General features: G+C 35.1%; 94 protein-coding genes, 2 tRNA genes and 4 pseudogenes (1 of these 100 cut by a window edge). 67 read left to right on the forward strand and 33 right to left on the reverse strand.

The window, feature by feature from the left end; translation table 11 throughout:
- Window positions 1-517 precede the first annotated feature (517 nt).
- A complete protein-coding gene (locus BN1066_RS20285; RefSeq protein ID WP_179104390.1) occupies window positions 518-670 on the reverse strand; it encodes a hypothetical protein in 153 nt (50 codons plus the stop codon).
- Window positions 671-1,076: 406 nt separating this feature from the next.
- Between BN1066_RS20285 and BN1066_RS12955 the strand changes: the two genes are divergently transcribed.
- From BN1066_RS12955 to BN1066_RS12980, 6 genes are all read left to right on the forward strand, one after another.
- Complete coding sequence (locus tag BN1066_RS12955; protein WP_077319897.1) at window positions 1,077-1,283, forward strand: thiazolylpeptide-type bacteriocin; 207 nt, start codon at window positions 1,077-1,079, stop codon at window positions 1,281-1,283.
- Window positions 1,284-1,352: 69 nt separating this feature from the next.
- The gene (locus BN1066_RS12960; RefSeq protein WP_077321475.1) at window positions 1,353-1,553 is read left to right on the forward strand and encodes a thiazolylpeptide-type bacteriocin; all 201 of its coding nucleotides are present in this window, start codon (window positions 1,353-1,355) and stop codon (window positions 1,551-1,553) included.
- Between the two features lie 271 nt (window positions 1,554-1,824).
- The gene (locus BN1066_RS12965) at window positions 1,825-4,329 is read left to right on the forward strand and encodes a lantibiotic dehydratase (RefSeq protein WP_077319898.1); all 2,505 of its coding nucleotides are present in this window, start codon (window positions 1,825-1,827) and stop codon (window positions 4,327-4,329) included.
- Complete coding sequence (locus BN1066_RS12970) at window positions 4,326-5,261, forward strand: hypothetical protein (protein WP_077319899.1); 936 nt, start codon at window positions 4,326-4,328, stop codon at window positions 5,259-5,261. The genes BN1066_RS12965 and BN1066_RS12970 overlap by 4 nt, the downstream gene beginning before the upstream one ends.
- A complete protein-coding gene (locus BN1066_RS12975) occupies window positions 5,258-6,001 on the forward strand; it encodes an ABC transporter ATP-binding protein (protein WP_077319900.1) in 744 nt (247 codons plus the stop codon). Before BN1066_RS12970 ends, BN1066_RS12975 begins: the two co-directional genes overlap by 4 nt.
- Window positions 5,982-6,716 (forward strand): ABC transporter permease, encoded by a 735-nt coding sequence (locus tag BN1066_RS12980; protein WP_077319901.1) that lies wholly within the window; start codon window positions 5,982-5,984, stop codon window positions 6,714-6,716. Before BN1066_RS12975 ends, BN1066_RS12980 begins: the two co-directional genes overlap by 20 nt.
- 386 nt (window positions 6,717-7,102) lie before the next feature.
- Here the strand turns inward: BN1066_RS12980 and BN1066_RS12985 are convergent, their stop codons facing one another.
- From BN1066_RS12985 to BN1066_RS13000, 4 genes are all read right to left on the reverse strand, one after another.
- Window positions 7,103-8,560, reverse strand: a complete 1,458-nt coding sequence (locus BN1066_RS12985; RefSeq protein ID WP_077319902.1) for a carbon starvation CstA family protein — start codon at window positions 8,558-8,560, stop codon at window positions 7,103-7,105.
- A gap of 928 nt (window positions 8,561-9,488) precedes the next feature.
- Window positions 9,489-10,217, reverse strand: coding sequence for a LytR/AlgR family response regulator transcription factor (locus BN1066_RS12990; protein WP_077319903.1), 729 nt, complete (start codon window positions 10,215-10,217; stop codon window positions 9,489-9,491).
- Window positions 10,217-11,965 carry a sensor histidine kinase gene (locus BN1066_RS12995; protein WP_077319904.1) on the reverse strand — a complete coding sequence of 583 codons (1,749 nt, stop codon included), beginning with the start codon at window positions 11,963-11,965 and terminating at the stop codon, window positions 10,217-10,219. The genes BN1066_RS12990 and BN1066_RS12995 overlap by 1 nt, the downstream gene beginning before the upstream one ends.
- A 162-nt stretch (window positions 11,966-12,127) precedes the next feature.
- Window positions 12,128-12,577: an Lrp/AsnC family transcriptional regulator gene (locus BN1066_RS13000; protein WP_077319905.1), complete on the reverse strand. Its 450-nt coding sequence runs from the start codon at window positions 12,575-12,577 to the stop codon at window positions 12,128-12,130.
- 1,144 nt (window positions 12,578-13,721) lie between these two features.
- On the opposite strand from BN1066_RS13000, the gene BN1066_RS13005 reads away from it, so the two are divergent.
- Genes BN1066_RS13005 through BN1066_RS13015 form a run of 3 tightly spaced genes read left to right on the forward strand, consistent with a single transcriptional unit; the run spans window position 13,722 to window position 16,468 of the window.
- Window positions 13,722-15,335, forward strand: a complete 1,614-nt coding sequence (locus BN1066_RS13005; protein ID WP_077319906.1) for a gamma-glutamyltransferase family protein — start codon at window positions 13,722-13,724, stop codon at window positions 15,333-15,335.
- A gap of 30 nt (window positions 15,336-15,365) precedes the next feature.
- On the forward strand, window positions 15,366-15,944 hold the full coding sequence (locus BN1066_RS13010; protein ID WP_077319907.1) for a chromate transporter: 579 nt from the start codon (window positions 15,366-15,368) through the stop codon (window positions 15,942-15,944).
- Complete coding sequence (locus tag BN1066_RS13015) at window positions 15,941-16,468, forward strand: chromate transporter (protein ID WP_077319908.1); 528 nt, start codon at window positions 15,941-15,943, stop codon at window positions 16,466-16,468. Before BN1066_RS13010 ends, BN1066_RS13015 begins: the two co-directional genes overlap by 4 nt.
- A 93-nt stretch (window positions 16,469-16,561) precedes the next feature.
- On the opposite strand, the gene BN1066_RS13020 is transcribed toward BN1066_RS13015, so the two are convergent.
- Window positions 16,562-17,350: an HAD family hydrolase gene (locus tag BN1066_RS13020; RefSeq protein WP_077319909.1), complete on the reverse strand. Its 789-nt coding sequence runs from the start codon at window positions 17,348-17,350 to the stop codon at window positions 16,562-16,564.
- Window positions 17,351-17,681: 331 nt separating this feature from the next.
- Window positions 17,682-19,376 carry a M3 family oligoendopeptidase gene (locus tag BN1066_RS13025; RefSeq protein WP_245799786.1) on the reverse strand — a complete coding sequence of 565 codons (1,695 nt, stop codon included), beginning with the start codon at window positions 19,374-19,376 and terminating at the stop codon, window positions 17,682-17,684.
- Window positions 19,377-20,005: 629 nt separating this feature from the next.
- Here BN1066_RS13025 and BN1066_RS13030 point away from each other — a divergent pair.
- Window positions 20,006-20,290, forward strand: coding sequence for a hypothetical protein (locus BN1066_RS13030; protein WP_077319911.1), 285 nt, complete (start codon window positions 20,006-20,008; stop codon window positions 20,288-20,290).
- 93 nt (window positions 20,291-20,383) lie between these two features.
- Here the strand turns inward: BN1066_RS13030 and BN1066_RS13035 are convergent, their stop codons facing one another.
- Window positions 20,384-21,238 carry a CvfB family protein gene (locus BN1066_RS13035; protein WP_077319912.1) on the reverse strand — a complete coding sequence of 285 codons (855 nt, stop codon included), beginning with the start codon at window positions 21,236-21,238 and terminating at the stop codon, window positions 20,384-20,386.
- Between the two features lie 990 nt (window positions 21,239-22,228).
- On the opposite strand from BN1066_RS13035, the gene BN1066_RS13040 reads away from it, so the two are divergent.
- Window positions 22,229-23,020, forward strand: a complete 792-nt coding sequence (locus tag BN1066_RS13040) for an SDR family oxidoreductase (protein WP_077319913.1) — start codon at window positions 22,229-22,231, stop codon at window positions 23,018-23,020.
- A gap of 209 nt (window positions 23,021-23,229) precedes the next feature.
- On the opposite strand, the gene ytaF is transcribed toward BN1066_RS13040, so the two are convergent.
- The gene (gene ytaF, locus BN1066_RS13045; protein WP_077319914.1) at window positions 23,230-23,847 is read right to left on the reverse strand and encodes a sporulation membrane protein YtaF; all 618 of its coding nucleotides are present in this window, start codon (window positions 23,845-23,847) and stop codon (window positions 23,230-23,232) included.
- 682 nt (window positions 23,848-24,529) lie between these two features.
- On the opposite strand from ytaF, the gene BN1066_RS13050 reads away from it, so the two are divergent.
- On the forward strand, window positions 24,530-26,701 hold the full coding sequence (locus tag BN1066_RS13050) for a DNA topoisomerase III (RefSeq protein WP_077319915.1): 2,172 nt from the start codon (window positions 24,530-24,532) through the stop codon (window positions 26,699-26,701).
- A 137-nt stretch (window positions 26,702-26,838) separates the two neighbouring features.
- Here the strand turns inward: BN1066_RS13050 and BN1066_RS13055 are convergent, their stop codons facing one another.
- Window positions 26,839-27,036 (reverse strand): DUF2188 domain-containing protein, encoded by a 198-nt coding sequence (locus BN1066_RS13055; protein ID WP_077319916.1) that lies wholly within the window; start codon window positions 27,034-27,036, stop codon window positions 26,839-26,841.
- A gap of 460 nt (window positions 27,037-27,496) precedes the next feature.
- On the opposite strand from BN1066_RS13055, the gene BN1066_RS13060 reads away from it, so the two are divergent.
- Complete coding sequence (locus BN1066_RS13060) at window positions 27,497-27,736, forward strand: ferredoxin family protein (protein ID WP_077301735.1); 240 nt, start codon at window positions 27,497-27,499, stop codon at window positions 27,734-27,736.
- An 80-nt stretch (window positions 27,737-27,816) separates the two neighbouring features.
- Here BN1066_RS13060 and BN1066_RS19680 read toward each other — a convergent pair.
- Window positions 27,817-29,381 (reverse strand): IS3 family transposase gene (locus BN1066_RS19680; protein ID WP_143695710.1). Its coding sequence is split into 2 segments (ribosomal slippage): window positions 27,817-28,742 and window positions 28,742-29,381, totalling 1,566 coding nucleotides; the frame shifts between segments, so codons are not numbered across the junction.
- A gap of 631 nt (window positions 29,382-30,012) precedes the next feature.
- Between BN1066_RS19680 and BN1066_RS13075 the strand changes: the two genes are divergently transcribed.
- Both BN1066_RS13075 and BN1066_RS13080 read left to right on the forward strand, forming a co-directional pair.
- Window positions 30,013-30,792 (forward strand): hypothetical protein, encoded by a 780-nt coding sequence (locus tag BN1066_RS13075; protein ID WP_143695821.1) that lies wholly within the window; start codon window positions 30,013-30,015, stop codon window positions 30,790-30,792.
- Between the two features lie 395 nt (window positions 30,793-31,187).
- On the forward strand, window positions 31,188-31,634 hold the full coding sequence (locus BN1066_RS13080; protein ID WP_077319918.1) for a GNAT family N-acetyltransferase: 447 nt from the start codon (window positions 31,188-31,190) through the stop codon (window positions 31,632-31,634).
- Between the two features lie 82 nt (window positions 31,635-31,716).
- Here BN1066_RS13080 and BN1066_RS13085 read toward each other — a convergent pair whose 3' ends face one another.
- Window positions 31,717-32,346 (reverse strand): class I SAM-dependent methyltransferase, encoded by a 630-nt coding sequence (locus BN1066_RS13085; protein WP_077319919.1) that lies wholly within the window; start codon window positions 32,344-32,346, stop codon window positions 31,717-31,719.
- A gap of 1,095 nt (window positions 32,347-33,441) precedes the next feature.
- Here BN1066_RS13085 and BN1066_RS13090 point away from each other — a divergent pair.
- From BN1066_RS13090 to BN1066_RS13100, 3 genes are all read left to right on the forward strand, one after another.
- Window positions 33,442-33,966: a hypothetical protein gene (locus BN1066_RS13090; protein ID WP_077319920.1), complete on the forward strand. Its 525-nt coding sequence runs from the start codon at window positions 33,442-33,444 to the stop codon at window positions 33,964-33,966.
- A 749-nt stretch (window positions 33,967-34,715) separates the two neighbouring features.
- Window positions 34,716-35,039 (forward strand): MerR family transcriptional regulator, encoded by a 324-nt coding sequence (locus tag BN1066_RS13095; RefSeq protein ID WP_077319921.1) that lies wholly within the window; start codon window positions 34,716-34,718, stop codon window positions 35,037-35,039.
- A gap of 606 nt (window positions 35,040-35,645) precedes the next feature.
- Entirely contained in the window at window positions 35,646-37,304 is a 1,659-nt protein-coding gene (locus BN1066_RS13100; RefSeq protein WP_077319922.1) for an acyl-CoA dehydrogenase family protein, read from the forward strand.
- Between the two features lie 125 nt (window positions 37,305-37,429).
- Here BN1066_RS13100 and BN1066_RS21045 read toward each other — a convergent pair whose 3' ends face one another.
- Window positions 37,430-37,564, reverse strand: a complete 135-nt coding sequence (locus BN1066_RS21045; protein ID WP_281250273.1) for a hypothetical protein — start codon at window positions 37,562-37,564, stop codon at window positions 37,430-37,432.
- A 915-nt stretch (window positions 37,565-38,479) separates the two neighbouring features.
- Window positions 38,480-40,537 carry a thioredoxin domain-containing protein gene (locus BN1066_RS13105; RefSeq protein WP_077319923.1) on the reverse strand — a complete coding sequence of 686 codons (2,058 nt, stop codon included), beginning with the start codon at window positions 40,535-40,537 and terminating at the stop codon, window positions 38,480-38,482.
- Between the two features lie 1,079 nt (window positions 40,538-41,616).
- On the opposite strand from BN1066_RS13105, the gene BN1066_RS13110 reads away from it, so the two are divergent.
- From BN1066_RS13110 to mgtE, 7 genes are all read left to right on the forward strand, one after another.
- A complete protein-coding gene (locus BN1066_RS13110) occupies window positions 41,617-43,149 on the forward strand; it encodes a motility-associated ABC transporter substrate-binding family protein (protein WP_077319924.1) in 1,533 nt (510 codons plus the stop codon).
- Window positions 43,150-43,210: 61 nt separating this feature from the next.
- Window positions 43,211-44,140 (forward strand): phosphate/phosphite/phosphonate ABC transporter substrate-binding protein, encoded by a 930-nt coding sequence (locus BN1066_RS13115; protein ID WP_179104391.1) that lies wholly within the window; start codon window positions 43,211-43,213, stop codon window positions 44,138-44,140.
- 191 nt (window positions 44,141-44,331) lie between these two features.
- A complete protein-coding gene (gene phnC / locus BN1066_RS13120) occupies window positions 44,332-45,102 on the forward strand; it encodes a phosphonate ABC transporter ATP-binding protein (RefSeq protein ID WP_077319926.1) in 771 nt (256 codons plus the stop codon).
- Window positions 45,099-45,899: a phosphonate ABC transporter, permease protein PhnE gene (gene phnE, locus BN1066_RS13125; RefSeq protein WP_077319927.1), complete on the forward strand. Its 801-nt coding sequence runs from the start codon at window positions 45,099-45,101 to the stop codon at window positions 45,897-45,899. Before phnC ends, phnE (BN1066_RS13125) begins: the two co-directional genes overlap by 4 nt.
- Window positions 45,896-46,663 carry a phosphonate ABC transporter, permease protein PhnE gene (phnE, locus tag BN1066_RS13130; protein ID WP_077319928.1) on the forward strand — a complete coding sequence of 256 codons (768 nt, stop codon included), beginning with the start codon at window positions 45,896-45,898 and terminating at the stop codon, window positions 46,661-46,663. The genes phnE (BN1066_RS13125) and phnE (BN1066_RS13130) overlap by 4 nt, the downstream gene beginning before the upstream one ends.
- A 722-nt stretch (window positions 46,664-47,385) precedes the next feature.
- Window positions 47,386-48,096, forward strand: a complete 711-nt coding sequence (locus BN1066_RS13135) for a gamma-glutamyl-gamma-aminobutyrate hydrolase family protein (RefSeq protein WP_077319929.1) — start codon at window positions 47,386-47,388, stop codon at window positions 48,094-48,096.
- Window positions 48,097-49,067: 971 nt separating this feature from the next.
- A complete protein-coding gene (gene mgtE, locus BN1066_RS13140) occupies window positions 49,068-50,426 on the forward strand; it encodes a magnesium transporter (RefSeq protein ID WP_077319930.1) in 1,359 nt (452 codons plus the stop codon).
- 251 nt (window positions 50,427-50,677) lie between these two features.
- On the opposite strand, the gene BN1066_RS13145 is transcribed toward mgtE, so the two are convergent.
- Window positions 50,678-50,767, reverse strand: a tRNA-Ser gene (locus BN1066_RS13145).
- Window positions 50,768-51,109: 342 nt separating this feature from the next.
- On the opposite strand from BN1066_RS13145, the gene purU reads away from it, so the two are divergent.
- Window positions 51,110-52,009: a formyltetrahydrofolate deformylase gene (gene purU / locus BN1066_RS13150; protein WP_077319931.1), complete on the forward strand. Its 900-nt coding sequence runs from the start codon at window positions 51,110-51,112 to the stop codon at window positions 52,007-52,009.
- 100 nt (window positions 52,010-52,109) lie between these two features.
- On the opposite strand, the gene BN1066_RS13155 is transcribed toward purU, so the two are convergent.
- On the reverse strand, window positions 52,110-52,346 hold the full coding sequence (locus BN1066_RS13155; protein ID WP_077319932.1) for a hypothetical protein: 237 nt from the start codon (window positions 52,344-52,346) through the stop codon (window positions 52,110-52,112).
- A 916-nt stretch (window positions 52,347-53,262) separates the two neighbouring features.
- Between BN1066_RS13155 and BN1066_RS13160 the strand changes: the two genes are divergently transcribed.
- Entirely contained in the window at window positions 53,263-53,877 is a 615-nt protein-coding gene (locus BN1066_RS13160) for a PH domain-containing protein (protein WP_077319933.1), read from the forward strand.
- A gap of 1,257 nt (window positions 53,878-55,134) precedes the next feature.
- On the opposite strand, the gene BN1066_RS13165 is transcribed toward BN1066_RS13160, so the two are convergent.
- A complete protein-coding gene (locus BN1066_RS13165) occupies window positions 55,135-55,521 on the reverse strand; it encodes a DUF1259 domain-containing protein (protein ID WP_077319934.1) in 387 nt (128 codons plus the stop codon).
- A 640-nt stretch (window positions 55,522-56,161) separates the two neighbouring features.
- Here BN1066_RS13165 and BN1066_RS13170 point away from each other — a divergent pair.
- From BN1066_RS13170 to BN1066_RS13180, 4 genes are all read left to right on the forward strand, one after another.
- Window positions 56,162-56,671, forward strand: coding sequence for a ClbS/DfsB family four-helix bundle protein (locus BN1066_RS13170; protein ID WP_077319935.1), 510 nt, complete (start codon window positions 56,162-56,164; stop codon window positions 56,669-56,671).
- A 1,157-nt stretch (window positions 56,672-57,828) separates the two neighbouring features.
- The gene (locus BN1066_RS13175) at window positions 57,829-58,017 is read left to right on the forward strand and encodes a phage holin (RefSeq protein WP_342745611.1); all 189 of its coding nucleotides are present in this window, start codon (window positions 57,829-57,831) and stop codon (window positions 58,015-58,017) included.
- Window positions 58,018-58,076: 59 nt separating this feature from the next.
- Entirely contained in the window at window positions 58,077-58,340 is a 264-nt protein-coding gene (locus BN1066_RS19915; RefSeq protein ID WP_143695823.1) for a glycoside hydrolase family 25 domain-containing protein, read from the forward strand.
- Window positions 58,274-58,711 (forward strand): GH25 family lysozyme, encoded by a 438-nt coding sequence (locus tag BN1066_RS13180; protein WP_077319936.1) that lies wholly within the window; start codon window positions 58,274-58,276, stop codon window positions 58,709-58,711. The genes BN1066_RS19915 and BN1066_RS13180 overlap by 67 nt, the downstream gene beginning before the upstream one ends.
- Before the next feature lie 449 nt (window positions 58,712-59,160).
- Here the strand turns inward: BN1066_RS13180 and BN1066_RS21105 are convergent, their stop codons facing one another.
- Genes BN1066_RS21105 through BN1066_RS20845 form a run of 3 tightly spaced genes read right to left on the reverse strand, consistent with a single transcriptional unit; the run spans window position 59,161 to window position 59,776 of the window.
- Window positions 59,161-59,265 carry a hypothetical protein gene (locus tag BN1066_RS21105; RefSeq protein WP_342745626.1) on the reverse strand — a complete coding sequence of 35 codons (105 nt, stop codon included), beginning with the start codon at window positions 59,263-59,265 and terminating at the stop codon, window positions 59,161-59,163.
- Entirely contained in the window at window positions 59,262-59,480 is a 219-nt protein-coding gene (locus BN1066_RS20840) for a hypothetical protein (RefSeq protein WP_077319938.1), read from the reverse strand. Before BN1066_RS20840 ends, BN1066_RS21105 begins: the two co-directional genes overlap by 4 nt.
- On the reverse strand, window positions 59,453-59,776 hold the full coding sequence (locus tag BN1066_RS20845) for an HNH endonuclease signature motif containing protein (RefSeq protein WP_077319939.1): 324 nt from the start codon (window positions 59,774-59,776) through the stop codon (window positions 59,453-59,455). The genes BN1066_RS20840 and BN1066_RS20845 overlap by 28 nt, the downstream gene beginning before the upstream one ends.
- Window positions 59,777-60,134: 358 nt before the next feature.
- Here BN1066_RS20845 and BN1066_RS13205 point away from each other — a divergent pair, with 358 nt between their 5' ends.
- The gene (locus tag BN1066_RS13205) at window positions 60,135-60,698 is read left to right on the forward strand and encodes a hypothetical protein (RefSeq protein ID WP_077319940.1); all 564 of its coding nucleotides are present in this window, start codon (window positions 60,135-60,137) and stop codon (window positions 60,696-60,698) included.
- Between the two features lie 454 nt (window positions 60,699-61,152).
- Here the strand turns inward: BN1066_RS13205 and BN1066_RS20850 are convergent.
- Both BN1066_RS20850 and BN1066_RS21295 read right to left on the reverse strand, forming a co-directional pair.
- Window positions 61,153-61,260 (reverse strand): annotated as a pseudogene (locus BN1066_RS20850) (excalibur calcium-binding domain-containing protein); the annotation flags it as partial.
- Between the two features lie 108 nt (window positions 61,261-61,368).
- Window positions 61,369-61,627 (reverse strand): annotated as a pseudogene (locus BN1066_RS21295) (thermonuclease family protein); the annotation flags it as partial.
- A gap of 441 nt (window positions 61,628-62,068) precedes the next feature.
- Between BN1066_RS21295 and BN1066_RS20855 the strand changes: the two are divergent.
- Together BN1066_RS20855 and BN1066_RS13225 are read left to right on the forward strand one after the other, a co-directional pair.
- Window positions 62,069-62,461 (forward strand): annotated as a pseudogene (locus tag BN1066_RS20855) (hypothetical protein).
- A gap of 320 nt (window positions 62,462-62,781) precedes the next feature.
- Window positions 62,782-63,477: an uberolysin/carnocyclin family circular bacteriocin gene (locus BN1066_RS13225; RefSeq protein WP_077319942.1), complete on the forward strand. Its 696-nt coding sequence runs from the start codon at window positions 62,782-62,784 to the stop codon at window positions 63,475-63,477.
- Between the two features lie 126 nt (window positions 63,478-63,603).
- On the opposite strand, the gene BN1066_RS13230 is transcribed toward BN1066_RS13225, so the two are convergent.
- Together BN1066_RS13230 and BN1066_RS13235 are read right to left on the reverse strand one after the other, a co-directional pair.
- On the reverse strand, window positions 63,604-63,933 hold the full coding sequence (locus tag BN1066_RS13230; RefSeq protein WP_077319943.1) for a hypothetical protein: 330 nt from the start codon (window positions 63,931-63,933) through the stop codon (window positions 63,604-63,606).
- A gap of 236 nt (window positions 63,934-64,169) precedes the next feature.
- Window positions 64,170-64,242: transfer RNA gene (locus BN1066_RS13235), tRNA-Thr, on the reverse strand.
- Window positions 64,243-64,810: 568 nt separating this feature from the next.
- Between BN1066_RS13235 and BN1066_RS13240 the strand changes: the two genes are divergently transcribed.
- Both BN1066_RS13240 and BN1066_RS13245 read left to right on the forward strand, forming a co-directional pair.
- Window positions 64,811-65,194 carry a hypothetical protein gene (locus BN1066_RS13240; protein ID WP_077319944.1) on the forward strand — a complete coding sequence of 128 codons (384 nt, stop codon included), beginning with the start codon at window positions 64,811-64,813 and terminating at the stop codon, window positions 65,192-65,194.
- A gap of 713 nt (window positions 65,195-65,907) precedes the next feature.
- Window positions 65,908-66,096 carry a hypothetical protein gene (locus BN1066_RS13245; RefSeq protein ID WP_077319945.1) on the forward strand — a complete coding sequence of 63 codons (189 nt, stop codon included), beginning with the start codon at window positions 65,908-65,910 and terminating at the stop codon, window positions 66,094-66,096.
- Window positions 66,097-66,424: 328 nt separating this feature from the next.
- Here BN1066_RS13245 and BN1066_RS13250 read toward each other — a convergent pair whose 3' ends face one another.
- From BN1066_RS13250 to BN1066_RS20290, 3 genes are all read right to left on the reverse strand, one after another.
- A complete protein-coding gene (locus BN1066_RS13250) occupies window positions 66,425-68,203 on the reverse strand; it encodes an alpha amylase N-terminal ig-like domain-containing protein (RefSeq protein ID WP_077319946.1) in 1,779 nt (592 codons plus the stop codon).
- Between the two features lie 170 nt (window positions 68,204-68,373).
- Window positions 68,374-70,482, reverse strand: a complete 2,109-nt coding sequence (locus BN1066_RS13255) for an alpha-amylase family glycosyl hydrolase (RefSeq protein WP_077319947.1) — start codon at window positions 70,480-70,482, stop codon at window positions 68,374-68,376.
- A gap of 129 nt (window positions 70,483-70,611) precedes the next feature.
- Entirely contained in the window at window positions 70,612-70,767 is a 156-nt protein-coding gene (locus BN1066_RS20290) for a hypothetical protein (RefSeq protein WP_179104392.1), read from the reverse strand.
- A 230-nt stretch (window positions 70,768-70,997) separates the two neighbouring features.
- Here BN1066_RS20290 and BN1066_RS13260 point away from each other — a divergent pair, with 230 nt between their 5' ends.
- The 5 genes from BN1066_RS13260 (at window position 70,998) to BN1066_RS13280 (ending at window position 77,959) form a co-directional block, all read left to right on the forward strand.
- On the forward strand, window positions 70,998-72,272 hold the full coding sequence (locus BN1066_RS13260; protein ID WP_077319948.1) for a sugar ABC transporter substrate-binding protein: 1,275 nt from the start codon (window positions 70,998-71,000) through the stop codon (window positions 72,270-72,272).
- A 111-nt stretch (window positions 72,273-72,383) separates the two neighbouring features.
- On the forward strand, window positions 72,384-73,679 hold the full coding sequence (locus BN1066_RS13265; RefSeq protein WP_077319949.1) for a carbohydrate ABC transporter permease: 1,296 nt from the start codon (window positions 72,384-72,386) through the stop codon (window positions 73,677-73,679).
- A 5-nt stretch (window positions 73,680-73,684) separates the two neighbouring features.
- Complete coding sequence (locus BN1066_RS13270) at window positions 73,685-74,527, forward strand: sugar ABC transporter permease (protein WP_077321478.1); 843 nt, start codon at window positions 73,685-73,687, stop codon at window positions 74,525-74,527.
- A 36-nt stretch (window positions 74,528-74,563) separates the two neighbouring features.
- A complete protein-coding gene (locus BN1066_RS13275; protein WP_077319950.1) occupies window positions 74,564-76,912 on the forward strand; it encodes a glycoside hydrolase family 31 protein in 2,349 nt (782 codons plus the stop codon).
- A 30-nt stretch (window positions 76,913-76,942) separates the two neighbouring features.
- Window positions 76,943-77,959, forward strand: a complete 1,017-nt coding sequence (locus BN1066_RS13280; protein WP_077319951.1) for a LacI family DNA-binding transcriptional regulator — start codon at window positions 76,943-76,945, stop codon at window positions 77,957-77,959.
- A gap of 409 nt (window positions 77,960-78,368) precedes the next feature.
- Here the strand turns inward: BN1066_RS13280 and BN1066_RS13285 are convergent, their stop codons facing one another.
- Window positions 78,369-79,424: a dipeptidase gene (locus BN1066_RS13285; protein WP_077319952.1), complete on the reverse strand. Its 1,056-nt coding sequence runs from the start codon at window positions 79,422-79,424 to the stop codon at window positions 78,369-78,371.
- 905 nt (window positions 79,425-80,329) lie between these two features.
- Between BN1066_RS13285 and BN1066_RS13290 the strand changes: the two genes are divergently transcribed.
- Entirely contained in the window at window positions 80,330-80,545 is a 216-nt protein-coding gene (locus BN1066_RS13290) for a hypothetical protein (protein ID WP_077319953.1), read from the forward strand.
- Between the two features lie 716 nt (window positions 80,546-81,261).
- Entirely contained in the window at window positions 81,262-81,750 is a 489-nt protein-coding gene (locus BN1066_RS13295) for a hypothetical protein (RefSeq protein ID WP_077319954.1), read from the forward strand.
- Between the two features lie 327 nt (window positions 81,751-82,077).
- On the opposite strand, the gene BN1066_RS13300 is transcribed toward BN1066_RS13295, so the two are convergent.
- A complete protein-coding gene (locus tag BN1066_RS13300; RefSeq protein ID WP_077319955.1) occupies window positions 82,078-83,535 on the reverse strand; it encodes an aldehyde dehydrogenase family protein in 1,458 nt (485 codons plus the stop codon).
- 60 nt (window positions 83,536-83,595) lie between these two features.
- Window positions 83,596-84,462 carry a methyl-accepting chemotaxis protein gene (locus tag BN1066_RS13305; RefSeq protein WP_077319956.1) on the reverse strand — a complete coding sequence of 289 codons (867 nt, stop codon included), beginning with the start codon at window positions 84,460-84,462 and terminating at the stop codon, window positions 83,596-83,598.
- A 659-nt stretch (window positions 84,463-85,121) separates the two neighbouring features.
- Between BN1066_RS13305 and motA the strand changes: the two genes are divergently transcribed.
- From motA to BN1066_RS20295, 9 genes are all read left to right on the forward strand, one after another.
- On the forward strand, window positions 85,122-85,907 hold the full coding sequence (motA, locus tag BN1066_RS13310; protein ID WP_077319957.1) for a flagellar motor stator protein MotA: 786 nt from the start codon (window positions 85,122-85,124) through the stop codon (window positions 85,905-85,907).
- Window positions 85,900-86,655 (forward strand): flagellar motor protein MotB, encoded by a 756-nt coding sequence (gene motB / locus BN1066_RS13315; RefSeq protein ID WP_077319958.1) that lies wholly within the window; start codon window positions 85,900-85,902, stop codon window positions 86,653-86,655. Before motA ends, motB begins: the two co-directional genes overlap by 8 nt.
- 38 nt (window positions 86,656-86,693) lie before the next feature.
- Entirely contained in the window at window positions 86,694-88,388 is a 1,695-nt protein-coding gene (locus BN1066_RS13320) for a methyl-accepting chemotaxis protein (RefSeq protein WP_077319959.1), read from the forward strand.
- A gap of 1,102 nt (window positions 88,389-89,490) precedes the next feature.
- Window positions 89,491-91,452 (forward strand): lipoteichoic acid synthase, encoded by a 1,962-nt coding sequence (ltaS, locus tag BN1066_RS13325; RefSeq protein WP_077319960.1) that lies wholly within the window; start codon window positions 89,491-89,493, stop codon window positions 91,450-91,452.
- 703 nt (window positions 91,453-92,155) lie between these two features.
- Entirely contained in the window at window positions 92,156-92,251 is a 96-nt protein-coding gene (locus BN1066_RS20860) for a putative holin-like toxin (RefSeq protein WP_077319961.1), read from the forward strand.
- Window positions 92,252-93,171: 920 nt separating this feature from the next.
- Entirely contained in the window at window positions 93,172-93,387 is a 216-nt protein-coding gene (locus BN1066_RS13335) for a hypothetical protein (protein ID WP_077319962.1), read from the forward strand.
- A 547-nt stretch (window positions 93,388-93,934) separates the two neighbouring features.
- On the forward strand, window positions 93,935-95,143 hold the full coding sequence (locus BN1066_RS13340) for a CynX/NimT family MFS transporter (protein ID WP_077319963.1): 1,209 nt from the start codon (window positions 93,935-93,937) through the stop codon (window positions 95,141-95,143).
- A complete protein-coding gene (locus BN1066_RS13345) occupies window positions 95,127-96,389 on the forward strand; it encodes an MFS transporter (RefSeq protein WP_425445279.1) in 1,263 nt (420 codons plus the stop codon). The genes BN1066_RS13340 and BN1066_RS13345 overlap by 17 nt, the downstream gene beginning before the upstream one ends.
- A 441-nt stretch (window positions 96,390-96,830) precedes the next feature.
- A complete protein-coding gene (locus BN1066_RS20295; RefSeq protein WP_179104394.1) occupies window positions 96,831-96,995 on the forward strand; it encodes a hypothetical protein in 165 nt (54 codons plus the stop codon).
- A gap of 536 nt (window positions 96,996-97,531) precedes the next feature.
- Here BN1066_RS20295 and BN1066_RS13350 read toward each other — a convergent pair.
- Window positions 97,532-99,181: an SLC13 family permease gene (locus tag BN1066_RS13350; RefSeq protein ID WP_077319964.1), complete on the reverse strand. Its 1,650-nt coding sequence runs from the start codon at window positions 99,179-99,181 to the stop codon at window positions 97,532-97,534.
- Between the two features lie 321 nt (window positions 99,182-99,502).
- On the opposite strand from BN1066_RS13350, the gene pxpB reads away from it, so the two are divergent.
- The 11 genes and pseudogenes from pxpB to BN1066_RS13395 all read left to right on the forward strand — a co-directional run bounded on the left by pxpB (window position 99,503) and on the right by BN1066_RS13395 (window position 108,769).
- A complete protein-coding gene (gene pxpB, locus BN1066_RS13355) occupies window positions 99,503-100,231 on the forward strand; it encodes a 5-oxoprolinase subunit PxpB (RefSeq protein ID WP_077319965.1) in 729 nt (242 codons plus the stop codon).
- Window positions 100,228-100,992: a LamB/YcsF family protein gene (locus BN1066_RS13360; protein ID WP_077319966.1), complete on the forward strand. Its 765-nt coding sequence runs from the start codon at window positions 100,228-100,230 to the stop codon at window positions 100,990-100,992. The genes pxpB and BN1066_RS13360 overlap by 4 nt, the downstream gene beginning before the upstream one ends.
- Window positions 100,993-101,394: 402 nt before the next feature.
- Window positions 101,395-102,339, forward strand: coding sequence for a 5-oxoprolinase subunit C family protein (locus BN1066_RS13365; RefSeq protein WP_077319967.1), 945 nt, complete (start codon window positions 101,395-101,397; stop codon window positions 102,337-102,339).
- 321 nt (window positions 102,340-102,660) lie between these two features.
- Window positions 102,661-102,858 carry a pyroglutamyl-peptidase I family protein gene (locus BN1066_RS21055; RefSeq protein WP_281250274.1) on the forward strand — a complete coding sequence of 66 codons (198 nt, stop codon included), beginning with the start codon at window positions 102,661-102,663 and terminating at the stop codon, window positions 102,856-102,858.
- 31 nt (window positions 102,859-102,889) lie between these two features.
- Window positions 102,890-103,194, forward strand: a pseudogene (locus BN1066_RS21060) (pyroglutamyl-peptidase I family protein).
- A 192-nt stretch (window positions 103,195-103,386) separates the two neighbouring features.
- Entirely contained in the window at window positions 103,387-104,568 is a 1,182-nt protein-coding gene (locus BN1066_RS13375; RefSeq protein ID WP_077319968.1) for an MDR family MFS transporter, read from the forward strand.
- Window positions 104,569-104,582: 14 nt separating this feature from the next.
- On the forward strand, window positions 104,583-105,326 hold the full coding sequence (locus tag BN1066_RS13380; protein ID WP_077319969.1) for a Cof-type HAD-IIB family hydrolase: 744 nt from the start codon (window positions 104,583-104,585) through the stop codon (window positions 105,324-105,326).
- 175 nt (window positions 105,327-105,501) lie between these two features.
- Window positions 105,502-105,630, forward strand: coding sequence for a hypothetical protein (locus BN1066_RS20865; RefSeq protein ID WP_425445280.1), 129 nt, complete (start codon window positions 105,502-105,504; stop codon window positions 105,628-105,630).
- A gap of 675 nt (window positions 105,631-106,305) precedes the next feature.
- Window positions 106,306-106,488, forward strand: coding sequence for a cold-shock protein (locus BN1066_RS13385; protein WP_077319970.1), 183 nt, complete (start codon window positions 106,306-106,308; stop codon window positions 106,486-106,488).
- 372 nt (window positions 106,489-106,860) lie between these two features.
- Window positions 106,861-108,384, forward strand: a complete 1,524-nt coding sequence (adh, locus tag BN1066_RS13390) for an aldehyde dehydrogenase (protein WP_077319971.1) — start codon at window positions 106,861-106,863, stop codon at window positions 108,382-108,384.
- 22 nt (window positions 108,385-108,406) lie between these two features.
- Window positions 108,407-108,769, forward strand: coding sequence for a DUF779 domain-containing protein (locus BN1066_RS13395; RefSeq protein WP_077319972.1), 363 nt, complete (start codon window positions 108,407-108,409; stop codon window positions 108,767-108,769).
- A gap of 480 nt (window positions 108,770-109,249) precedes the next feature.
- On the opposite strand, the gene BN1066_RS13400 is transcribed toward BN1066_RS13395, so the two are convergent.
- Window positions 109,250-111,259 carry a penicillin-binding transpeptidase domain-containing protein gene (locus BN1066_RS13400; RefSeq protein ID WP_077319973.1) on the reverse strand — a complete coding sequence of 670 codons (2,010 nt, stop codon included), beginning with the start codon at window positions 111,257-111,259 and terminating at the stop codon, window positions 109,250-109,252.
- 76 nt (window positions 111,260-111,335) lie between these two features.
- Window positions 111,336-112,271 (reverse strand): LCP family glycopolymer transferase, encoded by a 936-nt coding sequence (locus tag BN1066_RS13405; protein WP_077319974.1) that lies wholly within the window; start codon window positions 112,269-112,271, stop codon window positions 111,336-111,338.
- Between the two features lie 889 nt (window positions 112,272-113,160).
- Between BN1066_RS13405 and BN1066_RS13410 the strand changes: the two genes are divergently transcribed.
- The 4 genes from BN1066_RS13410 to sipW all read left to right on the forward strand — a co-directional run.
- Window positions 113,161-113,736: a TasA family protein gene (locus tag BN1066_RS13410; RefSeq protein ID WP_077319975.1), complete on the forward strand. Its 576-nt coding sequence runs from the start codon at window positions 113,161-113,163 to the stop codon at window positions 113,734-113,736.
- 80 nt (window positions 113,737-113,816) lie between these two features.
- Entirely contained in the window at window positions 113,817-114,389 is a 573-nt protein-coding gene (locus BN1066_RS13415) for a TasA family protein (protein WP_143695827.1), read from the forward strand.
- Window positions 114,390-114,509: 120 nt separating this feature from the next.
- Complete coding sequence (gene tapA, locus BN1066_RS13420) at window positions 114,510-115,268, forward strand: amyloid fiber anchoring/assembly protein TapA (RefSeq protein WP_179104395.1); 759 nt, start codon at window positions 114,510-114,512, stop codon at window positions 115,266-115,268.
- A protein-coding gene (gene sipW, locus BN1066_RS13425) for a signal peptidase I SipW (RefSeq protein WP_077319978.1) crosses the window boundary here: on the forward strand, window positions 115,265-115,343 show its 5' portion. 488 nt of this gene lie beyond the right edge of the window; 79 of the gene's 567 nt are visible here — the first part of the coding sequence; the start codon lies at window positions 115,265-115,267; its stop codon lies beyond the right edge, outside the window. The genes tapA and sipW overlap by 4 nt, the downstream gene beginning before the upstream one ends.

The following is a 115,343-nucleotide window of genomic DNA, read 5'->3' on the forward strand; positions in this document are numbered from 1 at the left end:
AAATAACGCTTCTTAGTATAATTTTCACAGATGTATTGGCTAAGAGTGGCCACCTGTATAGACTGCATTCTATAACTATGAATCCGCTTAGTCGGTTCCTTAAAGCACATTTTTGTTTTTTAACTTCGGTATAAAGTTCGATCAACCATTTATTGTAATCCTTTTCTATATTCCATACGTCTACATGTTTGTCTTTAATCTCTAATAACTCTATGATAAAATGATCTTGCCGCTTTCCTCTCCTTTATCCTTTGCTGAAAACTTAGGGTTAACAAAAGAGAGGGGAAGGCGTGTGTTTTTTTGTTTGCTTATAAACCTTGTCGGGATAAAAGACACCACCACATAAGTGTAGAGCCTAAAAATATATTAACTATTAACAGATATTGTATTTTAATAACTTAAACACCAATCGACGACTGATTATCAACAACTGACTGCTCAAAGCTGTTTTGATCCCGTCGATTCGCAATTTAACCCCGTTTTTATTTGCCGCGATTATTCCAAGAAGTAAATCATTCTAACTTTTCTTCCGGAAAGAAGATGAAAGTGCTGATAAGAGAAAACCTCCACCAAAGCCAATAAACACTCCTGCCGCCGCTTTATCTATGGCTAATCCGATGCCTAAACCAATAAATAATCCAGCTGGAATGAAAAACCTATTCGTATTCACCGTATAAATGTCCCCTTTTTATAGCAATCATTTATTAAATATTACAGTAATATATTTTATTCATATGTTACCATAAACTCATATCATAGAACATCAATGAGTAAAATAATTTTAAAATCTTCAGAACTATTTCAGTTTATTTAATTTGATAAATTTCTCTTATATGAAAAGACTGAACTATTTTAAAAAAAGAAAAAAACTGATAATAGAGGTTGATATCAAATACTTCTAAGTTATAATTGAAATCATAGTTGATGACTTAAACCTCAAAATATAAATAGTGTAAATAGATTGAGATTTCGTTTTATAGATTTAGAGAATCTTTTAATTGTTTAGTTTTAACCGTACTTACATAATAAAATACTATTATAAAAGTTTAAATTCGAAAAAAAAGGGGGGAGAAATTATGGGAAAAGCTCAATTAGCAGTAGATTCAAAGATGGATATTTCTAATTTACTTGAGGAAATTGACTCTATTGATGTAATGGAAGTATCTGAGTCTATGATGCTTTCTGAAACAGGAGCTACGAGTGGATCTAGTTCATCTGGAAGTACATCATGCTGTGGCTCATGTTCATGTGTTAGCTGTGGTGGTTGTACAAGCTGTGGTTAGTTTGTGTATTCATTTTTTAGAACGATTTCTGCACTCATATTATTAAAAGGAAAAGGTAGGGTGGGAACGATGGTAGTTCAAAAAAAAGAAAAAGTTGATTTTTCAACACTCCTAGAGGAAATTGACTCCATTGATGTAATGGAAGTATCTGAGTCTATGATGCTTTCTGAAACAGGAGCTACGAGTGGATCTAGTTCATCTGGAAGTACATCATGCTGTGGCTCATGTTCGTGTGTTAGCTGTGGTGCTTGTGCAAGTTGTGGTGGTTAGTAGGTAATTGGATAGAAGTTAGATGGGGCTGTTTCTAAATAACTTAGTCTACTTATTGACTCTTCAATATATGTTGGAATCTAAAAAAATTTGTCAATAAAAAACACGCAAGCTCCTATTTTGTTACAATTTGCTTAGACCGAACAAAAAGGAGTTGCGTGTAAATCACTTCTAACATACTACTACCAGATTTAATACTCATCCCAACAATTTGACTGAAAACTAACTTTTTAATAGTTAAATACGAACATTAAGGAGAGCAAGATATAAAATGAAGCTTTTCCCGTGGTATATCATGAGAAAGAACCCAATCTCATATAAAGATATGGAGGAATTTTCAAACGAAAAACTTGTTCAGAATATTCGTTATTATTTATCGCAATATCAAACATTTGTGATGAAAAGCAAAGAGATGGTTAAAGAGCTGGAAAATATCTTTGAACGTACGAAAAACAATAGGATTTTAAATTATAAAAGGCGCATTTATAATTTGAAGAACGTACATATAAATCAAGTGCCTGAAGAAATTGCGGAAATAACGACTAAATATAAAAAGATTTTTGATGAATTAATTCTTCAAGAAAAAAATCTAAAAGATACTTTCATAAAAACAGAAAAAGTACATAGAGAGAAATTATGGAATTTATTTAATGAAAATCGGGAAATTACAAACCCGCTCCCACTAGTAAATCATGAAATGTATCATAAACTAGGTAAATATCTAGAAACGCTGCCATGTAATCATAAAGCAAAGCATAGGAAACTAGATAGTACATTACTGCGAATTCTTGCATGCTCAGCATACAAAACAAGTCCATTTAGTTCTTTTACTGGAATTGAATTAAAGAAATTCGGTTCTTCTTTAAACGAAAAAAATGAAGAAAAAGTATACATACTAGAAATTAATTTCTATATACTACAGAAAATCATTCAACTTATTAGCCAAGATGAAGAATTAATTCCTCAGTTGACATATCGTTTTGCAGGAGTATCTTATAATAAGTCAAAGATGGATTTTATAATTCGACATGATATAAATAGAGGAAAAATATTCAACAATATTGAGCAGCATTTTACCTCATCTAATAATCCGATTTTTCAAGCGCTATCAACATATAAGGAGTCCCTAACCTACCAAGAAATCGTTGATGTTTTGTCTCAATTTATAAGTAAAGATAAGGCACATCTCTTATTTAAAGAAGGCTTTTTAAAGAAAGGAATTCTTTATCCAGATTTAGAGTTAGATGAGTACTCAGAGGATATTTTACAAGAGTTTTGGGATACCATATCTCGTCTTGATGTGAAATCAAGTAAACGAACAGTCATCTTAGAATCAATACAAAATATTTCTCAACGATTACATGAATATAAACATGTAACCTTTCAAAAACGTTTTCGAATTTATTCCTCCATTGCCAAAAGCCTTGCTCAAGTGGAACAACTATTTGATCATTCGTTTTCTAAAGAAAATATCTTTTATGAAGATTATCTAATCAGAAACTCACAAGAAACAATAGCGATTGAACCTTCATTATTAAAAGACATTTCTTACATTCAAAAACTAGCTATCTTAACGAGTATCCCTCTTCAATTCAGGTATGAATTTGCACATAAATATTATGACCTATATAAACAAAACTTGACTCCTATTGGAAAGGGAGAAATAAGAAAATTATACTTAGATGAAGTTATGAGGTTTAATAATTGGTCGAATGTTTTAGCCCCAGTAGATGGTTTGAAATCAAGAGGTGCAAAGGTTTTTGAGAAAGTAAAAGAGGAAATAAGAAAACATTTACTTGAACTTAAACAGCATGGAGAAACTGGTGAAATAGATAAAGAGAAAGTGGAACAATGGTTTGCTCATCTTATGCAAACGATGGATTTACGAATAACACCATTATCATCAACTGTCTTGTTTCAAAAAGCAGAGGATGACTATGTTTTAAATAAGTTATATGCAGGGAATCTTAAATTATTTATTCGCTATTTCCATTTCGAACGCGGAATATATCAAGATGAAGATTTTCAGAAGTATATCCAGACCATCTTTCCCAATAACTTATTGGAGATTAGAGAAGGATTTGGATTTAATGCGAATTATCATGAACGGTTTATTCATCATCGATTAATGATTCCATATAGTAAAACGCATACAAGGGATCAATCAGCAAAATCAAGTAAAAATTTATTATATAGATATAACCAACAAACAGAAATGGTAGACATTGTAGAACAATCTAATCCAGATTTCCCTTTAGCTATTGATTATATTGGCAGTTTAGTAGATTATATGTTACCACCGAGTATTCGAATGTTAACAACAGCTATATCTCCACGATTCGATGCTGAATTTTTTAATTTATGGGAAATACCTGAGCAGCTAGAGGGAAGCGTTGTCGATCATATCCCGCGTTTGAAACTTGGTATGTTAACAATTATTAGGGAGAAGTGGCTATTGTCTACGGAAAATATGGTAAAAGAAGAACATTCATCCGACTATGATAACTACGTTGCATTAATTGATATCTTTAAAGAAAATGAGTTGCCTTTGGAGTTTTTTGTAAGTAAATATATTACTAGAGAAACATTTGATTTCGCGAATTCTAATCGATCGGAAATGAAACCGCAGTATATGAATCTGTACTCTCCTTTATTTGTAAAAGAGTTTAAAAAGCTTATTAAAGAGGAGAAGTTTATTGTTTTAAAAGAATTTTACCCTAAACAATCCCACCATACACATAATATGGAGTACCAGATTGAGGTGAATTTAGAATGAAAGGCTTGGAAGATGTACAAGAAGTAAGGGCTTATTTTTTTGGTAATGAAATGCAAAAAAAGCAGGTTTATGAACAATTCGTTATCCCTTATTTTCAGAAAGCAAATATTCCATTCCATGCTGAGAGAGATTGGTATGGTGGGCCTAATTATCGAGTGGTAACAAAGGATAATAATCTTGATATCTCATTATTTAAAAAATCATTTGTAAATTATTGTTATGAACAGTTTGGAGTGTTAAATAAAGCGAAACTACAAGAAAATGTGAAAACATACGTAAAAAACACGGCAACGGTCTCACAAATGGAAAGAAGAGAGAATAAAGCGATATCTATTGAGCACCATTTACAAGTAGAGTACGATCTAATAGATAAAAACTATGTTAAGAAGAGATTTAATTCTTTCCATCACTTTCGCATTCATACGGAATTATTATTTATCATGCAAAAATTTATTAATAACCATATTCACGTCCTTTCATCTCTATCCAAAGAAAAACAGATGGAATATATGACAAGAGCATCTAAACAGACTATTCATATCATAGATAACCGTCTTATTGACTACCATTTAATAGATATATTACATTTCAAAGAAGTAGTTGGAAATGAAATTACTTTGCATTACGGATTTTATGCGAAGAAATTTATCGTCGGACCTTTAATTGTAAATGAAGCAAGCTATGGATATGACTCATTCAAACAAGTATTTCAATCTCCTATTTCCTTACCAGCTGTTCCTCAATCTCTTATTGTAGCAGGTTTGGTTAACCGAACACTCTATTTTATAATGAAAAATACATTAAAGTATTTAGCAGACGATGCCCAGTTACCAATTAATCAAGTGTTTGCTTTTCATAATTATAGCTTTAACTCAGAAGTAATGGATATAGAAGTAGAGTCGGATACAAACAGAAAGGGAGTGTTAAGGTGATATTACAAGTTAAAAATCTTTATAAATCTTATGGAAATAAAAAAGTCCTAAATAACGTCTCCTTTGAAGTAAAAGAGAACCAAATCATTGCAATATTAGGTCCTAATGGCGTAGGTAAAACATCATTATTAGAAATACTAATGACCTTAAAGAATTGGGATTCAGGAGAGGTATCCATTCACGGGTTTGACTTAAAGAAAAAAAACAACTTAGCAAAAATCCGTTCGAATATTGGAGTTGTTTTCCAAGAGGGTGGGATGTATGCGTATTTAAAAATCGCAGAGATTCTCGACTTATTTGCCTCTTTCCATAATATCAGTAAGGAAAGAGTAGAGGAAGTTATAAAAATATTTTCCTTACAATCCCATCTTCACGTAAAATACGAAAAATTATCAGGTGGTTGGAAAAAACGAACATTAATTGCTTGCGCTTTTTTAAATAGGCCGAAAGTTTTATTTCTAGACGAACCTACCACAGGGCTTGATCCAGAAGCAACGAATGATCTATGGAAGACGATTAAAAAAGCTAAAGACCAAGGGGTTACCGTTCTTTTGTCTACCCATTCACTAGAAGAAGTGGATATGTATGCGGACTATGCACTCATATTAAATGATGGGGTCATTGCTGAACAGGGAGACCCAATAGTTTTAAAAAAGAAGTATAATGCCACATATTTTAAAGAAGTGTATTTCAACATAACCAATAAGGAGGACAATACGGATGAACAAGTCACTTGTTAAACTGAGTAAATACGATTTTATCGTTTTCTTTAGAGAACCGTTTTTCGCTCTTCCGATATTAGTGTTACCAGGCATCTTCTTCTTTGTATTTATGAAGATTTTTAGTGTGCAAATTGGTGGCTCAGAAAACTTCGGTCCATATATACCGATATATGCGTTATTGATTTCGTTTTTAGTGTTATTTTTTAATATCGGTTTGCAATATGTTACTGAAAAAGAGAGAGGAATACATAAACGACTTGTTCTTTCGTCCATCAGTATCTATCAAATTATTTTTACCTATGTCATAAGGGGAGTACTCCTATCCCTATTAGGTTTTGCTGAAATTTTAGTAATAGGAATTGCTGTATTTGATACAAAAGTGACGGATCATATGTTTTTGTTTGTTATCACTTTCATGATAATCATTGGTATTACGTTATTATTTAGCTTATCCACACATAATTTATTTAAGAACTCTAGACAGGTGTTACCATATACGATAATCATGTTTCAGTATGTATTATTTGGTTCTGGTTTAATGTTTCCAACGGATGGGATTCCAAGTTATTTTAAATTTTTAGTTGATATAAACCCTTTTTACCACATGAAAGAAGTCCTTTTAAGCGTGTGGAACTGGACTAGTGTAGAACTTGTAAATGTTCTCTATTTAGTATTTATTGTAATCTTATGTTTAGGTCTTATTTTCTTTAAATCGCGTTCATACGAGTATTAAAATGTTCTGGTACAGGAATACCATAACATAGACAACATGCTGAGAATTTATTTCAATCATTTTCCATTAATAGTACCCGTGAATTAGAAACAGGATAAAGTAAAAGTAAGATCGAACAACACCGCAAAGTCGAAAAAGAGCGCTCGAAAGTTGGATCAGTACACTGCGAAGTTGACCCAGAGCGCTCGAAAGTCGAACCGGAACACCGTGAAGTTAAACCACGAACCGGAACACCGTGAAGTTAAACCAGAATGCTTGAAAGTCGAACTAGAACAACGTGAAGTTAAATCAGAACATTTGAAAGTCTACACTTTCGAGTAGTATCTAGCTTCATTGCTCTTTCTGTCTGTCAATGTTAGTGCCTAACAGTTAATTGCTCTTACTCTTTAAGCGGCATCGGCTCCTGGATTGACTGGGATGTTTTCTTCAATTTGCATATTATTTTTCGCATTTTGCTGTGCATATTTATAAAATAATACAATGATTCCTATAGTTATAACAGCACTAAGAATATAGGTTATATTCATCGGTATTCGAAAGCCAATTTCCGCATGAAGGATATATGCTGTCGTTACATAGGTCATAAAAATACCTGGGAGCATGGCGATCCAATAATTCTTTTTAGCAATAAACAGGTACATGGAAGCTACCCATAATGCAATTACTGCTAGGGATTGATTTGCCCAAGAGAAATATCGCCAAAGTAATGTGAAATCCATATTGGTTAAGATAACGGAAATCGTAAATAATGGTAGAGCAATAATTAAGCGCTTAGCTATTTTACTTTGGGACATATTAAAATAATCAGCTATAATCATGCGAGCACTGCGGAATGCTGTATCTCCTGATGAGAGTGGAAGAAAGATAACGGACATAACGAGAACAGTACCTAAGATAGATCCAAGCATCATTGTACCAACTTCGCTTACAATTCCTCCTGTTCCAATCGTTTGAATCAATTCATTTAACGTTACTGTTTCGCCAAATAAACTCATTGCTGCTGCAGCCCAAACCATAGCAATAATTCCCTCTACAATCATCATGCCATAGAAAACGCTTCGTGCTTCTTTTTCATTTTTAGTTGTTCTGGCAATAATCGGTGATTGTGTTGCATGGAAGCCAGATAAAGCACCACAGGAGATAACTAAAAATAATAGTGGAAATACTGGAGTATTCTCTGGATGCATATTTGTTATGGAAATTTCAGGAATAGGAGCTTGATTAATGACAAGACTGATTCCTAATGAAAGTGTACCAACAAGCAAAAAGATACCGAAAATCGGAAAAAGTTTACCAATGATTTTATCTATAGGCAACATCGTTGATAAAATATAATATCCAAAAATGATAATAGTAAGAGTTACTAATGCAATAGAACCGTTAAATAAATCAAAAATTAAACTCGCGGAAGAACTAACAAAAACAGTACCAACTAATAATAATAAGATTACTGAAAACAGATTAACCAAATGCTTCATATATTTTCCTAAAAACTTACCAGCGAGTTGTGGAAGATGTGCTCCTCCATTACGGATAGAAATCATACCGGTCAAGTAATCATGAACGGCTCCTGCAAAAATGCAACCGAGGACAATCCAAAGAAAGGCTACAGGTCCATACAATGCCCCCATTATTGGACCGAATATGGGTCCAACTCCCGCAATACTGATTAATTCAATCATCGCATTTTTCCGTCTAGGCAATGGAAGATAGTCGACGCCATCTTGCTTTGTTATAGCGGGAGTAGGACGATCAGGTTTTACTCCAAAAACTTTTTCAATAAACTTACCATATGTGAAATAACCTACAATTAATAATATAATACCTCCTATAAATGTAAACATATAAACACTCCCCTTCATATGAATTCGTTTACATATTTAATGTAATATGAAGACGCTTTAAAAAGAGAGATTTTAGATAAGATGTCTTTTTTAGGAACTAACATGCAAAAAAGTGAGGATGAAAAGATATCAAATACGGTAGGGAGTTTTTCGAGTTGGTTGAGGAAATTTACAGAATGGCGGAGTTAGCAAAATTAGATAAAACCGAATTATAAACGGATACATTAACTAACTTTGGATCGGAACCCGATAAAGCAAATAATTTTCAAGCTGATGAAGAAAAGGGCAAACTTTGATGGAGGCAAAAATTATAGGATAGGAGTAAAAGTAATAAATTTAATAGTAGTCCTATCTAAAGTGAAGAAGTTTTTAGAAAAATTCCTGAATTCGTGTGAGAGATACGAAGTAAAAGATTAACCTTCTAACTAGCGAAAGTAAGGTAGTGGCTAGAGCACTCAAAACCAAGCAGAAGCCCAAAAACAAGAAACAGGTTGAAGAACAGGGAACGTCATTATAAGAAAAAGTACTAAAATCAACGTTTTACTGTTTGTTCCACTATAGGAAAGTATAAAATTTTAGGGTTTATCCCGCATGTAAGGTGCCATATTTTTCACATTTCAAAGATCTGCTTATCATTTTGCAACTTTATGAGAAAAACGGCACCTAAATGCCCGATTGGTTCAAGGGCCTTTAGGTCATACCCTTGTGGTACTAACATTCCGTGTAGAAAGCATTCCACGGAATGAAGTTTCACTTTATCGTATAAGAAAAACGACAGCTTTCGCTAAGACTTGGCGACAAGCCAAGTTTTTCTAAAATATACCTTTACCATCGGTGCTCTATACATGACTAGAAAGAGTCGTCCAATACATCAATATATGGAACAACTCCTGTAATGATATGACTGTACTTTAGTTTTAGCTAATAATTAAAGTTCCAAGCGTTCGCGTAAACCTTTCACATAATTACGACTAACCGGGAGAAGCTTTTCGCTTCCTTGTATTTTTAAATTATAAGCACCGTTAAACCAAGGTGTTATTTGACTGACATGATTCAAATTAATGAGATAGCTTTTATGAATACGAAAAAAACCAAACGGGATCAATTTCGATTCTAAATCTTTTAATGTTTTTTTAGTAAAAAATGTTTTAGAAGCAGTTATAATTTTTACTTGTTTCTCTTCGCTTTGAATATATAATATATCATTTGGTTCAAGGTATACTACACCATCTTCATTTTCAATACCTAGTTTATTTGCCGTTTCCTGTTCTATTTTCGCTTTACCGAGCACTATTTTTTCAATACGCGTAATTGTCTGAGCAAGTTGATTTTCATCATATGGTTTTAATAAATAATCAACTGCTTCATAGCGAAAAGCTTGTACGGCAAATTGCGGATATGCGGTAGCAAAAACTAATAATGGTGGTTTTTTAAGTTCCATTAAAGATTCAGCCGCTTCCATACCATCCATCCCCGGCATTTCTACATCTAAGAATACAAGGTCAGGCTTTTTTTTCATTGCCTCCATAATACAGGATTCACCTGAGTTTGCTTCCCCGATAACTTGAATAGATGGATAGGACCCTAGTAAATAGATTAGCTCTTCACGGTTTAATTTTTCATCATCAACAACTATCGTACGTATAACCGCTCGCATTATTTTTCCTCCGTTTCACGCTCTTTTGCTGGTATGATAAAACTGACCTCTGTCCCTTCGCCTAAATTACTATGAATTTGCAGCTTTGCTTGTTCGCCAAACTTCATATCCAGTCGACGATTAATATTATATAACGCCATCCCTGTTCCGGACTTTGAATGTATAACATGGTTGCCAATTTGCTTTACATATGCTGGATCCATTCCTTTTCCATTATCTATAACAGAAATATGGATCTGTTTATGTTTCCTTTTCACTTGTATTTCGATATGACAATTCGTTGCTTTATCTCTTAGTCCATGCTTCATAGCATTTTCGACAATTGGCTGTAAAATCAATGGAGGAATGGTTTCTTGTAAACAGCTTTCGTCAATATTGTAATCAACATGAAGGCGATCATAAAATCGTGTTAATTCAATATCTAAATATGCCTGAACATGTTTTAATTCCTGCTCAATCGTAGTTTCTTTATCTGTGGTTACGGTTAAGTTATTTCGCAAAAAATTGGATAACGATACGAGTAATTTGCGTGCTTTCATTGGATCGATTCGAATAAGTGATGTAATCGTATTTAATGTGTTAAATAGAAAATGTGGTCTAATTTGTGCTTGCAATGCATTAATTTCAGATTCTCTTGCTAATTGTAACGCCTGTTCAGCTCGAGCAATTTCAAGTTGATTGCTCAACAGCTTTGCAAGACCTGACATCATTTCCTTAACCACCGTGTTAATCTCATTTTTAGAATGATAATAAAATTTGAGTGTACCGATTGTTTTTTCGCCTTGCTTTAACGGAGCGATAACTACAGCTTTAAGCGGACAATCTTCATGGCTGCAATGGATCTGTTCTGAAGCTGCAACGGTAAGCTCTCCTGATTGAATCGTGTCACGAGTAACTTGGGTTTGGATACTGCTAGCTTGTGTGTGATGGTCATCTCCTAAGCCAACGTGAGCAAGAATTTCTTTATCATCTGTCATCGAAACGGCAATTGCATTCATCTCTCGATATAAAATGTTACAAACAGCTTGAGCTGTATGATAGTCCAACCCCTTTCGCAAATGCGCTAATGTCATATCTGCGATACGTAACGTCAACTGAGCTTGGTGTGCGCTTATTCTATCCTTTTCATTGGCAACCATTTGAATGATCAGTATAAATAAAGCTCCACCAAGTCCGTTTGCAAGCACCATTGGAAGTCCAATTACTTCTACAAGTGGAATGTTTTTTTCAATCGGTCTTGATAATAAAAGAATAAGTAGCATCTGTATAATTTCAGCTGAGGCCGTGATTGTAAATACTTTTGGCAAGGAATTATAGCTTTGTTTTTTATGGAAATAACCTGAAAAAACGCCGGCAATGATCGTTGCAAGTCCACAACTTAATGCGGTATAGCCACCGAGCATAAAACGATGGACGCCTGCAATAACTCCCGCACCGAATCCGATTTTATAACCACCAAGTAGTCCCGCCACTACTACACCAATGACTCTAAAATTAGCAATTGCTTCATCTGGTTCAATTCCTATTCGCCAACGCTCAATATCCGAAGTTGCTGAATTAAAAATAAGTCCAGTATACGTTCCAATAATCCCAAACAAACCAAAGAATAGCATGGCCTTATATTGTTGACTGTGGCTTAATGTACGTGGGGACATCAAATTACGAAAGAACCGAAATCTTGTTAATAAAAAGGCGAGCATAACAATGATACCGAGTCTTTCTAGCATCAAAACCAAAAGATCAAACATAAGTATAACCTCTTTTCCATCCGATTTGCTTGGTAATGTTATTGAATTCACAATTCAGCATAGGAAACTTTACCTGAATATAACATGGTAAACAGGCACTATTCTTGAAGCATAGCACTCCATTAAAAATTTTGATGATCATAACAAAGAGAAGTTGTAAGCTTATAGTTTAAAACTTGTCCGGCTTTTAAAACGTTTTAGAATAATTGAACTTTCTACCCGCGTAATGCCACTAACGGAATATAGTTCTTTATTAATAAAGGCTTCTAATTTTTGAAAGTCTTCTACAAGTACATGCATATGTAATGTACTCGGTCCAGTCATTTGATAAATGCTCGCTACTTGAGGATTATTTGCTAAATTTTGCGCAACTTCTTGAAGCTGCATTGGTTCAACATCTACTTCAAAAAAAGCAGAGACTTGTTTGCCAAATTTTTCAGAGTTAATCACAACGGTAAACTTCTCAATCACGCCTTTATCCTTTAAATTTTGAATTCGATCCTTTACGGCTACTCGAGATAGCCCAACCCTTTCTGCTAGCTCTACATATGATAGTCTCCCATCTTCAGATAATTCTGCTAGTAATTGTTTATCTATATTATCCAATTTCATGTTTTGAGCTCCTTATTGTTTATTATGTATCTAAGGCGGCTGTATAATGCTCACTTCTAGCATAATGGTATAGACCTTCTAAATGGATTCTGATTGGTTGACACGGCATTCTGAGAAGTGAAGAAATAAAATATGACCTTCTCAGCTACGTTTTAGTTTACCAGAATTTATATGTGAAGAAAACATAGTCAGGCTTAACCTTAGTGCACATAAGTCCTAATTGTATTTAAATTTATAGGTAAAAAAATATTCCGGTTTCCTTCGTTTCTGTGCTACATTATTATTCATTTTAAAACGTATAAAGCAACTTGATTAGTGCTCATATACTTAGGTGATTTCATTTTTATCCGTTTCGTAAGACTCTCACTCTTGAGAGACGGAGTCTGAGTGGGAGATAACGGCACCAACATGTCGATTCGTTCAAAGCGCTTTAGGTCATACCTTTGTGATACTAGTATTCAGTACGGGAATGGAGGAAAGCCTAACTAAATGAAGTTTCACTTTCATATTGAATAGTTTTAACTGCTATTTTTTTACTTCCTCATTACGCCTTGAAGAAGTTATTGGTTGGTGAACGGTTTTATTTCAAGTTTTGAGAAACACGAAAGAGAAAGTGTTATCGTTCTATATAAAAGCGGTATTTTAAAATTTTTACATAACAGTTGCCTATATTGAATAAGAAATTACAAAAAGAAGGTGAAACTAATTAAATATTTTATATAAGAAGGTGTTATTTGTTATTTTATTTATTTATGTTTGTGGCGTTATTTACAAATTTAGAGTTGTTTGATAATATACACTATAAGTTGACTGAAAAAAGATATAGTTATGCTTAGTGCACTTATACGTTGACCATGAAAAATTTTGATGCTTTATCTCGAATGTAAGGTGGCCGTAAGACTCCCACTTCAAGAGCTGAGGACGATACAAAAAGTCTAAGTGGCGCCTAAATCCCCGATACAACCGTCAGTCATACCCTTGCGGTACTAACAATCAGTGAGGGATGAAAGGAAACCCCCGATTGACGTTTCACTTTATCTTCATTTTCAGTGTTAAATTTGCCAACGTACGATATGTCATTTTACCGTACTTTTTTACATTCGCTTAAAAAAATTTAACGATGCAAAGGGGGACATTTAGAAACATGCAATTCTTATTTAGTCAAACACAGCCATATACAACAACTCGACAGGTTACTTATGCCAGAAATGGAATGGTGGCAACCTCCCAGCCACTAGCTTCACAAGCGGGATTGGAAATATTAAAAAAGGGAGGAAATGCTATTGATGCAGCTATTGCTACTGCAGCGTGTTTGACAGTCGTAGAACCAACCTCTAACGGTATCGGTGGAGATGCATTTGCATTAGTGTGGACACAAGACAAACTGCATGGATTAAATGCCAGTGGTAAATCTCCAAAGTCGATATCTATTGAGGCAATCAAGGAAGCCGGTTTTGATAAAATTCCAAAACATGGCTGGATTCCAGTAACTGTACCCGGTGCTCCAGGTGCGTGGGCTGAGCTGTCTAAACGTTTTGGTAAATTGCCACTGTCTGTTGTTTTGGAGCCTGCTATTCAGTATGCATGGGAAGGGTATCCAGTTTCACCAATTTTGAGTAGATTTTGGAAAAAAGCGTTTGAAGCATATAAACATGAATTAACAGATGAACTGTTTAACGCATGGTTTACAACGTTTGCTCCTAATAATCGTGCACCGGAACCGGGAGAAATATGGAATTCACCGGATCATGCAAAAACCTTAAAGGAAATTTCCGATACCTATGCAGAATCCTTTTATCGTGGAGAAATAGCTGAACGAATTGCTCAATTTTCTAAAGATAATGGTGGGTTTTTAAGTGGTGAAGATTTGGCTAATTATAAGCCGGATTGGGTAGAGCCAATAAAAGTGAACTATCGAGGATTTGATATTTGGGAAATACCACCCAATGGGCAAGGCATTGTTGCACTTCAAGCTCTAAATATTTTGCGTGGATTTAAGTTTATGGAGAAGGAATCTGTTGATACTTACCATAAGCAGATTGAGGCAATCAAGCTTGCGTTTGCGGATGGTGGAAAACATGTAACTGAATCCAGGTATATGAAACATTCCGTAGAAGAATTACTAAATGAGACATATGGCGAATTACGCAGATCGCTTATTCAAGATAAAGCATTACAGCCTGAAGCAGGAGAACCAGTTCTTAGCGGTACCGTGTACTTAGCGACAGCAGATCATGAAGGAAATATGGTATCTTTTATCCAAAGTAATTATATGGACTTTGGCTCTGGGTTGGTTGTACCTGGTACTGGAATAGCTTTGCAAAATCGCGGTCATAATTTTTCGATGGATGAAAATCATGTAAATGCACTTCGTGGTGATAAGCGTACATACCACACGATTATTCCAGGCTTTATATCAAAGGGGAATCAACCCCTCGGACCTTTTGGCGTAATGGGAGGATTTATGCAGCCACAGGGACATGTACAGGTAGTAATGAATACGCTTGATTTTCAATTAAACCCTCAAGCAGCATTGGACGCACCACGTTGGCAATGGCTGAAAGATAAACAGGTGGAAGTAGAACAGCGATTCCCTCCTCACATAGCTATGCAATTAGCCGAAAAGGGACATGATGTGAAAATTCAGCTGGAATCGAATAGCTTTGGTAGAGGGCAAATTATTTGGCGAAATGCAGAGACAGGGGTGCTGGTTGGCGGCACAGAATCTCGTACTGATGGAACAATTGCTGCTTGGTAAACTGAATGATTTAACAAAGGTATGTGAGTTATGAAAACACATTGGAATATTTTTATCGCTTTTTTCCGTGTAGGGATACTCGGCTATGGGGGCGGCCCCAGCTCGATTCCATTAATTCATAAAGAAGTAGTTGACAAATATAAATGGATGGACGCTGAAGAATTCGGAGATTTATTGGCGTTAGGGAATACGTTGCCGGGACCAATTGCGACAAAACTAGCAGGTTATATTGGTTATCGCGTTTCTGGATTTTGGGGAATGATGAATGCTGTTTTGGCATCGATCTTACCAACCATTATATTGATGATTGTCTTACTGTCTTCTTTATCTTCTATTAAAGGATTTGATTGGGTTCAAGGGATGACAGCAGCTGTAATTCCGGTTGTGGGCGTTATGCTTCTTGTATTAACTTGGCAATTTATTCAAAAAGCTGGAAACGGACTTGGTTGGGTGGTAACCAGTGTGATGCTGATTGCCGTCTTTATTCTGTTAGAAATATTGCATGTGCATCCAGCTATAATCATAGGAGGATTATTAATAGCTGCCCTGTTAAAAAAGGATCGAAATCGAAAAGAAGGGGCAGCCCGCAAAGAAGGTGATACCTTATGATTTATTGGGAAATATTTCTTGCATTTTTTATTCCGGGCATTTTAGGTTATGGCGGCGGCCCAGCTTCGATTCCACTTGTGGAAAATGAAGTTGTCTCCCGTTATGGATGGATGAATGTACAAGAGTTTAGTGAAGTTCTTGCACTAGGGAATGCACTGCCTGGTCCGATCGCTACAAAAATGGCAGGCTATATCGGATTTGAGGTGGGGGGAGTATTAGGTGCTGCTGTAGCAGTCTTTGCCACAGTTGCACCGTCACTATTACTTATTATTATTTTACTAAACATCTTATATAAATATAAAGACTCCCCAAAAGTTAAGCGAATGACGTTGTTCATCAGACCAGTTATTGGAATATTACTCGGGGTGATGGCTTGGCGGTTTTTTAACGAATCTTATGTAAGTATTGGATTCGTGCAAACAGCGGTGTTAGCACTTCTTAGTTATCTATTAATGGAACGACTGAAGTTACATCCTGCATTTGTCATTGGAGGTGCACTTATTTATGGAGGATTTTGGTTATAGCCCCTCCGATCATCATTTTACTCAATTTTTAAACAGCTTCTATAACCATTATTCCGTGGGTATAAAGAACCCACGGAATAGATTTTACACCATTTACTTCACTAAATTTAGTTTTTTTAGTCCGTTGTAAATACCCGAATCATCAACAGAAGTGGTTCGGTGTTTTGCATATGGAAACAGATCTGGATTACTATTTCCCATAGCAAAACCTTCACCTACCACTTGCAGCATTTCTTTATCGTTCATTCCATCACCGAAGGCAATTGCCTGTTCTGGTTTTCCTCCTATATGCTGAAGCACTTTTTTTACTGCCTCTCCTTTATTTACTCGTTTACGAATAACATCATAACAGTCGGAAATACCATTTACGATCACTTCAGATAAATAAAAATCGTTATTTAAAATTTCATATTCCTTGGCCTGTTCAGGAGGGACATTGATTAGCGAAAAGCTAAGGATTTGACTATGCACATCTTGTGTTAACATGCGATTATTTTTTAACTGGAATACTTCAGAAAAGTTCTTCATAACTGGGTTCGTTAATGAGGTAAAATAATTTTTATCACTTGTATAGCAAACAATTTCATGATTATTTTTTTTAGCGACTGCCAAAAATTGCTCAAAGGTGCTTTGATTTATTGGTTCATCTACAAGAATATTATCTTCATAGATGGCATACGCTCCATTATAACCAATATAGCCTTCTACACCTAGTTCTTCTCCCAGTTCTTTCACTTCATGAAGTGGCCTTCCGGTGCAAATAAATACAAGCATACCTTGTTCTTGTACTTGTCCTATTGCCTCTTTTGTAGAGGAAGTGTACGTATGATCTGGTGTTAAAATCGTGCCGTCAATATCGAGGAATAGTGTTTTATATGTCATGGACTTTGATTTCTCCTTTATTTGATGAAGTGTTTGTCGTCTCTATTATGAAACGATTCTAGTATTTGTCAACTAATTTTACGGTCATAGCATATAAAACATTCTTAAGAATAATTTACATTCATTTAGAAAGACTTGGCTGCCAAGTCTTTATGGCGAAAGCTACCGTTTTTCTTATAGTGTAAAAAAATACAGCCAAGTTTGAATAAACTTGGCTGTATAGTTTAAATAGGAAGAGGATGTTTTTTAAAAAGGAAATAATTTTAATCACTAGTATTAGATGGACGAGTATAAACTTTATTTTGTTTATCTACAAACATAAAGTTCTAAATTACAAATCATTGTGCTTAATTAGCCAATTTTTAATGGATTGAACAACAGACTCCACGGTTTCTTCAAGAAAAGGTGAGGACAAATTAGCAGCTTTTACCAGTTCTAAAAAAGACTTAGAACCTCCCAGCTTACATAGTTTTACATAGTCTTGCCAGGCAGTTTGAAAATCTTCTCTTGAGCGTTTCCAAAACTGAAATGCGCATAGTTGGGCTAATGTATAGTCAATATAATAAAAAGGGTCCTCATAGATATGCCCTTGCTTTTGCCAAAAACGTCCAGATGAAAAATAGTCATTTCCGTCATAGTCGCGATGCGGAAGGTAGATTGCCTCCAATTGTTTCCATGCCTTATTCCGTTCATCCGGTGACCATTCTGGATGAGCATATACTAAATGTTGGAATTCATCAACCGCTACACCATAAGGAATAAACAATAAGCCACCGGTTATGTGTGCGTATTGATATTTTTCAGTTTCTTCTTCAAAGAAAAGCTTCATCCATGGCCAAGTAAAGAACTCCATACTCATGGAATGTATTTCTGCTGCTTCTAAGGTAGGAAAAGTATACTCAGGAATTCCAATGGTTCTACTACAGTATGTTTGGAACGCATGACCTGCTTCGTGTGTCAGAACGTCAATATCACTAGATGTTCCATTAAAGTTAGCAAAAATAAACGGTGATTGGTAATCTTCTATAAAAGTACAGTAGCCTCCTGCCTCTTTTCCCTTTTTTGCTTCCAGATCCATTAAGTTACGCTCCAGCATAAAATGAAAGAATTCATTGGTCTCAGGTGAAAGTTCTGCATACATTTTCTTGCCATTATGAATGATCCAATCTGCATTTCCTCTAGGAGTCGGATTACCATCTGGATACTTAAACATTTCGTCATAATATTTCAATGTATCTACATGGATACGTTGAGCGTGTTTCTCATAAAGTTTCGAAGCTAACGGAACGATAACATCACGCACTTGCTTGCGAAAAACAGCTACCATTTCAGGATTGTAATCAATGCGTTGCATACGAAGATAACCAACTTCGGTAAAATTACGAAATCCAAGCTTCTTTGCGATTTTATGTCTAACGTTGACGAGCTGGTCATAGATCTCATCAAATTGTGCTTTGTTTTCGGCAAAGAAATCGGCTCTTACTTGAACAGCTTTTTTTCGGATATTCCGGTTTTTATCTTCGGTAAAGGGACCTAACTGAGCAAGGGTATATGTTTTCCCTTGAAACTCTACTTCGGCTGAAGCTACTAGCTTTGCGTACGAAGAAGTTAGCTTATTTTCTGTTTGCAGCAAGGGAATTATTTCTGGTGAAAAGGTTCTTACACTGCATTCTGCGATGTGAAATAACTGAGAACCCCATTGTTGCTCAAGCTCTTTTCTAAATGGGGATTGAATGAGCTCTTTATAAAATGTAACATCCAGTTCCTTTATTTCCGGTTCAGCATGATCAAAGAAATCACGTTCATTCTGATAAAACTCATCATTTGTATCAATAGATGAGCGAATAAAGACTAAATTAAATAATGTGGATAATCTGTTTCTAAATTGGTTAATAGCTTGGATAGCTTTATTTGCTTCATAGATAGTTGAAGCTTCAATAAGTGCGTTTAACAGATGAGTAAACTGTTCCTTTTCTTTAGCTAGATTTGGTCGTTTGTATATATATTGTTCAAAAGTTGTTGCCACGGTATCCCTCCTTGTTTGAATCCCGCATGAACGGGCGGAACATGCACATTTTAATAGCGTTATAGTAGCTGTTATGGAAAATGTAAAAAAATCTATCCATGATAGGTGTTTTAATTTACTTTGCATCTAGGTGACAGATGTTGTTTCAATGACATTCATAAACGGATTTTTAAGTGCATGTTTTATCTCGCATATAACTGGCAGTAAGACTTCCACTTCCCACTTTAATGCTACGAGGTAATCCCTAGGAAGATAAGGGGGAGAATCCAACTGCAAGTCAAATGTCTGAATCTGTTGTTTCTAATAGTTCAGTGGGGATAAAAGAAAAACCCACTGATTTACTTTATTTAATTCGACATACGAAACTTAAAATCCTGTTTATTTTTCAAAATTCATTAGTTATTCTAGTAGAATATAAAATTACCATGTAATAAAAAGTAAAAAGATAAGCAGTATTTAATAGTAGGTATTTTGAAAAAGAGAATAAAATCGCTACGGTCTTGAAAGATCGCCATGTGCTGCTACAAATTAGGTGAAATCACTTTTGAAAAAAAGGCTAGGTTTATTGACTTTCGTTCATTTCAATTGTAGACTATATTAAGCATATACTTATGTATGGGGTGAATAATATGTTACAATCGGTGCTTACAATTGGTGCAATACTTGTAGTTGCAGTTATTGTAGTAAGCTTAATTTTGCTAAAAGCTACACCAAAGGAAAGCTATGTGGGCTACTATCCTGGTATTTTGGTAGGGCTTGCAGGATTAGTATTCTTAACAATAGCTGCTGCATTCGGTAAAATTGAAATCATGGGCGCTGGTTTAGGGGGATGGGGCATTGCATCATTATTTTCTGCAGCGATTGGCCTCATTATAACAGCGTTAACAGACACTTATGCACATGCAAGGGTATAATGAAAAAAAAGCGGATAACCCGCTTTTTTTTCATTAGGAAATATATCCGTTTCTTTATTGTGAATAGTGTTTTTTGTACTTTAGAAAAGCACATTAGTTGCATAAATGGGTATACCCATTATGCTGTTCAACTTTCCCTTCCTTCATTAATCTTCCTATTGCCCGCTTGAAGGCGGCTTTACTTATGTGAAAGGTTGCTCGAATATCTTCAGGGTCACTTTTATCATCAAACGGTATCACACCGTCATTTGCTTTTAAGTGTTCGAGAATTTGGTCTGCGTCTTCTTGTATGCTTTCTCTTTTCAATGGGCGCAAGGAAACGTTTAGTGTACCATCATCCTTAACATCAATGACTCTTCCTTGTATATATTCTCCTAAACGCGGTTCTTTTTTTCGTTCTGTATAATGAATAAAACCACGATAATGCTCTGGAGTAATGATGGCAGAACCTTCTCTATTCGTTCGATAAACGGTACCTGAAATAGAGGCGTTTAATAAACTCTCAGGTGCTGGTTCTATTCTGCTAAATATCACTTGTTCTGTTGCAGGAATTGCAAGCAATCTGCCTTTTCGGTCCCTTCCGAGTGTGACAAAAAGTTTATCGTCCGTTTGTGGCCACACTTTCTCATATAGGGGTAGATCATCCTTAGATACAAGTATCTCTTTTGTTGTTCCGATATCTACAAACACACCAAGATTTGGAGTTACCTGTTTTACAATACTCCAGCCATATACATCCATCTGCACATGGGGAAGTTTTGTGGTTGCAACGGTTTTTCCTTTTTTATCTAAATATAAAAACACGCTTACTTCTTGATTGGGTTGCAGCTCTTGATCTGCTTCTTGATGGTGCAATAGAACCTCATTGGTTTCAAATGTTAGTACATATCCAGTATCGATGATTCGATCAACCGTCAAGGATTGGATGGTTCCTGTTAAATGTTTCATTTAATTCCCTTCTTTCTTTATATTGGAAAAGGGGCACTCATCTTTAGAGTCCCCCTTTGATTTCAAAGTAACATAAGTTTTTATCCCGCATGTAAGGTGCCGTAAGACTCCCACTTAAGATCTTGAGTTTCATACAAAAGGTCTAAGTAGGAGAAAACGGCACCTAAATGCCCGATTCGTTCAACTAACATTCAGTAGGAGTTTTCTTCCATCTCCTACTAAATGAAGTTTCACTTTATTTATACGTTCGAATAACTTCGAATGAGAAATTCTTCTTTCTTATTTTCATATGCAGCATGTATAATCATTTACGATAACACTGATTATCGTGAGAATTTCACTTAACCGCGGTATATGTTCCACTGGATGTTTTCTAACTTAAGCAACGTAAACCCAACCTGCTTTTACGTCCTTGCGACCCCGAAGTCGCGCCAGTGTGAATAAGCATCTTTAAAAACATGGTAGAATGCCAGATTACTTCATGATTACTTCGGCTTGTTAGCTTCCATATACTCTCATATTATCACCGATTTGTCAAATACCGTTGTTAACTATTTATATCCAATAGAAGTTATGATCAACATGAAGGGGTCGGTACACGCCTTTGAAGTTTACGGTTAGGATTCTATGGGTATTTTAGTAATACGAAATTTTTAAAAAAGGAGATTATGATGATACGTACAATTCTAATGATAATCGGTTTAATTGTTGTCATCGGTTGGATTATTTCTTTGTTTTAAGTATGGTAAAGAGCTAAATTCAGATGTTTTCGTTATAATAAAAAGGATATCATTAGTGCTTTTCCTTTTAGAGATTGTTCAAAAACCATGTTAATAATGACACAGCGAATTTCTTCGTACGTTAGAACGTATAAGAATTTTTAAGTTCTAAGTGTTGAGATAGCCGTTCATCTTTTTTATCCCCTTTTTAAACACGCTCTAGTAAGGAATTGCGTGCTTTTAGTAGGCAAGATTATAAAGGAGTGATTGGATGGATATGCAATTAAATGATAAGACAGTCCTTGTCACTGCAGGTAGTAAAGGATTAGGCAGAGCAATCGCGATGGAATTTGCGAAAGAGGGAGCCGCTGTATTTATTAGTAGTCGCAGTGAAACTAACTTACAACATACAGTAGAAGATATTAAACAAGAGACTGGCAATCCGAATGTGGAATATATTGTTTGTGATATGAAGGATGCACATGCAATTAAACAGATGATTGCTACCATTGTTTCACAACGTAGAACGATTGATGTCCTCATTAATAACGCAGGGGGACCGCCGGCTGGAAGCTTTCTTGAAATGGATGATGCAGACTGGTATCATGCCTTTGAATTAAATCTTCTTAGTTTTGTAAGAACGATTCGAGAGGCTGTTCCTCATATGAAGCAGCAGCAAAGCGGACGCATTGTCAATATTGCTTCCTCTTCCATCAAGCATGCTCTTGATAATTTAGTACTATCGAACACAATTCGTCCTGGAATTGTTGGACTTTCCAAAACATTAGCGCAAGAATTAAGTGAAGCTAATATTTTAATTAATACGGTCGGACCGGGTTCTATTAAGACGGAACGAATTTTAGATTTAAATAAGAAAAGGGCAGAAAAACTAAACATGTTAACAGAGGAAGTAATGGCTAAAGCAGAACAACAAATTCCAATGAAACGCTACGGCAAGCCAGAGGAATTTGCCAAAGCTGTCGTATTTTTAGCTTCAGGAGCAAATACGTATATTACAGGTCAACCTTTAATAGTGGATGGTGGACTTGTTAAGGCACTTTAAAATTAGGAACCTGTGTAAATGGTATAGAAATCATAAGCAGAAAAAATGAAAGAACCTTTTTATCGAAGAAGGTTCTTTCATTTTTGTTTACATGTTTAAGAAACAATATCCGCTCCTATGGACAGCCTTGTTTACCGTTTGCCAGTATGTGCTCAAAGCGCCATGTGTTTTGTTTCTTAACCTTATCGATTACCGTTATTGCACAGTAACTAGTGTAATAAACTGGCAACCCCAAGTAAGATCAGTAAAACTGGAGGGAGGAATTTCATGCGCTGCAATTGCTTACTCTTTGTCAATAATCTCCCAATCGTTAAACCGCAAAATAAGAACACACCACTCATACAGGCGATTAATACAGCAGTTACTATCGGTCCATATCCTAGCATAGATGCGCCGATACCAGCACCAAATGCATCCAAAGCTAGCGCTGATCCAAGCAAAATAGCTTCACCAGATGAAATCGTTCCAGAACAGTCTAAGTCAGCTCTATCCGGTGTAGTTAAAACAGCAGTTAAAATATTTTGCTTATTATTTTTTTCCTTATCTGATGAAGCTGCTCTTGAAGATAGACTATTATATAATGCAAAGCTACCCAATATAATTAATATACTTCCGCCAAGCAGACTAGCTGTATCTGGAGTAAGCATGGTAAGAAGCAAATTTCCAATCGTCATAGAGGCTAAAACGATAACCCCCGAACATAGCATAATGATAACTAATGCATTTAAAGGTACTCTTATATTCCGCATCCCATAAATAATTCCAACACCAAAGCTATCTAAGCTGACTGCAATCACTAAAAGAATTAAACCTGTATAAAAAAACATAGCACCAATTCCTTTGCGTTTGTTCTAAAGTATTGTATGTAGTTCATCATTTGTTGTGCGTATCCAACTTATGGACAATTCGCTTTCCTATAAAATAAAAAATTCCAATAGCTAATTGTCTGCTAGACTGTTTATCTTGTTGTTTAAGAAAATCTATCTGTTCCTACATGATGGATAACTTTTTTGAAAAGTATCTTTATCTAGATTAAGTACTTAAGCTGTAGCAAACTTCGCTCTTCTTCCTATGATAAGTAAACATTGGCTCGAATCGAAAGAAAGGCCGACTTAAAGGCGGGCTTGCCGATCGGCATCAGCCTCCCCCTGTTTTAGTGATGTTTCCTTTATCCCGGTTCTTATTTCAAATATCTGCTTATTATTTGTAAATTTATGTGAAAAACGGCATCTAAATGCCCGATTGGTTTAAGGGCCTTTAGGTCATACCCTTGTGGTACTAACATTCCGTGTAAAAAACGTTCTACGGAATGAAGTTTCACACCTTATCGCTTCAGAAGATCTGCCATTTGTTCGTTTATCCTGAGCACTTCTAGCTGTTGCTCTTCTTCATCCTGCCGACTATACTAAGTAGTAACTTTCTATATTGTGCGTTGGTTCTAGTACGATTACAGAAAGGTTCTTTTGTGTTATCATGAAATTTAGGTAGTTGAAGAAAGGATTTTTTAATATGAGTAAAATAGTAGTTTTAGCGGAGAAGCCCTCTGTTGGCCGGGATATTGCCCGTGTTTTACAATGTCATAAAAAAGGTAACGGCTTTATGGAAGGTGCAAAATATATTGTAACTTGGGCGCTTGGGCATCTAGTTACATTAGCTGATCCGGAAGTTTATGATCAGAAATATAAAACGTGGAAGTTAGAGGATTTACCGATGCTTCCATCTCATTTAAAGTTGAGTGTTATTAAAAAGACAGGGAAACAATTTCAAACAGTTAAAGTGCAGCTGAATCGCAAAGATGTTCGAGAGATTGTTATTGCTACCGATGCCGGAAGAGAGGGAGAATTGGTAGCACGCTGGATCTTGGAAAAAGCAAATACGAAAAAGCCGATAAAACGATTATGGATATCTTCTGTAACGGATAAGGCAATACGCGATGGTTTTAAGCAGCTTAAGCCCGGTAAGCAATTTGAAAATTTATATGCTTCTGCAGTAGCACGATCTGAAGCAGATTGGTATGTTGGTTTGAATGCAACGAGAGCTTTAACAACTAAATTCAATGCACAACTATCAACTGGACGAGTGCAGACCCCCACCTTGGCTATGGTTGCTGCTCGAGAAGAGGAGATAAAATCGTTTAAGCCGAAGCCGTTTTATGGAATAGAAGCGAAAATAAATAAAGGCTTTACATTAATCTGGCAGGATACCAATCATAATAAACGGCTGTTTTCGAAACAAATTGCTGATAAGATGTTAAAGAAGGTTGCAAACCAACCATTAACGATTGTGAACGTAGACAAAAAATACAAGAAAAAATTTGCACCGCAATTGTATGATTTAACAGAATTACAACGGGATGCAAATCGCATCTTTAATTTTTCGGGTAAACAAACATTATCGATTATGCAAAAATTATATGAACACCATAAGATTTTAACCTATCCACGAACTGATTCACGAGTCATTTCTTCGGATATTGTTTCGACTTTAAGGGATCGGGTAAAAGCATGTGGCGTAGATCAATATGCTCGTCAGGCTAATAAAATTTTACAAAAAGAGTTAAAACTTTCTAAATCCGTTGTGAATAATGCGAAGGTTACAGATCATCATGCGATTATCCCTACTGAACAAGCGGTTGTACTTACGGATTTAAATGATAAAGAGCTAAAAATATATGACCTTGTAGTAAAACGTTTCTTAGCAGTATTGTCCGATCCATATGAGTTCGAACAAACGACAATAACGGCAGAAGCAGACGGAGAACATTTTACTGCTAGTGGGAAGCTAGTTAGAAAGCAAGGTTGGAAAGAGCTGTACCATCGCGATTTTGACGAAGAAGCAGATGATAATGAACAGCGGTTGCCGTCCTTGGAAAAAGGTCACGTTTTTAAAACAGTAACATATGTTTTAACTCAAGGAGAAACAAAACCGCCAGAAAGATTTACAGAAGGCAGTTTGCTGCAAGCAATGGAAAATCCTGCTCGCTTTATGAACAGTCAGGATAAAAAATTGGCTCAGACATTAAGTAAAACAGGTGGTATTGGAACAGTTGCGACACGTGCTGATATTATTGAAAAGCTATTCAATAGTATGTATATGGAAATGAAAGGAAAATACATTTTCATCACACCAACAGGAAGACAGCTACTTGATCTGGTACCTGAAGAATTGCGTTCTCCAGCTCTAACAGCAGAGTGGGAGCAAAAGCTTAGTCAAATTGCAGAAGGTAAATTGAATCAGCGGCAATTTATTTCAGAGATCAAAACGTATACAAAGCAGGTAGTTCAACAAATAAAGGCAAGTCAGGAAACGTTCAAACATGATAATATGACTGGAACCAAATGCCCTCATTGTGGCAAGTTAATGCTAGAAATATCCAATAAAAAAGGGAGAATGCTTGTTTGTCAAGACCGGTCTTGCGGACATAAAAAGAATATTGCTAAATATACCAACGCTCGCTGCCCTAACTGCCATAAGCGTCTTGAATTACGTGGAGAAGGTGAAGGACAACTATTTTTATGTAAATGTGGGTATCGTGAGAAATTATCTACATTTAATGCACGTAAACAACGTGAAAAGAAAAAGAATGTCTCTCGAAAAGAAATCAATAAGTATTTGAAAAAACAAGATGATGGATTCGTTAATCATGCTTTAGCAGAACAGCTGGCAAAATTGAAAAAATAAGTATTATTCAGCCCCCTTTGTGCTTCATGTAATCGTGCAAAGGGGGCTATTCTATTAGTTATGGTTGTGTGGTTGTGTTTACAGCTTTATAAGGATTGGTGGTAGACTATTTACTGATGTTGTAGAGAAACGCTGGTTTAAAATCGCTTTTCTTCAATAATATGGTGGAACTTATCTAATATTTGCACTTTGCTGGGGCTGTTTTCTACTGCCATTTTCTCAGCGGCAGCAATGGCTTCATCTTTTGCATCATACAATTCTTCTGGCGCCACGTCTTCAAGCTTTACAAACCATGCTGTTGCATCAACATTTGGTGTGACACTATACGTTCTCATGAATAAAAACTCCTTTACAATCTTTTATCAAGGTTGTTCAAAAAATCAAGTTTCAGCTTTAATATGCACTTGTAGTTAAGCTGTTCCCAGTTTTAGCTGTAGTCAAACAATAGAATAAGGAGGGAATGGTTTGAGTAACAGTTGAATAAACTGACTCAGGGGGAAAAACCAACTATTTATTCCACATGTGACTAGCAGTAAGACATGCTCCTCCATGCATGCTACGAGGTGAAACCTAGGAGGAAAAGCGTGCGATCCAACTGCAACTCAAATGCCTGATCCTGTTCATTCTGACAATCGGTGGGGAGAAAAGAAAACCCTACATTTCCTTTCACTTTATTAGTGAATAGGAAATTAATCATGATAAATTTTACGTAAGCTGTTTACTTGCAATTACCATCTCATGTATCATTTAATAAGAAGTAGGCTTGGTTTAACGATATAAGGGAGGTTAGAATCGATGGCTTTTGTAATATTAGATCCTTGTCAGGGTGAAAAGTCAGGTGAATGTGTTAGCGTTTGCCCTGTTGATTGTATAGAAGAAGGACCAGACCAATTTTATATTGACCCAGATGTATGTATTGATTGCGGGGCTTGCAAAGCAGTTTGCCCTGTTGATGCAATTGAAGAAGAGTATGATTTAACTGCTGAACAAGAGGTGTTCTTAGAAAAAGCAGAAGAATTTTTTGCAAATAGATAAATGAATAAAGAAAATAAAAAGGGCTCATTTCCAAATGAACTGCCCCCTGTCAAGTAGACAGTGGAAATAATAAAAAAGATTTAAGTGGCTTTAGCTCTATATTCCATAGGGCTAAGGCCGTTTAATCGCTTTTGATACCTTTCATAATTATAAAAATGAATATACTCATCTATCGCAGTAGTAAGTTCCTCAAATGTTTTATATTTATGTAAATAATACTTCTCACATTTCAGTGTCCCAAAAAAAGACTCCATTGGTCCATTATCAATACACCGACCAACTCGTGACATGCTTTGTGTCATCTCTGCCGCATCTATTTTACGTTTGAACCCTTTAGAGGTGTATTGGAATCCACGGTCACTATGGATAAGAGGCTGTTCTTCATTCAATAGTACTGTGGCTTGATCAAGTGTCTTAAATACAAGTTGATTATTGTTGGAATGTCCTAGAACATAACTTATAATGGATCCGTCATAAAGATCACGAATCGCACTTAAATAGGCCTTTTTTGATTGGTCATACTTAAATTCTGTAACGTCCGTTACCCATTTTTCATTTGGTTTTTCGGCTTGGAATTCACGATTTAATATATTGTCTGCCACATGTTGAGGTGTAGAGCGTTTATATCGCTTCTTCTTGACACGAATGACAGAGCGTAATCCAGCCACTTTCATCAACCGATAGATTCTTTTATGATTAAGTTTCTCCTCGAACTTTCTATTCATGTGAAGGGTCATTTGACGATAACCAAATATACCACCCACTTTTTCATGGAGTATTTGCACCTCTTTGATAATTTCTTTATTCTGTATTTCTCTGGATGAAGGAGTACGATTTAGCCACTTATAGTATGCAGAACGTGCAATTCCCGCGATTTCACAAAGTAAACGAATGCTTAACCCTTCATTCTGATGAAGCTCTTGAATAGCGACATACTTATCCTCAAATCGGATTTGGCTTATTTTCGCCTCCTTTCGATCTCCTCTAACTTTTTTAAGAAAGCATTCTCTGCACGTAAACGTTCGTTCTCCTTTGCGATTCGATGCATTTCTAACTTCATTTTTTCTTCGGAAGTTAACTCATTTTCACTTTTAGAACGTCCTCTTCTATCCTTTAACGCATCCCATCCACCATCTTCATATTTACGTACCCATTGATATATTTGTTGGTAAGACACTTGATGATTATCCGCAGTTTGTTGATAATTCTTCCCGTTCGCTAAGGCATCTTGTACCATCTCAATTCGTTCTTTCCAAGTTGTTTTTCTCCCTTTAGTCATCGAGCTCGTTCTTCCTTTCGACGTATCCTTTAATTCTCTATGACTATTATACTGCTTTATCCATTTTCGAAGTACGGATGTGCTAGATATTTTATACTTGCGAATGACCTCCCGTTGAGAATACTCCCCTGATATATAATCTTCTACAGCTGCTTGTTTTAAATCTTTAGAATATGACTTCCATGTCCTTGAGTTCTCCAATCCATTGAGACCGTATTTCTCATATTTATTAGCCCAATCATACAGAGTTACCTCCGAAATTCCGTATTTTGAACATAATTCTATTAGCGTATAATCTTCATTCTTATATGCCTTTAACACTTCATACTTAAACTGTCTAGAGTAAAATTTATATTTATTGGACATAAAAAACTCCCCTTAAGGTAATAACAGATTTTTATTTTTTAATCTGTCTACTTTAAGGGGAGCATATCAGAATTTGATGGGGGCTTTTATTTTATAAGTGAGTTAATAGGACAAGGAGAAGACTTTTATCTAAAAATTGAAGAAATTGAATTAAATCTTAGATTTTATTTAGAATGGCTTAATTTATGTAACGATACTAGAAACAGGGAAGAATTAGTTTCTTTGGACGGAAGATTTAAGATTGTTGTCAATAAAAAAAAATAAACATTTCACAATGAATTTTATTTATTCCGAAATCGATTATGACGAAATAATTTGTCTAGCAATACAATTTGATAACGATGAAATCAAGAGTTTTAGAACGAAACTTCAAAAGTTTATTGCCTATTATAATTAGTGAACCATTCCGGATATATGTTGTGTTGTTGAAAAGCCATGGAGAGCTGATGATTTTTGGGGCTTGTGTTTTATAAAGGGGTTTTCTCCATTCAGATCCTCCTCTAAGGTTCTGTTGTGCGTTGAATTTGGTAGGAGGTAATTTTTGTACCATGTTATGATACAGACAGCAAGTTGGGTTTTAAGCAAAAAATCATATATAGGTGAAATAGAGCAAGAGATGAGGGGGAATATCATGGCAATCATAAAGGATAAATCAACTGAATTTGAATTGTTTCCTGGAAAATATGAGGAGGAGATAGATGATCCTTTTATACTGTCTATATTTCGAATAACGGTAACCAATAAACCAATGATCAATTTGTATTCGCCACTTAAATATGGAATAGCAAAAAAAGATATAGACTATAGAAACCATGGAAATCCTGAGAAACATCCAGTTGTACCCCATGTATATCATTGGTCATGGAAAAAGGTCAGCAAGGTAGAAATGGAAACAACCATTGAAAAGGAAGCGAAAAAAATGAGGATTTTGTTTAATCATACAGATTCAACATCAACGGATAACCACCCTTTTTCATTAAGCGATTTTTTAGACGCTTTTGATGAGGATTTTATTACATCTCATAATTGGATATTTAGTGATATGGAAGCCTATGTAGAAACAGATGGAGGAGAAGTTGAAGACCATATTTTTTATCAAGAAAGATTCTGTATTTCTGGGGATAAACTAGCTTATTATTTAACTAATTCCTATATTCTTATCGTTTTTGGGTTAGTTATAGCTGTAAAAAAAGGTTCTGTAGAGATTAGGAAAGAGAATTATCCAAAATTATTAGGGAATATGAAATTTTGGGAGATAGACTATGAACCGTCTATAACTAATTATGTTATTGAAATTGGATTTTTTGATAGTGCCTATATTCTAGTTTCAAGTAAATCGCCTGTATTAATTAATAAAATTCAAAAAAAGTACCCTGAATTTACGGAGTATCGTGCAGATAATCCAGATTAAACCATTATTTAATCTGTGTTCATTTCATATTAAAAAACTTTAGTTGGGGAGGTTCTCTCTTTCATTATATAATGATGTACATAAAGTAATGCCTATAGCTTACGAATCCACGAGGGTTAAGGATTACATCTTGGTTTGAGAGATCCGTAAAGTTAGAGTAAAAAGTAAGACGGAATAATTAACGATAGCAGCACTATGTTCTTATGTTTACAGTGCGGATGGTTAATTGTGGTGCTATATTTTGTTTACACAGAGTTAAGTTAGATATAACTTTAAGGAGGTGTTGTTCATGAGAAGGGATGTACAATTTTATGGGCGGACAGATGAGGGGATAGCGTTTAACTAGCCGATCAACTGCGTGGTTCCCCTGAATTTTGAACAGAGGTGGTATAGACTTGTATCATTTAACATTGAAACCTATTGACAAAAATAATTGGGAAGAAGCTATTCACTTAAATGTGAAAGCAGAACAGCAACCATTTATAGCATCCAATCTTTATTCTATCGCAGAAGTTCAATTTCTGGATGATTTTGTTGCGAAAGGTATTTATCTTGATCACAAGATGATTGGATTTACGATGTTCGGAATAGATCCTGATGATCATCAATATTGGATTTATCGACTAATGATTGATACGATATATCAAGGAAAAGGGTTGGGTGCACAATCCCTACAGCTCATTATTGAAGAGTTGCGACAGAACAAGCAAGCAAACATTCCATATGTGATGATTGGTTATCATCCTGAAAATCTTGCAGCGAAATTTGTTTATCAAAAGGCTGGATTTAAAGAGACTGAATTGGCTCCTTGGGGCGAACAACTGGCATCTTTGAGATTATAATGAGAAAGCAAACGAAACCATTACCCGCCATACAACTAGCGAATGGCGGGTAATGGATGACTTTTAAGTAAAACGATTTGTATCACGCTTTCAGGGTTCGTTTTTGAAGCAAGATTTTCCGATACATCCCATTCAACATAATAGATGTATCTTCTTTTACAAGTAGCGTTTCTTTGTTTGTATCTTGTAATTTTTCAAAGTTGATACCAATATCAGTACCTAATAACTGAATGAACGGTCTGATGATTTTTTTAAACGTAGAAAGCTCTTTGCCTTTAGGTGCAAATTTATCGAAAATAATAATTTTACCCTCTGGTTTGACCACTCGAACCATCTCTTGTAAACATTTATCGGCATCAGGGACAACTGATAAAATAAGACTTCCTACAACTACATCAAATTGATTATCTTGAAATTGCATATGCTGAGCATCCATTTTTAAAAATTGTATGGAAGAATCTTTGAATTTATCTTTCGCCTTGTTAAGCATTTCGGTTGAATAATCAATTGCGGTAATTGTTAATTCTTGATGGTGGACTAGCTCTAAATCTGCGCCAGTTCCGACACCGACAAATAGTATGTGTTGATGATGGGAAAACGGTTCTTCGTGAAATATTCTCTTCCGGGCTGCTAAAAAATTCCCTGCATTAAAGGACGTATCGTAAATAGGTGACCAAAGTTTATAAATAATTTCATTCCAACGATTATTCATGCTTCACCTCTTTTTGTATGAATGAATCTGAAATATTTTCTACAATTCAGCTTCATATAATAATTTTAGCATAAGGGCATTTCATATACGAAGACGGTGTGCTTTCCATAGAAGCTTTTATGCATTGCATTAAAAATTAAGAGGATTAAACCATTTATCTCAGGTTAACTGGCTGTAAGACATTCACTTCAAGAATTAGAGGAGAAGCCAAGAATAATTATAAGTAGGCCAGTAAAAGCCCGATTCATTCAACTAACAATCAGTGGGGGATGAAGAAAACTCCACTGATTGAAGTTTCAATTTATGATGGCAGCTATTGTAATTAAAAAACCTTGTGAAAAAATGTAATGTAACATGCTTGTTAGTTAGTATGAAGAAAGTTGAGGGGGAATAAATCGATACGGACTGTTTTAAACAGAGGAATGATACATATTGCGGTTTGTAAATCTAACGAAAATATACATCCGTAGTAATACATAAACAATGTAACTAACTTATATGGGCGATTCCATCTTTACATAAAATATCTCTGAAACAGTAGTAATGTGCAATTTTTAACGAAAGTGAACCGACTCTGCCTAAAAACTTATAAATTGAAACAGTACTTGGCTTTCTCTGCTCATTTTTTAGTTTTGGTAAATAGGGAATAGTTGTTTTATCTACAATATTGATTGACCAACGTTTGATAGCCATTGTTGAAAATATATCTAAAAATTAAAAACACATTGTTCCTAAATTTTTAATCTGAATGAATCACCGCTTTCCGTTTTAAATTAGTGATGTTTATATTTCTTTCATAAAAAGAGAGTTCAAAATTTTATTAAACTAGAAGATCTAGCTTTCTTTTTATCTGTTATGATCTTATAGAAAACAATAGATAGGAGTAGTTAATATGCTTAAAGTGGACAAGTTAAGTAGTGAAGAAGTACTTAACATAGACAGGCTGGATAATTTGCTTACCCTCTATCATCACTAAAAAGTTACGGAAGCCATCTTTATTTTCGATATCACAATAAAATATTTGTTGGAAATGAACCAAAGAGGAGCTACTGTCGAGGTAAAGCAACGCTGAAAATAAATGAAAGGACATGGATAATGGGAAAAAATTTTCATGAAATAGCTGAAGAATTTTTTTTCATACAAAAAAGTTTCCCAATGAACGTTTTTAGAAAGAGAGGTCAAATTTTATTTAATGATTTCTATCTTATGCTGGATGAAGAGGTTTGGCCGCAGTTACAGTATTTGGCAAAGATGAACGGAGATACTAATATACAAATAGCCGATATATCCCAATTTAAAAAAAGGTTATGGAAAACTGAAAGAAAGTGTAAAATATTTTCTATTCCCATCTCCATGAATGCGAATGATTATATAAATATACTTTATGAAAAAGGAATTATCGTAGAATCCGAAAAAGTAATCTGGTTTTCTTCATCTGCAAATTGGGGAATCTGGGCTGAAAGATCTTGGGATATTAGCGCTTTGTTTAGCAGGCTAATTACTAATGATTTTTATGATTGGGTTTCTTTGAATGAAGATATCATAGAGCTTATACAAGATAAAAAAGTAAGAGGTAAAAAAGACGAAAATATAAAGATACTAAGATCAAACTATACGTGAATAAATAGTGTTTTATCTAAAGAGAAATCAGGTAAATTAACTCAAATAAATATCCTTTCTTTTAGTTAAGCGCCAAATAATCCCCATCTTTTCCGATGGGGAATTCGTATTTTATTAGTTTGGTTGAACAAACATAACGAGAATGAAGTATCGGATACCTGCTGCTATCATTACAACCTGCGTGGCGATGTGATATCAGGAAATATCGTCGTTAGTTAAGCATATAACAGCTGGGGTATCCGTTCGAATTGATTGGTGATAAAAAATTTATTCCGTTATTAGGCTATCAATAGGATAAGGAAAATCGGTCTTTATTATTTAATGCCAAGATACTATTAGCAACACGGTGTTTTCTTTTTATTAGATCCAGCTCCCAGTGATAATGACGATATATTAACATAAAAGGGCATACGTAACCGGTAAAATTTTGTAGAATCTGATGGGAGATATGGCTGCTGGTGTATGGAATTTAAAGGACATATAAATACTATAAAGGGTATTAAAGTTTTAAAAAATGTATCAAACAAAAAATCAAAAAATGTCTGGGAATCTTATGTAAATAAAAGAATAAACAGAATCTGGCGTTTGACTTGCAGTTAGATCGTAAGCCTTTTCTCCTAGGTTGCTTACACTTTGTAGCATAGAAGGGCAGGTCTTACTGTCAGTTATATGCGGGATAAAAAGATTGAACTTTACGTTAACGTAAATAGTAAACTATTATTGTCGGAAAATTTAATCAGGAGGGTGCCATGAAAAAAACAGAGCATACATTTGCGATTCAAGAAATAGCAGAACGTTTTGGAGTCACTACAAGAACGATTCGTTATTATGAGGAAATTGGCATCTTGCAGCCTAGGAGAACAAATGGCGGGCAACGGGTTTTTACTAAAAAAGAAATAGTACAACTGCAGCTTATCTTTCGCGGTAAAAAATTTGGCTTTTCATTAGAAGAAATTAGGGAAATGATTCGTCTGTTTGACCAAGACCCTACCGGGAAACAACAATTAAAAAGGACGATAGAGTTTGGGTATACAAAACTGGAAGAAGTGGCGGCACGAATAAACGAATTATAAGAAGTTCGTACGGAAATGGAAAAATATATCATTACTTTTCAAAAAAAACTAGCAGAGCTAGAGGGAAATGGTATTGAATAGTTCAAATTTAACCTGCTCATCAGGCAAGGAAGCTTCAAATCTGAAGCTATTATCACTCCGCAAAAAAGATTAACCTATTTGGAATGGGATACAGAGAATTGACTAGTAGTTTATCGACATTAGGAATTAGTTTGGAGGATAAAGCTGTTTTACCACATGTCAAATATCAAAGAGTTTCTCATCACGTTATTTGCTGATCAGCGTTTAGGAAGAATCATTGTTGCGATTCATGCAAAGATGGTTTATCAATAAGCTTCCTATAATTGTAAAGCATTGTGATGCAAAAGCTTTTAGCATACATGAGCTTGTTTTTTCTCAGGTAAGGAAGCTGTAAAATAGGGGTTTATTCATTTGCATTAAAATAGGTAAACTTGTGGAAGGTTGGTATTCCTTTAAAAAAACTACGTAGCAAGTTATAAAATTTTTAAACTGTACGAAATTATGGAAGCGCTCTCTATAAATGCGACTGGGAAACTGTTAAAACATCAACATCGTAAATAACCTAAGGAGGGAAAGGATTTATACATGAATAATTTTTATTTAGAAGATCAACAACTGCAACGACTGGTCAAACGTTATTTGCCACCAGATTTTTTTACGTGGGCGAATAAGCAATTAGATGATTTTGGAGCACATTGTGCCGGTGCAATTAGTGAACGAGCAGTTCATACGGATAGAAATGGAGAACCTCGACTTATTCAGTATGATAAATTTGGAAATGAGATATCGAAAGTATGGGTAAATGAGGGGTATCAAAAAACAGTTCAGGAAACATATAATACAGGAATTGTCGGCTATATTCATAAGGATATACCGGAATTAGGACATAAAGGAAATTATGTATATGCTTTTACGCAAGGGTATCTGCTATCACAGGCTGAAGCTGGTTTTTATTGTCCAGTAACCTTAACAAAGGCAACTGCCTATTTACTTGATCGGTATGCAACGGAAGCAATTAAACAGCGATTCCTTCCGCATGTAATCGCGACAGGGGAAGAAGAATTATATGAAGGAGCGACATTTTTAACGGAACGGCAGGGGGGATCTGATGTTGGTGCGAATGAGGTAAAAGCCGAACAAGCGGGCAGCTATTATCAATTAACGGGAGAAAAGTATTTTGCTAGTAATGCTGGTACTTGTGGAGTAGCTATGGTGCTGGCAAGGACAACAGGAGGAGCTCCTGGAACAAAGGGGCTCAGCTTGTTTGCTGTACCCTGGGAGGAAAACAGAGTAAACGGTAAGCTGCGTATACGTCGTTTAAAAGATAAATTAGGGGTACGTGCTGTTCCATCAGCAGAGGTTGAATTTTCTCAGGCAAAAGGTTATTTAGTTGGTGAATTACATCAAGGATTTTCCTATATGATTAAAGCGTTAAATCTGTCACGTGTCGCAAACGCTGTTGCCTCGGTGGGAATGATGCGTCGCGCCTATACGGAGGCAAAAGCATATGCAAATAATAGAAAGGCTTTCGACAAGCAGCTTACTGATTTCCCGATGGTTCGTGAAACGCTCAGTACGATGGGAGCAATACAAGAGATTGGCTTAAGCACCATGTTTACGGTTATTAATTTAATGGATCAGGTAATGGGAGGTGAACAACGGGCTTCGTTCAAAGAACAAATTTTATTTCGTCTTTATGTTGCTATCATGAAGAAGGAAACAGCCGAACAAGCGATCTATTTTGCACATGAAGCAATTGAAATGCATGGTGGAAATGGATATATTGAAGATTTTATTACCCCGCGTCTGTTGAGGGATGCTCAAGTTTTAACGGTTTGGGAGGGGACAGCAAACATACTTGGAATAGAAGTCATTCGGCTGATCAGTAAGTATCAAGCAGATGAATTATTTATAAATGACATGACAAAACGTCTGCAAACAGCAAAAAAAGAGTCACCATTAGATGAAAAAATAATTCATTTCGTCAAGCAAGGAATAGATCAATTAAAAGCGGAAATAAATCAATGGAAAGCGTTAAATCCAGATTTACAAACGTATTATAGTAAACGTATTAGTGATAACATGACGCGGATTTTGACAAGTGTCATAGCAGTTGAGCAAACGGTTACACATGAAGAAAGACAGGTTGCAATCGCCGAAGTCTTTCTCCATCATAGTTGGAATGATGAGGAGATAAGTGATCAGCCAGCTCCGTTAAAGCATTTTTCCAAGATCGTAGAATAAAAAAGCAGTTTATTATTATTATTTTCAGATAATTTTATTCAAGCTACTATAATTAAGTAAAACATAACCGTCTATGGGGATGAATATAAAGCCCCATAGATGGCAGAGTCATGTTGTGATATTTTTTATTCTTCTTCTACTTTTTCAGCTAGCTTACTTGCAATCCAACGTTTTGCTGTTTCTCCGTCAACTTCATAAACTTTTCCAGCACGCAGTAGGTCACCATGATAGGCAGTTTGGACATTCATTTTTACTTTCATTTCAATACTCCTTTTAACAACAATCCGATTATCGACTTATAAGACTCAATATCTTGTGCTTATACTAAGAAGCTGAGGGATTACTGCATCAAACAGCCTGATTGATTGCGAATCAACAGGTAGAATATACTTGAACAGATCACAAGATAGTCCCTATTTTTCCAAGATATTGACTGTAAAACATGTTAACATTGAAGGAAAGCTTGGATGAAAAGATACTGTTTACTTGTTATTTTTACTTTTATCTACAGGTAGTGAAAAAAGCTTCTACAGAATAACTTTATTATAACATGAAACAGATGATCAAAAGCAGCTAATGTGCTGAAACAGTTCGTCATTCTTTTATCCTCTATGTAACTGGCAGTAAGACTTGACCTTCCATACTACGAATTAAAAGCTAGGAGGATAAGTGGAGGATCAACTGCAAGTCAAATGCCTAATTCTGCCATTCTAACGATCCGCGGGGGATATAAGAAAACCCACGGATTTGAAGATTACTTTATACCACACTTATGATGTTCGCATGCTCCTATTTAGAGAATACGAAGAAGTCTGAGTGGGAGATAATACACCAAAAATCCGAATCGTTCCGGTTGGACAGAACCAGTAAAATTTCTTGAATCGGGAACACACGAAGAAAAGATTTTCCTTTTCGAGAACAGGAAAGACTTCTTAAATAGGCGTTGCATAGAAAAATTGTTCTTTTTCAAGGAAAAGGAAAGTTTCGGCAGCGATACATCGCGATTTTTCAAGGACGAGGTAAGCTTCAGTACGCTTTTAGGGACGTCAATCACAAAGGCGTTACAATTGGCCAGAGTATGCTTCAATAGCCATACATCACTGTTTCCCAAGGAATTATAGCTTTAATTCTACTTCCTGTCAGTAGGGATGATGAAAATCCCCACTGAGGAAGTTTTACTTTATATAGCTAAGAGCTTCTGCAATATTTGTAGTTGGTTGTTTGCAAGAGAAGTTTTCACAAACATAAATGGTTGTCTCTCCATTAATAGCTCGATAGGCACTTGCAAATGGAGCAATGCCGTTAACTTGATCACTATCTTCAAGCGATAATATCGTTACATTTGGTAAAAACATGTCTTGAAGCTGTTGTAAAAAAGCTTGCTTTTTTGGATCAGCGTTTGAACCAATGATAACGACTTCTTTTGCAGGAAATTCCATTAGTTGTAGGCTTTGCATGAAAAACGGACTTGCTGAAGCCTGAATTTTTAGGTCGTCATAAAAGCTGTAAAACATTTCTTCCGCATAATCAAGATAACGTGTTTCTCCAGTAAGATACCCCATACGGACAAGCATTACTGCAGCAACACTATTTCCCGAGGGGAGAGCGCCATCATATATTCCTTTGTCTTTTGCAATCAGCGTTTCACTATCTTTTCCGGAGAAATAAAACCCTCCATGTTCATGATCCCAAAACAATTCCAGCATTTGATCCAATAATTGTTTGGCTTTTTGTAAATACGTTAGATGAAAGGTTGCATCATATAATTCGCTATATCCCCATAATAGAAATGCATAATCGTCTAAATAACCTACGTATTTTGTTTCGTTATCACGATATCTCGCCATTAACCGACCGTTTTGTACTAAATGGTTCTCGATAAACTGCATTGCTTGTTGTGCCATGGTAAGATACGTTTTATTTTGAAACACTTTTCCTGCTTTGGCTAATCCTGCGATCATCAGTCCATTCCAACTTGTTAGAACTTTATCGTCTACATGTGGGTAAACTCGCTTTTCGCGTTCTTGAAGCAATTTCTTTCGAGCTGATTCAAGTTTATCTTCTATTGTTTTCTCAAACGTTTCGCTTTGTTCGGCTATGGAAACTTTATTACTCTGAATCCGGTTAGGAATATTTGATCCTGAGAAGTTTCCTTCCGGAGTAATATCGTAGAGTGTTGCATATAAGTTTCCAAGTTCATCGCCTAAGATAGTGATGATTTCCTCGTAGTCCCAAACATAGTACTTTCCTTCAACACCTTCCGAATCAGCATCAATAGCCGAATAAAATGCGCCATCAGCAGAAGTCATTTCTCTAGAGATAAATTCAATCATTTCTTCAATCATTTTCCGGTAAAATGGACGGTGAGTGATTTGAAATGCTTCTGTATAGGCAATTAATAGCAGTGCGTTATCGTAGAGCATTTTTTCAAAGTGTGGTACAAGCCACATTTCGTCTGTACTGTAACGGGAAAAGCCAAAACCAATCTGGTCGTAAATACCGCCAGCGGCCATGGAATCAAGTGTATGCTCGACCTTTTTTAAAGGTGCGGTATTTTTCGTAAAATAAAATTGCCGCATAAGAAACATTAAGTTATGCGGCATGGGAAACTTTGGTGCTTTGTCAAAACCGCCGTATTTAAAGTCAAAGCTTTTTTCTAATTGGTTGTACGCTTCTTCTACATGTTTTTCAGTTAGTCGCTGATTACTTTTTGGTGTAATCGTTCGGTCTAATGCATTTTCCACACTTTTTGTAACTTCTAAAATATGCTGTGGATCTTGTTGAAACTTTTTAGAAAGCCCATGAAGTACATCAACAAAGCTTGGCATACCATATTTTTGTTGTTTTGGAAAGTATGTTCCTGCATAAAATGGTACCTTATCTGGTGTCATAAAGATAGAAAGCGGCCATCCTCCGTGTCCTGCCATCATTTGACATACTTTCATATAGATAGAATCGATATCCGGTCTTTCTTCACGATCGACTTTAATGGAAATAAAGTTATCATTCAGGATGGAAGCAACCTCTCTATCTTCAAAGGACTCCCTTGCCATGACATGACACCAATGACAAGTACTATAACCAATTGAAAGGAAAATTGGTTTATTTTGTTGTTTTGCTTCAACAAATGCTTCTTCCGACCACGGATACCAATTTACTGGATTATATGCATGTTGAAGCAAGTAAGGGCTTTTCTCATGGAGGAGCCGATTAGGTTTTTTATCTAAATTCATTTTATGTCATTACCCCTTTAATAGCTATATTTTTTGATACGTCGTATAAAAAGTTTAAATCACTATTTACTATACCCTTTAAATCCATTATTTAATTTAATAGTTCCTTTATTTATTGTTAATTGTGTAGTTTTATTGCTTAGAAGAGGGATTATTCCTGTAAAGTAGAATAATTACTGTTATTTGGAATATTCGAGTTTTGTTCAATCTAAGAGAATTTCACTTTCCGAGGATAAAAAGTGATCTTCTAAAAAGCAGAAATAGTTTAAGGGTTGCCTATAGAAGCACAAGTATATAAACTTATTGAACTTCCTTGACCATCATCACGAATCTATACTTAAGTTCGATTTCCTATGAGACCTGCTAACACTCGAAGATAGCTTTTGAAGAGCTAAAATCTTTTGAACTATCCTTATACAGCTCTCTCCTAATAACATTTAGAATTGTAAAATATTTTATTTATAATGATGATACTTTCTAATATGAAATACAATATTTTTTTGAACAGAATATTTTAAAAAATTTAAACTTTTGCCATTGAAATATTTTTAAAACAGTATTAAAATGTTACTGAATAGTTACATTTTATTGAATATAAAAATATAGTATTTTTTTTAAATGGTTTAAAATCCCTGAAAGGTTGAAAGGTGTAAATTTTTAAGGGTAGTATTACCTTGCCATTTAGATGATTTGACCTACACTTCCCTTTGATAAAGAAGGGTGGAGATATTATTTTCGTACTTATCGCTACGATCTAAATGGAAATCCTCCTTTGTTATCAATAACTACGGATAAAGTCTTAGAAAGTTCCAACTTGTATTTAAACTTCTAAAACAACGGGGCAAATTATATGTACTTCCTATTTTATATCAGAAAATACAAACGGACTTATATTAATTTACCCCAATAGTAACATGTGTTAATGGATGAATTGTTTCAAAAGAATACATACCAATTATGTATTTAAATTTCTATGTTTTATATAAACTTACAGAAAATTTACACTTGGTTAATATTAGTAAAACAAACATTTTATACAATAGAGTACAAGCATGTGAAGAAGGGAGAGTAGGTAATTCATGGTAAGAGAAAAGTTTACGGCGTTCTTTTTAGCCATCGCTTTGGCTTTATTAGCTTTTCCAATTAGTCTTCAAGCAGAAGGAGTAGAGGATACAGCTCCAGAAATTAGTCCGGATCTTCCAAATGGCAAACGTGTTTTATTTGATAATACGCACGGTCAAACAGCTGGACAAGCGGACTGGGTTATTGATGGAGCTTTTTCAGATTTTGCAGAAGGTATTGCTAAAAATGGATATGAAGTAAAAGAACTGCGGCAAAAAGACCCATTTGATGTGGGGGATTTAATACCTTATGACGTTTTTATCATACCAGAAGCAAATATACCTTTTAAGAAAGAGGAACAAGCTGCCATAGTGGAATATGTAGAAAATGGAGGAAGTGTCTTTTTTATTTCAGATCATTATAATGCAGATCGTAATAAAAACCGCTGGGATTCCTCGGAGATTATGAACGGTTTTCGACGAGGAGCATTTGATAATCCTTTAAAAGGCATGGATAAAGAGGAAAGAGAATCTACAGCGATGCAAAATGTAGAAAGCTCTGACTGGCTATCCAATCATTTTGGAATACGGTTTCGCTATAATGCTCCCGGAACAGTCGTAGCAGATCAAGTTGTGGCTCCTAAGGACTCTTTTAATATTACTAAAGGTATAAGCAAAGTTACTATGCATGCCGGGTCTACACTTGCAATTACAAATCCTGATACTGCGAAGGGAATTGTTTATTTACCAGATAACTTAGATGAAAGTAATAAATGGGGACCAGCCGTAGATGAAGGAATTTATCACGGTGGTGGAAAAGAAGAGGGTCCATATGTTGCTATATCCAAATTAAAGCGTGGAAAAGCCGCTTTCATTGGCGACTCTTCGCCTGTTGAAGACGCAACACCAAAATATCGTAATGAAGAGACAGGAAAGCCGAAAAGAACGTATGATGGTTTTCAGGAAGCGGATAACGCAGAGTTGTTATTAAATATGGTTGATTGGTTGGCTGAAGATGAAAACTATGCTCGATTTTCAGATACGGAAATTCCATTAGATGATGTTTCTCCAATGCTAGAAAAAGAGTTGCCAATAAATACAACGGAGCCAAAAGAAGAACCTTGGAACGAGCCGCTTGCCGGATATGATTGGTTTGATCCTTTAACTTTTGCACCTGGAGCTTATGGATCAAAATTAGATTCTGTTAAAGACCCTTCTTACCAATTCAAAATGGAAGAACCTATTTCTAATGTAGAACCATTTACAGTAGAATTAATCATTTCGGGATTATCTCCAGGACAGATAGTATCAGGATATAATGTAGGAATGTATCTTGACGGCGGAATGCAAGTAGCAAAAATACAAAATGAAAATGGCGATTGGCCTTCATCATATGGCTATAGCGAAGCGTTTACCTTGGCTGCAAACGAGAGTGGAATTGCTTCCAAAAAATTAACCATTCAAGTAAAAAAAGGAGTACAAGGGAAAGTAAACCTTCGCTTAAGAAAAAACAGCAGTAAACTGTATACAACTACGGTTTTAGTTAAATAGGTTTGAATTGAGTTTTTATCATAACCACAAGAAGCATTTAACTAAATTAGGGGGAATTAATTTGAAGATAATCAAATTTTTAGGCCTGGCTTTATTATTTATTGTTCTTCTCTCTGCCTGTGGAGATAAGGAAGAAAATGCAAAAGCAGAAAAGGGCGAAGAAAAATTAGACAAGCTAACGGTTCAATTTGTGCCTTCGCAAAATGCAGACACATTAGAAGCAAAAGCAAAGCCATTAGAAAAACTGCTCAGTGATGAATTAGACATCCCTGTCGAAGTAAGTGTGTCGACCGACTATAATACCATTATTGAAGCAATGGCTTCTGAACAAGTAGATGTCGGATTTTTACCGCCAACCGCCTATGTGTTGGCTAAAGAAAAAGGAGCAGCTGAAGTATTATTACAAGCACAGCGCTACGGTGTAAATGATGATGGTTCACCAACAGAAGAATTGGTTGATTCATATAAGTCGATTTTTATTGTTAATAAAGATTCGGATATCGAATCAGTTGCAGATTTAAAAGGAAAGAAAATTGGCTATCAAAACGTAACGTCATCTGCAGGTTTCGTTTGGCCGGCAGCTACTTTGCTAGAAGCAGGTATCCATCCATTAAAGGATGTCGAACCAGTAACGTTAAAAGGACATGACCAAGCGATTATTTCTCTATTAAATGGAGATGTGGATGCAGCTGTTACCTTCCAAGATGCGCGTAATGTAGTAGTAAAAGATTATGAAGATGTATTTGAAAAAACACGAATTATTGAGTTTACGGAACCAATACCAAATGATACGATCACTGTCCGACCGGAAATTGACGATAAAATGAAAAAGACAATCACAGATGCATTTATTGCAATCGGAAAAGATGAAGAGGGTCGTAAAATTATTCGGGAGATTTATTCCCACGAAGGGTACGTAGAATCAAAAGATAGTAACTTCGATACGGTTAGAGAATATGAAGAAAAAGTAAGTAAAGAAGTCGAACAATAATTATAGAATAATAGATCTTCATGCGGGTAAGCCGTATACTTATTCGGATCGCAATGGATGATTGGCAGAGGACTGGCATATGAAGATTTTATGTCAATCACTATTCACTGCTAATTAATTGAATAAAAAGACAGGCTGTCGCAAAATGCGAGCAGCCTTCTTTTACTCCAACAAGAAAGTAGGGGGAAGTCTTGATAGAGTTAAAACATGTTTCTAAAGTTTATTCAAATGGGACTCGTGGATTAAATAACATTCATTTACAAATGGAAGCAGGTGAATTTGTTGTTATAGTAGGGTTATCAGGAGCAGGAAAGTCTACTTTGCTTCGTTCGATCAACCGCCTTCATGACATCAGTGAAGGAGAAATTTTAATTAATGGAAATTCAATAACAAAAGCCAAAGGGCATGAATTATACCGAATTCGTCGGGATATTGGCATGATCTTTCAAAACTTTAATCTCGTACGTCGTTCATCTGTCATGAGAAATGTACTGTCTGGTCGTGTAGGATATCATTCCACACTAAAGATGATGTTAGGCTTATTCTCTAAACAGGATAAGCAGATCGCTATGGATGCGCTAGAACGAGTGAATATATTGGAAAAAGCATATATTCGAGCTGATCAGTTATCTGGAGGACAACAGCAGAGGGTATCCATTGCTCGGGCACTAGCTCAGGAACCGAAAGTAATTTTAGCGGATGAACCAGTAGCTTCATTAGATCCTATCACAACAAAGCAAGTAATGGATGATTTGCTTAGAATTAATCAAGAATTAAATATAACCATGATTGTGAATTTGCATTCTGTAGATCTTGCTCGAGCGTATGCCAGTAGAATCATCGGTTTAAAAAACGGGGAAGTAGTGTTTGATGGTACGGCGAAAGAGGCGACTAAAGAAGCTTTTGCAAACATTTACGGGAAAAACGATCAAACAACTGAACAGATAGGAGTAGCAAAATGAAGCAAGCGCAAATAAAACGGTCGGTTGTAGTGCCCAATCCACCTACAAAGCTGAAACCAATTTTGACAATTTTACTTGTAGCTTTGGCAATTATTTGGGCAAGCTGGCAAATCGAATTTTCGTTTACAGAATTAGTACAAGGGCTCCCAAATATGTGGGATTTAATTGTACAGCTAGTACCGCCAAATTGGGATTACTTTTCGGTGATTACTACGCCAATTTTAGAAACAATCCGCATGGCTGTAATTGGCACAACGCTTGGAGGATTGATAGCATTTCCTTTATCTATTTTAGCTGCAAGAAATGTTTTTCAGTCCGTATGGATTACTGTTCCAGCCAGATTTGTTTTGAATTTAATTCGCACCATACCTGAGTTATTATTGGCTGCCCTATTCGTAGCTGTTTTTGGAATCGGCCCTATTCCGGGAATCTTTGCTTTAATGTTTTTTTCCATTGGAATTATTGCTAAGCTTTTTTACGAATCTGTTGAAGCGATTGATCCAGGTCCACTCGAAGCCATGACTGCTGTTGGCGCCAACAAGATCAAATGGATTTTTTACGGAGTAGTTCCACAAGTCATGGCATCGTTTATGTCTTTCTTTTTATACACATTTGAAATTAACATTCGGGCAGCTGCGGTATTAGGCTTAGTTGGAGCAGGAGGTATTGGACTGTATTATGAACAAACACTTGGCTTTCTTGACTATGGAAAAACAGCTTCGATTATTATGTATACGTTAGCAGTTGTGTTAATTATCGATTATCTTTCTACGAGAATAAGGGAGAAATTGGCATGAAACGACTACGACTTATTGCGATTCTAATTGCTATTTTAGCTATTTACATATGGGCGTTTGCCGGATTACCAAAAATAGAGTGGAAGGAAACCTCAGTTGAAGTTGTATCCGCTATTTTTTCAGGTCTGTTTCAACCGGATTGGGGATATGTTTACGATCCTGGTGGTGAGGATTTGCTTCGAGGTTTGCTTGATACATTAGCAATTGCTTTACTAGGTACGTTTATTGCAGGTATTCTTTGTATTCCATTTGCCTTTTTAGCTTCCAAAAACATTGTCAAGTCTCATTTTGCGGTTGGAACAAGTAAGTTTATCTTAAGTTTTATTCGCGTGTTTCCCGACATTGTATTAGCTTTATTATTCATTAAAGCAGTTGGGCCGGGCGCGTTTGCAGGTGTATTGGCACTGGGAATTGGTGCTGTAGGTATGTTGGGAAAATTAATTTCGGAAAGTGTTGATAACGTTGATTTGAGTGCAAAGGAATCTTTAATTGCTTCCGGAGCAAATCCGGTTAAAACATTTATTTTTGCGATTGTCCCTCAAGTGTTGCCAAACTTTTTCTCATTTATCCTGTATCGATTTGAAGTCAATGTGCGGGCTGCAGCAGTTCTAGGTGTCATCGGTGCTGGTGGTATAGGTACACCGCTTATTTTTGCCTTGAGTGTAAGAGATTGGGAACGGGTTGGAATTATTTTGTTAGGGATTATTGTTATGGTTACGCTAATTGATATTATTTCTGGTAAGATAAGAGCTAAGTTAATTTAATTAAAATTAGGAATGAATGTGCAATAAACAGACTTCATCATTAATTATTTGATGAAGTCTATTTCATTTGTAGTTGTGTAAAATTGTAGCTTCATCGGGAATTGGTAAAGTTATATATGTCCTTTATACAAGGTTTAAATTTATAAAGCGGTGGAAAGGGACTATTTACTTGAAGTTTGAATAACATGTAACAAAAAGTTAACTTATTTCTTGCTTGAAATATGACCATTATCGTATCTAGGTCCATAAGAATTCACTTCAATAATTGTAGAGAAGAAGAAATCTAAGTGAAGAAAAAAGGCACCTAATTCCCGATTCGTTTGGGTCGACAGGACAAGGAAAGCTTCTTGAATAAGCATCGCGATTTTTCTAGGACAGAGTTGCTACGAAAGCAATACTTCGCGGTTTTTCCAGGACAAGAAAAAGCCAAGACAGCGACACATCGCAGTTTTTCAAGGATGTTGCGACTTTTAGTCTTTGTTTTACTTCTTATCAGTAGCTGCTATAGAAAAAGCCCTACTGAATGAAGTTTCTCTTTATCTTACCTTAGAGAAGTTTAAAACAGGAAAATTATTGTTACAATGTCTGTATTGTAAAAGAAAGAGGAGACTCCAACATCCGCCAACCAATTTTAGGATTGTCCCAATTTGTGGATTATAAAAAGGTATACTTTATGAGGAAGGAATATACTGAAAATTCTATATGCAAGGAGCGTGTATAAAGTGAATCCAGTTATTGGCATTACCCCTTCTATTGAAAATGAAAGTAACTTACATTTTGTTAGTGCAGATCATATAGCGGCAATTAAAGAAGCTGGCGGAGTACCGATCGTGTTACCATTTGTAACGTCTGAGCTTCAATTAAATCGTATGGTGCAGATGATTGATGGATTATATTTAACAGGGGGAAACAGCATTGACCCAACATTTTTTAATGAAGAACCACATCCAAAATTAGGTGAAATTAATCCGATTCGCGATCAGTATGAGGTGCAAATAATAAGGAAAATATTAAATTTGCATAAACCGATCTTTGGGGTATGCAGAGGTTGCCAAATTTTAAATGTAGCGTTAGGCGGCGATATGTACCAAGATATTTACGCACAAAACGAAGGCGATTTACTGCAACATGAGCAGTGTGCGCCACAAAGCCATGCATCTCATTTTGTATACGTGTCTGATGGTACTTTATTACGGGAGATTACTGGAAGAACAAGAATAAAAGTGAATAGTAGACATCATCAAGCCAATCGGAAGCCGGGAAAAGGTATTTGGATTTGTGGAAAGGCAAGTGATGGTGTTGTGGAAGCAATAGAAGGAAAAAATGATCCATTTGTTTTGGGGGTACAATGGCACCCCGAAAATATGGCGAGAAATGGGGAGTCCATATCCAAAAAAATATATGCTGCATTTGTGCAATCGTGTAAGTATTAATAATATTGGCAAACATGTGTAACAAGAATCAAAGACAATGTTTATGTATCTTTTTATACTATAGGAGAGTATAAAATTTTAGGCTTTATCCCGCATGTAAGGTGCCGTAAGACTCCCACTTCAAAATCTTGAGTTGATACAAAAGGTCTAAGTGGGAGAAAACGGCATCTAAATGCCCGATTCGTTTAAGGGCCTTTAGGTCATACCCTTGCTGTACTAACATTCAGTAGGAGATGGAAGAAAACTCCTACTGAATGAAGTTTCACTTTATCGTATAAGAAAAACTACAGCTTTCGCTAAAGACTTGGCGACAAGCCAAGTTTTTCTAATAGTAAAAGAGGTGAAGTTGCTCAAGGCTTAATCAAGCGTCAAAACAACCAACTACTTCACATTCTTATGTAGTATATATACAAGACCTGGGATCATGAAATAAAATGGAATCGATAAGGGGCAATGAATAATTTTTAAAATTGACGAGAACAAGTATATAACTTATGCGGTGGCGTTTAATTCATCAGACAACTTTTACCTATAAGAAACAAGTGTCACCTAGCATGGGTAACTTTAATATATGCTATACGATTAGCCTTTGAAAAGACAGAAAAATCTTTAGGTTTATTTGTTGTATGTTATTTTTAGTCTAGCAGTGTTAGCCCTGCTAGACTATTTCTTTCTCTGAAAAAGGTATATATAACACGTGAGTGGAGGTAAAAAGGATTGTCACAAAAATTTAAAATAACCTTTGTGAGATTAGTTTTTTCTTAATTTAAAATGAATGTAAAGTTACAGCTTTCTTTATTTATTATTAAATTATTTTTCAGTATAGATTAAAATGTGTTAATATCAATTAATATCACTAGTTTCCCTTTATTTATGTATACAGTGATTGTTATAATATCAATTTTTAAAATGTACATAATAATCTACAAGTACGTTTTGGTTTCATTTGCTTTTTGAAAGGTGAGATTTAAATGACGCTTTCTATGACGAAAGATGAAGTAACACTTGCAATTATTCAATATTTAAAAGAAGGTAAGAAAAAGTCCTTTCAGGATATTATAAATGAGTTACAGCCATATGATATGGCTGAGCAATATAAACATTTACCAAGTAAACACCGAAATAAGTTTCTTTTATACATGACCATTGAACAGCTAACAGAATTAATTGGAGAATTAGATAAGGACTACCAATTAGATATTTTACAAAAACTTGGCATTGAAAAATCAACCAAGGTTCTTGACTTAATGGAAAATGATGATTTAGCTGACCTTTTATCTGATTTAGATGCAGATAAAATGGAAGAATTAATATCTGAAATGAAACAAGAAGAATCTGAAATTGTTCAAAACTTAATGAACTATTCATCTGAAACCGCTGGAAGAATCATGAACAATCGGTATGTATGGATACCTAAGCATTTTTCAGTTAGAGAAGCAGTGGATAAGCTAAAACATTTCGCTGAATTGGCAGAATACCTCAATTATCTTTATGTTATTGATGATCAGAAGAAATTAGTGGGAGTTGTCTCTTACAAGGACTTACTATTAGGGGATTTACAAGATAAAATTGAAGATATTATGTACAGCAGAGTAATCAAAGTAAATGTACATACAGATCAAGAAGAAGTGGCTAAATTAATTAGCCGTTATGATTTTATATCCATTCCTGTTGTTGAAGAAGGGGATATTCTAGTTGGTGTCATTACAGTTGACGATATTATTGATGTCTTCATTCAAGAAGCGGATGAAGATATTGGAAAATTATCTGCTTCTGGGAAGGCAATTGATTTTAATACAAAACCTTTGACCGCTACATTACGACGCTTGCCTTGGCTTATTTTATTATTATTTATTGGTCTTGTTTCAGGAAGTATTATAGATGGATTCTCTGCAACCTTGGAACAAGTTGTTTCTTTAGCTTTTTTTATGCCCATGATTGCGGGAATGACTGGTAATACAGGAACTCAATCTCTTGCTGTTGTTGTTAGGGGACTAGTGTCTCAGGACTTGAATTTTAAACAAGTAATAAAACTCATACTTCGTGAATTTTGGGTAGGCATTATTATTGGTGTTATTTGTGGTATATTGATTTCTATTATCGCACTGGTCTGGCAAGGCAGTCTTACACTAGGAATAGTGGTAGGAAGTTCTTTAATGTTAACTTTAATAATTGGTACTTTATCAGGGACAATTATTCCTTTAATTTTATATAAATTTAATTTTGATCCCGCTATTGCCTCCGGCCCTTTGATTACAACAATTAATGATATTTTGTCTCTCCTTATTTACTTTGGAATTGCAACTTTGTTTTTATCAGAATTAATGTAGCTAAGAAACCTAATCCTTACTTTATAAGAATTTATTCGAGAATTCCCGGTTAGTTATGTTTATATAGCTACTTTACGGAAGCCAGCTATATAAATTAGCGAATAGTAGTTAAAACAAATAATCTTTCCATATAGAAAAAGAGAAGAAATAAATCTTCTCTTTTTTGTGGTGATGTTGTTTAAACATATAACATTATAGACTTCTACTATCAAGATTTTATATCAGTGAACAATAAATCAGTAAACCTCAAACGGAGAAGGTGGGATTCGAACCCACGCGGCGCTTGCACGCCCTAACGCATTTCGAGTGCGTCCCCTTCAGCCGGGCTTGGGTACTTCTCCCTATATAATAATTAACTCACAGTAAAATATTTTAAAGGAAATAACACTGTTTGACAAGTCATTTAACTTAAAATTAAACAACTGAATTTCCTAATTCCTTCTTTTTTAAAATAAACAACACGGATCATTTGTTTTACTTCAGATAACAGTTCTTCAAACTTTTATTTCAAATAATTAGGTTAGCGCTGTGATTTACAATGTAAAATAAATAAATATGTTTTTCCGACGCTTTTCATTTCCCAAATTTCAAAGTTGTTTTTACATTAAGAAGGCAGAGACCTTGACCGAATTTAGAGAATAGAATAAAGTAATATACATAAAAAAATGATTGAGGTATCGAAAATGAATCAGTACATGAAAGAAAACATACAACAGTTTCAAACAGAAAATGAGAATAAAGCACGTTTCTTAATAAAGTGTCCAGATCAACCAGGCATCGTTGCTGCAGTGTCTGATTTTTTATTTAAGCATGAAGCGAATATTATCGCTTCTGATCAGTATACAATTGATCCTGATGGTGGGCAGTTTTTTATGCGGATTGAATTTGCATGTCCAAATTTAAAGGAAAAGTCAGAAATGCTGGAACAAGAATTTCAACCAATAGCGGAAACATTTTCTATGGATTGGCAATTATTGTATGTCAGTCAGCTCAAAAATATTGCTATCTTCGTATCAAAAGAACCGCACTGTCTTTTAGAGTTATTATGGGAATATCAAAGTGGTGATTTAATGGCTAATATCGCTCTAGTCATTAGTAATCATGAAACGTCAAGAGAAACAGTGGAGGCATTGGGTATTCCGTTCTATTACATTCCTGCTAATAAAGATATTCGCCAACAAGTGGAAGAAAAACAAATACAATTATTAGAAGCGAATCATGTAGATTTAATCGTATTAGCTCGCTATATGCAAATTCTTACTAGTCATTTCGTTGAAAAATATGAAAATAGAATTATTAATATTCATCACTCATTTTTACCTGCTTTTATAGGAGCAAAACCGTACGAACGCGCTTATCAGCGTGGGGTGAAAATGATTGGTGCAACGTCACATTATGTAACCAATGATTTAGATGAAGGTCCAATAATTGAACAGGATATTGAAAGAGTCACTCATAGGGACAGTAGTGACGATATGAAAAAAATTGGACAATCCATTGAGCGTACGGTACTTTCGAGAGCAGTAAAATGGCATTTACAGGATCGAATCATCGTTCATGGAAATAAAACAATTGTGTTTTAGTAAATTGAATCATCGGTTCTTTCGTCTTTAAGTTCGGTTTTTTCACAAACGAAGAACATTTTAATAGCCTACTTTTAAATGGTAGGCTATTTTGATTATTTTAGTTTTGCATGACAAAGTTTCCATGCAGATTTTGCTTAGCAGCTCCACGCGGCATAAGTGTTCCTGGAATCATTCCTTTATCTCCAGCTTTTAATGTTTTCGGGGTATGTTTTCCAAAGTCAACAAGAAAAACATGATATGCTTCATTTTTCTTACTTATCCTCACTTTAGACCATTCCTTTCCTTTATATGTATTTGCTTCCCAAGCATAAACTTTTTTACCGTTTGTTTGCATTACATAACCGTTCCAAGTCACTTTTTTACCAAATAAGTGTTTATCCTATGTTTTATCTTTCTCACTGCTGCTGAGCTTTTTGTACGCTTTTGTAAAGCTAGCAAAATCTTTCAGTGAGTTGATTGTTTTTTGCTGTTGTTTAGATAACTTCTCACGAGAGGAGTTTTTGTAGTTTCTTTTCTTATCATCATCTTCGTCATCATTTGTTTTATCGTCAAGATTATTTTGTACAGCTATTTTTCCTTAATTTGCAGATTGTTCTTTCATTTCTTTTGGAGTAGTTATAACAGCAATGATAAACAAAACGAAAGAAACAATCGTGATGAACCCGCCAGTACTTTTTCTTTTTGATCATACCTATTATCAACAAAATGATACCAACTAGAATACCAAGCGTTCCAATTGTACCCAATAATGTACTTAGAACTACCATACATATTCCTCCATCCAAGTAATGGGATTACAAAGAAGAATCGATTTATATGTTTTTTTACCACTAAAAGTAAGAAATTTTAGTAAAAAAGTTGGGGGGAGCTAGGTCTGCAATTACAAAAAAATGATTAAATTAGTAAAGTCCATAAGCTTATTTATCATAATCATAGATGAGTAAAGTAAGAGATTAACTAATAAGAATCCTTTATTTTTTTAGTAGTTTATCCCGCATGTAAGGTGCCGTAAGACTCCCACTTCAAGAGCCTTGAGTTGATACAAAAGGTCTAAGTGGGAGAAAACGGCACCTAAATGCCCGATTGGTTCAACTAACATTCAGTAGGAGATGGAAGAAAACTCCTACTGAATGAAGGTTCATTTTATAAGATGGTGACAATCTACCAGTAAAAGTTGCCAAAAATAGGTTTTGTTTGCCTATATATGCGATATGATAAAATAGATATGTATAAACGTTAGGAGGTTAATGATGTTTAAAAAAATTGCAAGTGATGCTTTAGGCCTAAGTGATATCGGAAAGATTATCTCCCCGGAAGATTTTGACAAGACAGAGTCGGATGATTATGTACTTCACGAAGAAGGTGAAAAAATCCACTTTTTAATTAAATCGAAATCGGATGAATACTGTTTTACTAACCGTGCCCTAATCCATCTTGATGGTGAAAAAGCGACAAGTAGTAAGCGTAATATATACCGTTATGATTATTACTTATATCCGATAAAAAATGTATCGGTAGAAACAGCTGGAACTGTCGATTTAGATTTAGAAATAAAGTTTACGATTGGTAAACAACCTATCTCTGTCGATATCAGCAAGAAGGAAGGAGAAGCGATTGCAGATTTATATAAATCATTAGTAGCTATTTCGCATATTCAAGACGAAGACAAGCGAATGGCCGAATTTGCAAAAGATAGTTTACAAGTATCACAATCTTTGTTTAAGGATAATCGCTTTCAAGAAGGAAATATATCAAAAGAATTTGAGCAAGCAACAAAGTTTGCATACGATTGGTATAAAACGACATATGAAGAAAATACACAAAAAGATTTTGGGGAAGTTTTTGATAAATATATTCAAAATTAACGGTAGCTTAAGTTTGGCGTGGATAAGTTATTAGGAGATAGTGAAGAAGAGTAAACTATTCTCAAGCTTCTTTTGTTGATCAATGACTATAAGGAAAATAAACATAAGCGTAGTTACCGTCTGTAAAACAGCTGGAAACTACGCTTCATTTTTATAAGAGGAAAATGCGCGAGGAGAATGTTATTGGAGTGATTCTATTCCTGAATCTATAGAATGTATTAATATATTCGTTGACTTTTTATTTTCCACTGACATCAAGTACTTTACCAAGTTTCTTATCAGTTCGTCCGCTGTAACCATCGCTTCTAACTTTTGTTCTACACCGAAAAAGCAAAATCTACGACTTTATATGGATGATGCAAAGTTTTAGTAATAAATTTGCTTAAGAAATGGGTTATAAGTCGTATTTTTTCGTTCTATGCCGACTATTTGAAAATTGTCGTTATAGCATATCATTTTCCTATAGAAGCGATGAAATCAACCTCTTTAATTCCTGCATGATGACGGTTACATTTATATTTTCTTTATTTTAAAATTATTATATCTAACAACTCTTAGCCGGTAATTATGACTTAGATAATATGGACACTAATTTAAAAATGATAGTTACTTCTAGCATGTACCCCACTGGATAAAATTTAATATTTCAATAATCATGGATAATATAAACGGTCACACTCAAGTTAAAGCTTGGCTGTTTTTTCTTTTTTAAATAATAATTAGTGGATTAGAATTAGAAACAGTTATTGTTTCTCCAAACTTGGTAGAGTTCATTGCCCCTATAGTATAGTTTGAAAAATACTAGTTTATGAATGAACCCAAGGATTACACTCTTTGAAAAAAAGAAAAACATAGAATGCAAGAGTACGACAAAATACTACAAGTGCAAACTATAAATCCGAGTTTGAAAGTGTTTCAACGACCAAAATACAAGGGTATCATCATATATGAAATCCTAAGATTATCCGGAGATAAGGCAGTTACTTGCTAAGGAATGCTAAGATTTAACCCTAATCTAAAGAACGGGTTACAAAACGGAAAAAACATCCAAGCAAAAACAGGAAAATGATACATGGAAAATGGATGAATTTAATACTATGATTTATATAAAGGATAAAATGCTCTTTAATAAGATAAGTAACCGTTCTAGTGATTGAACGATTAGAAAGGCAACATTGCTGCTATTTTTAAATGATAAAGGATAGTTTCACTAAAAACCATTTGTGACATTATTTGAAATGTCACAAATGGTTAGTCTTATAATATTCCTACTTCTTTAGCAGCTTCAAAACTGTTCCTAGCAAAAACAAAAGGATTACCAACATTCTCCCAGTGCATATACATTAAGCGTGGTTCTTCAAAAAGCCAATGGTTATGAACTGCTGTTACCGTAATCCTTCTTTTTCGTAATGCAGAAATAAAAGGATTAATTTCTTTTTGGAGGATGACGGTCTCACCTAAGTTTAGTGTCCTTCCATTTCTGTTGTTTTCAAAAGAAAGCGCGAAGGGAAGGGCTAAAGGGGAACGAGTACGACGACCTAAAATGGAAGCATTAATTCTTCTTAGGCGCTGAACTACACAAACAGGAGCGGCAGTAATAACCTCTCCGCCGATAATATTTGCTAATCGTTGACAGGTTGACAAATTGTTAACCTCCTTTCTATGAATCTTCTATAAGATATGAAAAAGAATGAGAGCCTGTCTAGGTAGCTATATTAAATTTTTTATAATTGAATTCAGAACCTAAGATTGTCCGAAGTTGAGGTTGATTAAATTGTTTTTAGGTGATGCAAAAATGGATGCAAATTTAAGCCAATACTTTCCTTTACATAAAGACCCTTTGCGGTTTTTTTGCTTGGCTTTTTTGGTTAACAGAAAGAAGCTGCTGTAAGAGAGAAAAAGCTTTACCAAACAATTGATGACCAAATGGAACGTTAAAGAAGTTCAGCGAAAAATAGGACATTATAATTGCTAGGTTTCTCGGTAAAGGTATCGTTCAAATGCAGAACATCACCTATATAATCATGGGAGAACAACTCCAGGTAACTTAGTCTCACTAATACAAAGCCCGGTCAGTTGCTGCACAATTACGGACTAGCCGTTGATTATTTTTTGATAAGCGATGATGGCAACAAACCATTAAATAATAAGTGGCACAGGGTTGTTGCTACTATTAGTGATTTCTTGAATGAGTCTCTGGACTTTTTTTCATAAAAAGTTACTAATACTATTATGTTTTTATACTATATACTGAAAGTATCCAAAATAAAGGTGTGAAAGAATTATGAAACAATACTCAAATGCTGAAGAACTAATTAAATCTATCAATGAGTCTTATAAGAAATTTATTGAAGAATTTAAGATGATACCTGAAGAGCTGAGAGATAAGCATATTAATGAAGTGGATAAATCACCATCTGAAATGCTTGCTTATCAATTGGGGTGGATTAACTTGTTGCTATCGTGGGAAAAAGACGAACAATGTGGACTTGACGTAAAAACGCCTACTCCAGCTTACAAATGGAATAACTTAGGAGGGCTTTATCAATCATTTTATGAGCAATATGGTTTTTTAACCTTAAGACAGCAGGAGGAAGAGTTGACAAAGTTAATCTGTAAGTTAATCGAATGGATAAATCATCTTTCTGAAACAGAATTATTTCAACCAGAACAGAGAAAATGGGCCACAACAAAAGCAATGTGGCCTGTTTGGAAGTGGGTGCATATCAATACAGTTGCTCCATTTACGAATTTTAGAACTAAAATTCGTAAATGGAAAAAAATAGTTTTATAAAAATAAGTATCCATAAATTTAGACGAAAGCCAAATAGAGTCTATTTCTTTTAATTGATAAGAAATAGACTCTATTTGAATTTCCTAGTGTCCATACTTTTTATATTATAAAAATTCCTAAAATAGTTGTGTATCCATAACATTTTTTCTATTTATATAATCACTTAACAAAAGCCTTCTTGAAAAAGTATTTGATGTAAAGACTAATAAAAAAGCCCACTACCGAATTTTTTCGTTAAATATTCCATTATTTCTTTTGCGTTTTTTTCTGATTACAGGATTAAATAGTCTGTTTTACTTCTCTGTTCACAGGTAAACAAGTAGGAAGAAAACATTTCATCTGCTGGCAGTTTAACTATCTGTATATTTATTCTACATTTGTTTTCTTTAGTTCTTTAAGTTCATCTATCGCTATGGTTAACATTCTTTCGATTATTTCAGTATATACTTCTTAAATGGTGCAGATTCAAATTGTTTCTGGCCTCGTTCTTAAATTAGTAATGGCCATCGATATAAATAAAGAGTAGCAATATATTTTTTTGTTTGCTCGGAAAAAATAGAGGAATTAAAAAATACCGCCCTTGAATTAATCAAAAGCGGTGTTATATTAATGTTTTGTATGATGCTAGTGAGAGGATTCGAACCTCCGACCCCTTCATTACGAGTGCACTACATTGAAAATACTATAACGGTTTCGTGAATGAAAAGGTTGATGTATCAGCTTTTCTTTAAGTTGATGCTTTTTCCTATATGCTTTATTTGATACATTTTTATATTTTTATTTTGAGTTTCGCCCCAATTCACCCCAAACAAAAACACCATATTCATGGTGATTAAACGTTCTTTTTACCATATTTTTGTTCTAAGATATTAGCAGCGTTTTGATCTGCTTCCTTTATATCCGGAAAGGGGTTGACGATATTCGAATAGGTTTATAAGCAACGAAAAGAATATTGCGTACTTATCAGAACGAGTAACCAGGGTAGAAGAAAGTAGCAAGCAGGCTCATAAAAGAATCGACAATATAGAGAATTAAACGGCTAGTCCAATCGGGCAAGCTGTTTTTTAAATATTTTATATCAAGGAGGAATTATTGTGCAAAGAAGAAATCATTTTGGCTGGCTTTAGTTCCTGCAATTATATTGTTGGTACAAATTGTTGCGGGTTGGTTCGATATATAATATTGCTGCTGATTTTATTAACACAGAAGCTACTAAATTTATTAATGCTGTTTTCGCTGTTCTAGTTATTTTGGGTATTGTTAATGACCCAACAACAGCTGGTTTAAACGATAGTAATCAGGCTTTGAATTATAAAAAGCCTAGAAAGGATAAAGATCGTAATTAAGGTGCTCATATTCATGAGTGCCTTTTTTATCTACAAAAATTCTAAAGGGAGAGGTAGTTATGGGACATATTATTGATATTTCACATCACCAAGCAACATCTAGTATTAATTATGATAAGCTAGCCAAGCAGGTTGATTTAGCTATCATTCGTACACAATACGGCTCTAATTTAATAGATCGACATTACAAAACCCACCATAGAGAGTTCCAAAAGCGTGGCGTGATGCGTGGGTTAGAGGTGTTTCTAATAACGATATGGAAGTTGAAGCAACAGACTTTTATAATCGTACAAAGCAATTCAACCCTACATTCTGGTTTTTAGATGTGCAAGAACAATCAACGAAGAACATGCGGTCAGGTGTAAAAGCTTTTGCTAAAAAGCTCCGTTCTTTAGGTGCTAAAAAGGTTGGCGTTTATATTGCGCATCACTTGTATACTAAGTTTAATTTAGATATGAGGGATTTTGATGCTGTATGGATACCTCACTATGGTTCCAACAACGGTAAACCTACTAGTAAACCAAAATTTAACTGTGACCTGCACCAATACACAGACTGCGGTCGATTAAATGGCTACTCGGCGAATTTAGACTTAAATCAAATTATTAACAATAAATCATTGTCTTACTTCACGGATGGTAAACAAGCACCTAAAAAATCTAGTAACAAAAAGAAAAGTACATCAAAAGTATAAACAGTTAAATCTGGCGACATATTAAGCGGAATTGCAAAACGTTATGAAACAACCGTAAACAAGCTAGCGCAGATTAACGGTATAAAGAACCCTAATAAGATTTATCCTGGACAGAAAATCAAAGTAACAGGTTTTCCTGCCAAAAAATCCAGTAAAAGATACCACACTGTTAAAAGTGGTGATACGGTTAGTGAACTAGCTGTTAAATACAGCAGCACGCAGAAACAAATTCAAAAGTGGAATAAGCTTTCCAATCCAAATAAAATTTACGTTGGTCAGAAATTGAGGGTTAAATGATAATGTTATTATGTGAAGTATATGTATTTCCTCCAAAAACAAAGTCTATAATCATTAGTAAAGTTGATTTTCCTATAGAGTTTGATCCTTCGTCATCCCCTAACACAACATTCAAACCCTTGTGAAATCTTATGGGGCCCTCTAGGAATATTTTACTTTCTATCCTTGTTAACAAATAAAACAACTCCTCTAACAAAATCTACTTCGATGACATCAAGTAGGTATAATACGTCAAGTGAATAAATGAATTCATCTATTTCATCAAAATTATCTTGAGTGTTTTTTTAGACATCCATTCAGTAAGTTGCTCATCCAGTCTTAAAGCATTCATTCCTAATTGTGTAGATACATCTATCTCAAAGTCTTCAACTAGTTTCGTAATTACTTCTTTAATTTCTGTTTCTATTTGATAATCCCTGTATTTGCCTCTTATTTCATTTTTACTTAGTAAATTTTTTTTGATATTAAACAACTTTCTGTATCCCTTAACTGTTCTAGGATATCAAACATCTTATGGCAATCTCTACATAAAGCAATAATGTTATTCAAATGATTGACATCATCATGTAGTTTCTTTTCATTCTTTAATAATTCTTTTTCCTCGTCAGAAGGGTTTAATGGATATATATGAGCTCCCTCAAATAATTTATGTTGCTTTCCTTGTTTTTTATACATTAGAGACTTTGCGCATAACGGGCACATATTTTCAACTTCTGCAAGAAGAGAGGCACTTTCATTAGAAGTTAATTTTTTTCTTTTTTGTTTCATTTAAAAAACACACCATCCTTAAAGCAAAAGTACTATTTTATCTTATAATTTATAGTTCGATACTTATACAAAATCCTCTTTTTACCAATAATTTTGCTGTTTTACCCACAACAAAACCACCTCCTATAACCATAATCGAAATGAGTTACGGGTAGGTGGCATTTTTTATTTTCCATAAACAATTCAATAAATTTTGCGATTTAGTATAACGCAATTCATTAGTGAAATTCATAAAAAGTATTATTAAAAAAGTCCTTTCCTTAGAATTATGTAAAATTAAAACCATTTTTTCAAAAATATAGAAAAAAGTAAAATAATAGTATATAATACTAATTAATAAATTTTTTGGGGGATGGATTTGAGAAAGTTATTTTTATCTTTTATTGTATTTGCATTATTAATTACAAATTTTAGTATTCCTGTAAATGCATCTGAAGCTAACGTTTATGACGAGAAAGAGGTAGAAGAACTAGCTAATGTATTAGAAATCTTGTTTGACAAGAGCATAGTTTATGGTATTGATGGGGGACCCGTCGGTTACAGTAGAGGGATTCTTGAAAAAGAATTATCAAAATTTCCTGAGTATATATATCTAATAGACGAATTAGAAAAAGAGGGAGTACTTATAGATGATAATAGATTAAATCAATCATCTATTCAAATAAGATCCTTAAGAAGAGAAAATCCAAAGTGGGTTAATTACAGCGAACGTTGTATTAGAAAAGGATTAAGTAACGCATTTGGTCCAGCAGCAATCACAGGAGTTTGGGAAGCTATCAAAGATGGAAATTTTAAAAAAGGCGCAAAGAAATTATTAAAATTAGGTGTAAAGGGTTCTATTCCGGGAATTATGGCAACAGCAATGTGGGAAGTAAATAAATGTAATTCTAAAGCAAATAAAAAATATAAAAGGTGGTTATAGGAGGAGCTTTGGAAAAAATAAAATCTTTATTTATAACTTATTTCGTCAGAATTCCGTTTGTATTTTCTATATCTTGGGTAATTTTTGCATATATTCGAGATGATGGTAGTTTGTCTAGTATTGTTCCAATAATCGGAGTTTACTACATCATTATGAGTATTTTAGGATATATAACCATTAAAACTGATTTTAAAAATAAAGAATAATTCATTGGCTTTTACAAAGCTAACAAGAAAATAATTTAAAATTAATTAAGTCTACTCTTACGGGTAGGCTTTTTCTATGGGAACACAGTTACTTTTCCAAAAGAAAAAGCTCTCTAAGCAAACTAGAGAGCTAAACTATTTAAACAGCTTCTTTAACAGTTTAAAAATATTAAATGTTGTTTTTATTATATACCTTGTTATGGCTGATTTTTTAGGATTGCGTAACCATACATAGCCTTTAGGCATTTTTAAGAGCCAGTGTCGCATCCTATACCGTCGCCGTCTCTATCTAGGTGTTTAGCGTAACCTGGTTCACCTCTGTGAATTGGGGCGGCTCCTGCTGCTCGTACAGCAGAACAGTTTTTATAATAAACTGAAGGACTTTCTGGCTTAGGCTCTGGTTTGGGTTGTGGTGCAGTTTTCTGTGGTTGTGGTTTAGGTTGTTCTTGTTTTTGTTCTTCCCAACCATTAAACCCGTCATCTGTTACATAACCGTTTGATTTCCAAATTGCAACTTTGTTATTTTTTGCGCTAGATTCTGCTTTTTCAAATTGGTCTAAGTAACGAGTGTTAGGGATATATGTAAGCCACGCGTGGCAATCCTTCTTTTAACAATGTTTCTTGAACAGACTTACCGTCAACGTATACATACGCTAGTAATCTACCGTATTTATCTTTAAGTTCCCCAACATCAAACTCAATTTCTAGATTACCACTATTAAGGAATACAGCGATTCAGAAAAAAGGTAGGGTTAAAACCATATTCAATAGATTCAGGCGATACAGTAGCCAGTGTCACTATAAATAACAAGACTTATTTTGGAGTGAATTCGAGTATTACAAAAGAATCACAAAAAGCAACTAGAGAATTAAGGCAAAAGTGGCTAAAAGAAGTCCAATGGGTACCGCCTAAAAAGAATAATCCTAAACATTTGGGACACGTGCAATCCCTGACTCATGCAGAATCACACTCTTTAATAAGGGCGTTTGAAAAACAAGGATTTTTCCTAAAAAGTTACAATATATGTTGATCGTAAACTTGCAATATATGTCGTGGTGGGCTTTCGGCTTTATTAAAAAGATTAGGCGTAAATGAGTTAGAGATTTTTAGTGAAGGAAATACAAAACCAGTAATAGTAAAAGCTATAAAATAAGGAGTTTAATATGGTTATATACGATGGACCAGTAGGGGATCCTGTTGAAAACCCGACTGAAACTTTTGTGAATGAAAAATCTCATATTTAATAAGGACGAAGGTTATTGGAAACAAGGTAGTGGGGATAGTTGATGGTTGCGAGGAAAGATTAATATTCTTTTATGATGAACCGTATGGATTTTTTATTATGCGACATCCAGATTATTTAGTACCAATTAAATGTTGAAATAAAAACAGTTGAACATTTAGTACGCGGAGAGCCAATAAGAATACCTACATGTAGTTATGTTGATAGTGAAACAACTTACCGTATAATAAAAGATTTTATCACCTTTAAATCAGTTTCAAATTTTATAGAGTGGGTCGATTTATACGATATAAACTTTGACCACGGATTTTAATTAATTTTACAATTTACGTAAACAAAATAAATACATAAGTATAGCTGGCAACGTTTGCCTTATGAGTGCATTATTGATGTGTTTATGCATTGATGTACAACTAGGGAAAGAAAGACTATGTTTTGAAAGAACAAAGAGAATTAACGGAAGGGGAAAGGAAACAGTTAAATTATGAGTTAATAGGCGAGATAGAAGTGGAAGAATAGCAACCTGCTATTCTTCCTTTCAAATTTTATGTTGCAAAATATTAGTAGTAAAGTAATATTTAGTTAAAATGGGGATTGGAGGAAATACTTTTGAAGAATTTATTTTAAAAAAACGTGGTTATCTTTTTAGTTATTGCTTTGGTTTTTTCAAGTTTAACTCCTTTACAAGACACAGTAAGTACGGAAAAAGTAGATGATAGTAGGCAGACTTATATTGATTATCAAACAGAACTTAAAATTACACAGTTAGAAAATAAGCTAGATCAGTATTTAGAGACAAAAGTACCTTTTACTGAACAAGAGTTTGAAAATATGTCTGATGAAGAACTAGAAGAAGCGGTCAATAAATACTTTGTTAACAATGATGAATTCTTAAAATTAGAAGAAGAAATGGGTGCTTTGGATACAGGTGATAATACAGAGTTTAAAACAATTGGCCCAGCTATAGTTCCAATAGGTGCTTTTATTGGGAGATTAGCTCTTAGCCTAATAAGATCTAAAGGGGTAAAAGTTGCTACTAAGTATTTAAAGAAGAGAATAAAAAAAATAGGAAAGAATTATAAAGTTAAATGGAATGTTAAAAACAAACATGGACAAATAAGAACTTTAGTAAGTGTTATAAGTAAGAAGTCAAAAAAGAAAGATAAAAGGGTATTTGCTATTGATAATGGGAAAATACCTCTTAGCCCAAAAACAAACCAATGGTTTTGGCATTTTCATGTAGCGCCAAATATATCAGTACATCGCTCTTTACGAGTAATAGTACCAAAAAAATATAAACCAGTTAAGGGAAAAACAGTATTATATTAACGATGTTGCACTATTATATAACTAAGTTTTACTAATAATAAAACAAGAAAATTTATTAAATTAAAAAAAGGAAATCCGAACTATTTTGTTCAAAATTCTTCTAGTAACAATAGTTCGGATTTCCTTTTATTTTCCAATGTTATTTTTTTTTATTTCCTCTATTATATCGATAGGATGCGTTGAATTCTCATCTGTGTCTACACCTGGTTCATTTGTGTAAGGCATACATAGGTTAGCAAACTTTTCTTCATCTTCTACTAAAGCAACGTAAGTGGTATACCCTTCAAGATCTGATGGGAAAAGATCTGCTTCTCCAATTTTATTTTTTAAAGCTTTATCAATTGCATTTTTTAATTCGATTAAACCTTGTTTATTTCCAATGATAAATGATTCCATGTGCCAAGACTCTTGAGCATAAATGTTACAAACACCCAAATGATCCGTATCAGAAGACATACAAACTCACCCCTTAATAATTTTATATAATATTAACAAATATTGATAAAAAAGTAATTAATTAATATAAGTCTTTTCTTTATATTAAAACAACAAACGTTATTATTCAATTAAAACCAGTAAAAACCAAAAAAACACGTTTTGGTCGGCAGATTGGTCGGCATAAAAACGAATTAAAATAAAAATGCTGCTCTTGAATTTATCAAGAACAGCATTATATCAATACTTTCCACTAATGCTGGTGAGAGGATTCGAACCTCCGACCCCTTCATTACGAGTGAAGTGCACTACCAGCTGTGCTACACCAGCAAAAAATGCTACATGAAATATAATACTCCTATTGAATACTTTCATCAACCCCTATGTATATAATAATAATAATCCTAAAAAAGGTACTTTTAAGTAAATTCAGATATTATATAGATAATAGATAGGAGGAGTAAAATGCTTACTGTTTTGAACAAGGTAATAATTGGATACAGAGTTTCAAAGGAAGGCAAGCAGAAATTTTGTTTCAGCAGAATGCCAAGGAAAAGTGGTTTAGCCTAAATAATTTATTATTTTGCAAGGTGGGATCCATCCATCCTAGAAGAAATGTTTCTAATCAGGCAAGATAGAGTTAATGAAATGGTGATTGGATACGTCAAATTATTGAATAAAAGGAGCATATATATGAAATCAAAAGTAACAAGTATGGAGTTCTTGCACTCCAAATTAAATATTTATTCAGATGGGGATGTTAATTTATCTTCTATTTTTGATTTTTTTAGCACTCATCTTATTATAAAAAATAACAACAAAATTAAGAATAGTCCCTTCTGATATATATTTATATCATTCAAATGAATTAGAAAAAATAACTTTAAAAAGGGAAAGGATGTATGCATCAGATTTTTTTACCATTAAAGCAAAAAAAGTCATGTTAAATCATCAAGAATATTTAAGGATTGATCAGACAGGTACCATTATTAGTTTTAGACCCAAAAAAAAAGAGATTCATATTCAATTACAACAGCAAGTAGACCAAAAAGATGAATTAACAGTAATTGAAATTATTAAAGATTTGGTACTAAGACAAAAAGAAAACAATGGAGTGGTTATATTGCATGCCACCTGTGCGTTTAAAAATAATCAAGCTTCAATAATAATCGGTTCAAAAGGAGCTGGAAAATCTACTACGTTACTTGAGTTTGTTCAGAAATCAGATTATAAATTTATGAGTGGGATAAGACGTTCATATGGATCGAAAATAATACAGTAGTTGCTTCTGGTTGGCCAGATTATCCACATTTAGGTTTAGGCACTATTTCAAAATATCCTGAGTTAGTGGAAAAATTAGATTTAAAAGAAAAAATAAAGACTAATATGGAAGATATCTGGTCAAACATAAAATAGCTGTTTCTCCTACTAAATTCAAACAGGTTTTTCCATGACTCCGCCTGGTTTAATTTGTTCGGTAGCTAATATGTATTACCCTAGATTACATGACTCTGATTCTTGTGTTTTAGTTAGAAAAGAAAATAAAGCTGAGTTATTATACCGCATGTTGAATCACTTTATAAAGAAGATGGTGATTATTGGAATAATTATATCGAATTATCAAAAGTCGGCTTACAAAAGAATAGTAAGGTAATTAATGCTCTAGAGAAATTGGAATCTTATGAAATTGAAGGTAATGGAATTATAGGTGAGAAAATGATTATATAAGCGCCTTAGATTACGGGGGCTGGAGTATTCCAAACAATTAAAAGCAAATCTAATATTAACCATTAAAAAGGAACATAGAAATTTAAAACATGTAATGTTTGGTTCCATAATATTTAGTGGTTTGTGCCTTAGTGCATTAGGTCTTTCTGCTTTTTTTCTATTTCGTTGATTTTAATAATACTTTATGGCTTTTTTATCTCAATATTTAATATAAATAATCCAACTTTATACCAATTAAATCCTCCTATTAAATGACGGGGTAGAGTAATGGCAGTAAGAAGTTTGGTATCTAAAGCTGGAATCCCTTTTGGAGCACTTATAGGTGGCTATATATTAGAAAGTGTTGGCGTAAATAATTTATTTATCATTTTGGGCTTGATCATGGTTTGTACTTGTATAGCAGGGTGGTTTTCACCTGTTTTTGACAATTTAAAAACCTCTAGTTATAAACTATGAAGTTTTGGGTTTCGATTACGGATATTAAAATAAATATTAAATATACAATGGTGAAGTAAAAATAGAATTATCCATGCTCATAAAGGTGCACGTGTTTTATCTCTTCAACTCATTTATGTTCCCATCATAGAGTTCGTTAAGATCAGAAGAAGGTAAGAACGCATCATAGAAGATGGATTCCGGGGAGCAGGTCTTCGCCTTCCATAAGTGGGAATAATCCATTAAGTTATTTGGGAAAGACCATTCATCCAAGTTTATATGTTATAAAACCTATAAATCAACAAACGCCATTTGGAGGTCGTATACTCAAATGGCGTTTTTATAAACCTTAAAAATTGGATTCGAAAATTCGATAACTAAGTGGTTGAATAGTTATTTCCCCGGAAAGTGCCTGCATAGATTTGGCTGGAGCCTCTTTAAGATCAATCTCCCATTCTGTCACAGCAGACGTTTCCTCAAATAAAGCACTACTTGGTACAGAAGCTTCCTTTTCTCCCGCATTTAGTATAAATACCATTCGCTTTTTACCATCGGTCTTTTCGTAACTAATCACATTGTTTTCATCGTCCGCGTATAAAAAGTGAAATGTCCCATTGTTGCCAAAAAGCGGTACGGTATTTCGCAGCTTAATAAGTGTTTGTACGTAGTGTAAAAGGCCCCGGTTCTGTTTTTCTTCGTCCCATTCCATACAAGCGCGACAATCTGGGTCATGTCCTCCGCGCATGCCAATTTCATCTCCGTAATAAATACAAGGAGTTCCAGAGAAGGAAAATTGAAAAAGATAAAGTAATTTAACCCGTTCGATATTTCCATTTGCTAATGTTAAAATTCTCGGTGTATCATGACTATCTAATAAATTAAACGCAACTTCATTGACGTTTTTTGGATACATATGTGACACTTTAGTAATAGAATTGATAAAGGCTGTTGCCTTCATGGTGTTTTTGGCAATAAAATCAATTACGCTATTAGTGAATGGATAATTCATGACTGCATCAAACTGGTCGCCTTGTAACCATGGCATGGAATCATGCCAAATCTCACCCAATATATAAGCATCTGGCTTTACTTCTTTTACAGTACGACGGAAATCACGCCAGAAAGTGTGGTCAACTTCATTGGCTACATCTAAACGCCAGCCGTCAATGTCAAATTCTTCTATCCAGTAACGAGCAACTTTTAATAGATAGTCTTTTACTTCTTGATTTTCTGTGTTTAACTTTGGCATGGAAGATACAAAACCAAATGTATCATAGTTAGGTGCCGGATCTGTTAAGACAGGAAATTCCCGAATATGAAACCAGTTTTTGTACTTCGAGTTTTCTTGGTTTTTCAATACATCCTGAAATGGTGGAAAATAATAGCCGCTATGATTAAAGACCGCATCAAGCATTACTTTAATTCCTCGCTCATGACAAGCTTCAACTAGCTTTTTAAACGTTTGCTTGTCTCCAAACTGCGGATCAATCTCCATATAATCAATTGTGTCGTATTTATGGTTGGAATACGCTTTAAATATTGGTGTGAAGTAAATGCCTGTTATTCCTAATTTCTCTAAATAATTTAAGTGATCAATAACTCCTTGAAAATCGCCACCAAAAAAATTGGTTGGTGTAGGGTTTGCAGATCCCCATGCTAACGTTCCTTTTGGATTCAATGATTTATCCCCATTAGCGAACCGTTCAGGGAAAATTTGATACCAGATTGTATCTTTGACCCATTTAGGTGCGTAAAATACATCAATTTTATTTAAAAATGGAAAACAAAAATAGTTCGCGATTTCCTTTGGTAATTTGTCAAAAATTCCGCCTTCACAATAAATACAGGATTCTGATCCGTCCGTACATATAAAAGCATAACGCAATCGCTTGTGTAGTGGCTTAATGACAATAAACCAGTAATCATGGAATTGGGTAGAACCAGTTTTGACCATAGGCTTTGTTGTTGTTTGCCACTCATCATTTTTCCAGTCATAAGGATCTCCAAATATTAATTCAACAGTTTCCATATCTTCTTTTTTTGTTTGCAACATAATGTGTAATGTATTTTCATCATATGCATAGGCAAAATTATTTTTTGGTCGGTGATAAATCGCTTCTTTTATCATTGCTGTGCCTCCAGAAAATTTATATATAGTGAATAATCTTCCACCGTTAGGATTCCTCTTTCTTCCGCATGATTAAATGAACAAAATCAATCATTCGACTTGTGATTACATATCGGATATATGATTTTATATGATTTACGACTCCATTTTCGAGCACATCATGCCTTTTTTTACTGTTTCCAATCGACAATAACAGTATCTGTTCCTTGCTTGGGAGTAATATAAACATGGTTTGTTCCAGATTCCCATATGACGGAGCCTGATTCATCTTTTTTTATGAATTTATACTCAAGTCCTTTATTCGCAGGTACACTCACTTCGTAATACCAAGTTGGGTATTTATACACGATTTGATTAAACATAGGTCCGATTGCTTTTTCAGTATTCCAATTGCCAAGTTCACCAACATTTCCGGTTAAATAAATATTTTCTCCAAAATTCGTATAGGCGTTATTAACTACGAATCGAACACTAACCTGTTTTCCTGTCAAAACCTCAAAGTTTTTATAAACGTTACTTTGTGATCCGTGAGCTGTTTTTAATAAAATATCATATACACCACTATCGATTTCGGGAATTTTTATTTTGATGTTTGTGTTACTCCAATTCAAGATTTCGGCTGATTTTGAACCTACTATAACGCTCCCCTTTTGTTTGCCAAATCCTTCTCCGGAAATGTAAATGGTATTTCCTGGTTGTCCTTTCATAGGTCCTACATGGCCAATTAATGCTTCTTTTGTTGGTTTTGAAAACTCCCATACTGCTACAGCTTTAGGTTGTAATTGAAAAGATTCGACAACACCGTTTTGCTTTACTGACAGGTTATTTCCATCTAATAAATAATTTAACACGTCTTTATAATCTCCCTGAGGCAAAGAAGTATAAAGATTAGAAATAGAGTAGGCATGATTAGCTTTATTAATAGCAGTAACTACAACATTGTTACCAAACGTTCTTTCATAAATATAAACATCCGAATTGATCCACCTTTCTTTTGTATCGCCATAGCCCAAAGCAGAGTTTGATTTCCGTAGTGCAGAGAGCTTGTTAATAACTTGGTAGGAATTGGTAGTTTTATCAAACTCTCTCATTGGTTTTCTGTTTATTGGGTCATAGTCTCCTGTAAGATACTGCTCCGTACCATAATAAATAGTCGGTACACCCCTGGATGTCATAAGAACAGCTAAAGCCATATCTGTAAATCGTTTCGATGAGTTTTCGGTTGTAAAGCGAGCCATATCGTGATTATCAATAAAGGTTACTTGGTCATTTACCTCATTGTATTTTTTAGCAGTTTCTTTAATCATTTCATGAAAATCATACCAATCATGTGAATGATCCCTTAAAACAGAACGAATGGTTTTCCCAAATCTGAAATCTAATAAGCTCATACCGCTTTCATTAGCGAAGTAATAATTCTTGGGATCAATTTCACCTTTTCCTAAAAACCACTCTCCAAATGTGAAAACAGGTCGATGTGAGTAAATTTCATTTGTGAACGATTTCTGCCACCCTAACGGCATATGTTTAACAGCATCTATTCTAATTCCATCTATTCCTTTATCCAGCCACAACTTAATGGACTCTTTAAGGTAGGTGTCCATTTTAGAGTTATTTAAATTATAATCTGCAAGGTCAAAAAGCCTCCGATAAATACTGTCTTCATAAGTTGAAAAATCAGTCTCCCCATGATGATTAAAAATATTACCTGGATCATTGTAATAATTAGCAATGAACGATCCGTTATCATACACAGCACCTCCTTCTGCATAGGTTGGATTTGTTTCTGAAGCAGGTGAAGAATGATTCGGAGCAAAGTCCATAATTATTTTTATCCCATTAGCATGTGCTGTCTTTATTAACTGATCAAAGTCGGAAAAACCACCATAAAAAGGGTTAGTCCGTTTATAATCTCGGGACCAATAGCCGTGGTAGGATGTATAGCCATTTGGATGTAAGGCATAGATATTTTCCACAGGTTGAGAAATCCAAAGTGCTGTTACTCCTAGATCAGTTAAATAACCATTCTTAATTTTATCAATAATCCCTTGCCAATCACCTCCACAGTATTTGTGCAGATCAGTACAGTTTGGACTAAATATATTCCCGGATGGATTGTTGCTACTGTCTCCATCATCAAAACGATCCGTAATGATTTGGTAAATAATATCTTTTGAATAGTCTACAACGTCCATCTCTTTTGATTTTGCTTTAACAAAAGTGGAAGAAAGAAATAAATATAAAAAAGTTAATGCAAACGTTTTTAAAAATATTTTCATATTCTCACCCTTTTTATCCTATTTTAAAAACACGTACTTATAACGAAAAACCCTCCTTCCCCTGTTTTAAATATAAAACCCCGACTTTTTAAAAAAAGCCGGGGTTGTTTGTTAACAAAAACATTGCCCTCAAATTATGAATGGAGCTCTTAGAAAGTCAGGATTATGATTAGCATAAAAAAGCTGATCGGTTACTTGAATATCAATTTGCTGACTTAACTCTAATAGTTCCATATGCAATCGTTCATGTTTCTTTATTTCAATTAAAACGTTTGCGCTAAACAACTGCTATTTTGCCGCTAATCTAGCAAGCAATTTAGTTATTAAGTTAATAATAACATAAAAAAATAATTCTTGAAACCGTTATCTTCATTAATTTTTAAGGATTTAAATTTAAAAACGATGTTTGCAATTTGAAATTTATATTGTATAATTAAACTACAATGTTAGTGCAAACGATTTCACAAATCAGCTTGCATTGTACATGAAAATAAATAACCTTGGGAGGGTTTAATATGAAAAAATGGTTGTTTTATTTAGTTGCAATGATTCTATTAACTAGTAGTTTAACAGCTTGTGGACCAGATGATGCTAAAAAGTCTGGTGGGAAAGAAGAGGCAAAAAGTTCTGATGATATGCCTGAAAAACCTGAATCATTAACGCTTTGGGTTAATGATGAAGAAAAACAGAAAGAAGCATTAAAGAAAATGACAGATAAATACACAGAAGAAACAGGAATTAAAGTAGAAATGATTCCGGTCAGCATGCTGGAACAGATAGAAAAATTGGACGTTGAAGGTCCCGCAGGGAATGGGCCGGATGTTATATTTCAGCCACATGATAGAATTGGTGATTTAGTACTTAGAGGATTAGTAGACCCGGTTGATCTTGGAGATACAGAGAAAGAATATACAGATAATGCCTTGAAGGCAATGCAATATGATGGCGAGTACTGGGGTTATCCAGCTGTTTCGGAAACCTATGCCATGTTTTACAACAAAGCTCGTGTCGAAAAAGAACCCAAAACCATGAAAGAAATTATGGAGATAGCTGAAAGAGATACGGATCCTGGTAAAGATCAGTTTGGCTTTTTGATGGAAGCAGCTAACTTATACTTTGTATACCCTTTCTTTTCTGGAAATGGAGCATATGTATTTGGAAATAAAGATGGTAAGTATGATGTATCGGATATCGGTTTGAATAACGAAGGTGCAGTTAAAGGTGGCGAACTAGTGAAGGAATGGTTCGATAAAAAATATATACCTCAAGATTTAACACCAGATATTATGAATGGATTGTTCAAGGAAGGAAAGGTTTCTACAGTAATTAACGGTCCTTGGATGGTTCGGGAATATGGGGATGCTTTAGAGGATGAATTAGGAACTGCTCCAATACCGGTATTGGATAACGGAGAAAATCCAAAATCATTTGTTGGTATTAAGTCGTATATGCTTTCTTATTACTCAGAAAATAAAGAATGGGCGCAAGATTTAATGGCTTACTTGACCAACTTTGAAAGTTCTATGACATATTATGAGATCGCTGGAGAGTTGCCTGCCCGTAAGGATGCGATGAAAGATCCGAAAATTGCTGAAGATCCAATTTATTCAGCATTTGCAGAGCAAACCAAATATGGGGAGCCAATGCCTAGTGTTCCTGCCATGCAGCAAATATGGGAACCATTTAACGATGCTTTAAACTTCATTTCAAAAGGTGAGCCTGTGAAGGAAGTATTAGATGAAGCTGTTCAATCGATTCAAGAAAAAATAGAAGCTTCTGGGGCAAAGTAAATGAAATGTAAGCGGTATAGGGGATTCCTGTACCGCTAAATAAACGTATTGCGAATGAATGAATTAATTATCAACTGTGTTTTCAGCAATTGTTATAGGAGGAGATACGGGATGGCCGCTGAACCAAATGAACCCAAAACCGGAAAAATAAAACCTCGTACATTAGCCACCATTCTATCCATTATTCCTGGATTGGGACAAATGTATAATCGACGTTTTTTGAAGGGTTTTATTTTCTTAATCGTTACTATTGCATTCTTAGTTTCAACTTGGAATTATATTGATATTGGAATTTGGGGGCTTTTCACCCTTGGTACCGTACCACGTGAACATCATTCTATTCAGTTACTCATTCAAGGATTAATATCATTAATTGTCCTTGCATTTGGAATAGGGATATACATTTATAATCTTATGGACGCTCGTTCTGATGCTATAGCAAGAGAAGTAAATCGCCCTAAACCTACATTATTACAAGGTGTAAAGAGTTTTTACAATAATGGTTTTCCGTATTTCATGATTTTACCAGGCTTATTAATGTTATTATTTATTGTCGTGGTGCCATTATTGTTCATGCTTGCTTTAGCTTTTACGGACTATAACCAATATAATGCGCCACCACGAAATTTATTGAACTGGGTAGGTTTTAACAACTTTGTTGATTTAGTTAATATCGGTATTTGGAAAGATACATTTCTAAGTGTTTTTAGTTGGACAATTGTCTGGACGGTTGTCGCCACAACATTACAAATTGTCTTGGGGTTATTTTTAGCTTTATTAGTAAATGATCCGCGAATAAGATTTAAACGAGCGATTCGAACGGTATTAATCTTGCCTTGGGCAGTTCCCGCATTTGTTTCCATTTTAATTTTTTCAGCATTATTTAATCCTACTTTTGGAGCGATTAACCGGGATATATTGAGTCACTTTAATTTAATGTTGCCTTGGTTATCTGACCCGTTTTGGACGAAGGTTGCTTTAATTATGATTCAGACATGGTTGGGATTTCCCTTTGTTTTTGCATTATTTACTGGTGTGTTACAAAGCGTTCCTCGAGATATGTATGAAGCTGCCGATGTTGATGGAGGTACACGTTGGCAAAAGTTGCGCTATATTACCTTACCACACTTATTGTTTGCAACAGCGCCATTGTTAATTATGCAATACGCAGGAAATTTCAATAATTTTAATATCATTTATTTGTTTAATGAGGGTAATCCTGCTGTCCGTGGACAGAATGCTGGTGGAACCGATATCTTGATTTCTTGGGTTTATAAACTAACTTTTGAATCCAATAATTATAATATGGCTGCTGCAATTACAATAATTATGGGATTAATCGTTTCTATATTTGCCTTTTTCCAATTTAGGAAGACAGCTGCATTTAAAGAGGAGGGACGTTACTAATGGTTATGTCACGTAAGAAAAAATCGAAAATCGAAGTAACGTTTATCTATATCTTTTTGTTACTGATGTTTATTGTTATTGCATATCCGTTATTTTGGGCACTTATGATGAGCCTAAATCCAGGGTCCAACATGATGGTGACGGAATTAATCCCTAAGAATCCAACTTTAGAGCATTATAAGTGGTTATTTACTGATCCAGATAGTAATTATTTAATTTGGTATAAGAATAGCCTCTTTGTAGCGATCGTCAATTCAATTGGGTCAGTCATTATCACTTCACTGATTGCTTATGCATTTTCTCGCTATAAATTTGTTGGGAGAAAATATGGTTTGTATATGTTCTTGTTATTGCAAATGTTCCCGGCATTAATGGGGATGGTAGCATTATATATTTTATTAAACACGATTGGCTTAACCGACTCACTGTATGGTCTAATGTTGATTTATCTTGGTGGCCAAATTCCTTTTAATGCATGGTTAGTAAAAGGATATTTTGATACGATTCCTAGAGAACTTGATGAAGCTGCGAAGATAGATGGAGCCGGTCATTTAAAAATATTTTGGACGATCATGTTACCATTAGCAAAACCGATTTTAGCAGTAGTAGCATTGTTTAACTTTATGGCACCATTTATGGATTTTTTATTACCACGAATTGTTTTAACCAGTCCGGAAAAATATACATTAGCACTGGGACTTTATAGTTTTATTAATGACCAGTTTTCTACGAATTTCACGAAGTTTGCAGCGGGGTCTATCTTAATTGCTGTACCGATTGCTCTTGTATTTTTGTTATTACAACGTTATTTAATTTCTGGATTAACTTCAGGTGCTACGAAAGGTTAATGTGAATTAGAAATATGAACCACAGGAGGCAATATCATGCTTGAAGACACTAGTTTTGCTATTCATCCTGGTAAAAAAACCAGCAATGAAGCTATCAAATACGTAGATATTGGCAATGTAATCGAGTATAAAACAACGGAACAAAACTATCAGTTTATTAGTGAGCATGGATATGTAACGATTAGCTTTTTTAGTGATTCGATTGTTCGTATCGTTATGAATCCATGGAAGATACCAGATTTAACTCTTTCACAAACGGTAGTTGCTGCTCCGAAAAAAGTAAAAATAAACGAACAGGAAACGAATGAAGCAATTATCCTGCAAACAACGAAGATGGAACTTGTTGTAAGAAAACAGCCGCTTCGGATTACCATTAAGGATGTAGCAGGTCATGTACTCGAAAATGAATCAGAGCGTGGTATGGCTTATCGGGAAAACGGCGAAGTGATTGTGTTTAAAGATAAAGATAAACAAGATCATTTCTATGGATTTGGGGAGAAAAGTGGATATTTAGATAAATGTGGTGAAAAATATGAAATGTGGAATACGGATGTGTATGCGCCGCATAATCCCGAGACAGATCCATTGTATCAATCGATTCCATATTTTATGACATTGCGTGATGGAAGAGCACATGGAGTATTTTTTGATAACACGTTTAAAACGACTTTTGATCTAAAAAGCTATGAAAGTACTTATTCATTTCATGCAGAAGGTGGACAGCTGGACTATTATGTAATGACCGGTCCAGAACCAAAATCTGTGCTGGAGCAATATACATTTCTAACAGGGCGCATGCCATTACCAGCTAAATGGGCAATAGGGTACCATCAATCGAGGTATAGCTATGAATCAGAGGAAGAAGTTAGAGCATTAGCAAAAAACTTTGTAGAACGCGATATTCCAGTCGATGTCATTCATTTAGATATTCATTATATGGATGAATATCGAGTGTTTACTTTTGATAAAAAACGCTTTCCAAATCCGGAACAGCTGATTATAGATTTACGTGAAATGGGAATTCGAATTGTTCCAATTGTAGATCCTGGTGTGAAAAAAGATCCGGAATATTCGATATACCAAGAAGGTGTGTGGCAAGATAATTTCTGTAAATATATTGAAGGAAATATTTATTATGGAGAGGTTTGGCCGGGTGTAAGTGCCTTCCCTGATTTTACAGAGGAACGTGTACGCAAATGGTGGGGAGAACAGCATGCTTACTATACAAACATGGGTGTTGAAGGTATCTGGAATGATATGAATGAGCCGGCTGTCTTTAATGAAACAAAAACAATGGATACATCGGTAATGCATCGGAATGATGGAAGACCAGCAACTCATCGTGAGCTTCATAATGTGTACGGATATTTAATGGGAAAAGCTACGTATGAAGGAATGAAAAGTCATCTAAAAGGTAAACGTCCATTTTTGCTTACCCGTTCCGGTTATGCAGGTATACAGCGTTATGCAGCTGTGTGGACTGGCGATAATCGTAGCTTCTGGGAGCATCTGCAGATGAGTTTGCCAATGGTCATGAATTTGGGTTTATCTGGTATCGCATTTACGGGTCCTGATGTTGGGGGCTTTGCTCACGATACAAATCCGGAACTTCTGGTACGCTGGATGCAAATTGGTGCATTTACACCATATTTTCGTAACCACTCTGCAATCGGAACACGCTATCAGGAACCATGGATGTTTGGTGAAAAATATGAATCTATTCTAAAAAAATATATTCAAATGCGTTATGAATGGATGCCGCAATTATATTTGCTGTTTTATCAAGCAAGTGGGCAAGGGCTTCCGGTTATGCGACCATTATTGATGGAGTATCCAGATGATAAAAAAACGTATCGTTTAAATGATCAAGTAATGATTGGTGATAACGTCATCGTAGCACCTATTCTAGCGCCATCTGTAACGGATCGTGTCGTTTATCTCCCAGAGGGAAGTTGGGTTGATTTTGTTACGGAACGAGAGTATGAAGGTAATCAAGTGCATATCGTTCATGCCGAGCTTGATGAACTTCCAATTTTCATTCGAAAAGGGACAGCGATCATGCAAGGGCAATTTGTATCCAATACAGAAAAGCAAGGAAAAGATCTTTGGATGTATGTGTATGCCAGTCAATCGAATGAAGAATATCGTTTCACTTTTTATGATGATGATGGAGAAACATTTAGCTACGAGGATGGCGAATACTTGAAGCTAGACATGCAGATTATATCATCAACCAAAAAAGTCGAAATTGATATCATAGCTAAAGAAGGCACATATCAGCCGAAATATAATGAAATAAAAGTAAAAGTAATTGGTCTAACTGATGAACAAAATGTTATAATAAACGGTGTAGAGCGTTCGAATTATTCTAGTATAACGATTTAAAATTACGTAGCGTAGAGGGTGAGATAGATAATGGTAACAATTAAAGATGTAGCAAAGGCAACAGGTGTTTCACCTTCTACTGTTTCCAGAGTGATTGCAGATAATCCGCGTATTAGTGCCGAAACGAAAAAGAAGGTAAGAAAAGCAATGAAAGAATTAGGGTATCATCCTAATATCAATGCGAGGAACCTGGTTGCTAAATATACAAAAGCAATTGGGGTGGTCATGCCTTCCTCTGCCGATAAATCATTACAAAACCCATTTTTTCCTGAAGTCTTGCGCGGCATTGGCTCTATTACTCATAAAATGCAATATTCCATGACTTTATCCAGTGGAGAAACAGAGGACGAGATTTTTGCTGAAGTGGAACGAATGGTTTACGGCAGTTATGTAGACGGTATTATTTTATTATATTCACGAGTGGATGATCGAATCGCGAACTTTTTACGAGAAAAGGGTTTCCCATTTGTTATGGTTGGGAAACCTTCAGAATATATTAATGAAATAACGCATGTTGACAATGATAACTTCAGTGCTGGAAAAGAAATTACAACGTATTTAATTCAAGAAGGTCATAAGCGGATTGCCTTTATTGGTGGTTCAAGAGATTTAGTGGTGACAATGGATCGAGAAAATGGCTATGAAGCAGCTTTAAAAGAAGCAGGTCTTCCTATTTCAAGCTCGTATAGTATTCATGCTGAATTCCTCGAATCTGGTGGAAGAAAAGCAGTTGAAGAATTGTTAAAGCTGAAGCAACCACCTACTGGAATTGTGGTTAGCGATGATTTAATGAGTTTAGGTGTGCTAAGTACGCTTGAAGAGTTAGGATTTCATGTTCCAGAAGATGTTTCATTGGTAAGCTTTAACAATGTTTACTTATCTGAAATCACGAACCCGGCTTTAACCACAGTCGATATTCAAATTTATCAACTCGGTGCTCAATCAGCAAAAGCGTTAATTGAAAAAACACAATCGAAAGCTGAACCAGATAAACGAATTATTATTCCATACAAAATCGTGTATAGGGATTCGGTTGCAAAAGGTTAAGAAGAACTAAAAGGTGGTGAAAAAAATACCACTTTTAGTTCTTTTTTTGTTGCTTAGGAAATTTATCTTTTTTCATTGGGGTTAATTTTTTGAAAAGTAGCTTCGTCGTCTAGCTCGAGCGATCGTTTTGTTAGCTAACATCATCTTACGGTGCTATGGGATAACTTGGGATAACTGAAGGGAGAAACAAGCTTTACGAAGAAATTCGATGTATCATTTTTAAACTGCTTTTTAAATAGAAACTGTTACGTATAAATTTTCAGATCAACCACCTAGGATTTTCTAATCATTTCATCTATATAAAGTTGCACGACACTAAGTAATTATAAAATATTGACTGGCAATAGTTGTTACTTTTTTATACTGATGAAAACAGCAACAATAGCATTTTTTACTAGATACTTCATAATCATTCCTTCCACGTATCCACTAATACTCTCACCCAATTTTTGTAGGCAATCTTTGTTAACTCCTCATTGGTAAAACCATAAGTTTTTAATTGATTCATAAGCTTTGGCAGTCCGGTAACATCCTTTATACTGTCTGGAACCGTTGTGCCGTCAAAGTCGGAACCTAAAGCAACATGGTCAACTCCAAAATTTTCAGCAATATAAACAATATGTTGGATAATTGTATCTAATGATATATTCGTTTCAAATTTTCCATCTGCTCGCAACATATTGACAGCAAAATTAATTCCTACTACTCCACTACTTGCTTTGATTGCTGCTAATTGATTGTCGGTCAGATTACGGGAAATTGGGCAAATAGTGTGCACATTAGAATGTGTTGCTACAATCGGAGCTTCACTAATTTTTACAACATCCCAGAAGCCTTTCTCATTTAAATGAGTCGTATCGATCATAATTCCTAATCGATTACACTGTTTAACTAAATTTTTCCCATCATCGGTTAATCCATTTCCGATATCGGGTGACGATGGATAACGAAAAGGAACTCCTTCCCCATATTGATTGGGGCGACTCCAAACAATCCCTAATGAACGTAAGCCAGCTTGATAAAGAATATGAAGTGCATCAAAATTAGTATCAATTGCTTCAGCACCTTCTATATGAAAAATAGCTGCAAGAATTTGATTATTTAAGCAATCGATTAATTGATCGATATTTTTTATCACTTTAAATCCACCATTTGACTCGGATTCAAGTTTGAACAGTATAGCTGCTAATGCATTTGTATAGTTTAAAGCAGTTGGTTGATCGATTGGTGGAGGAAGAGGGATATCATAACCGCTTTCGGTAAGATATTGCGCAGATTCCATATGGTAATTTTTGTTTGGTGTAAAAGCGGCAAAAAATCCACCCCCAAAATTTCCTTTTTTTGCACGGGGAAAGTCAATATGTCCCCACTCGGTTTCATTAAAAAATTCTAATTCATGATTAGCAGAAGTATGTAGTTTTAATAAAGTATCATTATGACCATCGAATATAGGAATATTCTCCACTTTTTATTCTCCTTTACTGCCAAAAGGCATTTTTGGGTTGTTAGGTAGTTCCCGTTTCCAATAAAACGTAATACAAATTGAAATGGTTAACAAAGGAATTAGTTACTAGAAACAGCTTATCATAAAAAGTAGTAAATTTTCTGTTTAAATATAAATTTAGATGTCATATGTAAAGAAATAGCTGTTTTTCCCTTCTCCCTAATCTAAGTGCTCACCTAATTTTAGCTTGAAAAATCCGGTTAGGAGCCAACATACAGCTTTTATAGAAGCTTTACTTAACAACAACAATTTGATAACAGTTATACCAAAAAATATTTAAAAAATATGAATTTTTTCACTTCCCAAGATTGGAGATGAGTCGGAAAAATTTGAAAAGGGAATGAGTGGGTACTATCAGGCGCAACCGAATACCTTATATATAACATATATAGTTTTTAAGCTTTGACAGGAAAGATATCGATAAAATACCGACAAATGCATTACAAAAGCTGGGCTTGTTTACTTAGTTTTCCTATGCTTATTTATACCTACACTTGATTGGTAAAATCCTTCAAAATGCACTTGTTGACCTTTGTTTTATTTTGCTAAGCTAACTGTAGCCTACTTTGAATTTCATTTTTATTTCTTTTATTGCAGTCATACATTATCAATTTTAAGTATGGTGTGAAATTAATCGATGTTCTGTTAGACCGATATTTTGAAAAGCTGATTATTTTTAAACGGGTGCATTGTTTTTTAATCATCTTCTATTTATTATTATTGCTCATATCCATTATGGAAAAGTGAGAGAAAATAAGTGGTCAGTTTATATTTGCAGGGGTGGAAGAAAACTTTCTTGGATAAAAGCTCGTTTATATAGGAGCAAGTTTTCTTTTAAGATGAACAGTTGAAAAGGGGGAAAAAGATTGACCAAAGAAAAGATGGAGGATCTGTTACATATGATTACCGGTATGATGGATGAACTGGAAGACATACGGGTAAACAGTCGTAAAGTAGATGACGATTATGATGAATTGGAGCAACGTATCCAATTTATGAAAGTAAACATAGATGGACTGGAGCGGGATTTACATTATATAAACAGACGGGCTTCAGTTGCAAATGGACAAGGGCTTAATTAAAATCACTAAAGATTATTTTTACAGCGTGCAAATGCAGGCTTATTTTTTTTACTTAAAAGTCCAGATAAGAGTTTTGGTAATGTCAATAAAGCAGATACAGTTGTTTTAATATCGTAAAACGTTTTAGGTTTTAAAGGGAAGCCTGACAAAAATGTCAATTTAGTTTACAAATTGATATAAGGCTTGTGGATATGAACCAAAACATATTGCAATGACATTAAATTCGTATTTGTAAGGTGATATTTATGCAAATACAATCATTAAAAAAAGTACTAGAAGCAAGCTTTTAACAGCTGAGAATCTGAGATATTGCTCCTATTAATAGCGAGCTACAGAAGATATTCATAAAGCATATGAATTATCTGCTGTGGCATTCGGAGTTTTTCATGCGCGTCATCCCTGCTGGAAGGTTAAAGTAATTCGAACGGTTGAACATCCTTCTTTGAATCAGCTAGTTTAAGCAATGAAACAAGTAAAGAAAGCGGGTTATCAGGAAGCATTAGTCAAAGAATTGCTTAAAGATATCTGCTTAAAAGTTAATCAATAAAATAGATTTTCGAGTAGAATAAGAGCTGGATTTGCTATTTTGTTATAGGGATAATAATATTTTTTAGTTGCTTCAAGCCCAGTTAAAATTGAAATATGTTTACTTGTTAGTAATATTTTGAAAGTGGTATACTAAGCATAATCTGTAGTAAATAAAGGAGGAGAGGTGTATGAGCCAAGTAACATTACAGGATATATTTCAGGCTATAATGGAATTGTCCAGTGATGTGAAAGAACTCAGCTTGAAAGTTGATAAATTAGAAGCAAGGATAGGAAAGTTAGAGGAAAAAATAGATAGATTAGAGGCTAGAGTCGACAAGCTAGAAATGAGAGTAGGAAAGCTAGAAGAAAAAGTCGACAAGCTAGAAATGAGAGTAGGAAAGCTAGAAGAAAAAGTCGATAAGCTAGAAATAAGAGTAGGAAAGCTAGAAGAAAAAGTCGATAAGTTAGAAATAAGAGTAGGAAAGCTAGAAGTAAATTCAGATGGAATGGAAAAGCGGATTAGTATTATGGAGCGCAAAATTGATTCCTTAGAAACAACAATTCAAGAAATGAAAGGAGAATTAAAGGAAGATATACGCAAAGTAGATAAGAAATTTATGATCCTATGTGGAGATATAGTGGAGACAAGAGCAGAGGTCGCATTGTTAAAAAGTTAGAAGCGTGCAGATTGCAGGCTTATTTTTTTCGTATTAAAAAGAATATCGATTTTATGAACATCGTAAAATGTAGTGAAACTAATTGAACAATTGTATTGCTAAATCAGCTTTTAAAATTAAGATGATGAAAAAATTGTAATATCCAGGAATCAAAGTAGTATAAGGAAAAGAAGAACGACCACTTATTCGTGATCGCTCTATTTATAAATTGTAAAAGTAAAAATCAATTACGAAAGCTTTTTTTAAATTAATAGACCATAAAAATGCGAACTTTAATAAAAGAATAAACTTTGGTGGATTATAATCTATTAATCGTATTCATCCATGTTAACTATATGGATATTGCCTTGCTTGATGTTGAATACTTATCCATTTTAAAGTAGTAAAGGCATCCAAACTCCATTCACCGTTTAACCTGCCAATCCCGGAATTTTTAACACCTCCGAATGCAACATGTGGTTCATCATTAATTGTTGTATCGTTGATATGGATCATACCTGTATCTAATTGTTTAGCAAGCTGAGCTCCACGTTCCACATCCTTTGTATGAATAGCACCACTAAGTCCGTATGAGCTGTTATTTGCATATTCAATCACTTCTTTTTCATTAGAAACTTTTAAAATAGAAATGACTGGTGCAAACACTTCCTCTTGTGCTATCTTCATATCTGGGGTAACTTCAGTGAACACAACTGGTTCTACTATATTACCGGTGATGTTGCCTTTAATAATTGGGTTTGCCCCTTCACGAATTCCTTTCTCAATTAAGGCTCTTGTTACTTTTACTTGCTGCTCATTAATTAATGGTCCGATAATCGTGTTAGGGTTTTTTGGATCGCCGCATGTTAGTGTAGCAACCTTCGCAACATACTTCTCAACAAATTCTTCATAAATAGCTTCATGAACGATTAATCGATTAGCTGACATACAAATTTGCCCTTGATGTGTAAAACGGCTAAATACAGCAGCACTTACTGCCAATTCTAAATCTGCATCTTCTAGAACAATGAGCGCACTGTTACCACCTAATTCTAAGTGAACTTGCTTTAAGTTTTTTCCGGCTACTGCACCAATATGCTTGCCAATTTTTGTAGAACCTGTAAACGAAATTGCTCTAGGGATAGGGTGCTCGATAAATAAATCACCAATTTCCGAAATTTCTGTTGTAATTACATTAAGTAATCCTTTTGGTAAACCAGCGCTCTCGAAGATTTTTGCAATCATCGTTCCACCTGTAATTGATGTGTGTTCATGTGGCTTTAAGACGACACCATTTCCTGTAGCAAGAGCTGTAGCAACAGATTTCATTGATAGAAAGAATGGAAAGTTGAAAGGACTAATTACACCAACAACCCCGATTGGAACACGATATACCCGGTTTTCTTTATGATCGATAGGGGATGTCAATATCTTACCTTCCATTCGAAATGGGAAGGTGGATGCTTCTTTAATAAGATTGATAACTAAACCAATTTCAAATTCAGCTTTTAATCTAGTACCACCTATTTCTTCTATAATAATTTCTACAATAGCTGCATGATTTTCTTCAATATATTGTACTGCTTTTTCAAATACTTCTCGTTGAATTACTGGGTTTGTTTGAGACCATTTGAGTTGAGCCATAGCTGCTGCGTGGTAAGCTTTATCCAAATCTTCCTTGCTCGCTGCTTTGTAAGTGGCAATCAGCTCTCCACAATAAGGGTTTCTATTTTCCATGGAAAGTGATGAGATTCCTTCACGCCACTCTCCATTAATATATTGACTCGGTAAATTTTTAAATGTCATTTTACTCGCTCCTATATTATAAAGTCCGCCATGTATGTTTTGTATTCACCATCTGATATATTATTCATTCTTAAGTGCTAAGTTTTCATGAGCTAGTTGGGAAAGTGAATGAATATTACTATTAATCTCTTGTACTGTTGCAGTAAGTTCTTCAATAGCAGCAGATTGACTGTCTGATTCTGCATTGACCTCTTGAATGTACGTATCTAAAGTAGAAATAACTTCTTTAATTTTGTTCGAAATCGTATGAATATCTGATACTTGTTCTTTAGAATGATTCGCCATTTTTCTAATTTCATCCGCAACGACAGAAAAGCCTCTACCGTGTTCGCCTGCCCTTGCTGATTCAATCGCTGCATTAAGTCCTAATAAGTTACTTTGATCGGCAATTCCTTTAACAACATCTGATACTTCTTCAATTGTACCTACTTGTTTTGTAACGTTAGTAGCTTTCTCAGATATTAACGACATATGATTAGCTAAATCTGTCATAGACTCCGCCATGTCCTGAATGGTGTTTGTTACTTCATTAAAAACAGTTGAGAGGTTTTCAGCTATTTCTGCTAATTGATTTGCTTTATCAACGCTATAGCCCACTCCTACTCCACCAATCACATTGCCTGCTTCATCATGTAAAGGAATCGCTCGAGCAATTATATTAACACCAAATAATTCGGCTGGCACCAGGGCTGCTTGATTTTTATTTTGTTGAATGGCATTTGTAACAATATCTCCCTTTACTAAAGGGTCACCTGGCTTCACATTTAAGGAAAATGTCTTCGCCGGGAAGTTTGTGATCAGTTTCTCGGTATCATAAATACCAATCGTAATATCTTCATTAATGAGATCTTGTAAAAATGGACCGACTGAAATAAATGATCGAATTAAGGGATGAAATTCAACTTCTGTAATTGCTGGCTGATTCATGTTTCTCTCTCCTGTCTTATTTTTATCTCGCATCTAAGATCCTTATATCCAAGCATGAATACGAGGAAGTTCAAAGGGGGAGACAATAGCACTCACATACCCGGCTCGTTCAAGCGCCTTTAGGTCATACCCTTGCAGTACTAACATTCAGTAGGACATGGAATGAAGTTTCCCTCTATTGCTTAGGCAGTTCAAGGTAAATGGACCATGTTTTTAAATAATAAAGAGATGTGTAATTTTACTTTGTTGCAAAAAGAACAAAAACGTATGGTTTAAATAAGAAAAAGCTTGCTTCTACTAGTATTGGTATAAAACAATCAGATATTAATATTTTAAGCAGAGTGCTTTTTGACATTGGTATACAAATAAGACTTTAATACTAATAATCGGATAATAAATAGAACTTTATGCTTATAAAAAATAGTTTATTTTATATTTCAGGCTTTATATATTTTAGTGACTTGCCGATAGAAAAAATATGCGGAAATGGTATTTGTATTCTTACTAAGATAAAAAACGATTCAATTTAAAAGCAAGTATAGGCTTTAGTTAACCCATAGAAAGGAAGTATATGAGCGTTGTTTTGTTTAAAAGGGACACATAACATAGAGAGAACTGAATACATGGATCAAACAAGTGTGGAATAGGAGGAAGGCAGCTTGGATAAGACTTCAATTATTGGAATTATTTTAGGAATTATTGCTGTAGGGGTAGGAATGGTTTTAAAAGGAGTACACTTGGGCGCATTAATTAATCCAGCAGCGATTTTAATTATTTTTGTTGGGACTGCTGCATCTGTATGTATTGCATTCCCAATCAGTACGATCAAAAAAGTTCCTTCATTGCTTAAAATAGTCTTTTCCGATGATCAACAAACGGATTATCAAGAAGTAGTACTAATGTTTACGAAATTGGCAGAGCAAACAAGAAAAGAAGGCATCTTATCATTGGAGAAGCAATTACGGGAGACAAAAGATCCTTTTTTACGTTCAGGATTGCAATTTGTTGTTGATGGTCAATCTCCTGAATTTATCCGCGAAGTGATGTTGGAAAAAATTGATGCAATGGAAGAAAGGCATGAGGAAGGAGTCGCTGTTTTTTCCCAAGCAGGAACTTATGCACCTACATTAGGTGTTCTTGGTGCGGTTATCGGGTTAATCGCTGCACTAGGTGATATGCAAGATATGGAGGTACTTGGACATGCAATTTCAGCCGCATTTATGGCTACACTAATGGGGATTTTTTCCGGATATGTATTGTGGCATCCGTTTGCTAATAAGTTACGTGAAAAATCAAAACGAGAAGTGCGAATGAAAGAAATCATGGTGGAAGGATTGTTATCTATTACAGCCGGAAACTCAGCAATGGTAGTTAAGGATAAGCTTGGATCTTATTTATCAACAAAAGAATTTCATGCATTAAAAGGAGAGGAGGAAGATGCGTAAAAACAAACAAAAAAAATCACATCATGTGAATGAGTCATGGCTCTTACCATATTCAGATTTATTAACACTTCTACTCGCTTTATTTATTGTTTTATTTGCTATGAGTAAAGTAGATTCTCAAAAATATAAAGAACTGGCGCAAGTGTTTCAGGGTGAGTTTTCCGGTGGTGAAGGAATCTTAGAAAATAGTCCTTCTTTACAGGACTTGCCTGCAGCGGATAATGATGAGGAAAAGGATCAAAAAAAGGAAAGAACGAAAGGTGAGCAGGAACTAGAAGAGCTTGAAGCCATTCAGAAACAAATCGATGCATATATTATGGAAGAAGGCTTAGACAATACGCTACAGACAAAATTACAGGATGAAGGACTCTTAATAACAATTCTTAATAACATTTCCTTTGATTCTGGTAGCGCTAGGGTAACAAAGGAAGGAAAAAGGATTGCTAAGAAAGTATCGGACTTTTTGTCTACTGATCCGCCTCGTGAAGTAGTTATAAGTGGTCATACGGATGATCAGCCAATTAATTATTCAGGGTTCTCCTCTAATTGGGAGCTTAGTGTAACTCGTGCAGTCAATTTTATGCAATTGTTACTTAATAATGACGAGCTAGATCCTACGAAATTTAGTGCAAAGGGATACGGGGAGCATCGTCCTGCTGTTCCAAATACGAATGAAGCAAATCGAGAAAAAAATCGACGGGTCGAAGTACTTATTTTGCCCAATTACAAAATTAAACCCGAAAAATAAAGTAATGAATAAACCACTCAAATTAGGGGGAACTTATCATGCACAAGTTGTTTGCTGCCAGAAGTATTAAAATGAAACTGATTTTTTCATTTTCTGTCATTATTGCATTAGTTCTGTTATTAGGCATTACCAATATTATCGGAATTTATAACAGCAATAAAAATACCGAAGAAATTATCAATAAGGACATGCAATTATTAGTAGCTCAGGAAAAGATGGCGATAAATACTGCAGAACGGACAGGTTTTCTTAGAGGATATTTATTGTATGATGATGAAAAATATAAACAATCATTTCAAGATACAGTTGAGGAAACGACTGAACTGGAAAAATTTATTCTTAAACATAATAAGTCGCAAAAGGTAAAAGATTTAATGGATAAAAAAGTAGAGTGGGGGCATCTGACAAATAAGTTTTTTAAGGAATATGAGAAAGGTAATAAAGCTGAAGCGAGAAGGATTATGGAAAAAGAAATGCAACCAATTGGTATCGAACTAATTGATGGGTTCAAGGAATTGGCTCAATTAAGAGAAGATAGTATTACCGAGAAAGGGAAGTCTGTAATCGATATAGGTAATACGATTTTAACTATTGCAGCAATTTTGATGGCGGTTGTAGTTGTGTTAGGCATTGTTATAGCATATATGACAGCAATTGCGATTGCAAAGCCATTGCATCGAGTGAAGGAACGGATGAATCAAATTGCTAATGGTGATTTAAGCGGGGAACCATTACAAGTAAAAGGAAAAGATGAGATTGCTCAATTAATGACAGCTACAAACATAATGAATGAACAATTAAAAGAATTGCTAAATCGAATTAAGGATGTAGCTGGAACTGTCAATGACCAAAGTCGTGTATTAACCCAAGCTGCCAATGAAGTGCAACAAGGTACAGAGCAGGTTGCTGCTACAATGGAAGAACTAGCTTCAGGTGCAGAAAACCAGGCAAATCATGCAGGAAGTTTGTCTAGTATGATGAATGATTTGAATACTACGATTCAAGAAGTAGACCATAGTAGTGATAGCATAAAAACATTTTCTAATGATGTGTTACAACAAACCCAATCCGGATTTGATACTATGGAATCGACAAATGAACAAATGAAAAAAATTGACCAAATTGTTAAAGATTCTGTTCAAGGCGTACAGAGTCTTGATGTCAAAACGCAAGAAATATCAAAATTAGTAACTGTGATTGGCGAAATTGCGGAGCAGACAAATCTGCTTGCATTAAATGCAGCTATTGAAGCAGCAAGAGCTGGAGAACATGGAAAAGGTTTTGCGGTTGTTGCAGATGAAGTACGAAAGTTAGCAGAACAGGTTTCGGAGTCATTAAGTGAGATCACTAATGTAGTTAATACAATTCAAAAAGAATCGGATCAAGTTACTGTTGCGCTTCAGGAAGGTTACGGAGAAGTATCTGCAGGATCAGAGCAAATGACAAAGACAAAAGATACATTTAAAACAATATATGATGCAGTAAATGCTATGACGGATAACATTTCTATTGTTAAGAGTCATGTTGATCGAGTTACTGAAAATAGTAAAGAAATGAATGGTTCTGTTGGAGAAATAGCTGCAATTTCCGAAGAATCAGCTGCTGGAATTGAACAGACTTCTGCCGCCACACAACAAACTAGCAGTTCCATGGAGCAGGTTACTGCAAATGCAGAGCAACTTTCAGGTCTAGCAAATGAGTTAACGACACTAATTAAACGATTTTCATTATAGTGACGATTAAGGATAAATGGGGATAGCACAATTTTTAAAAAAATGCATGTTCTTGGTTTAGGTAAAAAGGTATAAAATTCATACAATGAGTGTAAGGAGCAATATAGTTTAGCATAAGTTCTTATAGCCACATGTTAAGTTGAAAATAAGATTCCCTAAACGGGTTGGGACATAAGCAAATACTAAATATCACAAACCGAACAATTCATTTATAATTGTTCGGTTTGTTTGTGTTTAGAAAGACTTGGCTTGTCGCCAAGTCTTTAGCGAAAGCCATAGTTTTTCTTATACTATAAAGTGAAACTTCATTCAGTAGGAGTTTTCTTCCATCTCCTACCGAATGTTAGTACCACAAGGGTAGGCCCTTGAACGAATCGGGCATTTAGGTGCCGTCTTCTCCCACTTAGACCCTTTTGTATCAACTCCAAGATTTTGAAGTGGGAGTCTTACGGCACCTTACATGCGGGATAAAGCCTAAAAATTTTATACTTTTTTATAGTGTAAAAAATTCCTATCCTCGCTACTTCAACATATTTGCTTTCCGCAGGTCTCCTCAGCTTCCTCGGAAAGCAAAGATCGCTTGTAGGATCTTCAACTCGAGCTATTCCCGAGAGGAGTCTACATATGTGGACTCCGCTAAAAACTTGCGTATACTCAAGGACGATTTATTGTTCGTTTTTTAAAGTACCTATAGCTCTTGTTCTTTGAACGTAAAGAATTCTGTGAAACATCGTTTAAACATGGAGAATGAGTGATAAATACAACTTAAAAAAGAATTTGTGCTAGGCTAGTCCTGTTGTCTTTATATTCAAGCAAGGACATGAAATACATTTCGGTTTTATAGAATTAAATTACAAATTACTTAATTGAAAAATTCGAATGGTTCCGGCTACTCTTCATACCTGTTTTAAATAAAAAGTATATAACTTACTACAGTATGTACTGACAAATTTTGATAAAACTAGTCAACTATTTTTCTAGAAAATACTTTGACCGAGAGGATAGAATGGGTTATAATTAACAGTCGTATTAAGAAAAATTAATAGTAAATTAAAATGTACTTAAAATAACGAATATGACTTTAAAATTAGAGGTGAACAAAGTGAAGAAATTATTATCTACAAAACTAGGATTCTTCGCGGTAGCACTTGTGCTTTTCTGGATAAAAACATATTTAATATATAAATTTGAATTCAGTCTAGGAGAAAGTGGAGTGATGCAGGAATTCTTATTATTTTTTAATCCACTAAACTCAGGGTTGATTTTCCTAGGATTAGCTTTATTTGCTAAAGGTAGAAAAGCAGGAATCTGGATTATTATCATCGATGCGGTTCTAAGCTTTATTTTATATGCTAATGTCGTATTCTACCGTTTCAATAGTGACTTTATTACGATTCCTACATTGTTGCAAACAGATAACTTTGGCAGCATCGGGGGAAGTATTGCTGATTTAGCGCAAATGAGTGATTTGCTTTATACGGTAGATATTATTTTCTTGACCATTTTATTTATTTTTGTACGTAAAAATTGGTCGGTAGAACGAATGCAATTACGGAAGCCGTTCCTCGTTATTTCAGCTGGCGTTTTGGCTTTTACTATTAATCTAGGACTAGCTGAAGCAGATCGGCCACAATTATTAGAACGTACCTTTGACAGGAACTATCTAGTAAAATATTTAGGGGCATTTAACTTTACAATTTATGATGCTATTCAAAGTGCAAAGACATCAACAAGACGTGTTCTTGCTGATAGTAATGATATTACGAAAGTAGAAAACTATACGAAAGCTAAATATGCTGAACCAAACCAGAAGTATTTTGGTAAAGGGAAAGAAAAGAATATTATAAAGATTCATTTGGAGTCTTTCCAATCTTTCTTAATTAATTATGAGTTACATGGCGAAGAAGTAACACCGTTTTTGAATTCACTTGTCAATGATCAGAAAAAAGGATTCACTTATTTTGATAACTTTTTTCAACAAACAGAACAAGGAAAAACTGCAGATGCCGAGTTAATCCTGGACACTTCCTTGTATGGATTGCCTCAAGGAGCTGCGTTTGTAACGAAGGGAAATAATACGTATCAAGCACTTCCAGCGATTCTTGATCAAAAGCAAAATTACACAAGTGCTGTGTTCCATGGTGATGGTAAGTCATTTTGGAACCGTGATGAGGTATATAAGCATTTAGGTATAAATGAGTTTTACCACGAAGATTTTTATGATATGAGTGAGGAAAATGTTATTAACTATGGCTTAAAGGATAAACCATTCTTTGAACAATCCATACCTTATTTAGAAGATATGGAGCAGCCATTTTATGCACATATGATGACACTAACACACCATCATCCATATTTGATTGACGAAGAAGATGCAACCATTGAACCTGCTGAGACGGGTGATGGATCTGTGGATCGTTATTTTCAAACAGCGCGTTATTTGGATGAATCGCTCGAGCAGTTCTTTAATGATTTAAAGGAAAAAGGTCTTTATGATGACTCCATTATTATGATTTATGGTGATCATTATGGTATTTCTAATAATCATAACCGAGCAATGGAAGAAATTATTGGTGAAGAAATTACGCCATTGAAAAATGCAGAATTACAGCGAGTACCATTTATGATTCGAATACCAGGTGTTAAAAGTGAAGGAACCAATCACACCTATGCTGGGCAAGTTGATGTTATGCCAACGCTATTGCATATTTTAGGTGTTGATGCGCAAGACTATATTCAATTTGGAACAGATATGTTCTCCAAAGAACATAAAGAGTATGTTCCTTTCCGAAATGGGAACTTTATGACTCCAGAGTATAGCTTTGTGGATGGAAATTATTATGATAACGAAACAAAAGAAGTAATTAAAAAACCTACTGATGAAATGAAAAAGATGCACGATACGGTTATGAAAGAATTAAAGCTATCTGATGAAGTTTTATACGGCGATTTATTACGTTTCTATACCCCTAATAAAGATTGGAAGCCTATAGATCCTGATGACTATTTCTATGGTGGACCAGCAGGCAAAGGCAAAAAAAATGATGATTCAAAAGTTAAATAAGTAGCAAGAAAAAAACGTCTGGAATAATTTGCGGGCGGTTTTTTCTTGCATAAGAAATTATATCAGTTTCTGCAAGGTGGATAGTTTGTTTGAGAGTAACTTCGTCTTGTTTAGCTCAAGTGCTTGTGCTGTTAGCAAACTTTGCTCTGATCAGTCAACATCGGCTCGAATCTAAAGGGAGGCAGACTAAAAGCGGGCTGCCGCTCAGGTATCGGCATCCCCTGTTTTCGAGGGGTGCTTTCTTTATCCTGTATGTAACTGGTGGTAAGCCTGCCCTTCCATGCTACGAGGTTAAACCTAGGAGTTAAAAGGAGGGTCTTACTACAAGTCAAATGCTTGATTCTGTTCATTCTAACAATCAGGTAGGGATAAAAGAAAACCCCAGCTGATTGAAGATTCACGTAATTTCTTCAAAAGTTGTCCAGTTTGTACATCACTAAACGAGAGCTTATGCTTTTGTTTTTAACAAAAAAATATAAGCTAATCTAGAAAAATTTCGTTTTCAAATCCTATCATATTCATTACATCGAAAGGAAGTAAAATCATATAATGAATTATACAAGCTTTATTGCTTGAAATACAAAAAAGAAATGCGAACAAAAGTTCTGATTTTCGTATTTTTTTTAAAAAACTATGGTATACTAAGAACTGATAATGTTCTTAAGGATCGGTCGGCTAACCCTAGAGTAAGGGGGTGAGCCAATTGAATGTTTATGAAGTGTTCATGGTGTTGTTTGCATTTGGCAGCTTTTTAGTTGCTTTTTTAACACTAATCATCCGATTCATCAATAAAAAATAGACCTCTTGAAACAAAGAGGCCTATTCCTTCATAGTCGATCCCCATAGGAACCGCTTATCATGGACCACAGTTGCAGCTGTGGTCTTTTTTTAGTATATGCAACACTATACCTGTAGTATACCATAAAAGCAGGTTTTATAGTATTTAATATATTAGTAAAGTTTCAATATTATTTTTAAAATGGGGCTGAATAAAATCTTATATAAAAAGTGTTATTAAGCGGTACGTTAATAAACGACTGTCACAGTGAGGGGAACTATAAAATAATTTTAATAGTTGATTAGTAAAGATGTCTACTTAAGCTTGTCCAAGATTAGAATAACTTATTGGTTGAAATTGAAATCCGTATAGGAAAAGAAGAAAAAAACGAATCAATTTATTGACATTTTAATGATCATAAATTTTTTACATTTTTTTAACTTAACTAGACAAAAGATGATCCTAATTTTTTAATGAAAGTTCATAAATTTGTCATAATTAATGAACGGGCCGGGTATCTGCCATATTATTAGTTATTCATCGTCATGAATAGAGGATTTAAGACAGATAAAGTTATAATTTGACAATAATCTTTAGCGAAAGCTTGGCTCGATTCGTTTATTCGACATTTCGAAATGGAATTACATGACTTGACTGGTATGAGATAATAGGTATATATATCTATATTTTATGTAGGTAAAAAGTTTTGATTTATTATAAAGTGAAACTTCAACTTCATGCCCTTCCAGCAAACACGGAAAAAAGAAAACTAAAACTAAATCGTACGTTATTACTTTTCATCACTATCTAAGCGTACTTGTTACATTGTTATTATCTCCCAATAGACTTATTACCAGATACAAGTCAATGAGAGGGGGGTAGTTGCTAATTAAATAGCATTAATACATAGTTAACAAAGGAATTTGATAGGAGGAAACATAATGATGGAAGTGAACACAATAAACCAACAAGTAAATAACTATATTTATTTTCGAAATTTTCGGTACCATCAACAGCAAATTCTTTTTATTTATAACTACCTTAATGGAACGTATAATCGCAGTATAAGCTTAAACTTCTTTGTTATACAGGATAAGTTTATCCGTTCTCAGCTTAAACAGCTTGATACAATCTTAAACCACCGAACGGATAAGTAGAGGAATATGCTTCGCGTATTCCTCTTTTTTATATCCCATCTAAGGTATTGTAAGACTTCCATTTCAAGAATAAATTTACGACTGCATCAGAGTTTAACTTTTTATTTTAATAAAAAAGATGTTCAAAAAACGGTAACATGACATATAGAACTTCACCGTTACTTAAATATCTAACTTTATCCAGCATGTAACTGGCAGTAAGACCTGCCCTTCTATGGTGAAAGTTAAGGAGTTATCCAACAGCAGTCAAGTGTCCAATTCTGTTCAGAGGCATTTAGATCACACCCTTACGGTCTAGCAATACTCAGCCGGAACTCTGTACTAGAACGCAATTTGATTAATGTTGTATATACAATGTTTAACAATTATGCATTTACATGATTTGAATTTTTAGAGTGTTCTGGGCTAATTTAGAAAAAAGATATGCTATATTAGAGAAAGACTTATCATCTAACGAAAAGATTCTACCCTCCTTCCTAATGCAGAACTGCCTACGACCAATAGAATACAAGGATAATTTTATAAACGAGAGGAGAGTAAGGCTAGATTGGAAATAAAAGAAGAAACCGAGCAAAAAAAAGTATTTTATCGAGTGATCATAGTGACAGGAATTATCGTTGTGGCATTTAATTTACGCCCTTCTATTACTTCTGTCGGGCCGCTTATTGGTACAATTCGCGATCAGCTAGGATTGTCCAATTGGAGTGCAGGAATGCTTACTAGCCTTCCTCTCATCGCATTTGCTGTTATGTCGCCATTGGTTGCAAAATTAAGTAATCGATTTACAAATGAACAGGTCATGCTTTTAGGGTTATTTATTTTATTTATAGGGATTACGTTACGAAGTATGACAATAATTAGTTTATTGTTTACGGGAACATTACTTATTGGCTTAGGAATAGCTATATGTAATGTATTATTACCGAGTGTTATTAAGGAAAAATTTCCAATGCAGGTCGCGTTGATGACTAGTATCTATTCAACCACTATGGGTATATTCGCTGCAACTGCCTCTGGGTTAAGTGTGCCGATTGCTGAAGGACTACATTTAGGATGGCAAGTAGCTTTAATTGTTTGGGCAATACCTGCTTTATTAGGGATAATTGTTTGGATATATTTAGCAAAGCAATCAACCGATCATTATCGGGTGTCTTATCAACCTATTATTGAACAAAAGCAAATATGGCGTTCTCCTTTAGCGTGGCAAGTTGCTGCTTTTATGGGGTTTCAATCTTTTTTATTTTACGTTACTATTTCTTGGATGCCTGAAATTCTTCAAGCCTATGGAATAAGTGCGGCAGCTGCTGGTTGGATGCTATCTTTTCTTCAATTTATTGGTTTACCCGCAAGCTTTATTGTTCCTGTATTAGCAAGTAAATATCGTTCACAGCATGGCATTGTATTAGCAATGGGATTATTTTCTATTATAGGTTATACTGGTTTATTACTAGGAAAATCTAATACTGTGATGGTCGTTAGTATTATTCTGATCGGTTTTTCATTAAGTGGTACATTTGCTCTTGCTCTGACACTACTTGGTATGCGAGCTCGTAATGGGAAGCAAGCAGCACAATTATCTGGGATGGCTCAATCGTTTGGGTATGTTCTCGCAGCTATCGGTCCATTTTTAGTAGGCTATTTATATGATAAAACGCAAACATGGGATATTCCATTACTTACTTTGATTAGTGTAGCGATTATTGTTGTTGTTTTTGGTTTTGGGGCAGGGAGAGATAAGTATGTATTCGACGAATAAGAGTAATGATGCTAGGGTTCCTGTGAATAATGCAATGAAACTCAATAAACAAAAGCCATATGGGATTAGTGATTTTTATTTTTGGAAAATCACGCTTAGCTTAGCATTGGCCTCTTTTTTTATTTTTGCTACGATGTATGCTGTTCAGCCACTACTCCCAGTATTTGTAGAAGAATTTGACATTAGTGTTTCTGTTTCCAGTCTTTCGATGTCCGCAACCATTTTAGGATTAATTATTGGATTGGTTGTTTTAGGGTTTTTATCTGACCGTATTGGAAGAACGGTATTTATTAAACTATCTTTACTAGGTTCAATTTTACCATTTTTACTTATGCCCCTTACAGAAGTTTTTGCTTTGCTAGTTGGACTTCGATTGATTCAAGGCTTTGCACTTGCAGGATTACCAGCAGCAGCGCTTGCTTATCTAAATGAAGAAATTGATCGTAAAAGTGTAGGTGTAGCTACTGCTTTATATATTTCCAGCAATGCACTTGGCGGTATGGTTGGAAGAGTGGTAGCTGGTTTTGTAACAGATATTATGTCATGGCAGGTTACTTTTTATGGTCTTGCTATGGTAGGAATTATCATTTTAATTCTTGTTCATGTAATGTTACCAAATTCAAAAAAATTTCAACCAAGTAACTTGCCGTTTCGTAAAGATATAGATGGTTTTATTTTTCACCTCAAAAGTCCGTCATTATTAATTGTGTTTGGGCTGGGAATTGTTTTACAAGTATCATTTACAGGAATATGGACATATTTGCCATTTTATATGCAAGAGGAGCCGTTTTCTCTCTCTTTACAGTCAATTTCCTATTTGTTTTTTGCCTATGGGTTAGGAGTTATCGGATCACCATTTGCTGGATGGCTTTCTAGCTTTTTGGGCTTAAGAAAGGTTCGGATAGCTGGTATAACGTTACTAACAATAGGTATATTGATTACGTTGAATAACTCTTTAATTGGTATTGTTATTGGGCTATGTGTCAGCTGCCTTGGATTTTTTACGGCACATTCGTTGACAGCTACTTCGGTAAGCGAAACAGCTACCCACCATAAAGGAAGTGCTTCAAGCTTATATTTAGTATCTTATTATATTGGTGTATCGCTAGGGAGTACAGCTTTAGCACCAATATGGGAAAAATTTCACTGGCATGGATTAATCCTATTTCTCGGTGTTTTGCCTGTGCTATATGTAATGCTTGTAAAGCTTTTTCAATTTTTAGGTGTTTGTTCAAAGAGGAACTGAATGCTTTTGGAGAGTGGAATAGTTGATTTCCAGGGGAATAAGCTGCCAGAAATATGCCAATAAAGAAAACTCGGTTGGCGTCAAGCTTTCATGCAGAAGATAGAACTAGTTCCACTTATACTTCATTTTTACAACGTCGATACTTCTTCTGCGTTAAGTTTTATCCCGCTTCTAAATTTCCGTAAGACTCCCACTTCAAGAGTTATGAGATTACGAAGAAGTCTAAGTAGGACATAACGGCACCTAAATACTTGATTGGTTCAAAGGTCTTTAGGCCATAACTCTGCGGTACTAATATTTAGTAGGGGATGAAGGAAAAGTCCTACTGAATGAAGTTTCACTTTATACATTCAAGTGTACGAGGAATGGCGATGTATCATATTTGACGGACTTTTGAGTATTTTCTTAAAATAAAAATCTATAATAAAGGAGTATTAAATCATGTTAAAGCACTTACTTTATGAATTGGTCGGGTGGATTTTTACTGGAATCGGAGCTTATTATATTTATGAAGATCCAACATTAATTCTTCCTTATATTAGTTTAGTTATTGGACTTGCTTTAATTATATTTCATCTGCCGAAAAGCTTGCGAAAAAAATCTTAAGTAAAAAGGATAAGTTAACTACTTATTCTTTCTTTTTTATAAATTTCAGCTTGAGAAAGTGCAATGATCAATCAAAAAGTATCTGTAATAAGTGGGGATACATACGGGGAATAAGCTCAATTAGAAAAGGGCTGGGACATAAGCAAATACTAAATAGTACAAACGGAACAATTCATTTATAATTGTTCCGTTTGTTTGTGTTTAGAAAAACTTGACTTGTCGCCAAGTTGTTTTTCTTATACTATAAACCATAAAAATTTTATACTTTCTTATAGTACAAGGACGATTTATTGTTCATTTTTTAATCAGCTGTTTTAGTTTTATCCCAGCCTCCAACTTTCTTGATAAGAAAATTATGCTCGTTTCTACACGCTGGATAATTCTTTTCAAAGTAACTTCTCATTTAGCTCTCATGCGCTCCAACGCCTAGCTAATTTCCATTTTATCCCTTAGGATTACAATAAGTTAACATCAGATCCTGACGTCGCTGTATTCATTAACTAGACATTTATATCATCGTAAAAACGTTCATAGAATTATTTTACAAAATCAGGAACTTCATTAATATTTATTCCCCAAAGTATAGGAAGTAAGAAATAAATAGCTACTGTTACAAGAACGATGCCAATTAAATTCAAGACCAGCCCGGCCTTTGCCATATCAGGAATACGTAAATAACCTGATCCAAAAACAACCGCATTCGGCGGAGTAGCGACTGGAAGCATAAATGCACAGGATGAAGCTACGCCTGCTGCAATCATAACAACAAATGGATGCACACCTAATGCCACTGCAAGTGTTGCCATGATTGGATACATCATATTAGCTGTTGCAGTATTAGAAGTAATTTCTGTTAAAAAGATAACTACACCAGTAACCACTAATAAAACGATGAAAATATGAATGCCTTGTAAAGTTGTTAACTGTTTACCAATCCATTCTGACAGGCCTGATTGCGTAAATCCGGCTGCAACTGCTAATCCACCACCAAATAATAATAAAATACCCCATGGTAGCTTTACTGCCGTATTCCAATCCAGCAAAAATGTATCTTGCTTATTTTTAGATGGAGTGATAAATAAAACAATTGCTGCTACCATTGCAATAATCGCATCATCAATATTCGGGTTGATTTTTACGAGGAGAAAAGACCTTGTTATCCAAGCGATTGCTGTTAGAATAAATACTGTAAAAACAGCCTTTTCTTCAGCGGAAGGTTGACCAAGTTTTTGCAATTCCTCGGTAATGACTCTTTTACCACCTGGAAGTTGTTTTAAGTTTAGTGGGTATGCCATTTTAACTAAATAAAACCAGATAAGAATAATGAAAATCCAAGCAACCGGCACCCCAAATAACATCCACTTGGCAAACGAGAGATCGATGCCATACATTTCTTTAATAACCCCAGCTAATGCAGCGTTCGGTGGGGTGCCAATTAATGTAGCAATTCCACCAACTGATGCTGAATAGGCAATTCCTAGCATAAGTGCTTTTCCAAATGCAAAATCCTCTTTCGATGTATCGATCGTGCTATCATCTTTTAAGGCATCAGAAATTTGATAAATGATAGCTAATCCAATGGGTACCATCATCATAGCTGTTGCTGTATTGGATATCCACATGGACAGAAAACCCGTGGCAATCATAAATCCAAGAATGATTCGATTCGTATTTGTTCCGATAATTGAAATAATCGATAGTGCAATTCGGCGATGCAAATTCCATTTTTCCATTGCTAGCGCTATCATAAACCCGCCCATAAACAAAAATATGGTATCGCTTCCATAGGAAGATGTAGTTGTGCCAATGTCTAGTCCACCTGTTAAAGGAAATAAGATAATTGGTAATAATGAAGTGGCTGGAATAGGTATCGCCTCTGTCATCCACCAGATCGCTATCCAAATTGTACTAGCTAAGACAGCTAAACCTTCCTGTGATAGGCCTTCAGGAGAATAAAACAATAAAGTGATTATAAACAATAATGGACCAGCAATCAACCCGATTAATTGCCCTGGTTTATAATTACGGTTGTTTCCTTTCTTATTACTGTTTCCTGTTAGAGTATCTGAAGGGTCTATCGATCTACCGGTAGATAATCTAGAGGAATTAGGTTTAACAAAAAATGTAAATAATGTTTTTGCTTCGTCATGTTTTTTCCACAACCAATCCCAAGTTGTCGAAATCATGTATAGTCCCCCTTTGTTTTCCATAACTACAATTATATTCATAGATTCCTAGTTGAGCAAGGAATGATAATATTATTTTCGTTAAAAACGATATTGTAGTGTGTTTAATATAAAATATTATGACACACAGATAATGATAAAACAATAATTATACATCATATTTAGGTATTTTAACCTAAATATACGGCATCATTATTATAGTCTAAAAAGACAAATTATTAGCGATTTATGTTTATAAAAAAGTTTTTTACGTTTCTACCATCATGTTTTGTAGAAAATATGATATGATTTTCTCAAAGCATTTTAAAGGAAGGGTAGTTTATGAGTTTTTTGATTCAGCCAGTCGGCGACTCTGCTATAAAAGTACTATTCACAGAAGAAGTTTCAGAAAAATTAAGTAATACAATTCAAGCTTTTTGTAAAACTTTAGCTTATATAGAAATAAAAGGAGTGACAGAGTGGGTTCCGGCTTATAACTCTGTCACAATCTATTATCAACCTATTCATATATCTTTTTTAAATTTAAAGAGCACTATTAAACAAATTTTTGACCGGTTAGCTGTTCAAGATACAATAACGTTTCGAATAGTAAAAGTACCAGTACTATATGGAGAAAAATATGGTCCAGATTTAGAGCGAATAGCAACCTTCCATAACTTAACAACGGATGAAGTGATTCAAGTGCATCAGCAACCAGATTATCTTATCTATATGCTTGGTTTTCTTCCTGGGTTTCCTTATTTAGGTGGGCTAGATAAACGAATAGCTACTCCACGATTAGATGAGCCACGTTCACTGGTAGAAGCGGGTTCAGTTGGAATAGCACATGAGCAAACAGGCATTTATCCGGTTTCTTCACCAGGCGGATGGAATATTATTGGAAAAAGCCCTCTTCGATTGTTTGATCCAAAAAATGAAATAATGCCATTTTTATTTAAACCTGGAGATCGAATTCGTTTCTATGCAATTACAGTCAAAGAATATGAAGACATTTACCATCAAGTAATGGCTGGTATGTATTCACCAAGTATAGAGGAGGTAAAAAGATGACAATCATTGATATTAATTGTGACATGGGGGAGAGCTTTGGAGCATACACGATTGGTGCAGATGAAGAAATGATGGATTTGATTAGCTCTGCTAATATTGCTTGTGGAATGCATGCAGGCGATCCTAATGTGATGGAACAATCCGTGCGTTTAGCTAAACAAAAAGGAGTAAGTATTGGAGCTCATCCTGGTTTTCCTGATTTATCTGGTTTTGGAAGAAGAATGATGGATGTAACGGAGGAAGATGTTTACCGACTTATTATCTATCAAATTGGTGCTCTACATGCTTTTTGTGTTGTTCACGATGTGCGGATGAATCATGTGAAGCCGCATGGAGCTTTATATAATTTAGCTGCACGCGATTATCGTGTTGCAAAGGCGATCGCAAAGGCTGTTTATGATTTCGATTCTTCACTTATTCTAGTAGGATTGGCAAATAGTGAAATAATTACTGCCGGGAGAGATGTTGGCTTAACCGTTGCTGCGGAAGCATTTGCCGACCGTACCTATACTTCAAAAGGTACACTCACTCCAAGAAGTGAAGAGGGTGCAATAATTGAACGAGTGGAAGATGCGGTTCAGCAAATTAAACAAATGGTTTTTGAGCATGAGCTGCGAGCTGCGGATGGTACTATAATTCATATGAAGGCAGATACAATATGTATTCATGGTGATAATAAAGCTGCAGTTACTTTTGCTCGAAAGCTTCGTATGATGTTAACAAACGCAGGGATAACCATCTCCAGCTTATCCCGTATGTAAGACGCTGTATTTTTCTTTTTTTAAATGTCTTTTACACTATATAAAAGTACAAAACTTTAGGCTTTTTCGCATAGGAAAAACTATCGTTTTCGCCATAAAGACTTGGCGACAAGCCAAGTCTTTCTAATCTTAAACAACCATGTGAAAGAAACGACGCCTAAATAATCCCCGATTCTCTCGGGTCACAGAACTAGAAATGCTTCGACAGCAATACACCGCGATTTTTCGAAGGATAAGAGAGACTTCTTGAATAGACATCACGCACAGAAAAAGTGCTTTCCTTTTTCATGGACGCCTGCGAACTTAACCTTTCTTCTACTGTTTTGAGAAGCAAAACGTTCCTTGAATCAAGCTTACTTTATGAGGACAAGTTCGTTCACGAGCACAAGGAGGGATACAACGATGAGTGAACAGCCATTATTTTATGTACATAAATCAGGAATTTACACATCATTACAAGATCTTGGGCGCTACGGTTATCAGCAATTTGGTGTACCAGTGTCAGGAGCTATGGATCGGTATGCTTTGCAATTAGCAAACATATTAGTAGGGAACAAAAGGGATATGGCGTGTTTAGAGGTTACTTTAGTCGGTCCAACGTTAGAAGCGCTTCGAGAATTGAATATTGCAATTACCGGAGCTGACTTACAACCAAAGATAAATTCGACAGCTGTTCCGTTATATACGACACTTACAATGAAGAAAGGCGATACACTATCTTTTGGTGGCTATCGAAATGGAGTTCGATCGTATATTGCTATTGCCGGAAAGTATGATAGTCCTTCTTTTTTCGGTAGTCAATCTGTTGATATGCAAACAGGTCTTGGCCATATTCTGGAAAAGGAAGAAACAATTTATGGATCGGTAAGAAAGTTAAAAAACAGAATTAGCTTATCTCCTGAATTACAACCTGTTTATCAGCAGTCCATACAAGTAGGAGTCATTGAAGGTCCACATTTTCATTGCTTTTCCAACGAAACAAGAAAAGATTTTTTTAATCAAACGCATACGATTGGTGCAAATTCCAATCGAATGGGATATCGCTTAGAATCTCCCCCCATTAAAATAATGAAACATGCTGATAACTGGACAGACGCTGTACCGTTTGGCGGGATTCAGGTCCCTCCAAATGGACAGCCAATTATTTTGATGGCTGACCGGCAAACAACCGGAGGCTATCCAAGAATTGGTACAGTTATGACTGCTGACTTAGCTAAAATCGCCCAGCTTATGCCAAAAGGAAAAGTGAGGTTTTATCCAATATCTATAGAAGAAGCTCAACAAAGGCTGATTGCGATTGAAAAGCAATTGCATCAATTAGCCATTTTTCGAGAAGGCCTAGCTTAAAAATAAAAGGTGGGGGGAAAATACTATAAAAAGGCTGCTTTTAACAGGATTTACTTCTTTTTTGTACTATAGGAAAGTATAAAATTTTAGGGTTTATCCCGCATGTAAGGTGCCATATTTTTCACATTTCAAAGATCTGCTTATCATTTTGCAACTTTATGAGAAAAACGGCACCTAAATGCCCGATTGTTTCATCTAGCATTTCTTGGGAAAAGCATCCAAGAAATGAAGTTTCACTTTATCGTATAAGAAAAACGATAGCATTCGCCATAAAGACTTAGCGACAAGCCAAGTTTTCTAAGATAACCGATTAACCTGACAATGAAAATTGTTCAAGATATCAATGGTGCACATCTAAATGGCTACGCGATTATTGGGAAGGTGCTACCAGTCGATTTTAATCAATCTGGTAAACAGGTGATTGAGTATATAGAGGAAATTAACCCCAATGCTATTATTTCGCTAGGTGTAGCAGCTAGAAGAACAGCAATAACGGGAGCGAATTGCAATAAATTGTAATGACGGCGAAAAAGATAAGCAAAGATACCGGCTGCAAACTGAGAAGATCTTTGAACATGGTGCAGATGACTATTTCTCTACATTGCCAATTCAACAAATGATTGAGTCTTTACCAAAGGCGAAGTTACCAGCCAGATTTTCCAATACTGCAGAACATATCTTTGTAATAATGTGATGTATCATGCCTTGCATTACTTACATGAGAAACATTTACGGTTGCCGGCTGGTTTTATTCATATTCCGGCGTCTCATGAACTTGCGATGGAAAAAATACCTAGTTGGTCAAAAGTGGATCTAGTGGCTGCAGTTAAAATTATTATTAAATGTTTGGAATGATAACATGATTTAGTAAAATCCTTGATGATAAAAGGAGTGGTTTAGAAGAAACCTGCTATTAACTATCGAACTTTAAATCTCTTAAAAATTGTTAATAAAAACTTAACAAAATCCCTAGTTCTCCTTCGTTGCTTCGTTTGCCGAAATAGTTTAAAATAGCCTAGGTACGAACATAAGATAGCGGGTGATAATATGCCGAAACTAATTTGGTTGCTTGTGATTGCAACTACTGTAAATGTTACTGGGGCATCTTTTTTATGGCCTTTAAATACGATATATATGCATAATGAACTCGGTAAAAGTTTAGCTTTTGCAGGGTTTATTTTAATGTTTAACCAGGGAGCATCGATTGTAGGAAATTTAATTGGCGGCGTAATGTTTGATAAGTTTAGTCCCTATAAAACAATTCTCTATGGTACGGGATTGGCCATCATGTCATCTATTATAATGGTGTTATTTCATCGGGACATCTTATTCTATTCTACGTCCCTCGTGCTAATCGGATTTGGATCTGGAATAACGTGGCCAGTAATGTTTGCGATGGCAGGATCACTTTGGCCGGAAGGAGGAAGACGGGCTTTCAATGCTATTTATGTAGCCCAAAACTTAGGGGTAGCCCTAGGAGCAACGATTGGCGGTTATGTTGCCAGTATATCCTTTGACTACATATTCATTGCAAATGCCTCATTGTTTGCAGCATTCTTTTTAATAGTTTTATTTACATTTAAGCCAATGGATCAAGCGAAGGATAGACAGATGCATACTACTGTTATCAATCAGCATCGGAAAATTGAGGATAAACGTGCTTTTATTGCTTTAATGATTTTATGCGGCGGCTTTTTAATCACGTGGATTGCTTACAGTCAATGGCAAACAACTATTGCATCGTATACACAGGAATTAAAAATTCCTCTGGAGCAATATAGTTCTTTATGGGCTATCAATGGTTTCCTTATTGTTTTAGGTCAACCTCTGATAAAATGGATTACGGGGAAAATAACTTCTCAGAAAAAGCATATATATCTTGGAAATACAATTTTTCTTATTTCCTTTGTAATAGTCCTAATAGCAGATAAGTTTAGCATGTTTGCTATTGCTATGGTAATCTTAACAGTGGGAGAGATGCTAGTGTGGCCTGCCGTTCCTTCCTTAGCAAATGAATTAGCCCCACAGGGACGAGCGGGATTTTATCAAGGAGTGGTTAACAGTGTAGGTGCAGCTGGACGTATGGTTGGTCCAGTATTAGGTGGACTTATTGTAGATGCATTTAATATGGAGCTTTTATTCTTCACGCTGTTAGCTTTATTATTCATTCCTTATATCACTACATTTGCTTATGATCGGGGTATTGCGGGAGAAAGAAAAACGGAATAAATGGAGGATACGACATGAATCAACCTAAGAAGGACATAAAATTAATAGCATTAGATATGGATGGTACGTTATTAACAAAAGATCATGAAGTGACGCCAATTACTCGCCAGGCAATTGCTGATGCAATGGAGAAGGATATTCACGTAGTATTGAGCACCGGACGCTGGCTACAATCTTGCTATCCATACGCAGAATCGTTAGGCTTAGAGTCTTATCTGATCACAGTCAATGGTGGTCAAATTTGGACAAAGGATAAGCAACTATTGGAGCAGCATACACTCCCAGCTGAAAAATTAGAAAAAATGTATCATTTGGCAAAGGAGCTAGGAATGTCTACTTGGATGATTTCAACGGATGACATGTATCGTAATTGCATACCTGAAGATGTTCATGAACAGCAATGGTTGAAATTTGGCTGTGAATCCCATAATGAGATTATTTTAGAAAAAATGTTAAGAGAGCTTTCCTATATAGAAGGCTTAGAAATCACTAATTCTTTGCCGACAAATATGGAAATAAATCCTGAAGGCGTCAATAAAGCTCAAGCATTGCAAAAGGTTTGCAATAAAATTGGTATTACGATGAATGAAGTTATGGCTGTTGGCGATAGTTTAAATGATATAAAAATGATTCAGCAGGCGGGCATTGGCGTTGCGATGGGGAATGCTCAAGAAGCAGTTAAGAAGGCTGCAGATTTTGTAACAGATACGAATAATAATGATGGAGTAGGAAAGGCAATTAAACGCTTTGCTTTATAAATTTTAAAGAGGCTGGGGCAAAACCCGGTAAGTAACAAAATAAGTGTAGTACCCACCATAAAACGGAGAAGGTACTACGCTTGTTTTTGTTTTTAGTATTTTTATTTTAGTAAATAAAAAGGACACCTTTTGCTAAAATTAAAGTTGCCGCACAATAATTTTCGGAGGTATCCCTATGTTTAAACATTATGCCATGAATCTAGTAATTTTACTGTTAGATTTAGAAATAAAACTTCAAGAAAATGAAATTGCCTATGCCGTGAATGATTTGGTGGATAGTATCCCCAGACGAAGCATTCAATAGCTATTTGCACGACATTGGTTGTCTAACTTATCATCCACGACGATAAACTGTACCCACATTATTGCAATATGTATAAAATACCAATATTAGGCATATGATAAAAATGAAAGAAAGAATGTCATAAGTCTACATAAGCTAATTAGTTCCCCCTCCAGTTAATTATTTGGTGATGAACAAAAAAATGTGAATAAAACTTCAATTATCTTAGCAAATTTATATGCTCCTAGTGTGTTCAAAACAAGAGATAAAAATTCTTACGGATAGCTAAGATTGTAACGTTCTTTGAAAAACGGTGATGTATTGTTATTGACGTTCTCCTTGTCCTTAAAAAACCCGATTTATCGCTTTCAACGTTCTCTTGTCCACCTGAACAAAATGGGAATTTTTAGGTACCGATATCACAGCGCTGTGTTATTTTAATTCAAAACCATTAAAGAAATAGAGTTACTGTCACTTTTACATGGAGGATTAAAATTTCACTCGCGCCGTCTTAACTTAGGAGCAAAATTTTATATCTTCTAATAACGTACGATGAAATTCGAAGTGTTATTTTCACCGAATATTTTGAACAGCCTCTTATAAGTATGATTATCCTGGTATTGTAATTGTTACAGAACTTTCTTTCTTGCAAAAAAAGGCGTATAATAGATATATTATAGGAAAGGAGATGCTATCATGTCATTTTCACGCGGGCCAAAAGAACCGGTTCCAGAAGTGGAGACTAATATTTGGTCATGCACGAACGACGATTGCCAAGGATGGATGAGGGAATCGTATAGTTTTGAGGAGGAGCCTACATGTCCACTTTGCCATTCCTCCATGAAAAAGGAGATACGTGTTCTCCCGGAAATAAAGTAGCATACCACTCAAAAGTAGTATCTCCGGATTATATTACTCGGTGCTTCTAGCTCTTGATTTTATATCAAGGGCTTTTTTGCACGTTAGGAAAGTACTAAAGTTTTAGAAGGAATTGAAATAAAAATGGAAAATAGTCCCATATCTAAGGTGCCCCGTAAGACCCTATCTCCAAGCTCTTCATAATGAAAAAAGATTTGCTTCATATAACACGCTTAGCCAATGGTCTAATTAGCATAATTTAATTTTCATCACATACTATAAGGTAACGCATATTGGTGGAAGAAATGTAAATGGATAGTTATACTCTGGCAGCAAATGATCATTTATTTTTTCTTCCATGTAAACGTTCGTGAAAGGGAGGAGAAAGTTTAAATGAGGTATGCGAATCCTAACTCATCAGAAGCAATTGTTCACTTTAAGAAGAAGTATGATAATTTCATCGGAGGAGAGTATCGTCCGCCAGTTAACGGACAATATTTTGAGAATGTCAGCCCAGTTACCGGTGAAGTGTTTTGTGAAGTTGCTCGATCTACAAAAGAAGATGTAGAATTGGCATTGGATGCCGCTCACAAAGCAAAAGAAGCGTGGGGGCAAACTTCTGTAACAGAGCGTGCATTGTTACTGAATAAAATTGCTGACCGAATGGAAGAAAATTTAGAGCAACTTGCCGTAGCTGAAACATGGGATAATGGAAAGGCAATTCGGGAACCATTAGCAGCAGATATACCATTAGCAATTGATCATTTTCGCTATTTTGCTGGAATAATCAGAGCACAAGAAGGCGGCGTCAGCCAAATTGATAAGGATACCGTGGCTTACCATTTTCATGAACCGTTAGGAGTAGTTGGGCAGATTATTCCTTGGAATTTCCCATTATTAATGGCAACTTGGAAACTAGCTCCTGCATTAGCTGCAGGAAATTGTGTAGTACTGAAACCAGCCGAGCAAACTCCTGCCTCTATTCATGTTTGGCTTGATATTGTTAAAGATATAATTCCTGCAGGTGTAGTGAATATAGTTAATGGGTTTGGTTTAGAAGCAGGTCGGCCGCTAGCCTCCAATAGCAGAATTGCTAAAATAGCCTTTACCGGAGAAACAACAACAGGTCGTTTAATCATGCAATATGCTTCTGAAAATATTATTCCGGTTACATTGGAACTGGGAGGAAAATCTCCAAATATTTTCTTTGCTGATGTGATGGATAAGAACGACGGGTTTTTAGATAAAGCCGTGGAAGGTTTTGTGATGTTTGCACTGAATCAAGGTGAAGTTTGTACTTGTCCCTCTCGCGCTTTAATCCAAGAGTCCATTTATAATGAATTCATGGATCGGGCATTAGAGCGGGTGAAGCAAATTAAGCTCGGTCATCCATTAGATATGGAAACGATGATGGGAGCTCAAGCATCACACGAGCAGATGGATAAAATTAAGTCTTATTTGGATATTGGAAAGCAGGAAGGTGCTGAAGTTTTAATTGGTGGTGATGTTCGTAAATTAGACGATGAAGAGTTAAAGCGTGGCTATTACATCCAACCGACGATTTTTAAAGGTAATAATAAAATGCGCATTTTCCAAGAAGAAATTTTTGGACCGGTACTTTCTGTTACAACGTTTAAAGATAAAGATGAAGCTTTAGCGATTGCTAACGACACATTATACGGGCTCGGTGCAGGAGTATGGACAAGGAATATTAATACAGCCTACCGTTTTGGAAGAAATATTCAAGCGGGTCGTGTATGGACAAATTGCTATCATCAATATCCAGCCCATGCTGCTTTTGGTGGTTATAAAAAATCAGGGATTGGCAGAGAAAATCATCTAATGATGCTTAGTCATTATCAGCAAACAAAAAATCTTTTAATCAGCTATAGTGAGGATCCAACAGGACTATTCTAATGTGTATAAAAAGGGGGATCATATGGCTGAACGGGTAACAGCGACGAAGGAGGCGCTGGAATTAATAGAGAAATTAAAAAACATGCATGGGGATTTAATGTTCCATCAATCTGGGGGCTGTTGCGATGGGAGCTCACCAATGTGCTATCCTAAGGGAGAATTACGAGTGGGCGATTCGGATGTCTTTTTAGGAAGCATAGGGGACACACCTTTTTATATTTCGAAAGATCAATATGAATACTGGAAACATACGCAACTGATTATCGATGTTGTAGATGGCAGAGGAGGGATGTTTTCTTTGGAAGGCCCAGAGGGAAAACGATTTCTTACTAGATCGCGTGTGTTTACAGAAGAAGAGTGGAAAACTTTAAACGAACAAGCGTAAGCGCTCAAATAACGATGCGATGGGAAACTAGAGAATTTCTGATGGGATAACGTGAAACTTTACCCCGCATGTAAGCTGCCGTAAGACTTCTACTTTAAGAGCTCATAAAGTGCGCCAAATCATAAGCATATTTTTCATGAGAGAAATACGGTTCCTTATATTCGAGATAAAAAACATACCTCCAAACAGGGGTATGTCGACGCTTGAGCGGCAAGTCCACTGTTTGGAGGCCTTCCTTTAGATTGGAACCAATGTCGATTAATCACAGGAAGAAGACCGAAGTTTTCTTTGAGCGCATGAGTAGAAGACAAGTTCTTACGAATAACATATGCATCGTGTGAGACAGATAACGTATCCTTTCTTAGACAAGAACAGATGGTTATGCATATTCAGTACGTAACCATCTGTTAGGTTTTTAGGCTAAACAATCGACTTGGCAACGCTCAAATTTTTGTCTCGTTTCTTTCATATACTGGTCGATTATTCTTTTAGTTTATTTAGAATTTCGATCGCTTTTTCCGTTGAATAGCTGCCTTTTCCTTTGGTTTTTTCAATCATAAGAGAAACAATGATATCTTCATTTTCGGTTGGATAGCCTACAAACCAACCATTTTCTTGTCCATTATCGTCGCTTGACACCTTTAATTCCGCTGTACCTGTTTTTCCTGATACCGGGAACTTTGCCTGCTTGCCAGCTGTTTTTGCCGTTCCACTTACTACTACATCGCGTAAAGCATCTTTTATAACCTCTGCTTGATCAGCTGACAAAAGATTTTCCTTCCAAATTTGTCCTTTCTTTTCATTTGCTAACAAGGTTGGCTTCAGCATATTTCCTTCATTTAAAAATGTAGAATAGGCGATTGCAAGGTGGAGGGAGCTCATTTCTAATTCGCCCTGTCCATAGCTTGTGTTTGCTAGTAATACTTCATCCTCTAATTTTCCGGTGGAAGAAATAGATGATGTTGTGATCGGATATTCATATGGGAAATCTTCTCCCAATCCAAATTGCTTTAAACCTTTTTCAAACGCTTCAGACCCCATTTTAACGGCTTGCATAGCGAAATAAATATTGTCAGAACGGACGATAGCATCGTGTAAATCAACAGGACCATTTGATTCAGAAACACGAGTAACTTTATAATCTCCCCATCCTTTACCATTGCTCCATTTTAGTCCCTTTATATTTAGACCTTCCTTTGGAGCGATCGAACCATTTTTCATACCAATGGCTGCTGTAATTGGCTTTAATACAGACCCAGGTGCGTATGTAGAATAAAAACGATTTAACAATGGATTTTTTGGATCATCTTCTAGTTGCTTCCAAATATTCGGTCTTGTTCCATATAATATTTCATTTGGATTAAAGGACGGGCTGCTTACTAAGCCAAGCGTTTCACCTGTTTTTGCGTGAATAACAGATACGCTAGCCATATCGCCATTTAAAATGTCGTATATTTTCTCTTGGATATTTATATCAATTGTTAACTTAATATTTTCCCCATTTTTACCTTCTTTTTCAGCAAGTAATGTTTCGTCTCCTTCTTTTACAACGAGGATTTTAACTCCTTTTTCCCCTCGTAATTGCTCTTCGAATAGTTCTTCAAGTCCCCGCTTACCAATCATATCACTTGAATCATAGCTCCCTTTTTTTTCCTTTATATCCTCTGAGGTAACCGGGCCAATGTAGCCTACTAAAGTGCTGGTAGCAGCACCACCAGGATAGATACGACCGGATGTTTCTTGTCTGGTAACACCTTCAATGGTTACAAGCTGATTCCAGAGCGTTTCATCTGTTTTGGTGATTTTTGCAATAGGGACAAATAAATTAGGCTTTACCCAGCCTTCATTTAATTTCTCATCTATCGTAGCAACAGATAGTCCGAGTAATTCTGCCATTCTTTGTTTACTCTGTTCAGGGTTTTTCCCTAGCTTTTCTGGAATGATACCAACTTCATAAATAATATCATTCATCGCTAAAGGCATTTCATTACGGTCACGAATTTCCCCGCGAATTGGAGGTGTCGTTTTAATACGAAGCTCTCCGCCATCTTTCATTTGTGGAAAAATAAAACCAGGATCCCAATCAATATACCAGTTTTTATCATCATCTGTTCCTTCCTGTACCAAACTTGCTTCATAATCAAAAGAGATAGGACCGGCAATCGTTTTCATGCTAACTGTAAATGGTAACACTGCTTTTCCATCATCCATCGCCTTTTTTACGGATTTTTTACTTAGTTTCTTGAAGTCGATCTTCAAATCTGAAACCTTTATATCTTTATAAATTTTTTTGAATCGATCAACAAATACTTCTTTTTTAAATGTTTTTCTTGATGTTTTACTTAGCATTTGGTGCATTTTATCAAAATCCTGATCATTCCAATGGTTTACATAGCTAGAAAATCGTTCGTTTGGTGTGGGTTCCTTGTTTGAGCAAGCAACTAACAATGCCATCAAAACGACAACTGCAATAACTAATACTTTTCTCATAGTAACCCCCAGAAAATATGTTGTATACGTCAAGTAACATGGACTGTTTACATCCATGTTACTATTTTTGTCTTCCTTACTTGGCATTCATATGTTGTTTAATCTCTGTAGTAACACGATTAAATTCTGAATTTGGCACTACGTAATACCAGATACCTCCAATGGTTTGTCCGCTGCCACTAATTTCTATCGTAGAAATATTGTTTCTTGTTCCACGGTAATCACTGAAAAGGGTTTGCATATTATCCATGTCCAAGTTTGTTTTTACATTATCACCAAGAATGTTAAGGATATCTCCTACTTTTGTAATGCTGGAGAAACGGGCACCTTTTTTGATGGCAGCAGTGATTACTTCACGCTGTCGCTCATTTCGTCCAAGATCTCCCTTTGGATCGTTTTTTCTCATCCGAATGTAGTCAAGTGCCTGCTCACCATTTAAGCTAATTTCCCCTTTTGGAAAGTCAGACCCCCCTTGAGAGAAAGCAGTGTTATTAACTACAGTAACCCCTCCCAATGCATCTATGCCTTGCTTAAAGCCTTCCATATTTACTCTTGCATAGTAGTGTATTGGTATATCAAAATTATCTTCTACTGTTTGCATGGCAAGTTCTACATCTCCAAAAGCATATGCATGATTTATTTTATCCTGTCCTCTTCCTGGAATAGTAACATATGTATCTCTTGGAATGCTTAGCATTTTCATAGCATTTGTTTTGGGGTTTAGTGATAATAGAATCATGGTGTCCGATCTCCCTTTATCACCGCTTCGTTCATCAACACCAAGTAATAAAATGTTTACTGCTTTTTTTCCTTTGAAAATGGCTTCCAGTTCTTTTTGTCTCTCGGGATCATTATCTCTGGACAAAGGATTATGCATCGTTTCTACTGTATTGCCAATCTGATTCCAAAAATAAAAAATAGCTCCTCCCAATGCAAGTAAAAGAACAAGTATTATTCCGCCAAACCAATAAAACCATTTTCGTTTTTTCTTTCTTCCAATACGTGAGTCCAATTTTTTCACTCCTATACACGCCTGTTTATTTTTAGCTTGATCAGAATCGTTGTACCATTGTTTTCTCGCGCTGTTGTAAAGATCATCTCCATTTGTCGATACAAAGGCTTATTAATACTTACCAATTTGTTTTAAATAGCCTTAATTTGTAAATATTCGTCGCAATATATAAGTAATTACTTTTTTGATTATATCTAAAATAGTTCTTTTCGTCTATGTTTCATCAACTTAATTAAGATATAAAAGGCGATTTTGAAAAGGCGTGTTCATCTTATTTTTACATTTTACATATGAACAGAAATCTTTAAAAAATCCAATTGTTTGATGATGCTAATGGAAGGAGCTTCCTCTTTCAATAAAATTAAATTACCTCTTTAATCTTACTCATATTCAAAATTCCTCCTTGTTCTTTATTATAATGTGTAGCTATTCTTTCCATTTTACGAATTTTAATCAGTCCCTCCTCCCCTATTTAGGATCGTTTGTTTTCCATTACTATCTTTTAAAAACAGGTTCGGTTGAAACTAATATCAAATTCTTGTAGTACTGAGGATTTTTATTGGGAGTTTACCCGCGTCTATTAATATACAATCGATCTTAATCAAGAACATTTTTTTATAAATTTAAGTAAATTAAAGCAAAAATAAGAAAACAAGAGGGAAAACGTTCTCAATAACGAAAGCGAGTGATTTTTCGGGTTTTGCATTTACGGGGCAGAATAATATACTTTAGTTGTTGTTCGTTATATAAAACGATAAAGAGCTTAGTAACGAACAAAACATTGCTACATATTTAGAGAGGAGGATAGAAGTATTTTCTGGCTTTTGCAATTGTATTAACAAAATAATACTAATTTAAATTAGACAATTATACTGGGAGGAAAAATAATATGAAATTAAAAAAGAAACTAGGAATGGGAATAGCAACTGCAGTTTTGGGTATTGGATTAATCGGAGGAGGAACTTTCGCATATTTTAGTGACCAAGAAGCGGTAGAAAATTCATTTGCAGCTGGAACATTGGATTTAGGAGTAGATCCGACCATTGCTTTTAGCGTAGACAATTTAAAGCCGGGAGATCATATGACAAGATCCTTTAAAATGACGAATGAAGGAACGTTGGATATTGGAAAAGTATTAATGAATACTAGTTTTTCTGGAACGGAGGACTTTGAAGATCATTTAAAGGTAGACTTTTTACAAAGTGATGGTAAGGTAATTGAAAGCCTGAGTGGAAAAACAATTGCTGAACTTAGTGAAGTCAAAGACCAAGATATTACGCCAGGATTTTGGACTTGGTGGCCACTTGTTCAAGAGGGTAAAGGTATTCCTCTAGGAACGGAAGACACGATCAAAATAAAAGTTACATTTGTTGACAATGGTCAAGATCAGAACCATCTGCAAGGAGCAAATTTAGACGTTAACTTTACATTAGATGCGCTGCAAACTGAAGGAGAAGCGAGATAAAATAGGAAATTGATAAAAAGTGGAGGTAAAAATACGTCCTCCACTTTTTATTCTTGCTGGAAGAAGGCGAGGTAAAAGGTATGGATTTAAAGAAAAAATTAGTTTTAAGTATGGCTACAGCAATGTTGGGAATGAGTTTAATAGCCGGGGGTACGTATTCTTATTTCAATGATAGTAAAGAAACAGACAATACCTTTACAACAGGTATTTTGGATTTAGGTATAAATAAAGAATCTATTATTAAAATGGATAATTTAGTTCCTGGAGACACAATCAATGAACATTTTGAATTAACCAATGACGGCACGATCGATATCAAGGAAGTGCTACTTCATTCTGATTACAAAATTATGGATAAACGTCAAAATAACAATGAAGATAATCTCGCCGATTATATACAAGTAGAGCTTTTACATCATGTAAATGAAAACAAAAAAGTAATTTTTAGCAAGAAGCTATCAGAATTGAAAAAAGAACCTATCTCGATATTGCAGCAGTTTCCAGCAGGTAGCGCTAAAGAAAAGTTTACAGTACGATTTGAGTTTAAAGATAGTAAGGGTAGTCAAAATCACTTTCAAGGAGACTCTCTAAATTTGAAGTGGCGTTTAGAAGCCATACAACGTGATGGTAAACCTGAATTCATAAATGAATAACGGTTTAAGGAGGGAGTAAATCTCCTTCCTAAGTATTGTGATATATTTAAAAATTTAAAATCCAGCTTTATGTTTTTAAATATATCATGATACAAAATGATTTCTAAAGGTGGGATGAATGTGAGGAAACCAAGATTAAAACATGACCAACATAAAAACAAGCAGGGGTATTTTTGGTTGAAAATTTTATGCATTTGCTATGTTTTTGTTTTTGCTACTAGTCACTTAACTTCTTCAACAACCGCACATTTTAATGATGAGTTATCTCTAAAAGGCAGTATGGAAATAGGAAAGTGGCAAGAGGCGAAAGCAGAAACGTACCATCTTGAATTTCTCGATGACCGTTTACAAAACGTTGAAGCTTGTGAATCTGCAATGTTAAAAGTTAAAGTCAAAAATAACGGTGATGGAGATATGATGGAGCCACTTACGTATGAAGTCATGTTTGCAGAAAAAGGAGATCCAATAGAACAAGGAAAGAAATTACCACTTCGTGAAGGTGAAGGGAAAGTCTCTGCATTAGCAAAAGGGGAAACAGCAGAATTACAGATTAGTGCAAAACAGACTGGAGCATACTCATTTTTAGTAAAACAACAGGATGGAGAATTAGTATGGAGTAAGAAAATAACGGTGCAATGTAACGAACGTAAAACGAAGCGAGATGAAAATAGTCCTAAAGCTTCAGAAGCAAAAGAAAAACCGGAGCAATCAGAAGTAGAAAGTAAAGATGACAAACAATTAAATTCCAATAACGATGTAAATAATAAATCAGACACAGAAAGCGATTCAGAGCAACAACAAGCTAATTCACCCAAAGCTGAACAACACTCGACTAAATCACCTGATGCTCTGAAAAAGATGGAGGGAAAAAATAGATGATAAAAGGAAAATTAGGTAAGTGGTTAAATTGGATTGTTAGTTCTATATTGATGGTTACATTAATTGGTGTTGCCA

The organism is Virgibacillus proomii (assembly GCF_900162615.1).
GTDB classification, from domain to species: domain Bacteria; phylum Bacillota; class Bacilli; order Bacillales; family Amphibacillaceae; genus Virgibacillus; species Virgibacillus proomii.

Coding starts and splice junctions, on each gene's coding strand:
- BN1066_RS12955 (WP_077319897.1), top strand. CDS start 1,077: ATGGGAAAAGCTCAATTAGCAGTAGATTCAAAGATGGATATTTCTAAT.
- BN1066_RS12960 (WP_077321475.1), top strand. CDS start 1,353: ATGGTAGTTCAAAAAAAAGAAAAAGTTGATTTTTCAACACTCCTAGAG.
- BN1066_RS12965 (WP_077319898.1), top strand. CDS start 1,825: ATGAAGCTTTTCCCGTGGTATATCATGAGAAAGAACCCAATCTCATAT.
- BN1066_RS12970 (WP_077319899.1), top strand. CDS start 4,326: ATGAAAGGCTTGGAAGATGTACAAGAAGTAAGGGCTTATTTTTTTGGT.
- BN1066_RS12980 (WP_077319901.1), top strand. CDS start 5,982: ATGAACAAGTCACTTGTTAAACTGAGTAAATACGATTTTATCGTTTTC.
- BN1066_RS12985 (WP_077319902.1), bottom strand. CDS start 8,560: ATGTTTACATTTATAGGAGGTATTATATTATTAATTGTAGGTTATTTC.
- BN1066_RS12990 (WP_077319903.1), bottom strand. CDS start 10,217: ATGCGAGCGGTTATACGTACGATAGTTGTTGATGATGAAAAATTAAAC.
- BN1066_RS12995 (WP_077319904.1), bottom strand. CDS start 11,965: ATGTTTGATCTTTTGGTTTTGATGCTAGAAAGACTCGGTATCATTGTT.
- BN1066_RS13000 (WP_077319905.1), bottom strand. CDS start 12,577: ATGAAATTGGATAATATAGATAAACAATTACTAGCAGAATTATCTGAA.
- BN1066_RS13005 (WP_077319906.1), top strand. CDS start 13,722: ATGCAATTCTTATTTAGTCAAACACAGCCATATACAACAACTCGACAG.
- BN1066_RS13010 (WP_077319907.1), top strand. CDS start 15,366: ATGAAAACACATTGGAATATTTTTATCGCTTTTTTCCGTGTAGGGATA.
- BN1066_RS13015 (WP_077319908.1), top strand. CDS start 15,941: ATGATTTATTGGGAAATATTTCTTGCATTTTTTATTCCGGGCATTTTA.
- BN1066_RS13020 (WP_077319909.1), bottom strand. CDS start 17,350: ATGACATATAAAACACTATTCCTCGATATTGACGGCACGATTTTAACA.
- BN1066_RS13030 (WP_077319911.1), top strand. CDS start 20,006: ATGTTACAATCGGTGCTTACAATTGGTGCAATACTTGTAGTTGCAGTT.
- BN1066_RS13035 (WP_077319912.1), bottom strand. CDS start 21,238: ATGAAACATTTAACAGGAACCATCCAATCCTTGACGGTTGATCGAATC.
- BN1066_RS13040 (WP_077319913.1), top strand. CDS start 22,229: ATGGATATGCAATTAAATGATAAGACAGTCCTTGTCACTGCAGGTAGT.
- ytaF (WP_077319914.1), bottom strand. CDS start 23,847: ATGTTTTTTTATACAGGTTTAATTCTTTTAGTGATTGCAGTCAGCTTA.
- BN1066_RS13050 (WP_077319915.1), top strand. CDS start 24,530: ATGAGTAAAATAGTAGTTTTAGCGGAGAAGCCCTCTGTTGGCCGGGAT.
- BN1066_RS13055 (WP_077319916.1), bottom strand. CDS start 27,036: ATGAGAACGTATAGTGTCACACCAAATGTTGATGCAACAGCATGGTTT.
- BN1066_RS13060 (WP_077301735.1), top strand. CDS start 27,497: ATGGCTTTTGTAATATTAGATCCTTGTCAGGGTGAAAAGTCAGGTGAA.
- BN1066_RS13075 (WP_143695821.1), top strand. CDS start 30,013: ATGGCAATCATAAAGGATAAATCAACTGAATTTGAATTGTTTCCTGGA.
- BN1066_RS13085 (WP_077319919.1), bottom strand. CDS start 32,346: ATGAATAATCGTTGGAATGAAATTATTTATAAACTTTGGTCACCTATT.
- BN1066_RS13090 (WP_077319920.1), top strand. CDS start 33,442: ATGGGAAAAAATTTTCATGAAATAGCTGAAGAATTTTTTTTCATACAA.
- BN1066_RS13095 (WP_077319921.1), top strand. CDS start 34,716: ATGAAAAAAACAGAGCATACATTTGCGATTCAAGAAATAGCAGAACGT.
- BN1066_RS13100 (WP_077319922.1), top strand. CDS start 35,646: ATGAATAATTTTTATTTAGAAGATCAACAACTGCAACGACTGGTCAAA.
- BN1066_RS21045 (WP_281250273.1), bottom strand. CDS start 37,564: ATGAAAGTAAAAATGAATGTCCAAACTGCCTATCATGGTGACCTACTG.
- BN1066_RS13105 (WP_077319923.1), bottom strand. CDS start 40,537: ATGAATTTAGATAAAAAACCTAATCGGCTCCTCCATGAGAAAAGCCCT.
- BN1066_RS13110 (WP_077319924.1), top strand. CDS start 41,617: ATGGTAAGAGAAAAGTTTACGGCGTTCTTTTTAGCCATCGCTTTGGCT.
- phnE (WP_077319927.1), top strand. CDS start 45,099: ATGAAGCAAGCGCAAATAAAACGGTCGGTTGTAGTGCCCAATCCACCT.
- phnE (WP_077319928.1), top strand. CDS start 45,896: ATGAAACGACTACGACTTATTGCGATTCTAATTGCTATTTTAGCTATT.
- mgtE (WP_077319930.1), top strand. CDS start 49,068: ATGACGCTTTCTATGACGAAAGATGAAGTAACACTTGCAATTATTCAA.
- purU (WP_077319931.1), top strand. CDS start 51,110: ATGAATCAGTACATGAAAGAAAACATACAACAGTTTCAAACAGAAAAT.
- BN1066_RS13155 (WP_077319932.1), bottom strand. CDS start 52,346: ATGCAAACAAACGGTAAAAAAGTTTATGCTTGGGAAGCAAATACATAT.
- BN1066_RS13160 (WP_077319933.1), top strand. CDS start 53,263: ATGTTTAAAAAAATTGCAAGTGATGCTTTAGGCCTAAGTGATATCGGA.
- BN1066_RS13170 (WP_077319935.1), top strand. CDS start 56,162: ATGAAACAATACTCAAATGCTGAAGAACTAATTAAATCTATCAATGAG.
- BN1066_RS19915 (WP_143695823.1), top strand. CDS start 58,077: ATGGGACATATTATTGATATTTCACATCACCAAGCAACATCTAGTATT.
- BN1066_RS13180 (WP_077319936.1), top strand. CDS start 58,274: ATGGAAGTTGAAGCAACAGACTTTTATAATCGTACAAAGCAATTCAAC.
- BN1066_RS20845 (WP_077319939.1), bottom strand. CDS start 59,776: ATGAAACAAAAAAGAAAAAAATTAACTTCTAATGAAAGTGCCTCTCTT.
- BN1066_RS13230 (WP_077319943.1), bottom strand. CDS start 63,933: ATGTCTTCTGATACGGATCATTTGGGTGTTTGTAACATTTATGCTCAA.
- BN1066_RS13240 (WP_077319944.1), top strand. CDS start 64,811: ATGTATGCATCAGATTTTTTTACCATTAAAGCAAAAAAAGTCATGTTA.
- BN1066_RS13245 (WP_077319945.1), top strand. CDS start 65,908: ATGGCAGTAAGAAGTTTGGTATCTAAAGCTGGAATCCCTTTTGGAGCA.
- BN1066_RS13250 (WP_077319946.1), bottom strand. CDS start 68,203: ATGATAAAAGAAGCGATTTATCACCGACCAAAAAATAATTTTGCCTAT.
- BN1066_RS13255 (WP_077319947.1), bottom strand. CDS start 70,482: ATGAAAATATTTTTAAAAACGTTTGCATTAACTTTTTTATATTTATTT.
- BN1066_RS13260 (WP_077319948.1), top strand. CDS start 70,998: ATGAAAAAATGGTTGTTTTATTTAGTTGCAATGATTCTATTAACTAGT.
- BN1066_RS13265 (WP_077319949.1), top strand. CDS start 72,384: ATGGCCGCTGAACCAAATGAACCCAAAACCGGAAAAATAAAACCTCGT.
- BN1066_RS13270 (WP_077321478.1), top strand. CDS start 73,685: ATGTCACGTAAGAAAAAATCGAAAATCGAAGTAACGTTTATCTATATC.
- BN1066_RS13275 (WP_077319950.1), top strand. CDS start 74,564: ATGCTTGAAGACACTAGTTTTGCTATTCATCCTGGTAAAAAAACCAGC.
- BN1066_RS13280 (WP_077319951.1), top strand. CDS start 76,943: ATGGTAACAATTAAAGATGTAGCAAAGGCAACAGGTGTTTCACCTTCT.
- BN1066_RS13295 (WP_077319954.1), top strand. CDS start 81,262: ATGAGCCAAGTAACATTACAGGATATATTTCAGGCTATAATGGAATTG.
- BN1066_RS13300 (WP_077319955.1), bottom strand. CDS start 83,535: ATGACATTTAAAAATTTACCGAGTCAATATATTAATGGAGAGTGGCGT.
- BN1066_RS13305 (WP_077319956.1), bottom strand. CDS start 84,462: ATGAATCAGCCAGCAATTACAGAAGTTGAATTTCATCCCTTAATTCGA.
- motB (WP_077319958.1), top strand. CDS start 85,900: ATGCGTAAAAACAAACAAAAAAAATCACATCATGTGAATGAGTCATGG.
- BN1066_RS13320 (WP_077319959.1), top strand. CDS start 86,694: ATGCACAAGTTGTTTGCTGCCAGAAGTATTAAAATGAAACTGATTTTT.
- BN1066_RS13335 (WP_077319962.1), top strand. CDS start 93,172: ATGATGGAAGTGAACACAATAAACCAACAAGTAAATAACTATATTTAT.
- BN1066_RS13345 (WP_425445279.1), top strand. CDS start 95,127: ATGTATTCGACGAATAAGAGTAATGATGCTAGGGTTCCTGTGAATAAT.
- BN1066_RS20295 (WP_179104394.1), top strand. CDS start 96,831: ATGTTAAAGCACTTACTTTATGAATTGGTCGGGTGGATTTTTACTGGA.
- BN1066_RS13350 (WP_077319964.1), bottom strand. CDS start 99,181: ATGATTTCGACAACTTGGGATTGGTTGTGGAAAAAACATGACGAAGCA.
- pxpB (WP_077319965.1), top strand. CDS start 99,503: ATGAGTTTTTTGATTCAGCCAGTCGGCGACTCTGCTATAAAAGTACTA.
- BN1066_RS13360 (WP_077319966.1), top strand. CDS start 100,228: ATGACAATCATTGATATTAATTGTGACATGGGGGAGAGCTTTGGAGCA.
- BN1066_RS13365 (WP_077319967.1), top strand. CDS start 101,395: ATGAGTGAACAGCCATTATTTTATGTACATAAATCAGGAATTTACACA.
- BN1066_RS21055 (WP_281250274.1), top strand. CDS start 102,661: ATGAAAATTGTTCAAGATATCAATGGTGCACATCTAAATGGCTACGCG.
- BN1066_RS13375 (WP_077319968.1), top strand. CDS start 103,387: ATGCCGAAACTAATTTGGTTGCTTGTGATTGCAACTACTGTAAATGTT.
- BN1066_RS13380 (WP_077319969.1), top strand. CDS start 104,583: ATGAATCAACCTAAGAAGGACATAAAATTAATAGCATTAGATATGGAT.
- BN1066_RS20865 (WP_425445280.1), top strand. CDS start 105,502: ATGTTTAAACATTATGCCATGAATCTAGTAATTTTACTGTTAGATTTA.
- BN1066_RS13385 (WP_077319970.1), top strand. CDS start 106,306: ATGTCATTTTCACGCGGGCCAAAAGAACCGGTTCCAGAAGTGGAGACT.
- adh (WP_077319971.1), top strand. CDS start 106,861: ATGAGGTATGCGAATCCTAACTCATCAGAAGCAATTGTTCACTTTAAG.
- BN1066_RS13395 (WP_077319972.1), top strand. CDS start 108,407: ATGGCTGAACGGGTAACAGCGACGAAGGAGGCGCTGGAATTAATAGAG.
- BN1066_RS13400 (WP_077319973.1), bottom strand. CDS start 111,259: ATGAGAAAAGTATTAGTTATTGCAGTTGTCGTTTTGATGGCATTGTTA.
- BN1066_RS13410 (WP_077319975.1), top strand. CDS start 113,161: ATGAAATTAAAAAAGAAACTAGGAATGGGAATAGCAACTGCAGTTTTG.
- BN1066_RS13415 (WP_143695827.1), top strand. CDS start 113,817: ATGGATTTAAAGAAAAAATTAGTTTTAAGTATGGCTACAGCAATGTTG.